The sequence below is a fragment of the uncultured Fibrobacter sp. genome, from assembly GCF_947305105.1.
In the GTDB taxonomy this organism is placed as follows: domain Bacteria; phylum Fibrobacterota; class Fibrobacteria; order Fibrobacterales; family Fibrobacteraceae; genus Fibrobacter.
Map to the genome: position 1 here is coordinate 1 of NZ_CAMZCS010000006.1, position 115,343 is coordinate 115,343.

Sequence of the window (115,343 nt, forward strand, 5' to 3'; positions counted from 1 at the left end):
GTTCGGCAACGGCGTTGGCGTTTGCACCCGGAGTGTTGAACACGCAGATGCCCTTCGCGGAGGCCTTGTCGATGGTGATGTTGTTCACGCCAGCACCGGCGCGGGCGACGGCGAGAAGGCCGTCAAAGTTATCCGTATCGACCTGAGCGGAACGCACCAAGATGGCATCCGGATTTTCGACGGAGTCGGAAACCTGATAGAACGAGCCAAACAGGCTCAAGCCTTTCTTGGAAATGTTGTTCATCGTCTTAATAGTTGCCATTGTATTATCCTTTGTTTAAGTTAAAAAGTAGGAAGTAGGAAGTAGGAAGTAGGAAGTAGGAAGGACTTTTGCTAACACTGTCTACTTCCTACTGTCTACTGTCTACTAAATCAAGGTTCCACCCAGCGACCTCTTTCTTTTATCAAGTTCACCAGTTCTTCGATGGCGTCCTCTTCGGGGATGTTCTTCTTGACCGCGGTCTTGCCTTCGAACAGGGTAATGCGGCCGGGGCCACCGCCCACGTAGCCGAAGTCGGCGTCCGCCATCTCGCCCGGGCCGTTCACGATGCAGCCCATGATGCCGATGGAGATGTCCGAAAGGTGGCCGAAGCGGGCCTTGATCTTGCCCATGACCTGCTGGATGTCGTACAAGGTACGTCCGCAGCTCGGGCAGCTGATAAAGTTCGTCTTGCTGCGGCGGCAGTAGGCGGCCTGCAGGATGTCGAACGCAAGCAGGACGCTTTCCTTCGCGCCCTTGTAGCCGTCGATAACGACGGCATCGCCAAGACCGTCGGTCACGAGGCTTCCGATGTCGGCGGAAACGCGGAGCGTTTCGGTTTCGTTGTCATTAATCTTCGCGTAGAGCAAAATCGGGTCTTGGCGACCTGCAGCGGCGAGCGCTGCAGCAAGGGCGCGCACGCCGGAAACCATCTCCGGGCCGGTGTAGCAGAACACGGAACCTGCGGGAACGGCGGAAGGATTCTGGGCGAAGCCCGCGATATCCATCGCGTCCTTGAATTCCACAATCGGCTTCTCGTTCAAGCTCGGGAGCGCGAATTCCGCGTTGCGGCGTTCGCCGGTGAGCGCAATCGCGTCGGCCTTCACGCCGACCTTCACCGGGCTATTGCCACCAATCTCCACGCCGGAAACCTTCACGGCCTCGGTAGCGCGGCGTTCGTAATGGTACGGGTCCTTCTCGAAGACCGGCACGTTGTAAGCAGTCGGAGCAGCGGGAAGCGCACAGGCCTTGATGAGTTCCTGCGCCACCGGGACTTCGGCCACCGGATCCTCGGTAAGCGAAACGCGAATCGTATCGGCAAGGCCATCGAGCAAAAGCGCACCGATGCCCGCCGCAGACTTGAGTCGCCCGTCGGCACCGGCTCCGGCCTCGGTCACGCCCACGTGGAACGGATACGGCTTGAAGCCTTCCTGCTTGATGCGGGCGGCGAGCATGCGGTAGGCGGCAATCGCCACGCGCGGGTTGCTGCTCTTCAAACTTAAAACAACTTGGTCAAAATGCTCGGCTTCGCACACGGCCAGGTATTCCATGGCGCTTTCCACCATGCCTTCCACCGTGTCGCCGTAGCGGTAGATCATGCGGGCCGAGAGCGAGCCGTGGTTCACGCCGATGCGGATGGCGCGTCCCAGGCGCTTGGCCTCCTGCACGAACGGCGTGAAAGCTTCGGCGACCTTCTCCTTGCCTTCGTCGAACATCTTGTCCGTCTGGTTCTCGAGCGTGAGGATGCCCGTATCCACGAAGTTACCCGGATTGATGCGGACCTTCTCGACCCACTTGAGCGCCTCGAACGCGGCCTTCGGCTGGAAGTGGATGTCGGCGGAAACCGGCACCTTGCAACCCGCGGCGCGGACCTGCTTCATCACTTCTTCGAGACCCTGCGCATCGGCAAAAGTCGGAGCGGTAATGCGAACCAGGCCACAGCCCACCTTGGCGAGCGCCAAAGTCTCGGCCACCGTCTTCTCGACGTCCTTCGGCTTGGTGGTGGTCATGGACTGAACTAAAATGGGGGCGTTGCCCCCTATCAAAGCCTCGCCAACGCGGACTTGTACAGTTTCCCTGCGGACCGCATTGAAGCGGTCGGCTACATACGGGAATTCGCTAAACTTCGTCATGGTGCCAAATTTAGAAAAAAAGCACTAAACGAGCAAATTGCAGCGTCTGAAAAATCAATTATTCAAAAATAGGTGGACAAAAATTCCATTTAGAACGTCATTTAAAAACGTTTCCCGAGGGATTCCTCGTACTCCCGGAGTTTCTTGTAGCCGGGGCTTTCGAGCGGGAGGATGGACGGGTCAAGTTTCAGGGGCTTGTAGCCCCAGCCCGGATTGTTCTGAACGGTAATCGAATAAACAGGAACATCAAGCGGGAAAACAAGCTCGTAGGCATATTCAGGGCAGCCATTTTCCCTATCGTAATCGGGATTGATACTTCTACGTATATATTCTGCACAAATAGAGCTTTTTTCTTCATCGTTCAGTTTTCTATGAACAAAATTTGAATCTTGTACTGTACTGATTCTATCACCGATATAATATGCGTGGAATTGTCCGTCAACGATGTTTGTCATGAAAGTACGTCGGAAGGCATACCGAAAAAATGCTTCCATACTTTCAAAATCATCCTGACGTAAAGATCTCATTTCGTAAAGGCACTCCCCATTCAATGACGATTTGCCTTCGTTTGAATTAAAAATCCGCTCTCCAATCAAGGCTCCATATACACCATATTTCGGACAAAAATGAGACAGCGCAAGAGAGTCGGAAACTTCATTGTTGATAGCTTTCACAACTGATTCGGAAAACTTATTCGGCTTGTAAATCTGCAATCTATCTCCTAGAAGTTGCACTTCTCCTAACTCCCAATAAACATTCAACGTAGTCCTTTCTGGATCAATAAGATTCTCTCTAGAACCATTGAAAATACACACATCTACTGGAGCAAAGAAACTTGTTCCCCAAAAACATCCTTGCAACAGAACCGTAATCATCAGGAATAGCTTTTTCATTTGCATCCCTCCAGCTCTACAGTGAACGGGTATTGTTCCAGTTTTTCAAAGATTGCGACAAATTTATTCAAGGGATACTGTAATTCAACTCCTTCTTGCCGGAAATCCGTAAAACGGAAATACCTTGATTGGCCTTCACGTTTTACGTAGCCACAATAGAAGGTCTTATTGTATGAAGGAACATATTTATAGCTATAAATCCAATACAAATTTTGTAATTTTTCCCTCGCCATTGGATAACCATCTAGATCTATCGAAAGGAGTTCATCGCCTAACGATTTTTCAATTCCAATTTTTTTCTGACACAGACCCTTTTTAAAAGTATTTTTTAGATTCTGCATTTGTTCCATATATCCCGAGGGATTTATCCAACGAGGAACGCTTGCGAACGGTATTTGATATAGTTCGACACTGTCTACATCAAGAAAAATAAAGAGACGAGATATTTCATCCATGTCAACAAACAAGTAAAGACTGCCGCTACTCCAGTCAATCTTGTTATCAAAAAATCTATTCATTCGATTCTTTTGTACGACAACATCTAAGGAATCTGTATTGGAAGTTTGCATTTCAAATACAGATTCGGGATTTGCACAAACGAGTTCAAACACAAAAAGAATAAACAAGAAGAATAATTTCACCGAGCATCCTCCATCACCTGCCTAAGGATATTCTGATCAAAAAAAACGCAACCCGACCATTCTTTGCATTCCGTCATCAGTTCACCGGCATTTCCAAGATTGCTCCAGCGACATTCCTCGAAACCCGTCATTATGAGTTTACTAAGTCCCTCATACAATTCGATGTATTCCGTCACGAAATTCTTTGGTTCAAAATGATCAAGAAACTTTGCCGGAGGAAGCATTTTAAAAAGAGTTTTTTCGCCCGATGTATCAACATATAAAATTTGAAGACCTTCTTCACTTGTGCTTCCCATGCCATCATACATAGACATTCGCTTTTCTTTTATAAAAGTCTGCATCTGTTGATATAAATTATGAGGAACAATACGTGTATCTACACATCGCTGTTTTACAATATTTCCATGTTTTTGAGCAATGCGATAATTACACGCTAGCCATTCGACGTCTGAAGCGCCGGCACTGATAGGAAAATCCGGTATGCGGTATATCTGTATTTTATCCGATTCAAAAGGTATAAAGGCATAAAAGAAATCATTATCATATCCCCATCCACGTTTTTGAGATTCCTGTTTTTGCATAAAAATATGGAATCCAGCCGTGTCTAGTTCTATCGACCTTCCATAAACGCCTTCATACTGTCCCATAATGTATAAATCGTTCGCAATTTTCCCATCAGACGGGGCAAAAGACACTTCAAGACCAAGAATATTCCTTGCAAAAGGGGTAATAACAAGGAATAGCAAAAAAAATATTATGTGTTTACTTATAGCCACGGTTGAGATATCCCCACCAATCCAAATTGAATTGGTTGATTTTTTAGCAGTTGTTTGAAGCATAGGCATGTTCATTGCTGGTTTATGTTAATATATACTTTTTTCCAAACGGGATATTCCCATATACCGGAAAACACCCGTTTTATGCCGCCTGGTGCCGCAGTCGGTATGTGACCGGACACTCATATCCCAGTGCTCCGTGCAACCTCTTACGGTTATAGAACATTTCAATGTACTCGAATATATCGGTTTCAACTTTCTCCATCGTGGAATATTTTTCCTATAGATTAGTTCCTTTTTCAGCTGACGATTTCTTCGCTCCAGCTCCTTCGTTTTGGCCAGAACCCCACTTATGTAAATTCATACCAGTCCACTTAATGTTATACAAAAACCCCTCACCGACACATTGTCGATGAGGGATTTTTAAGCTTTTTAGATTAGTTTATCTAAAACTAGCCTTCGACCGGGGCTTCCGGAGCAGCTTCTGCAGCAGGCGCTTCAGCAGCGGGAGCAGCTTCAGCAGCGGCCGGAGCCTCAGCGGCAGCCGGGGCGGCCTTCGGAGGGAGCAGAGCCTTCATGGAAAGCTTCACCTTGCCCTTCGGGTCAACACCGAGGCAGAGCACTTCGACTTCGTCACCGACGTGAACAACGTCTTCGACCTTCTCGACGCGGTGGTCGGCAAGTTCGGAGATGTGCACGAGACCGTCACGGCCCGGGAGGATTTCGACGAAGGCGCCAAACGGCTGGATCGTCTTGACCTTGCCCTTGTACTTGCGGCCCGGTTCGGGTTCGGCAGTGAGTTCTTCGATCATGCGGCGGCAAACTGCAGCGGCCTTGCCACTCGGGGCGGCAATGTCGATGTTGCCATCGTCGTCGATGTTGATGGTGCAACCCGTCTGAGACTGCATACCCTTGATCACGGAGCCACCGGAACCGATGACGTCGCGGATCTTGTTGGTCGGGATGCGCATCTTGATCATGGTCGGAGCCTTCTCGGAGACCTTCGGACGCGGAGCGGCGAGGCCGAGTTCAGCCATCTTGCCGAGGATGTGCAGACGGCCTTGGCGTGCCTGTTCCAGAGCTTCACGCATGAGTTCCGGCGTAATGCCGCGGATCTTGATATCCATCTGGAAGGCCGTGATGCCTTCGGCAGTACCTGTCACCTTGAAGTCCATATCGCCGAGGTGGTCTTCCGTACCGGTGATGTCGGTCAAAATCTTGATCTTGCCGCCTTCCTTGACGGAACCCTTTTCGGAGATGAGGCCCATGGCGACACCTGCGACCGGAGCCTTGATAGGAACGCCAGCGTCCATCAAGCTGAGGCAGCCACCGCAAACAGAGGCCATGGAAGAAGAACCGTTGGATTCCTGAATTTCGGAAACCACGCGGATGGTGTACGGGAAGTCTTCCGGAAGCGGAAGAACGGCAGCGAGAGAACGTTCGGCGAGGTGGCCGTGACCGATTTCGCGGCGGCTCATGCCGAGGCGCTTGCATTCACCCACGCAGTACGGCGGGAAGTTGTAATGCAGCATGTAGCTCTTGGAGCCTTCGCCCTGCAGGCTTTCGTAGCGCTGTTCGTCGGCCTTGGAGCCGAGCGTGCAAACCACGAGACCCTGGGTTTCGCCACGCTGGAAAATCGCAGAACCGTGGGCGCTCGGGAGAACGCCGAGTTCGATTTCGATCGGGCGGACTTCGGTAGTCAGACGGCCGTCGAGACGGACGTCTTCGTTCAGGATCATTTCGCGCATCGCAGTGCGTTCGTAATCGCTGAAGATTGCCTTCGCGTCGGCAACGAGAGCAGGATCCTGTTCTTCGTCCTTGCCAATGATGGCGAGGATGCGTTCGTCTTCGAGCATCTTCGCGCAGAGGTCTGCCATAGCCGGATAGAAGTCAGTCTTCACCATGTTGGAGTGGACGTCCTTGTTCAGTTCGTCCCACACGACTTCCTTCACCGTGGCGAGAAGCTTTTCGTGGGCTTCGCCAACGTGCTGCGGCTTGAGTTCCATCTTCGGCTTGGCACAGCGGTCCACCAGTTCCTGTTGGGCCTTGCACATGAGCTTGATGGCTTCGTGACCGGCGAGAATTGCATTAATCATCGTGTCTTCGGACACTTCGTAGGCACCGCCTTCCACCATGCAGACGGAATCTTCGGTACCGGCGACCACCAGGTCCAGATCGGCGCATGCCATCTGTTCGTAGGTGGGCATCACGATGTTCTGTCCATCGACCACAGCCACGCGTACGGCGGCAACCTGCTGTTCGAAAGGCAGCTCGGAAAGACCGATGGAAAGGGAGGCAGCCGAAACACCGAGCACGTCGGGTGCGAACTTGCGGTCAGCAGAGAGCACCTGGACAATCACCTGGACTTCGCGCGTGAAGTTCTCGGGGAACATCGGGCGAATCGGGCGGTCGATGATGCGGGCGGACAACGTCTCTTCGTCAGAGGGGCGTCCGGCTTCGCGCTTGTTGTAACCGCCCGGGAGGCGGCCGGCAGCATAGGCCTTTTCACGATATTCAACGGTCAGCGGGAAGAAGTCCCCTTCCTTTTCTTCGCCGTAGCAGACAGTAGAGAGCACGAACGCGTCGCCCATCTTGGCGACGGCAGCTCCGCGTGCCTGCTTTGCGATACGGCCCGTTTCAAACGTGATGACACGGCCGTCCGGAAGCGTAACAGACACTTCCTTGGGGTCGAGCATCTTGCCGTATTTTTGATGGTATGCGTCAATAGACATAGATTTTCTCCAGTCCGCAGATTATCCGCGGAGACCGAGTTCCTTGATGAGAGCACGCTGAGCGAGGATGTCCTGTTCGGCGTAGTACTTGAGGAGGTTGCGGCGCTTGGCAACCATGGCAGACAGACCACGGAGGGAGTGGAAATCCTTCTTGTGGCTCTTGATGTGTTCCGTCAGATTCTTGATCTTTTCCGTGAGGATAGCGATCTGGACACGGACGTTACCGGTATCCTTTTCGTTTGCACCAAACTTGGCGGTGAGTTCTGCAGCTTTTTCTTTAGTGATAGTAGCCATTATAGCCATTCCTTTTTTTGATTGTTGTTTCATTACATGTTTTTGTCCGAGTTTCCCTGCTCTTGCACCAGTGGAATTGGCGAATCTGGTCACAGGACCCAGTCAAAAATGCAATTTGGCGGAAAATATAGGAAAGTAGGAAGTAGGAAGTAGGAAGTAGGAAGGGAAAAATGCCGAAAAAAGGGTGTTTTTGGGGTGATATTGCTATCTTTACGTCCTGAAAATGCTCGAATCCCTGAACTTTCACTTTTCTTTCTACGACTGGCTCCTGATTTTCATGGTCACGGCCCTCGGAACGCTGAGCGCCTACCTGAAGGACCCCCAACTCAAGGCCGTCACGGCGACCATCCCCATCCCCTGCGGGTTCGCCTACATCGCGGTCGGGCTCCCCATGGGCACCGCCAACGCCATCTCGGGATTCATGTGCCTGCTGTACGTGCATATTGTGCGCATCCTGCATTACAAGGTGAAGATACCCATCGTCCCAAGCATTGTCGCGGGCCTTGCCTTCTTTGTCGCGCTGGGGACATTCCTCATGCCCCGCATCCCCGAAGGGGAAGTCTACTTTATCGCCGTATGCGTCTTCGACTTCGTCGTGGGAGTCATCCTCTTCCAGAAGCAGTCCTACAAGTCCGGGACACGCTACAAGACTCCCCTCCCCGTCTACATCAAGGCTCCGGCCATCGCGGGCGTCGTCGCGGGGCTCATGCTCATCAAGCGCCTCATGGGCGGATTTTGTACAAGCTTCCCGATGATGAACTCCATCGTGAGCTACGAGAGCCGATTCTCGCTGGGCGACCAGTGCCGCCAACTCCCGCTGTTCCTCATCGCAGGGCCGTTCATGTTCGCCGAGATGCGCTACATCGAGATATTCCTGCACCTGAACCACTGGATTGTGCTACTGTGCGGTTACGTCCTGTTCGCCGCCATCTACTGGCCCCTGAACAAGGAACTCAAACGCCGGAACGAGGAATCCGAGGCAAAATACAACCACACAGCGAACATATCCGTTAAATAACTTTTACCGCATAGACCATCCCCCCATATTTGTATATATTAGTCAAAAACAAAAAATAGAGGCCTAAATGAAAAAGAGCGTTTCTCTCCTCCCCGCCATGGCGCTTTCCGTAGCATTCCTTGCTGCATGTTCCGACGATTCCTCCAGCGGAAACAATCCGGCAGCAAGCAATCCGGGAATCTCTAGCGATTCGACTAATCCCCAGCAAACCAGCAGCGATGCGAACCAGATTACTAGCAGCGACGGCACCCTGATTGCAAGCAGTTCCTCCGAAGATGTTTTCCAACCCATTGATCCGGCAGCCATCACGCTTGACGAAGACGGTTTTGCCGACATCAAGGACGTTTATCGAAGCTTGCAGGCCAACGAAAAAGCCGTATTCGTCATACGCCACGCCGAACGCGACATGTTTGTCACCAGGCAAGGCGACCTTTCCGAAGATGGTGAAATTCAGGCTCTGGATGTAGGAAAGAAACTGGTTGGTCCGGACGAATTCACCTACTCCCATACAGACTACGTAAGAACATACAAGACCTGCCTAGGCATCGCCACCGGAAGGGGCCAGGCAACCTTCCCCAACGACACAAACGACATCTACACCGAAGGCTGGTATGTAAGTAACGACAGCCTTTTTGACGAATATTCCAAGAAACCGAGCGACACACACACGGTCACGTCAAGTTGGGCATACAACGGCGAATTTGCAGACGCATTCTTCGACTACACAGCAAAGAATGAAGAAATGACCAATATGCTCGTGGGCGATTACGCCACGGCAAGCCGCGTGAGAGTGGTCTGCTCCCACGATAACTTCGTCGTCCCGTTAACCGTGTACCTAACAAACAAGACCGTAAACCTCCGCGTATTTGAAAACAACAAAAAGTGGCTTAACTTCTTGGCCGGTGCCGCCATCATCACAAACGATGCCGGAGCTCGCCGTACATACGCGGTCAAGGGTCTGGAATCCGGAGTCCAGTAATCAAAACTTTTATCTGCAAGAAACAGATTCCGTAAACCAATCTCTTCAAAAAAAAATCCTCGCCACGGTCAATCGTAGCGAGGACTTTTTAGTTCACCCATTCACTTATTTACCGGATTTTTTCCCACCCTTCCGGAAGACACCCGTCTTGATGGTTCTCATTTCCTTGTGACCATCTTCGAACTTGAAGCGTATTTTCCAAATATAGATGCCAGTACCGACTCTCCGGCCCTTGTCGGAACGTTGGTTCCAATGCAAGAAGCTCTGCTTGGTCCGGTCGTCGGATTTGCTGCGAATAGACTCTTCCATTTCTCCGTCATAGCCGAACTTCTGCGTGAAATTCGTGACATAGGTCGCGATTCCGTCAAAGATGTAGACTTCGGCCGTATACGGAGACAACGTCTTCACGCTAATGGCAGATACCGTATCGGGCAATTTTTCCCATTCATCGCCCTTAGGAGGAATCCACTTTGCCGTTTTGCCGAGGCCACTGACAGGTTGAACAGGCTTAACTTCGCCAAGGTAGAACGTGCCATCTTTTCCATCAACCTTGACGCCGCCGCGACCAAGGGGATTGCCCACCAAATCCTCGTAATGAGCTTCAGGAGCCGTAGACAAGCAGTAACCCGCCTTGAGAGAATACCCGTCAAGAATAAGAGTCCACTGCCGGCCGTTCTCACGGATTTGCGGAGCCTGTTTCAATTCCAACGGATACGTGACAGTATCATCGCAGGATTCCGAGTAGCGGAACAGTTTCTTCCAAGCATTCTCGCTCCCGACATTCTTGATAGACTCAGACAAGGTGACAATGAGCGTATCGGGAGGATTTTCCGAATTCGGGTCCATGTAATTATCAAGATCAATCTTGCCTGGGCGCTTGGTCGCCTTCGCAGGAACAGCTCCCACCTTGTCCAAAAGCAAGACATTTTCCAGTTTGTCCGAGTGGATTGTCGTGAAACTCAGGAACGGCTTATGAACGGTGTCGGCCTTGGTCAAACCATACTTGTAAGGTTTGTTGATATAGGCTTCGACCCATTTTCCATCCTTACGGTTCATCTCGATAGTACCGGCAGGCACATAGCGCCATTCACCACGGTTGGAATTCCAGAAGATGGAGTCAATGCTCGTGATGTTGTCTTCACGTTCTTCCTTGAAGTGGACTCGAACGAAATCGGCACGACCGTCAAGATCCTTGTCGTAAATCTCGGCAGTGTCCGCAATGAGCGAGTACTCAATGGAATCGCGCGGCGACGGTGCGATAGAATCCTCGGGAATCGAGTCCGTAACCAACGTATCCGTGTCAACAAAATGAATCCTGCAGGCTTCCGTGGAATGCGTTCCTTCCTTCGGGTCGCGAACATATGCGCCCCTTCCATCCATCACACGCAAATAGTAATTAATGCTAGAGTAGTCTCTCACATTCGCACGGAATTCAGTCATCCAGACGTCTTTCTCTGCGGAGTACGTAAGCCCAACTTCCTGGAAGATGATGGACTGCGCATCTCTGTAGAACAAAGTCACAGAGCCAATGCCATCGCTATCCTTGATGTTGAAGGAGAATGTCTTGATGTCGGTCGTAGAGTCTTCGCACGCAACAGAAACAGCTTCGACAACTGGAATATCGTTGTCGACAAAAATCGTGTAAGGCTGCACCGAGGGATTCTGGATTTTCGGAGACTTGCCCACCTGGCCAGCAGTGTCTATCGCGATGACATAGAAATCAAGGCCAGGAGCCATGACGAGGCTCGCAGGGACTGTGAATTCCCAGAGGTTATCGCGCACATTCTGCAAGGCGTATGGCATGAACACACCATAAACAGTACCCGTTGTGCGCAAGTACACGCTAGCAGACTGGATTTGCAGCGGGGTGTTTATGTACACACCGATCTTGAGCGTATTGTTCGACGCCTGCGGAGTTGCGATGAGGTCCCAGGTAGCATCGGTAAGCGCGATGGACGGAGGCGTAGCGCTTTCGCTCCATGTGGAGGAATCACTCGTCGATATCTTATTGAACTTCGTACCAATGACAACGTTGTGCGTTTCCCCGTTCGCGACCGTGTCCGGCGACTGGAAACAAACAACGTATTGCGAAAGGATATTGTCACGAATGCCTGCATATAGGCCCGCAAGTTCATTCGCATCGCTTGCAATCGAGAAAGTTCCGCCCGTACCGGAAGACAGGTTTTCCAACGGGTATCTCGACTCGCTCTCAAGTGCAATTGAATATATGGTCGTCTTCCTCGAGTTGGCCAGGTCTATGGTCCCTCTCAAATCAATAGAACCGCTGTTGTTATCCCCATCGGAGAACACGACCACGGCGGTCGTATTGGTTTCGTTCACAATTTGATTTATGCCAGCAATCGTTCCTGTAAAAATGTTCGTCGTTTTACTCACGGCAGCAATAGAATCTACAGCTTGGAGCAGCAGTGCCTTGTCCGAAGTCAGAGCACGATGAACCACAGTGGAATCCCCCCCGCGGAAACCAACGATGGCAGTCCTGTCGTATGGCCCCATGGTGTTTATGAAGGAGCGGATCGCATCCTTCGCCTTATCCACACGATGGTTGATACTCATCGAATTACTCTCATCGACAACAATGACAATCGAAACACCCGAAACATTATTGATGCTCGTCACCTCGGGCTTGATGGGCACTCCGTCCTGAGTCAAAGTGAAATCTTCGGAAACAAGCCCATAGAAGGAGTGTCCTGAATTCTTGTCTGTAACGGAAACCTGGGCACAAATTTCGGGATAGCTGCCAATATCCAGTTTCGAGATGTTCAATAGCGGGTCCGCAGACTCGTCGTTAGTGAAGGTGGCCTTTACAGAACAAAGCGAATCGATCAAAGTAACGACCGTCCTTGGCTGCTTCGGGGAGGAAATAGTCATATCCCCTTCGGTATTCACCCAAGACTTGAACTTGTAGCCACCATAGGGCCAAGCGGTCAAGATGGTCTCTTCACCCGGACTCGTGAACACTTTTCCAGACGGGTTGACCGCGCCTTCCTTGGCGGTCATGACATTCAACACATAAGGTGTAGAAATCCACGCCTTGAACGATGTGTTCGGGATGCCGCTCGTACTGTCTTGGAATGTCCAATACAGCGGAGTTCCTGGAGTCCCTTTGAAGGTGAAACTCGTCGTGCCACTGACGGCGTTTACGGATTCAACCTTCGCAAACGTCTTGTCCGTTCCGTAATCCTTGAGAATCGCCGCGACCGGGTCAACAGGTTCGAAACTAATCAAGTAAGTCGCGGTATCAGGAGGGGTCCAGGTGAACCGGATGACCGACCGAGTAGACTCGCCATAATAGTGCTTCTGAAAATTGAAGGTCTGCTTTGTCCTGGTAAGCGAATGGACTGAGCTCTGCTTGAACCGGGCCTTCAGCTCGGTATTCGCAGTGATGGTCGCAAAAGTAAAGGGAGCCTCGCTGTCGTCGATGACTGGCGAACCCGACACGATTTGCCAGTCAGAAAAACGGTAGCCGCTATTTGCCTCGGCGCCGATGGAATACTTCGTACCGGAGTACGCCGTTGCATAGCCGCCATTCGGGACAACTTTTCCATTTCCGTCCTGGGAAAGCGTGAGGCTGAATGCCTGCGTGGCATAATTGATAAAGAACGAATTGGGCTTACTCGTCGTATTTGCAACAACAATCGAGAGAGTCTGTCCTGCCGTGAGATTCAAAGACTCCGAGAAAGCCCCCAAGAACTTCTTTGAAACAGACTCCGATGCGTAGTCTGACGCTGTATATCGAATGTATTTCAATGAATCCTGAGTGTAATCGTTTGATATGACAATGGTATACGGACCGTCACTCGGAGCGGTAAAGGAGAAACGAACTCCAGCACTTCCACTGGATACCTGCTTTGCATACAGATGATCGGTGAAGTTGTATTCGGTCGAAGTATTCGTAATTGTATAGACCTTTCCAGCGACGAATGTGGCTTTCACCTTGCAGTCGTTCATTACGTTCACAACTTTTGTCGTTTCACTTTTAATGTCCAAGATGGTGCAAGTACCCGACGCAACTTCCCAATGGTCAAAAATATTATCCTTGTCCGGTGTAGCGTAAATCTTGGTGGTATCAGAATCTATGACTAGATTATTCACCTTGACTTTTGTGCCCGAAGAGTCAACATAAGCACTTCCATTCCCCGTCTGCAACGCTTCCAAAGAACGCATTTTTGTAACACGAACGGTCATAGAGTCCTTCATGTTGTGATTGGGATAGCGGCCAAGGTAGAGCAGGAAATAATTCTTGATATTAGCAGGTGCCTCGAAAGTGCATTTTTTGCGTCCCTGCGTATAGTTAACACAGTTTTTGCCTCCGAGAAAAGATTCGGCAGGAAGGGCTTGAGTAAATGTCGCGTCATCGAGGAAATCGACAACACCAAGGACCTGGCTGCTTTCATATACTAACGCTAACGTCCCTCCTTCGTTAGTTTCAAAGAACATCCGGACGCCGTATTCGTGGTTTCTGGGGACAATCGCACTATTCTTGTAAAAATTGAAAACCGTTTCCTTTTCAGATATTTCGTAAATGGGCAATGTCTGAACAACCATTCTTAAGACAACATCGCTCGATGACGGAATAAACGCAGAAGAATCCGCAGTCTCATCAATAAACGTTCCCGTTCCCGAAACAATTTCCCACTTAACGAAGTTTTCACCGGGAGTGAGTTTTTGCCTAGATGTAATAGAAAGAGTATCGCCAATAGCGACTTGGTAAGTATTGGTATCCCTCTCGATAACAACACTTGCATTTGCACCCGAAGCAAACACCAACGAACAAAGGAAAAGAACTAAAAAGACGATCAACACGACCTCTCTCGAAAAAAGTTTAAATGCAAAGAATAAATTTGCATTTTTCTATAAAATATACACTTATTTTAATCAGAAAATTGGTAAAGAATTATATAACCCGCGATATTTCAAAAAAAAAGAACGGACCCCCAAAAGGATCCGTCCCATTGCATTTGCAATTATCTGCGATTAGCGAGCAGCGATGCGCTTCATAGCAACGAGCTTGTTGCCAGAGGTGATGCGAACCAGACGAACGCCATTGCCAGCAAACTTAGCAAAGTCGACATCCTTGATAGCACCAGTGAAGGATTCGCTGTGGAGGAGCTTGCCGTTCATGTCGAACACGCGGAGCGTCTTGATGTCGGCAGTGGTAGCAACGACTTCGAGAGCCTTGCCAGCAGCAAACTTCGGTTCCGGCTTAGATTCCGGCTTCGGTTCAGACTTGAAGACGGTATCAGCGCAGAGAGTTTCCTGCCACCAGTAGGTATCAAAGGCATTGCCATTGATGTACTGCTGGTTAGCAACCTGAGCATACCTGGCCGGCTTGATTTCATAGCACTTGCCTTCTTCCATGCCGTTCAGGCCAGCATTGTAGCAGTTCGTGGTCCAGTTGCCAGCACCATGAACGTATTCGATGCAACCCTTGTCCTGGAGTTCGTAGGTATCCGGATCAGGAGGCGGAACAACTTCAACCTGGGCGCATTCGGTTTCCTGCCACCAGTACGGGTCAGTAGCGGTCGGGTTGATGTAGAGAGCGTTACCATACTGTTCAACCCTATCCGGATTCAGTTCATAGCACTTGCCTTCAGCCATGTTGTTCAGGCCAGCCTTGTAGCAGTTTTCGGCATAGTGGCCAGCACCATGGACGTAGGTGATGCACTTGTCAGTGTATTCAACAGAGCTGCTGGATTCTTCAGAGCTGCTGGATTCTTCGGAGCTGCTGGATTCTTCGGAGCTGCTGGATTCTTCGGAGCTGCTAGATTCTTCGGAGCTGCTAGATTCTTCGGAGCTGCTAGATTCTTCAGAGCTGCTGGAGGATTCTTCAGAGCTGCTGGAGGAGTCTTCGCAATTTTCAGCCAGTTCAGTGCCGCTGCAATCGGAGCTGCTAGAAACTTCGGAGCTGCTGGATTCTTCAGAGCTGCTAGAAATATCGGAGCTGCTGCTAGAAACGAGAACGGTGTCAGCGCATTCCGTTTCAACCCACCACCAAGTCTGGCTGGCAACGTTGTTGATCCACTGCGGAACCGGGCCACGTTCGGTGTTGTAGGTATAGCACTTGCCTTCAGCCATGTCGAGCAGGCCGCTAATGTAGCAGTGCTGATTGTAGTCACCCGTGCCGTTCACGAACGGAATACAACCCTTGTCTTCAAGAGTGTAGGTGCTCGGGTCACGCGGTTCAACCGGCGGGACTTCCGGAGCGGCAACGCATTCCGTTTCAACCCACCACCAAGTCTGGCTGGCAACGTTGTTAATCCACTGCGGAACCGGACCACGTTCGGTGTTGAACGTATAGCACTTACCATCAGCCATGTCAAGCAGGCCGCTATTGTAGCAGTTCTGGTTGTAATCACCAGTACCGTTCACAAAAGCAACGCAGCCCTTTTCGGCCCACGGAGTAGTTTGAGCGACTGCAAACGACGCGAGCATCGCTACAGCGAGAGATGAATAGATAAATTTCTTCATACTACCTTCTTTTGCCTTGGTTGTGAATTCTTATTTTACAAGGCAGAAACAATATAACAAATTTTTTCTGTCGTTAGGAACGAATAAAATATTTTGTTACTTTTATTGTAACTAAATTTATACTTATTTTTTTATATAAATATAAGGAAGTTTGTTTTAAGGCCACGCCTCACAAGGGATTGCGTTCAATACAATGTAATACAAGCCATCAAAAAAAAAGTCCGCCTTCAGCCTATTTGTATAAAAAATTTTACAAAATTAATTCAAAAAAGAGCCCGTTTAGGCGGGTTTTAATGATTTTCATTAACGGATGGCGCCAGTTTTTTAAAAAAATTTAACCCATCAAAGTCATTTTTTAGGATTTGGACAACCGAACCAATCAAGTAAAGACTTCCGGTAATCAGGAGCGGCCCCTCGGACGCATTTAAAGCGCCTTGTATGTAGGTTTCCGACATTTCACCTGCGCTTGCCACATGGCCCCCAAGAGATTCAATCTCCGTCTGCAAATCCGAAAGTTCCCGGAATCGCGTATATGGAGTTCTCGTGACATGCCACTGGCTCACATGGGGCATCATCAGCCGGAGCATTTCATGAAGGTCCTTGTCCTTGAGAGCCCCAAACAGGCAGTGGAATTTTTGCCCCGGGTAATATTCATCTAAAGTCTGCACCAAACGCCGGACCGCATGGGAATTGTGCGCCCCGTCCAATATGACCCGCACGTTTCCATCCGGGCCTGTCAGTAACTGCATCCGGCCTGCCCACGAACGCGTCTCAAGCGCTTTAACAGACAAGGCATCGTCGTAACGTTTCCCGGCACGATCCGGAGCATTCAAGAACAGTTCGGCAGCCTTGAGCGAAAGGCTTGCATTTTCGACATAATGGCGTCCGAGATTCGGGAGTTTGACCTCGGTCCGGACCTCGGGTACAACAATGGAGGCTCCGAGAGCTGCAGCGTATTCACGCGCCTCCTCAAGCAAATCCGGCCCAAGCCCGCCAAGAACGAATGCCTTGCCCGCACCATCGCCGACAACGCCCGAAGCTTCGCCCGGCACCCCCAGCACCCCCATTTTTTCGCGAAGAATCGCCGATTCCGTAGGCCCGAGAACCTCGGTATGTTCAAGCCCGATACCCGTCACGACAGCCATCCCGCCGCCGGCAACCGCAGTGCTGTCGAGACGCCCGCCCATGCCCGCTTCGAGCACGGCCACATCGACGCCCTTCTCTGCATAATAGAGGAACGCAGCAACGGTCAAAACCTCAAAAAATGTGGGTTCCAGAGCGGGTTTGCCGAGCGCAGCCTGCGCCGACGACACGGATTCAGCCGCCTGTTTTACCTGCAACAAAAGCCGGTCAAGGTCCGCTTCTGAAATGGGTTCATCATCGACGCGGATGCGCTCTCGCAAGCTTACCAAATGCGGACTCGTATAAAGGCCCGCCTTAAGCCCATGAGCCTGCAAGATGCCAGCCAAATAAAAGCTCGTCGAGCCCTTGCCGTTCGTGCCCACGACATGGATAGACTTGAATTTTCGTTCCGGATTCCCGAGAGCATCGCAAATCATGCGCGTAGAATCCAGCCCGGGAACCATCCCGAACATCAAGCGAGTTTCAAGATATTTCATGCCATCGGATAACATGCGCGCAAATATAGGAAAAGAGGTTATGAGCGATGAGGTGTGAGGTCGGCACTTCGTGCCTTTGAGGGCGCTGCGCTGTGAGGTGTGAGGTAAGTAGGAAGTAGACAGTAGACAGTTGGAAGTAGGAAGTGATTAGTGATTAGTGGTTAGTGGTTAGTGGTTGGTGGTTGGTGGTTAGTGGTTGGTGGTTAGGGGTTAGGGGTTAGGGGTTAGGATCTAGGGGCTAGGGAGAAATATCACGGCTTCGCCGTCTTATATTGACGCACGAAGTGCGTGATTCTTTTCACTAACCTCTAACCTCTAGTCTCTAGCCTCATCGCTCATTGCTCATTGCTCATTGCTCACCGCTCGCGCCTCGCACCTCGTGCCTAAAAAACATATATTTACTCTCAGACCACCCTCAAAGTACTTATTGTTATGATTCTCGCCCCGTTTCAGCGCGTTTTAGCTGTATTTTCTGCCAAGGCATCTACCGTTCTTGCACTCGCATTCTTTGTCACCGTTTTCGCCCCCAACACCGAAGCCCGCGTTGACCCCACGGCCGCTCCGCAGCATTACAACTACCGCGATGCAAGCAAACAGCTGCGCCGCGTATACTACGGGGACCTGCAAGAGACTCTCTACTGTGGCTGCAAATACGACGACAAGAAAAACGTCGACTTTTCAAGTTGCGACTTCAAGCCGCGCGAAAACCCGAACCGCAAAAGTTTCAAGCGCGCCGAAAAAATCGAATGGGAACACATGGTCACGGCCCACAACATGGGGCACTTCCGCCCCTGCTGGAAGGACGGAGGCCGCAAGAACTGCAGCACCAACGACACGACGTTCAAGTTGATGGAAGGCGACATGCACAACCTCTACCCCGCCATCGGCGAGGTGAACGGTGACCGCAGCAACTTCATGTACAGCCAGTGGACTAACGATCCCGTTCCAATGTACGGTGGCTGCAAGACCATCGTCGACTTCAAAGACAAGAAAGTGCAGCCCCGCGAGGAGGCCCGCGGCATTGTCGCACGGGCGAGTTTCTACATGGAAAAGACATACGGAGTTAGTTTATCCAAACAGGACCGCAAGTTATTCGAGGCATGGGACAAGATGTACCCCGTCACCGAGAAGGAATGTGAGCGCGACCGACGCATTTTCAAGGTGCAAGGCGACCATAATCCGTTCGTTTACGAGAAATGCCCCAAATAACGTACTTCTGAAAGGAATGAGGATAGCGGAATGTGTCCTTTTTCACAGGCAAGGGCATTTTTTGCTTTTTCTGCCTCATTTTAAACCACACGGCGAGAAATAATCATATATATTTGTTAAGGCCACCTCTAAAAATTGCTTTGATAAAGAAAATTTGAGCGAGACCGAGTGCAGGCATTTTTAGAGGGGGCCGGAAGAATAGTTCATAATACGAGGTTTTTATGCGTCGTGTCTTTTTGGCGTTTGTATTTTGCTTTTTTGGTGCTGCACTAGCGCAGGTGGAATTTCCTATTGGCTCCACCGTGGTGAACGTAACCAAGCCGCCCTACAAGGCTAAAGGCGACGGCAAGACCGACGATACGCAGGCCATCCAGCAAGCCCTGGACGACCACCCTAACGGCGACTACATTATCTACCTCCCCCACGGAATCTACAGGATAACCGGGCGACTCGTCTGGCCGCAGGCCGACAAGCCCGCCGACTCCTACAACCGCACCATTCTCCAAGGGCAGAGCATGGGCGGTACCATTTTGCAGTTGGACAACCGCTGCGAAGGCTTTGACAATCCCGATGCCCCGCGCGCCATGATTTACACCGGCACGGGCCCCGAACTCAGGCGCCGCAACGCCATCCGCGACATGACCATCCGCACTGGAAAGGGAAACCCCGGCGCTATCGGTATTCGCTTCCTCGCCAACGAACAAGGCACCATCAAGAACGTGAAAGTCTATTCCAACGACAGCTCGGGCGTGTACGGCATCGACATGGGCTATGCCGAAACGATGGGCCCACTCATGGTGAAAAACGTCGAAGTCCGCGGGTTCAACGTGGGTACTTACATCGGGGGCAAAGTCAACGGCGTCACCCTCGAGCATCTGACTCTTGGCGGGCAGCGCAAATACGGCCTCGAGGTGGACAACCAATCCGTCGCCGCACGCGGGCTTAGATTCAGGGGATCCGTCCCTGCCGTTTACAGCCATGGCAAAGGCGCTTCGCTCACCCTCGTCGACGCGACTCTGGAATTCGTCAAGGAACGGAATGCCAAACAGGCGACAGCCATCGTGAACGAGAGCCAGTTGTTCGCCCGTTCCGTCATGATCAGCAAGTTCCACACCAAGATTCGCAGTTCGCTTAAAGGCTACGGCGAAGGCATCATCGGTAGCGAGATTATCGAATTCTTTACGCAGCCCATCAAGAAACTTTGCTCCAGCCCGAGCCAGTCTATGCGCATCCCGGTAGCAGAAACTCCGGATTACGCCGAACAGAAGGCCGACTCCTGGATAACCATTGCCGGTGACTACGGCGGAAAGATGAACAGCGGTTCCGACGACGCCAAGGCCATTCAGGAGGCCATCGACGATGGCGCAGAAACCATCTACTTCCCGCCCGGAGGCCGCTGGACCATCAACCGCGACATTTACATCCGCAAGCGCGTCCGCCGCATTCTCGGTACAGAGGCCCGCATCGACGGTCGAGGCAAGTTCATCATCGAAGATGGCGCATTCAACGAAATTACTATCGAAAGATTCTCCGAGTTCGGCAGTGGCATCATCCACAAGAGCAAGCGCGCGGTACTGCTCAAGGATATCACGCTCAAGTCTTACGAATCCGCCGAAACTGGAGCCGGCGAAGTGTTCATGGAAGACGTATCCATCGGGACCATCCAGCTGAATTACCAGAAACTGTGGGGCCGCCAGGTGACCATGACTGGCGACACGAAGGGCCCCAAGATTCAGAACAATGGTGGAACCATCTGGATTCTCGGCCTGACCGCGAAGGATGGAAACACCGTACTGCAAAACTTCAACAAGGCATCGGCTGAACTCGCCGGCGTACACGTCATTGCAAGCGACAAGGCGAAAAACCGCCCGATGTTCATCAACGACAACTCGAACCTTTCTATCGAAGGGCTCCGCGAAACACTCGTCAAGGGCAACCCCTACCTGAAGATTGTAGAAGAGTCCAGGCAAGGTTCAGCCATCTACTCGCTCGAGGGCAAAGAACTCCAACACAACCCGACCGGTGGCGTGATGCTCCCGCTGTATGTCGGCTATGCGCCCAAGAGCGGAGCGAACGAAAAGCCCAAAGTCAAGGTTGAAAAAGAAATCATCCTGTTGCAACAGAACCAAATCCGCATGAAAGGCTCCGTCGAAGACGACGGACGCGGTGACGGACTTTGCAAAATCCCCGCAGTCTGGCGCAAGGCGACCGGCCCAGGCAGGGCCACCTTCTCCGACAGCACGGAATACGAGACCGACCTCTCGTTCACGGCAAGCGGACGCTACAACGTAATCTTCACGGCAAACGACGGCTACCAGGACGGAGCCGACACCAGCCGCATCTACGTGTTCGACAGGAAGTACACTACGCTCGACAACAGCGGCGACGGAATCCCGAGCGGGCGTGGCCAGGATGCCTGGATTTCGGAATTCGACAACTACAGCCCGCATAACTACGATACGACTCTTTGCGCCTCCACCCTCCCGGGCAAGGCCGGCAAGATTTACCTCAAGTTCGACCTCTCCGCGTTGCCCGGCCCGCTGTTCGACGCAGGCCTCAAACTGGACTACATCGCAGACTCCATCAAGAAGCCCATCTCGTTCAACATTTTCGGCCTCAAGGAAACATCCAAAGACATGGATTTCGGCGAGAGCAAGTTGAGCGTGGACTGGAGCGAAGCAGACATCACGTGGGACAACGCCCCGGCCAACGACCCCAAGAAGGCAGGCGGCCAGTTCAACATCCGCAAGAATTCCGGCGGTGGCGTGGACACCAAGTATGCAGACTACCTGGGCACCATCACCATCAACCCGAAGTCCCCGCTGGGAGCGTTCCTCCGCACCCCGAACTTCACGGAATTCTTCAAGCGCAAGCACGCCTCTGGGCTTTATACAATCATCCTTACAAGCGTCGATGCCGGAGAATACTTCATCAAGTCGAAGTCGGCCGGCAAGAACGCCGCTCCGGCCCTTTACGTGAGCTACTTTGACAACACGCGCTCTATCGGCGGTGACGCAATGGACGGCGGCTACCAGCTTTCCAAGGTGAATATCGACATCTATAACCTGGACTGCGATTTCGACCTGACCGTAGGTTATCCTCAATTCGTGCAGATTGAAATTCTCAACGAATTCGGCAAGAGGATGCTCACTGTTGCAGCGCGCGAACTCGCTGGCGAAAAGAAGACAAACTTCAAGTTCAAGGCCAAGGCATTCCCCACCGGGCGCTACACGCTCAAGGTTATCGGAGAAGCATTCACCGCCGAACAAAAATTTTACATCCTGAACTAAGGAAGATAATATGAAACTCTACAAGATTCTATTTGCCCTTTCCTTTGCCGCATTCTGTGCTGGTTGCGGCGACGACGACAGTTCTTCGGCATCCTCGGAAGAAGAAAGCAGTTCGTCCAGGATTGCCTCCTACAAGTCAAGTTCCTCGCTGAGCAACCGCGCGGACATCGCTTATAACGACACGCTGGAACTCGGCGATACCGTTGCGCTGGATTTCGAAATCCCGAAAAGCAAGAAGGACATTGACGAAGAGAGCGGCTACATCTACATCACCGATACGACAAAGTCCATCAGGCTGTTCCTCGGCGAGTTCGTCAAGGGGACACGTATCAATGTCCACATTGTGTCATCGGGCATGAGCAAGGACACCATAAGAATCCAAAACGAAATCGGAGACGAGTTGAATACACTCAAACCCGTATGGAACGAATCCAAGAAAGATTCCGTTTTTGGCAACTACATGATTCCTGGTCACGATGGCAAGATGCAAGAAAATTCCTTTGTCGCATTCAGTGACGGTTTCTACTACATGGACGTGAAAGCCAAATTCGAAAAGTCCTCGAGAATCCGCGCTTACGTCGGCATTGATTCAGCCTACTTTGTCTACACCGGCGAAGAAGACAGCATCCACATGGACCTGACAGACACGATCCGCGGCATATTCACCATAGGCGAAGGGCCGAGCTCCGTGAAAGTTCTCTTCTCGGGCAACGAAGGTGTCAGCATCGCCCTAAATGCAGAAGGAAAATCTATCGGCAAGTTCGAACTTTACGAACAGGACACGAGCCTCATCAGCAAGAACGATTCGACAATCGACGCCTTGCTGCTGCCCCGCGACACTACCGACTGGTCCATCAAGATTGTCCCGACCAAAGTCATCAGTTATCTCACCGGCCCTTACGCGACGTTCGAAATCGAATCCATCAGCCGTCCGCTCGATAAAGGCGAATACTTCAGAAACCCCGATTCTATCAGTGTTCCGGGCGACACGCTTACCGTGGTGCGCCCGCGCAACGACCAGGCCAAGTACTACCTGTACCAAGAGCAATACATCTGGCTTGCCGACCTCAATCCAGGGGATTCTATCGACGTGTTCCACTTTATGGAAGGTTACTGCGACAATCAGGTCACTTGCCCCGCAAGTTGCGAAATTCTGGACAGCAAGCGCAAGTCCGTCCAAGAAATCAGTTGCCTCTACGGGGGTAGTCTCAAGGTAACGAGCAAGATGACGAAGGGCGCCTACTACCTGCACTACGTCCGTACCGGCGACATCTACCCCACCGACGAAAGTCAGGTTCTCACACTCAAGACCTACATCCAGCAGCCGGGCCTCTTCAAGGAATTCAAATTCTTCGACGAAGAAGAAGACGAAGTCTATGGAGAAAAAGCCTTACGTGCCAAAGTGGGCGACACACTCCGCTTCGAAAATTTCAAGTTCAGGACAATGCCCAAGGTGGCAAGCACCAACGTGCGCTGGTTCCTCTCCTGTGAAGACGTCCCCTACCTCGGGACATCTGCCTATATTGCCACGTTGAACAACTGCGAAGACGAACTGGAAATCTACTCCAGCAGCTACCTCGTTGTCCAGGACAGCGCCTTCGGAAAGACCCCGCACATCATCGCGCAGAGCCTCGCCGACCCGACCGCCCGCGACACCCTGAGCCTCTCCATCAGCGAGAAATAGCCCAGGCAGCAAAAAAAAAACAGGAATTACCCCCAAAGGCGCCCCCGCGCCTTTTTTCATTACCCCGAGCTGGGTCCCCATTCCCACAAATAAAAAGGATAAACAGCCCAGCATTCCTTACACATAGCGAGATATTCGTTAAGGTATAATGAAAAAGGGATAACGTCACGAGAAAGGAGCGTCGGCCACAACCTTTTAAGGTGAGAGCCGCAGCCATACTTGTATGGCTATGGCCGAACCGTAAAGGTTGGCGTTTGCGCTGGGAAGGGGAGGGTGCAGGGAGGGGACCGTGCGGCCTTCGCCACTCCGAACAGGGTCCCCTCCCGCATAAAATCAACAACGAATTAAGTTAAATAAGCGGATTTTCGCTAAATTGCGTCATCTCATCCCAGAAAAACATTGAAATCCTAAAAAAATATGCTATCTTTGTGGCCTAATCTTGCAAGTCGTGCCAAGCTCTACCAACTTGCAAGCAAAACCAAAGAGCTTCCTCTAAGAGGTATATATGTCCTCCTTCCGTGGACCAAAAGGTAAAGTAGCACGCTCTCTCGGCGTTGCCGTTTCTCAGAAGACTCAAAAGGCTCTCGACCGCCGCAACTTCGCTCCTGGCCAGCATGGTCAGAACCGCAAGAAGTCCGCTTCCGTGTACAAGCAGCAGCTCGTCGAAAAGCAGCGTCTTCGCTTCACCTACAACATTTCCGAAGCTCAGCTGGCCAAGGCTTACAAGGAAGCCAACCGCCGCGAAGGTTCTGCCGGTGATAACCTGATGATCCTGCTCGAAACCCGTCTGGACGCCCTCGTCTACCGCATGGGTTTTGCCCGCACGATTTTCGCTGCCCGTCAGTACGTCGCACACGGCCACTTCGCCGTGAACGGTGTCCGCAGCTTCTCCCCCAGCCGCCTCGTCAAGGCCGGCGACGTCATCAGCTTGCGCGAACGTTCCAAGGAACACGTGCAGATCAAGGAAGCCTTCGCGAACGCTCCCGAAGCTCCTGAATACCTGACCGTCGACAAGACCAAGATGGAAGGCACGCTCGTGAAGCTCCCGCTCCGCGAACAGATTCCGGTCAAGCTCGAAGAACAGCTCGTCGTGGAATACTACTCCAGGTAAGCAATTCTTTAAAGTTTGTAGAAAGCGGAGCATCTTTGCTCCGCTTTTTCTATTTCCAATTTAGCCAACGAAAAACCCACCTGCATTGCAGGTGAGTCGATTTTTAAGTTCGATTACGAGATGGCCGTAAAACAAGCCAGACGGGCGCTAGCGGTCTTCCCAAATGGCGTTGGGTAACTTGCCTATGTCGCGGAAGTCCAGACGGCCCGCGGAGGGGGCGTTTACGCCAACGACGCGGGCGAGCGGCTTGCCCGCGCGCTCAATGACGATTTCTTCGTCACGGAGCGCGACCTGGTTCAACAGGGAACCGAAGTTCTGCCGGGCTTCCATCGCCGTCACGACTTTAGCCATAGTTATTCCTTGGCCCCTTCGGCCTTGCCCTGGAGAGCCTTGTCCTGGATGACGAGGTCCACGCGGCGGTTCTTCTGGCGGCCTTCCTTGGTGCTGTTGTCGGCAATCGGCATAGTCATGCCAAGGCCCTTCGCCGTAAGGCGATTAGCATCGATACCCTGTTCTACGAGGAAGTTCATTACGTTGTCTGCACGCTGCTGGGAGAGTTTCATGTTGAACTCTTCGGAACCGGTGTTGTCGGTGTTACCTTCGATAGACACGTTGAACTGCTGGTACACAGAAAGGATACCCGCAACCTTGGCAAGGCTCGTCTTGAGGTCGGCCTTGAGGGTCGCCTGGTTCACATCGAACAAGATGTCGCTCATGGAGAGGATAATACCACGGGCATCCTTGGACACCTGGATGAGCTTGGACTGGAGTTCGTTCAGTTTGTTCATAGCGTCCTTCTGGCGCTGTTCGGCCTTGGCGCGTTCTTCGGCAAGAGCCTTCTGCAAATCGGCCTCGCGTTCGCCAGCAGCCTTGAGGGCGGCTTCGTTGGCGGCAGCTTCAGCAGCGAACTTTTCCTGATTCTGCAACATTTCGGCCTGGAGCTTTGCCTCATGATCCTTGAGGTCGCTCACCTTGCCAGTGTGAATCTGGTGCTGGATAGATTCAATGTCGCGAGCAGTAGCAGCGCGCTTGGCCCAGTTCTCGTCGATATGGTTACGGATAGCCTGCGTTTCGCCCTGGACCTTGACGATGTTCACGTAGAGCGAGCAAGCAGCAGAGAGCTGAAACGTCTTTTCGGAAGTGGCGTCATCTTCTTCGGCAGACTTGAGCGCCTTGGAAACACCCATCGCCTCGGCGAGGGAAATCTTGGCAGAAGTCGCATTTGCCGGAAGGCTTGCCTTGACAGAATTCAGGGCTGCATCGCAAACACTGGAAAGAGAAGTGCCCGTATCTTCGGCAGCAACGGACAGGCCAAACGAAAGGGCGATAGCGGAGAAAAACTTAAGAGATTTCATTACTGCTTTCCTCCCTTGACTTCGTTATTCAAAATAGTCTGGTACTTGGCCTTGCGTTCGTTATCTTCGCGAAGTTCCTTTTCAAGAGCTTCGTCCTTCTTCTTCATTTCGTCGCGTTCGGCGGCATAAATGGCGAGTTTGTATTCAAGAGTACTCATATCGGCCATCACGACCGCTTCTTCTTCGTCGCCATTCGCAGCGAGAGTCTGGGCGGAATCAAGGTCGGCCTTTGCCTTTGCAACAGATGCAGCATTGACATTCGATTCAGCAGCAACAGCCTGGGTCATTTCGGCCTGGCCCAAAGAACGATCAACAGCTTGCTGATTGGAGGCGCAGCCGAACAAAACTAGTGCGGCAACCCCCATAGCGAGAGTACGAATATTCATAAGTGTCTCCTATTGGTGATTTTCGTCACTTAAAATAGCTATTATTAGATGGAATAGCCCACCTAATCAAAGCAAAATTTTTTTTAAAAGCACCATGAATCCGGAAAACCGTTCCTACTCCGTAAAACAGTACATGACCGCCCTCAAGCAGAAGGTGGAATCCACACCCGCAGTGTGGGTACACGGTGTTATTACGCAAATTTCCGAAAAGCCGAAAGTCGTCTACATGAGCATCGCGGACTTCGAGGAGGGAAGCGTCATCCCGCAGGCGACCGTTTCCCTTTCCTGCTTCGCTGCAAAATTTGCGGCCATCAAGGCAAAGATTGCGAGTTTCGACAACCCCTTTGAAATCAAGCCTCAAATCAAGGTGCAACTACTCATCCGAGCGGAAGTCTACGTCCCCTACGGAAAGTTGCAAGCGCAAATCCTCGACATCGATCCGGTGTACACGCTGGGAGAACTTGCGCTGACCAAAAGCGCCATTCTGAAAAAGCTCGCCATGGAAGGCCTGCTCGACAGGAACAAGTCCGTCCCGTTAGCAGAAATGCCGCTGCGCGTCGGCCTCATCACCGGCGAAGGGACCGCTGCCTACCGGGATTTTTCCACCAAGCTTGCCGAATCGCCGTTCGCTTTCCACATCGTCCCCGCTTTTGCAAAGATGCAGGGCAACGAGACGGAATCGAGCGTCATCGAAGCATTGGAAACACTTCGCAACGACCCTGAACTGGACGTGGTTTGCATCGTACGCGGAGGCGGCTCCAAGACAGACCTCACCTTCTTCGACAGCGAAGCCCTTTGCCGCGCCGTAGCGAACTACCCCATCCCCGTATTCACGGGCATCGGCCACGAAATCGACAGGAGCCTCCTCGACGAGGTGGCCTACCAAGCCTGCATCACCCCCACCGACTGCGCAAAACACCTCATTGAACGGGCAATCGAAAGCTGGGAGGCACTCATCCGTGCCACCAGAAATATCGCAGAAGGGGCAAGGAACTACCTCGGGGAATACAAGAACGAACTCACAACAACAGGCCACCAGTTGCAGCAAATTCTCGGCAGGCGGTTCACGCAAGAAAAGACGACCCTCGCCCAAATTGCGGTTTCGCTAAAAAAAGACATGCACTTCCTGTTCCAGTCCGAAAGCGGACGCATTCAGCGCAACGAAGAAGGGCTCCGGCAAGGGACGCGAAAGATTATCGAATTCGAGAAGGCCAAGTTCGAGCTGAACGAACAGAAGGTCAAGGCTGCCGACCCCAAGCAAGTCCTTGCAAAGGGTTATACGCTGACTCTTGGAGCCAACGGAAAATTTATCCGTAACGCAAGCGAACTCAAGCCAGGGGATCGCATCACCACGCGCTTCCGCGGTGGCGACGTCACCTCGCAAGTTCTCTAATTACTTTGACTGGGGCTTGATCATCAGCACCTTTTCCATGCGGGTGCCGTCCATCTTGAGCACGCGGAACTTGTATCCGTCGATTTCCACCTCGGCACCCGGCGACGGGATAATGCCGAGAGTCGCCTGGATAAGGCCCGACAGCGTTTCCACGTGAGAATTTTCCGGAGCTTCCAGTTCTACACCCAATTCGTCTTCCATGTCGGAAAGCGTCATGAGCGGGTCTAGGATATAGCGACCGTCCTTAAGCTTTTGCACGTCAGCTTCGTCCTCGTCGTCTTCGTCGCGGATTTCACCGACAATTTCTTCGAGAATATCTTCCAGAGTCACAAGCCCGGCCGTTCCGCCGTACTCGTCGACGACGATGGCGAGCTGGTTGCCATTCTTGCGCAACTCGGTCAGCAGGTCATCAATCTTCTTATGGTAGGGCACGAACACCGGAGGCATCACGATTTTCATGAGGTCGAACGGTTCGTCGCGATGCTCGGTATACCATTCGAGGAAATCGCGGTTCGAGAGCACGCCCACGATATTGTCGATGGTGTCCTTGTACACCGGCAAACGGGAATGGCGCTCGTTATTGAGCACTTGCACAAGTTCTTCGAGCTTGGTATCTACATCGATAGCGCACATGTCCACACGGGGAGTCATGATTTCGCGCACGGGGGTCTCGACAAAATCGAAGATGTTCAGAATCATCTGGCGTTCTTCTTTCTCAAGCCCTTCGCCCTCGCCCGCCTTCAAATCGGACAAGTCGGCCTGGACTGCGTCACGGCGTTCTTCGGGCAAAAAACTCAACTTTGCATCGTAGCCGAACAGCTGGAGCAACTTCACGAAAAGCCAATGGCAGAACATCGCCGCCGGAGCAAACGGAATCCGGATAATCCGGAACAGAGGAATCAGCACGATAGCAATCGTATCGGGCTTGAGGCTCCCGAGCAGGTTAGCGCAGAACACCGTGAGCATGTAGATGCCGGCACAAGCGACAATCAGGTAGGCCGCACTGCCTAGCGCCCAGTAATCCTTGATCCACGCATACGGCAAAGACTGGAACAGGTAGTAGCCCAGCAGGCCACTCCCGATATTGCAGAAGATTCGCCCGATGGAGATGGTCTCGTTGAAACCGCCCCACTCCACAAGACCGGCAATAACCTCTTCCCGGTCCTCCCTATCCTTGGCATCGCGTTTGGCATAAATGCCGCTGAACACCGCTTTAATCAGCGAGAACGAGAACGAAACAAACAAGAAAATTATCAAAAAAGCGAAAACCCAACTGTCGGAGTTTTCCATCAGTCTTTCTCCTTGTAGGGGTCAAGCCCCAAAAATTCACATTCGCGGGCGCGCATGACCTTGCGGTCGGCAGCCTTGATGTGGTCGTAACCGGAAAGATGCAAAAGCCCATGCACAATGACCCTTTTCATCTCGGCATAGAAGGTATTCCCGTATTCCGGGGCCTGGCGTTTCACCTGGTCGCGAGCGATATAGATTTCGCCAAGGAACGCCTCGTCGTGCCATTCGTACGAGAGCACATCGGTCACCTTGTCGAGCCCACGGTAGTCACGGTTCATCTCGCGCACGAAATCGTCGGTGCAGAGAACGATGTTCACGTTCTTCTCGCAGCCTTCCTCCCGGAGGAGCTTGCGGGCCATGGTTTCAAACCGGTCCTTCCACGGGAAGGCCTCGATATTCCCCTCGCATAGGAATTCTATGTCGTATTTAACCGATTTCTTTTTACTGGCAGGGTCAGGCATTAGATATTGTACCACTTTTTAAGAGTCGCAATAATGGCTTCGGCCTGGGCTTTCCCGCTAATATTGAACTTGCTGCGGGCCTTGAACGCACCCTGGACCTTCTGGTAACGGCGGAGCGACACCTTCGGTTCGCCGAACTCACCCGTTTTCGCATCGCGGTCCTGGTACAGGAACATCATGCTCTGCCAGGCACCCTTTGTCAAAACTTCCTTGTCCAGTTGCTTGAGAATCGGCATTCCGGTTTCCGTATCGCAAACTTCAATGGTCAATTCATCGGCATCCACGCTCATTTTAGAACCTCTGCGTTCAGTGTGATAAAAATAACTAATTGATGCAATCCACGTGCAAAACATAATAATAATACATATATTTAATAAAGTTAACAACAGGGAGAGGTAAGCAACATGTCTTTTTCGCGATATTTCAGGTTTTTTGTCATATTTACGGCATTGCTCCTAGCGATGCCGGCCATTGCAGCCAAGCCTACGAGCGGAAAAGTCCGTTCCGTTTTGGGCGATGTATCCCGCCAAAAAGCAAATAAGACCAACTGGGCCGCTTTACGTGTCGGAGCGACTGTTGAACAGGCCGACAAAATCCGCACCGAAATTGAATCGCAAGCCATTATCAACCTCCCCGACGGCAGCACCATTTCCATAGAAGAAAAGACCCTTGTCGTTTTCGAAGAACTCCTCTCGCTCGAAGGGAACCAGCAAATCACGGCCGACGTGCAGAAAGGCAAGGTCCGCTTTGACGTTCAAAAACAGAAAGGCAAGGAAAGTTCGTTCAAGTTCCGCACCGGGACTGCAACCGCAGCAATCCGTGGAACAGCGGGCGTCATAGGCCAGACCAGCCGTGGCAAGCCCATCGCCGCCCTCCGCGAAGGCAAACTCGAAATCACGACCGGCAGCGGAACCGTAGGCATCAACGGCGGCGAGACAGCAATCCCGAATGACGATTCGTTCGTAGTCCTCGAACTGGCCTCCTCGGGCGACCTTGACTTCCTCAACAAGATCGACTCCCTCCTGAGCGATACGACAAAATCGCTTGACGACCTCAAGAAAACCATCCTGGCACTCGATTCTGTCTATGCCGCCAACCTGAAACATTCGGTCGATAGCTTGGGTTGCGCTTTTGAATCTATCCCGGACTCGGTGACTACCCCGTTCCTCACAGTACACGGCACATGCAAACCGGGCATATTCGTCGAGATTGGCGCCGAACGCATCGAGACGACCGATGAACCTTTCCAGTTCACGCCGACCTGGGACGCAAGCGCCTACGGAGCAAAGAAGTTCCCCGTTTCGTGCTTTGTCGGGAAAATAAGCCTCCCCTGCGGCTACATCACCACCAACTACGTGAAGCCGGCAAAACCTGTAAAGAAGGTCGAGAAACAGGAACCCAAGGTAGAAAAGGTTCCCTTCAAGCTCACGACCCCCTCTCCGGCCAATGTCTGCAAGACAGGCACCGTCACTCTGGAAGGTACATTCGATACCACGGCCACCAACGCGACTCTGTTCGTGAAGTTGGGCAACTACACCTCCCCGAACCTGGTCCCGCTTAGCCAAGGCAGCAAGTTCAGCCACACTATCGCCGTGAGCGACCGTATCGGCAACTGGGAAGAAAAGAAAGCTTACGCCGAATTCCACACCGCCGAAGGCGTACAGACCGAAAGCGTCGATCTGCAAATCGACAAGTCTTGCGTCGCAATAAACCAGGTAAAGCCAGTTATCAATTTCCAGCGCTACGACTCCACCCGCTGCGAGGCAAGCATCTCCGTCTCGAACATCAAGGGCGACGTCGTCTTGCTCTCCACTTTGATTGACGGAGCGCTTTCCAAAGAAACCAGCCTCAACAAGGACATCTTCTCCACCTTCAAGCTCAAGGCCGGTTCGCACAAGTACACCTTCAAGGCCGAAGACCGGGCAGGCAACAAGTCCGAACTCACCAAGACGCTCGGCTGCTTCCCGAAGGTCAACACGAGCCTTGCCGTACAAGGAGGCAACTACGAACTTATCCGAGCTCCGCTCTCCCCGAAGGGAGCCCAAACGGGAATTTCAAGGAACATAAAATTCAAAATAGCCAACGTTCCGCAGCAAGATCCGGAGCAAATCAAGCGAATTACCATCAAACAGAACGGCAAAAACGTCGTTCAACTACAAAATAAGCAGATTACAGACCTCAATTTCGACATTCCCGTAGAATTGGCACGCGACAAAAAGACTATCATTAAAATAGAAGTGGTCATGAAAAATGGCCGCATTTTGAACGCTTCCAAAACTTACGAGGTCCGCTGATGGGGTTTCCGAACCAGATTGCAATCTGGACGCTGGCAGTTGCATCGACAGTTTCCGTCGCACAGACGGATTCCGCCGCGGTTGACTCCGCGGCGTTTGCCGTTGTTGTTCCACCCAGCGATTCGGCAAAAACTTGGGATGTTACAGGCAACGTCACCTACCGTGGCGCCTACCACTACGTCCGTACCCGCACGAACCATGGCGACACATTTGTCTCGGGGCAAGATTCCATTGAGCACGGCAAGCGTTACCGCAACTATTTCCAAGTTCCCGGATTCATGACCGAAGGCCGCGCTTACGTACGCGCAAAATCCCCGGAAGGCCGCATTTTCGAGTTCGATGCCGATGTCACCAGCGACAACTGGAACAAGTTCTACCCGAACCCGGTGACATTGAGTTACACCGACAACTATAACCGCGCCATCCTGGGCGATTTTACAAAATCAGAAGGAGAACTCTACCTAGGTGGGCTCCCGCTGTTCGGCGTGGATTATACACTTTCCATTTTGAAGGACGAAACCGGCACGGCCATGTGGCAAGTCAACGGATTCTTCGGCGAGGCACAACGCCCGCTCCTCCCGGGGAAACGCCACCCTTACCTTTATCACGATTGGATTGACGAAGGGGAAGCGGCAGCACAGCGCCTGGTTTACGGTGGATCGCTCAAATTCTCCCCAGCCCAGCCCTACAGCATTGCCGTGGGAGCCCTTTACGCAAACGACGAAATCGAGGACCCGCTACTTAGGGACGGGGCAAGCGCAAATACAATCACCGCCGACCCGATGCAGGAATCGTTCACGCTGTTTGCAGACATGAAATATGCCCCCTCCACCAACGACGACATGCTCAACTTCCAGGCTGCAGTCGGCCGCGCCGACACCGCAGACGTTCTCCGCGAAAGGGCTGTCAACCAAGTATTTTCTAGAGCGGGGATAAACACGTCGAGCTACGGCACCATCCGCAAGCTAATGCGCAGCGAAAGCAGCATCAAGACGCTTTCCAAAGCGGAACTCGAAGAAATCTTCGGCGATAACACCACCTTGACTAAAGGGCAAATGCAAGATTCCCTGCTCGCCTTGATCAAGAAAGCCAAGGACGTGCAAAAAAATTACGAAAGGGCACGCGACGACGACCGTGCACTTGGAATGAGTTGGAGAAACCAGAACTTCGCATTCGGCCTCTCCGGAAGTTGGAGCTACAAAGCGACAACCATTCGGGGGCACGCCAAGTACACCGGCGAAGACTTCTACAGCGCAGGCTCCCCCGACCAGTTTGCAGACACACGCGAATACGGCATCGAGTTGGATCAAGGATTCTTTGACGTGTGGGATTTGAGCCTTAGCTACAACGTCCTTGTAGAAAATGCGGCAAAGGGTGGCAAAATGAACATCCTCGGTTTCGGCGAAGGGACCGAACACGGGCTCGCTCCCGATATGGATTCCCAGTGGTTCAAGGAACACGAACTCGACATGGACCGTACGCGCTATACCCACAACGCAGACATCGCCAACACGATCCGCATTGCAAACAACCTAAACCTCCGTGCAGGATACGGTTTTGAATACAAGAATCAATACCGTCCGTTCCAGTTGCACGCCGTTTACACCGAAGATTCCAAGGTCTACACCGATGACTGGTTTGCACCGCGCCACGGCAAAGCCACCACAAAATACGACACTGGCGATTCGACCATCGAAATTGACAAGGAACGCTGGAGCGCCTACAGTGCCCTCGACGGTGAAGACAACATCGCATCGAAATTCGAGGAACGCCTCTTCAAGCACACATGGAATGCTGGGGTAACACTCCGTAAGGGACCCACCACGGTCAACGTGGATGCAAAATTCGCTTTGAGACTGGACGATTCCAAGTTCCACAACGATGAACTCGTCAAGGATTTTGACTTCAGCGACGAAACCTGGGGAAAACTGGGATACTACTACGGCGGCACAGACTATTTCGAACATAAATATCCCATCGTCGCAACGACTGCGTTCGAGCCCTTCCAGAACCGCTTCTCCCTCACGCCCCGCTTCAAGACATATAACCGCGACGACATGGAAGAAGCCGAACTCACCGTCAGCGATGAACTTGAAATTCCCTTCTTGCGCAACTACCTCGTATTCGGCATCAACGGGGAATTCCGTTACATGGCTACAACCTGGGAAGAAGACCGCAAGGATTACAGCGAAACAGAAACCGACTTTATCGGCAACATGAGCCTCCGCATCAACCATTCGGAGCACTTCTATAGCGAATGGGTGGTGGGCACAGGCATATACTATCGTCCGGACTATCTGAGCAACGAATACAAGGACATTTACGGCGGATTAAACCTGAGCTATACATTCTAGCCACAGACAAGCCTCGCCTTTTCTAAATTTGCGCTGATGTTTACCTACCGCTTCAGAGAATTGCCTGTCGCCCTGAACAAGAAGGGCGAAGTCCGGGCTGCACTCGCAAAACAAATCCGCGTACATCCGGAAGAAATTTTCAACCTCGAAGTCGAAAGGTTCTCATTGGACAGCCGCCGGAAAGGCGACCCGCACTGGTCTTACAACGTCGTTTTCGATGTGGCATCGCCGCTGCGCACGACAGGCAACAACGCCCGAGGACTTATCGAAGCAAAACGGGAAAGGCAGGGCATAGAGTCGGAGCCCCAGAAAGACTCCGTGCAGATGCCAAGCCACATAGACATCGTCGGAGCGGGACCGAGCGGGCTGTGGGCCGCCCTGCACCTGTTGCGCAAAGGGTTTACGGTCAACCTCTACGAGCAGGGGAAAAACGTCGAAGAGAGGTTCCGCGACATCCGGCGATTCATCGTCGACAGGAAATTCAACGCGCACAGCAACGTGCTCTTTGGCGAAGGCGGCGCGGGAGCCTTCAGCGACGGGAAGCTGAACACGCGGAGCCGCAACGCCTTTAGCGAAGCGGTCCTCAAGGACATGGTCGGCTTCGGCGTCGACGAAAGTGTCGTCACCTTCGCAAAGCCGCACATCGGCACAGACAGGCTCGTGCTGATGTTGCGGGAAGTCCGTGCCGAAATTGCAAAACTCGGCGGACGCATCCATTTCAACACGGTCCTCGAAGATATCGAAATCAAGGCCGGGCGCATCTGCGCCATCCAACTGAGGGATGTGAGCGGGCACGAGGCTCGGGATGTTTCGTTGCCGTTCTGGAAACCTTGCGAGGCGCTAGTGCTCGCCGTCGGGCATTCTGCCCGCAGCGTCTACACGCTGCTGCACGCCCGTGGCGTCGCCCTCGAAAGCAAGGCTTTCGCCATGGGCGTGCGCGTCGAGCACCCGCAAATGCTCATCAACCTGCGGCAACTCGGCAAGGGCGTAGACACGCGCCTCACCGGAGCCGCAGAATACTTCCTCGCCACGCCGACACTGGGCAAGACAAGCAGCGCTTACAGCTTTTGCATGTGCCCCGGTGGCATCCTGGTGCCCTGCGCCTCAGAACCCGGAACTCTCGCGACGAACGGCATGAGCTACAGCCGCCGCAACGGCCCCTTCGCCAACGGTGCCATCGCCGTCCCCATTGCCGCAAGCGAAAAACTGTTCGGCGGCCTTGAACTCCAGCGCCAAATAGAAAGCGACGCCTACCGCGTCGGCGGCAACAACTACGCCGCCCCCGCACAGACAATCAAGTCGTTCCTCGCACACAAAGAAGATGCGGCTCTCCCCAAATCCACCTATCCCTGCGGACTCGTGCAGAGCAATCTCTGGGACTGGATGGACAAAACCATTTGCAAGAGCCTCGCAGAAGGCTTCCAGAACTTTGACCGGAAAATCCCCGGATTCATTGACGAAGGGCTGATTGTCGCGCCGGAAACGCGCACCAGTTCGCCCATCCGCATCACGCGCAACAACGACACGCTCGAAAGCGTGAACACGCGCGGGCTTTACGTACTCGGCGAAGGCGCCGGATATGCCGGCGGAATCGTCACCAGCGCAGCCGACGGTGCCCGCCTCGCCCACCACGCAAAAAAAGCGTAGACCTACCGCCACTTACTCCGAAGCCATTCTTGCAATTCAAGAACTACCGGATAAAAGTCATTGTCTATTCTGTGCGTTGGAATAATACGAACCGTTTTACTTCTCTTAATCCTAGATTTACTTGGCATAAGCCACGAAACGCTCTTCAAATCTTTCATGAACACTTTTGACTTTTCTTTCCCATCTTCTTCCCTAAAAGCAGTCCATTGCACTCGGATTCTTCCAGATGTTGAATCCAATGACTTTTGCAATCTTAAAAAAGTTTGAACATCCGTATCATGGAGTGTGTCGGCAAAAACTTCAGCTTCATTCCTCCACACTTTCGTATACATCACAGTCGAATCTTGGCATAAAGACGCTTGATACAGCACCGAGTCCGTTTTTTGGATAACCTCGACTATTTTTACAAAATCACTCCGAGGCGGCGTGTATGGCACGCCACCCACCGTTGTATAATACGCCGAAGCCATTATCAAAAGCCAGGAAAGCATTTATTTACCCAACCCCATCAACTCTTCATACTTGGAAAACAAATCTAGCACCACCTTGTATGACTGTCCGTACACCTCTTTTTCCACGTCTGTTTTTTTGTAAAGCGAAATTTCCTTACATTCCGATTCAGACATAATAAAAAATGCGCGAGAATCGTACAATTCTCCTGGACGACGGTGTTTCCATGACATCAGCGGGAAACTACCTTCTAGATTCAACAATTCGCGATATAGCGATTTATAAGCATCCGTTCCGCCGAGAACAACACTATCAAGCAGTACCTCAGTTTCGACAAAAGAAGTATCTCTGACATCATCTTTAAGGTGTGTCCGCTCCATATATATTCTTAGAGAATCCCCGACAGGCGTAATAATTCGAACGAGTTCAAAACCTTCTACAGGGCCTTCCCCATACAAATGCCAGTTAGAAGAATCCCGCTCCATCCCAACCATAACAATAGAATTGGGGATGCAATAACTTGATTCCATTTCCAATTCAACAGCCAAATATTCCTGACCTGAGTATATCTGCGATATTTTCTCATTATGACAGCCAAACAAAAAAAAGACCATCAGGGTCAACAACTGAATCCGCATTCCTTTTATCAAACACTTCATGAGCACCGGTCTACGCGGGAATCTGTAACATCTTGTCATAAATATATACAAAATCGTTTGAAAGCATACATTTGTATGCATTAAGAGCTACAGTTTGGCAATCTCTTTCATGGAAAGGCCGGATATTGCAGCAATCTTTTCAACAGGATCACCGTAATCACGCATAGCCTTCGCCATTTCGCGTTCACGTTCGACATGGCGTTATGATCCCATTCCTTGTGGTACATTTTCTGGTATGCCTCGAATTCTTCTTTGCTGAAATTAGATACTTTCGAACTCTCTGTCAAATGTTCGAACAATTCCGTTTAGAACGTCATTTAAAAACGTTTCTAGGAAAACTATTTGATGTCAATTAAGTCAAAATACATCAAACGGGTGTGCAATGGTTTACTTGCCAGCAATTTTATGTTAACGCCTAGAGCTCTTGCCTCATTGATTTCTGAGCTATACAGAAACTTGAATTGATTCTTCTGATAGTAATGGATGACACCGGGCTCATTAATTGCATCGACAATGATAAAACGGCATCCAGTCTTGTTTTCATCGCTACGGAACCAAGCTTTTATAAAATCCATTACCGCAGAGCCAATGCCCTGCTTTGCAAAATCAGCATTCGTTCCCAATCGTCCAACTAAAACACCTGGGTAACGTCGAAGATTCTTTTCGCCATTTTCCGTGACGTATTCTATTTTGGCTTTGTCTTCCGGAGCGAGCTGCTTTATTCGAATGGAGTCATTTGAAATTGTAAAAGCCGCAACAATGCAATCCGGTTTATCTTTTAGGCGAAAAACATAGGTTTTGCCGAGAAGTTTTTTGCCATATAAAAGAAAATCCTCGGTAAAGAATTCATCGAGATCCGAATTACCGCATTTGAATGGTTTGCAGCTTTGTAAGAGTTCAGGCGTGAGCCTCGCGAACGAGCCGCGATTTAAAAAATAGGCAAGATTCATGCCTAGAAACCTTGCTCACGAAGGAAATTCCTGACCAACAGAATTTTTTCGCCATAATCCTGTTTTTGGTCGTTTTTCTCAGCAAAATCAGCCTCCTTGAGAAAACGCTCAGCGTCTTCCCCCTGAAGGGTCGGTATAGATCTTATTGCTACGGCCATAGAATTGTTCCTCTATTTACAAAATACGTTTTTGAGTTGCTGTTGTCAATCAATATTTCAAACACGGACAATATAAACCGGCAAAAAGCGCAAGTCAAGACAAAATAATTTTGCAAAAAAAGATGGACAAAAATTCCGTTTTGAACGTCTAAAAAAGCAAGGAATGAGGAAAAAACACAGCCTTAAAAATTCATCCATACACCTTGAATGCCTGACGACGCGGCTTTTACTCTTCTTTCCCCCAAATAAGCATGATCCCCATCATGCGATAATGCACGTCCTATTTGAACATCTCCCCGCAATTTCTATATTTGTCCGACAAATCTCCCCCAGCCGGAACAGATGATTACAAGACTTATCGACCGTAACTTTGCCAACATGAGGTTGGACCGTTTCCTTCGCAAGGCCTTCCCGGAGGAATCCCTTTCTGTATTTTTCGCCGTCATCCGTAAAAAGAAAGTCCGTGTCAACGGGGTTATCGGCAAGGCAAACCAGATGCTCTCCGAAGGGGACGTCGTCTGCATTTATGAAAATTTCAAATCGGTGAATAGTTCAGACGAGAAACAAGGCTCGGGGCTCGAGGCTTCAAGCACCAAGTCCGAGGCTCAAGATTCGGACAACAAGTGGGGTGCATCGAAAACGGGGTTTGCAAAAAGCAAGTCCACCTGGGGCAAGGACTCCTCCGTCGGAAAACAAGCACGATGGGGCGCACGCGAGCTCGATATCGTCATCCAGACCGAAGACTATGTCATCGTGAACAAGCCCTCGGGACTCGCGAGCCAACCCGGCAGCGGCACCCGCCCGGGCGAAAGCCTCGTAGAATATCTTTGGGAATGGGGTAAAAGCGAAGGCCTCGACTTCAAGCCCACCATCGCACACCGTCTGGACCAGGAAACGTCCGGCATGCTCATCGCAGCCCTCCACGGCGACACGCTCCGCGACTTCACGCGCATGATTCGCGAACACGAAGTGGAAAAGTTCTACTTCGCGCTCGTCAAAGGCAACCTGAAAAAAGAAAAAGGCACCATTGACGAAAGCCTCACCCGCACCGACGCGGCCAAGGGATCCAAGATGAAGGTCGGCGAGACCGGCAAAGACGCGCAGAAGGCCATCACGCACTACCGTGTCAAGCAGCACTACGAAGGCTACGACCTCGTAAAAATCAAGCTCGAGACCGGACGCATGCACCAAATCCGCGCCCACTTCGCAAGCATCGGCCACCCGCTCCTGGGCGACACCCGCTACGGCGATTTCGCGCTCAACCGCGAGGCAAAGAAAACGCTCGGGCTGCACAGGCTCTTCTTGCACAGTTGCCGCCTAGAATTCGTGTGGCAGGGCGAGCGCAAGGTCTTCGACTGCCCGCTCCCGAAGGAATTGCAAAGTGTCATCAAGCAACTGAAGCCCATCAAGATGGATCGGTAAAAAGATGACCTTGAAAAAATTCATCGTCTTTTTCGCCCATCGAAGAAAGGCCAGGAATGATTCGCGTTCCGGCATCGGACACCAAAGTCAATCTTGCCGAAAAGATGGATATCACGCTAACCTACGAATTCCTTATCGGGATTCACGAGGTCACCTGCGGAGAATACGGGGACCTGAGCTGCGCTGGCGACAGCCTCCCCGTCGCCAACATCACCTTCTTTGATGCGGTCCTGTTCGCAAACGCAAAAAGCAAAGCTGAATCGCTGGACACGGTCTACACCTACACCAAGGCCACCTTCGATTCCCAAAATCACTGCACCTACCTTGAAAATTTCGCGACGAACTACGACAAACTGGGCTACCGCCTGCCGACAGAAGCCGAATGGGTCAAGGCGGCCGCCTCGGACTGGGATGCAGCAAACAGCTGGAACAGCGGGAACTCAGGGAACGTCCCTCACAACGTATGCTTTCTCAAAGCAGACAACTCGAAATTCTGCGATTTCGCGGGGAACGTGATGGAATGGGAGAACGACTGGCTCGGCCCCACAGCAGAGACCCCTTACAGCAACTTTATCGGAGCGGCCCAGCCGAACGGCATCGGTGAGAGGATTGTCAAGGGAGGCAGCTTCGCAAACGACATTCAGTCCATCAACCTGTATTCGCGCGGAGATGTCTACACAGTCACCTCATCGACCCGAGCAGACTATGTCGGATTCCGCCTCGCACTTGGAATTATTCCGAACCCACAGACCATCAGCAATTCGGCCCAGCAGGGCGGGCAAACCATAACCAATCTCGCCAATTCAGACATCATCCGCAACATCACCGGCACTTACGCAGCCAAGCTTGCCTTCCGCAACGACATTTCGGGCAACCTTGTTTTCATCAACTATTCCGACATTACCTTGTCCATGGTCGAAATCTAGGACACGCTGAATGTGTACCGCCCGGACATTTCCCCCGACGGGAAATGGGTCGCCTTCTGCACAGGCATGGAGGGCGTGGGTGGAACCTCTTCCCTATACGTGCGCAAGCTCGATGCCACCGGCAGCGGTCTTGTCAAACTCAATGTCGAAAGTGCGACCATCCCCCGCTGGAGTGTCACCGCAAGCGGGGACACCGTCATCACCTATGTAACCGATGCCGGGAACAACAAGGAAACGGCCGACTGGCAACAATCAAGCACTTGGCAAGTAGCCTTTGCAGGCGGGGCCTTCGGCATACCCCAAAAATTATTTGACGGTTCTTACCACGGCGGCATCAGCGCAGACGGAAGCATCGCTGTATCGGGTTCCAAACTCCTCCGCGCACGCACCGCCGCACCATCAAGCAACGTCTACGCCGCAGACGCGACGGACAACATCTGGTACAACGGAGAACAAGCCTGCAACGTTTCCCTCGTCAACGACAGCACGAATCGCGTTGCATTCCTCGACTTTGGCGGGAACACGGGTAAGGAATTTGTCGGGACACCCTATGCCACACACCAGCGCATCCTCATTGCCAACAAGAGCGGGCAACTCATCCAGTCGATAGGCTCTCCCGCCGGTTACACGTTCGACCACACCGAATGGGCAACCGACGGCATAACGTCGAACATCGTGGCAACGCTTACAAACGTGGACGGAGAACACCAGAAAATCGTTCTCGTGAACGTCGCAAATTCGAGCATTACCGAACTCATCCAGGGCGAAGAAATTTGGCACCCCTGCCTATGGGTAAGCCCCGCCACAATCAAGCCACCCCACCCCGACTCCACCAAGTTCCCCATCGTCCTCGATCCCGACAGTGCGGGAGTCTACTTCGTCGCAGGCGGCACCGAGATTGCCGTAAAATGGCGCTACAAGATGGAACTCCTGTGGAAATACCGCGACACTTCAAATACGGTGATACTCGGTTCCTCGCGAGCCCTGCACGGAGTCATTCCCAACCAACTGACAGACGTGACCAAGGCTCCCAACCAGGCCAATGTGACCATGGCCCTCAACCTGGCCAATTCCAACAACACGCTGTTCTGCACGAAATTCATCCTGAACAACTACATCTTGCCGCACATGAAGAACCTAAAATACATCATCATGTCGATTGACATAGACCGCGGATTCAACACAGCGGCACAGAGTTTCTTTGAAGTTCTCAGGAACACCATTCCCGGCTACGTCTACGACGAGAACCACAATTTCTGGAAAGACGGTGTTCCTGAACAACTCCCCCAGCTGACATACGCATCCTTAGGCTACTACAAGTTCGAATCTTACAGGGAAACGCTCGGTTTCGAACCCCTAGAATCTAATGGCTGGGGCGAAGCCAAGGTCTGGACCGACAGCATGTGGGTATCCAAGAGGCGCGACCTCTACGACGCAAATCTCGTTCTGCTGAAAGAAATCCTGGCCGAGACCCAGAAGCACGACATCCGCGTCATAGGGATTATCTTCCCGCAGAATCCCCTGTATGCATCCACGGGATCGTTCTCGTTCCACGGGATCCAACGCAGCATTGCCCCCACCCTCATCCAGGAACTTGCGGACCTGAGCAAGACCTACCCGAACTTCACTTTGATGGACGAAAACAAGATGGGCGATCACGATTACACGGACGGCATGGCCTACGACAACAACCACCTTTCGGTTGATGGAGCCATCCAGATGACACTCCGCATCAGATCAGTTCTCGCATCAATGCCCTAAAATAGGCCCGGCACTTCATTTACGATTTTTGTAAAACACTTTTCTATTCTGGAAAGAAAATGTAAAAGAATTGCCTTTTTTGGCTAAAATTACCCAAAAAATTTCAAATTTTACCTCTTCCCAAGAGCCTTTTCAATTATTAAATTTTGGTTCCGATGAGAATATCGGAATCCATTAAGGCCCCCATAAGCGCAGCCGTTGCAACCCTCCAGCAACGGGACATGGCGACTCTCCACGGGCATCTGATTTTCGGTTCTGTCTTTAAATTTTTCAATCGTTTGGCAAAAGCTTCTGGCTTTTGCCTTTATTTTTATTCGGATTTTCATTACATAGCGAGCAAAACATGACTGACAAATTCAACTGGAAAGCGAAACGCGAGAAGAAGGCGTTTCTGGCATTGGCGGATGGAACCGTCTTCAGGGGCTATGCCTTCGGGCAAGCAAACGATACCGTCGGCGAAGCGGTATTCAACACCGGCATGGCGGGCTACAAGCAGATTTTGACGGACCCCTCCTATGCGGGCCAGTTCGTGGTGTTCACCACAGCCGAAGTCGGAGCCTATGCGGCAAACCTCGAGAAGTCCGAATCGCGCGACGTGTTCCTGAACGGGATTGTCGTGAACTCACTGGACGACGTGAGCAAGGAGATTGGCGAAGAAAGCCTGCACGACTACATGCTCGCCCACAAGAAACCGGGCATCGCAGGTGTGGATACACGCGCCCTCACCATCCACCTGCGTGACCATGGCGCACAGAAGGCCTACCTGCACGTGGACGGCACCGAAATGAGCGAAGCCGACGCCATCAAGAAAGCCCAAGAATGGGAAGGCCTGGACGGCCAGGACTACGCGAGCAAGGTGAGCGACCCGAACGGTTACGAATTCAGCACCGAAGGTGACCTGAACGTGGTCGCGCTCGATTTCGGCATCAAGACGAATATTTTGAGGAACCTCGCCGCACAGAACATGAAGGTGACGGTGCTCCCGATCAACGCGACATTTGAACAGGTGATGGCGAAGAAGCCGGACGGCGTGTTCCTCTCGAACGGTCCTGCCGACCCGAACAGCCTCCCGCAAGTCGCTGCAGTCGTCAAGCAACTCTTGGGCAAAGTTCCGCTGATGGGTATCTGCCTCGGTAACCAGTTGCTCGGTCTTGCGCTCGGCGCAAAGGTTTCCAAACTCAAGTTCGGCCATCACGGTTGCAACCACCCGGTCAAGAATTTGAAGACTGGCGCCGTGGAAATCACGAGCCAGAACCACAACTACGCCATCGAAGAAGCTTCGCTCCCCGCGAACGTAGAAGTCACGCACATCAACCTGAACGACAATACGGTCGAGGGCATCCGCCACAAGGAACTCCCCGCGTTCAGCGTGCAGTACCACCCGGAATCCGCTCCGGGACCGAACGATTCCTACTACCTGTTCGGCGAATTCAGGCAGATGATTGAAAACTTCAAGGCAGGCAACACCGGAGAGGCATAGCATGACCAAGACCGCAAACAAGGGCAAACAGACCAAGTACATCTTCATTACCGGCGGCGTGGTCAGCTCTCTCGGTAAGGGAATCACCTCGGCATCGCTTGCGCTGCTCCTCAAGAGCCGCGGCTACAACGTGTTCATGCAGAAGCTCGACCCGTACTTGAACGTGGACCCGGGCACCATGAGCCCCTACCAGCATGGCGAAGTCTTCGTGACCGACGACGGCTACGAAACCGACCTTGACTTGGGCCACTACGAACGCTTCGCGGGCGTACACTGCTCCAAGGCTTCGAGCTACACTTCGGGCCGCATCTACTCTTCCGTACTTTCCAAGGAACGCGCGGGCAAGTACCTCGGCGGCACGGTGCAGGTCATCCCGCACATCACTAACGAAATCAAGGACGCCTTCCGTTCTGCAGCCGAAAGCGGCGCCGACATCGTGCTCTGTGAAATCGGCGGTGTGGCAGGCGACATCGAATCTCTCCCCTTCCTCGAAGCTGCAAGGCAGTTCCGTTTTGAAGTCGGCGTGGAAAACACCTGTTTCATCCACCTGGTCTTGGTGCCTTACCTCAAGGCCGCTGGCGAACTCAAGACAAAGCCCTCGCAGCACTCGGTGGCAGAACTCCGCAACATCGGTATCTTCCCGGACATTCTGGTGTGCCGCACCGAAATGACGATTCCGCAGGATCACCTCGACAAGCTTGCGCTCTTCTGCAACGTGAAGCCCGAATGCGTGATTGAAGAAAAGGACGTGACGGATTCCGTCTATGCGGTACCGCGCGAACTTTCCAAGCAGGAACTCGACCTCCGCGTGCTTGAACAGCTCCACTTGAGTGTTCATCCGATCGTCCACTCCGAATGGGACAAGCTCGTCAAGAAGGCTACCCAACCCAAGTTCGAATGCACCATCGCGCTTGTGGGCAAGTACATCGCCATCCGCGACGCCTACAAGTCCGTGCACGAAGCTCTGCAGCACGCCGGCATGGAACACAACGCCAAGGTGAAGGTAGAATGCATCGAGGCCGAAGAACTCGAGAAGAACCCGAACATGATCAAGAATGCCGACGGCATCCTGATTCCGGGCGGTTTCGGCAGCCGCGGCGTGAACGGCAAGTGCGTCGCCATCAAGTATGCCCGCGAACACAAGGTCCCGCTACTCGGCATCTGCCTCGGCATGCAGTGCTGCGTGATTGAATTCGCCCGCGACGTGCTCGGCTGGAAAGACGCCAACTCTACGGAATTCGACGAGAATACCGCCCACCCGGTCATCGACCTGATGGACGAACAGAAGAACGTCACCGAGAAGGGCGGCACCATGCGCCTGGGCGCTTACCCGTGCAAGCTCATGAAGGATTCCAACGCCGCAAAACTCTACAAGAGCGAAAAGATCAGCGAGCGTCACCGTCACCGCTACGAGTTCAACTACAACAGCGAATTCCGCAAGGAACTCGAAAAGGCCGGCCTCAAGATTGCCGGTACTTCTCCCGATGGAAAGCTCGTGGAAATGGTGGAAATCAAGAACCACCCGTACTTTGAAGCTTGCCAGTTCCACCCGGAATTCAAGAGCAGGCCCACCGCGCCGCACCCGCTGTTCAGCGGCCTCGTCAAGGCTGCACTTGATCAGAAAAAGAAAGGTTCTGCGCCGGCCAAAGCCACTCAAGCAAAAAAGAAATAACAGAAAAACAACCAAACAGAAAAAGTCCTGGCTCTCCCGCCGGGACTTTTTAAATATGCAGAAAAAACTTAATCGAACACTTTCTTTTTGCGCTGGTCACGGCCAATCAGCACGAGGCTCACGACCACGCCGGCGAGGAGAGCAACCGAAGTCACGATCCATGCAGTAGAATGCCCGCAAGTCACCTGGAAGAACAGCACCGAAAGGCTCCAGCCGATGATTGTCTGGAACACCATCATGAGCGTTCCGTAAAAACGCCCGAGTTCGCGGAAGGCAGTCCCCATGGCGGCAAGGCACGGCACATAAAGCAATATGAACAGCAGGTAGGCCAGCACCTGGAAGTTTCCAAGGTTGAAATGAGCCTGCATCGTCTTGTATGCGCCTTCGTTTCCAGCACCTTCGCTTTCTTTAATCGCCTTTTTGACACCCAACGGATTCGCGATGGACGTAAAGACTTCCACCAAGTTCGCCGGGACACTCACAAGGGCTTCCTTCACCGTCGATTTGAGGCTAAATGACGACTCAGGTCCCTGAGCCTGCCGAAGGGCCTCGTTCTCGGCTGGAGCTGCGTCGACCTCCCCCTCGCCGCCCGTGCCCTCAATGGCGTACAGCGAATTAAGCGTACCGACAATTGCCTCCTTTGCAAATAGCCCCGTAAAGAGCGCCACCGAAGCAGGCCAGTTATCACGTTCGACACCGAAGGGTTCGAACACCGGCGTAATCACCGTACCCACGGCACTCAACACCGACTTTTCGTTGTTGTCGTTACCGAAGCTCCCGTCAATGCCGACGGAGCCCATAAAGCCAAGCACAGTCACCATGATGAGCACGACCTTGCCCGCACGGAAAACGAATTCCTTGAGGCGGAGCCATGCGTGACGGAAAAGATTGCGCACTTTGGGCAAATGGTAAGGTGGCAGCTCCATGATGAATGTCGATTCCTTGCCCATGAAAATCGTATGGCGCAAGAGCAGGCCGTAAATCAACGCAATCACGATACCTGTCAGATAAATCCCGAACACAAGCGTCCCTGCACTTTCGCCGAAAAACGCCGCGCCAAACAGCGCATACACCGGAAGGCGTGCGCCACAGCTCATGAACGGGACCAAGAACAAGGTCAAAAAGCGTTCGCGTTTGTTTTCGAGCGTGCGCGTGCCCATGAGCGCCGGCACCGAGCAGCCAAAGCCCACAATCATCGGCACAAAGGCCTTACCTGGGAGCCCAAGAAATCGCATAAAGCGATCCGCCACAAACGCTGCACGCGACATGTAGCCGGAATCTTCGAGGAACGAAAGGCAAAGGAACATGAAGAAGATGACCGGAATGAACGTCGACACCGTCTGGATACCCGTACCGATGCCGTTCGCCAACAGCGCCACGACAACGCCCGGCGCGCCAATCTTCGTCAGAAGTTCCGTCATGCCGTCCACGAAAATTCCGCCGAACAGAATGTCGAAGAAATCGATGAACGCGCTGCCGACCTTCACCGCAAACCAGAACACCAGATACATGGCGATAAGGAATAGCGGTATTCCCAAGATACGGTTCAGGAAGAGCTTGTCGAGTTTGTCGGTTCGCGTGCGCTTGTTGGTGTTGTCGCGAATCACCGCCTTTGCGATGTCGCGGGCGTAGGAGTAGCGGGAATCGGCTAACGCAAATTCCACCTCTTCGCCCAAGTCTTCCTCAATCTTGTCGTGTGGAATTTCGACACCGAGTTCGTCGGCAAGTTCCAGCACTCGACCGCTATGTTCCAGGTACTGCACCGCCGTCCAGCGCGGGCTTGCGCCGAGCTTGTCGGCCACGGGCTTGAGCGGCACCGAGATCTCTTCAATCAGCTTTTCAAGGACTTCGGAATGCTTGACCGCCTTCGGGAGCGGCAATTCGCGGCTATTGTGCAGCAACTTATGCAAGTCGTTCACGAAGCCTTCGCAACTCTTGGGCGACACCGCCGTGAGGCCAATCGCCGTCACGCCGAGGATTTCTTCGAGCTTATGCAGGTCCACATGGATACCGCGACTCGCCGCAATGTCCATCATGTTCACCGCCAAGACCATCGGCACGCCCTTTTCCATCAGCTGGCTCGTGAGGAACAAGTTGCGTTCCAGATTCGTCGCATCCAAAATGTTCACGACTAGGTCCGCCTCGCCCTTGAGCAGGTAATCGAGAGCGGCGCGTTCATCTTCGGAGTTCGCGAAAAGCGCATAGATGCCTGGCAAGTCCACCACGCGAATCGTGTGGTTGTCGAGTTTGAACTGGCCTTCTTTCTTTTCAACAGTTACGCCCGGCCAGTTGCCCACAATCTGGTTCGAGCCGGTGAGCGAGTTGAACAACGCAGTCTTACCGCAGTTCGGGTTGCCCGCAATCGCAATCGTGAAAATCTCTTTCTCGATTGGCATCAGACTCTCCTCAGCTTAAGCACATTGGCTTCTTGTTTGCGGAGCGAAAGCCTATACGAAAGCACGCTGACCTCAACCGGGTCGCCGAGCGGGGCCACCTGCAAAACCTGCAACACCACACCACGCACAAGCCCCATCGACAAAAGTTTGGACTTGTACTGAGAATCACCCGTGTTGTATCCAATAATTTCGGCCTTGTCGCCTTTTTTAAGTTCCGAAAACTTCGGTTCGATATTCATACACCAACGATTTATTTTTTCGTAGATTTAGCGGTCTTCGACTTTTTCGCAGACGTTCCCACTTCTGCAGGATTCACAAATTCTTCGATTTTTTCAAGCGTCTCCGCCGAAAGAATGTGCTCCATGCAGCAGGCGTCCTTGTCGGCAATCGCCTCGGACACACCGAGCTTGATCAGGAACCCCTTCAACAGAATATGACGGTTCAGAATCTGAGATGCGACGAGCGCACCTTCCGAAGTGAGTTCGACACCACTGTAAGGCTCCTGCGTCACAAGGCCCAGTTTCTTGAGTTCAATCACCGCCTTGGCAACCGACGGCATCTTGACCTTGAGCGCAGCCGCAATGTCGCGGACACGGGCAATCCCGTTCGCAAGGCGCAGCATGTGCACCATTTCCAAGTAGTCTTCGAGGCTCTGGCTTAACTTTACTTGTTCCATAGGACGGCTCCGATTAGTCGAAAAACACACCTTGTTTATTAGTCATAGCTAAATTTAGAAAGCCTTGGCTAATTAGTAAAGGCTAAACCTTGAAAAGAACACCAAAAAAGCCACCCCACTTTCGCAGGATGGCCTTCTGTCTGAGGTTGGAGTGAGTTAGTCTGCAATCGGGACGATATAATAAGCCGTTCCGGTGGTCACGCCCATTTCCTTGGAGACCTTGCCGCTAGCGATGTCGTAGCGGTAGATAGCGCCGCCCTTCTTGTCGGCATGGCCCAGGAGCACGCTCTTGCCGTCGGCATCCAGGTGAATAGACGGGGCAAACCACGGGATGGTCGGAGAAAGGTCCACTTTTTCGACAGTCTTCTTGTAAACATCGACAACCACAAACTGCCATTCATAATTGTTGAAGTTGCTCGGGTCGGCAAAGCTGCCGAAGAATCCCATGAACTTGCCGTTACCCATGTAGGTGCCGCCCACCATCAGGTTGTTTTCATTCGTTTTCTTGCCATCGTATTCAGCATCGTGCATGCGGAAAACCCAGTCCTTGTCAAAGTCGGTTTTACCCTTCTTGATTCGGATCCAGCCTTCCTTGTAGCCTTCAACGTAGCAGTAAGAGGCATTGGAATAGAAGTAGATATCGCCCTTTTCATCGACAAAGGACATGGTGTTGTTCATGTCGTCCATGCCGCCAACGGCTGCGACCTTGTCACTAAAAATGGCCTTTTCGACCTTGTCTGTTTTCACATCGATAACCACCACGGAGGCGCGCGGGCCCGCGATGAAATTGTTGAAGTCGACGAACTGGCTCAAGGTCAGGAACATCTTGCCGTCACGGATTACGGCGGAGCCCGGAACCGATGTCAAGGCACCGCTTTCTTCATCAATGTACTCGGAAAGATCGATGGTTGCCGTGGTCTTGAGCGTCGTGGGGTCAAGGGCGGTAATGGCGTCGCCCATGGACTGTTCCACGTACATCTTGTTTTCGTCAACGAACTTCATCATGATGGCGCGGGTGCCCTGGAACTTGGCCGTGGCAGAGGCCTTCTCGGGCATATTGCCGTCTTTGTCCAACTCATAGCGAGAAAGGGTGCTGTTCATGGCGTCGTCAGTAGCGAGCACGTAAACGGAGCCGTTGAAGTAAGCGACGCCACCTGCGTTCGGGGCTTCGATAAAGTCTTCGACAACCTTGGACTGATCATCGGAAAGAGAGGCTGTTCCGACAAATTGAGAGGCGTCCATCATAAAGGAGAGCAGGTACTTGTCCCCCGAAGAAGAGCCGTTGTCGCCAGCGGAACTGGAACTGGAGTCATCGCCACAGGCTGCGAGCATTCCGGCCAAGGTTAAAGTAACTAGAGATTGCTTCGCTACGCTCGCAATGACATTGCGTGATATTGTATTTTTGAAGAGGTTCATTTGTTTTTCCTTTTGTTTATAGTGTAAACTTGATTTTGGTAGCAAAGGCACGACCGGGTTTGGATTCGCCATACTTGTCGTAAACGAGTTTATCCATAAAGTTGCGCACTTCGAAATTCCACGAGAGCTTATTTGCAAGAATCGAATATTCTACACCTAAATCTTGCGAGAAGGAACTTGGAATAGTTCGGTCCTGTTTTTTGGATACTTTCCAGGAGTAGTAATATTCATCGGTGTAGTTTGCAAGCCAATAAAGTTTGAAGAAGTCATCGCGGAAAAGCAAGTCGCCAATATGGAATTCTGCACCGAAGTTCATATAGAATGTGGGAATATTCGGTACCGTCAGTCCCTCTGCAATCCCATAAGCCAAGTCCGCCTCGCGGCTTTCAGCATCTTGCTTGGTGAGATTGTAAGAAAGCGAAATGTATTCGTTCACATCGATTGCGGCATCGATTTCAAAGCCAGTTGTCTTTGTTCCCACACTATTATAATACGGGCGCGGAACGGCGGCATAATTATTCCAATAAATACGGTCGTCCATAAGCATGTAGAACCAGTTGAATTCCAAATGCAGTTTCAAGAGCAATGGAATCTGTCGCAAGTCAAGTTCAGTACCCGCTGTAAAGTTATCGGATTTTTCAGGTTTCAGGTTCGGAGCGCACTGTACGTACATTCCGTCGCCAAAGATTTCTTCGCGAGTCGGGAACCGCAAGCTGTGCTGATAACCGCCCTTGACAGCAAACTGTTCGACAACCGACAAATCGTCAATCATTTTAATGCGCAAATTTTCACTGTAACCGAAATCCTTGTTTTCGGCATAGTCATCTGTCAGCTGCTGTATACGTTTTTCGCCGTCGTCGTCAGCCTTGATGGAGTAGTAATATCCCTTGACACCCGCCACATTCTGGATTCGTTCATTCCAGAAGTTGTTTTCGAGAGAAAGCCCCGTTACAACGGAATGGCTGTGCCCGGGGAATCCAGCGCTATTGAGCGTCTGGCCTTTAGCGGCGCGCTTGTCTTCCGGATCTTGCGATTCGTAGCGGTAAAGGCCGCTCCAGGTGAGAATGTGATTTTGCGTGAACGTGTAGTCAAAATTCCAGGGAGCTACAATCGTCTGGTTTTCGCGTTCGATATGCGACGCCCCACCCATAGAAATTTCGCCAAAAGCGGTATTCGCTTCGCGAACATTCTCTTTGTCCCAGCCGTAGTAATAAGTATGGCTCGTATCGATGACAGCCTCTTTACCGAAGGCGTAGCTGAACGAAAGCGCGGCCGAAAGCCCCTTGACAAACAAATTCGCCTTTTCGAGAGAAAGGTTCACGCCGTACGATTGCGCGTTGGCGTTCGCCTCTTCGATGCGGTGGGAATTCGACTGAATTTCTTTATCCATTACGTTGTAAATTACGCCAAGGGTCATGCGGTCAAAAAAGAACCTTTCGAACGAGACATACGGCAGCACATTGTAACTGTAATAGCGATCATGATCACGCGTTACGGTCGTATCCATGTAGGGCGTGGTGAATTCGTAATCATTGTCGGAGTAATTGAAGTAGGCCGAAATACCCGTGGCTACGGAACGGTTCTTGAGCGAATCGACCACCCATACATACTTTGCGTCGAGCGAGGCCTTATGCGTGTTGAAACTCCCGAAGCTGTAAGAGCCCGTAATGGAACTCTTGGGCAAGTCATGCGTCACGATATTGATGACGCCGCCCATGCCGTCTGTCGCGAAACGCTCAGGCACATAACTCTTGTAAATCTCAATGCGGTCGATTTTATCAATCGGAATATCGTTGACAGAGAAATTCCCGTTGCCGTTATCGACAGGCACACCATCGACAAGTACCTTCACGTTCTTGCCTTCCATGCCACGGATGTTGATCTTGCTTTCGCTGCCCATGCCGCCCGACTGGCGGATTTTCACGCCAGAAGAACGATTTGTGGCGTCTGCGATTGTGGCGCTGGATCCCTGCAGTTCCGTAGCGTCCATCACCTTGACCGATTCGGCCTTCGTTTTCTTGTCAACAGGAGCCGCTTCGTTGATTCCTTCACCTTCAACGCCCATTTCATCAAGAACGGTTACGTCCGCATTCTTCGTCGGTGAATTTTTCACCGGAGCGCTTTCGTCAGCAGTAGGTTCCTCGGCAAAAACATCATCAAAATTTGTAATCTCTTCGTCGGAATTAACCCCTGCCGATTCCTGCGCTCGCGTTGCAACCGCCGCGATAGCAATCAAAACAAAGACAATGGTTATCAGTTTGTATATAAAAAAGCGTTTCATCGGCCCCAAATTGAGAAAATGGGGAAAAAAACATCTACTCCAAAAGGTTTAATGGAAATCCGTTTGGAGTAGAAAAAAAAGTTGATTTTTCCAAAATTTGGTTTAGCCCATTTTGGGAGGAAAATAATGAAAAAGAAATCTCTGCTCTCTTGGATTTTCCTGTTTGCCAAAAACAAGAAAAAATATTACTTCGCAAGCATTTTCTTTGCGCTTTTGCGCGTTGCTTGCGGAATTGCCCCTTACATCATTATCGCAAACATCGTGCGCGAACTGCTTTCGGGCGTGCGCGACTGGGATGTTTACCTTAAAGAATGCCTGATTATTGCGGCATTCTGGTTCGGGAATGTCCTGTTCCACAGCATTTCGACGACGCTTTCGCACGTAGCGACGTTCAACGTTCTCGGTAACATCCGCAAGGACCTTTGCGACAAGCTATCGCGTGTGCCGCTGGGTTCTGTTCTCGACATGCCCTCGGGCGCGCTCAAGAACATCCTGGTAGAACGCATCGACAGCATGGAAACGACGCTTGCGCACGTGGTTCCGGAATTTACCTCGAACCTGATTCTCCCTGTGCTCATGTTCGTCTACCTTTTCCATATCGATTGGCGCATGGGGCTTACCTCACTTGGAACGCTCCCGATCGGTATGGTCGCCATGGCCGTCATGTTTGCCGGAGCGCAAAAGTGGTTCGACAATTCTATCCAGAAAACGAAGGCGTTGAACGACACCGCGGTTGAATACATTAACGGCATCGAAGTCATCAAGGCGTTTGGCAAGTCAAAGTCTTCTTATGACAAGTTTGTAGTAGCCGCAAAAGAAGGGAGCGACTGTTTTGTCGAATGGATGCGCAATTGCATTTGGCCGCACGCCCTTGCCATTACGGTCGCTCCTGCCACGCTATTGACGGTGTTGCCGTTTGGCGGTTACTTCTATTACAACGGTTCCATTACGGCAGTGGATTTTATCACCGTCATCATCATCTCGGTAAGTATCATGATGCCGCTCCTCACCATCATGAGTTACAGCGACGACATCAGCAAGGCGGGCGTCATTTTCGGCGAAGTCGGCTCTGTGCTCGAAATGAAGGAACTTGCACGCCCCGCGACGGACAAGCGTAAACCCGCCGACAATTCCATCACGTTGAAAGACGTGCGCTTTAGCTACCATGCTTCGACTTCGCTCAGCACAGGCAAGGACAAGGTCCCTGAGCTTGCCGAAGGGCCTAGCAATGAAAAAAGCAAGGAGATTCTCCACGGCATCAACATGGTTCTCCCCGAAGGGAGCTTTACCGCATTCGTGGGCCCGAGTGGCTCGGGCAAATCGACAATCGCCCGCCTTATTGCCTCACTTTGGGACGTTGACAGCGGCGATATCGAAATCGGCGGCATAAACATCAGAGACCTTTCACTCGAAGAATACAACCGCCGTGTCGCCTACGTTTCGCAGGATAACTTCCTGTTCGACATGTCTGTCCGCGAAAACATTCGGCTCGGGCGGCCTTCGGCATCGGATGCCGAAGTCGAAGAGGTGGCGCGCCAAAGCGGCTGCTACGAATTTATCATGAGTCTCGAAAACGGGTTCGACACGGTTGTCGGCGGCTCGGGCGCCCACCTCTCCGGTGGCGAGCGCCAGCGCATCGCCATCGCCCGCGCCATGATGAAAAACGCCCCCATCGTCATTCTCGACGAAGCGACCGCCTATACCGACCCCGAAAACGAAGCCATTATCCAGAAATCCGTAGCAAAACTCGTGCAAGGCAAGACGCTCATCGTGATTGCCCACCGTCTTTCTACCGTCAAGGACGCCGACAAGCTCTACGTCATCAAGGACGGCAACATCGACAGCTGCGGCACACACCAGGAACTGCTCGAAAAGGGCGGTCTATACAAGTCCATGTGGCAAGCCCACATCAGTGCCAAGGATTCCGAGGAGGATGCATAAATGTTCGATACACTCATTAAATTCTTCAATTTCTGCAACGCGGAAAACCGCCACAAATTCTACGGCTCTATCGTTGTGGGGATTTTCAATTCCTTCTTCATGGCACTCCGCATCGGTGCCATGGCCGTCATGCTGCAGGGCGTCATTCGCCATGTGCAGGGAATCGCGCCGTTTACCATGGACACCGTCTGGCTTTCGCTTGGAATCATGGTAGCAAGCCTTATCGGAGCAACCGTCACCAAGCGCATCATGAGCATGTGGCAAACCGAGGGCGGTTACCGCACTTGCGCCTCCAAGCGCATCGAAATCGCCGAACACCTGCGTTACCTGCCCATGGGCTACTTCAACAAGAACAGCCTCGGCTACATCACCTCCGTCACCACCAACACCATGGAACAGCTTGGCGATGTGGCTACCCGCGTTGTCATGATGGTCACGCAGGGCATTCTCGACACCGTCCTCATCATCGTGATGATCGCCTTCTTCGATTGGCGAATTGCGATTGTCGCAACCATCGGCTTTGCGATTTTCCAGTTCATCAACACGCTCATGCGCATGAACGTCCGCGCCGTTTCTCACGAAAAAGTGGAATCCGACAGCAAGGTAGTCGAAAAGGTTCTCGAATACATCCAAGGAATTGCAGAAGTCAAGGCCTACAACATGACCGGCAAGCGTTCCAAGGAACTGAACGAAATCATTGACAGGAACACCAGCGCCAATATCGGCATGGAACTCAAATGCGTCCCGCTTTCGAACTTGCAGACTTTTGTCGCCAAGCTCACGGGCGTTGCCATCATGATGTTCTCGATTCATTTCTACCTGAACGGCACCATGGAACTTGCCAACTGCGCCGTCATGCTAGTGTGCTCCTTTATGCTCTTTGCGGCCCTGGAACTGGGCGGTAGCTACGCGGCACTCCTCCGTGCCGTCGACATTTCGGTCAACCGCGCAAACGATATCTTGAACAAGCCCACCATGGACATCGATGGCGAAGAAATTGCCCCCGCCAATCACGACATCAAGGCAAGCGGAGTCGATTTCGCCTATGAAAAGCGCAGAATTATCGACAACGTGACACTCCACATTCCCGAAAAAACAACTACAGCCATTGTGGGCCCGAGCGGTTCGGGAAAAACGACGCTCTGCCATTTGCTCTCTCGTTTCTGGGATGTCAACTTCGGTGTCGTGACTTTGGGAGGCCGCTGCGTGCAAGATTACAGCATGGACAGCCTCATGAAGAATTTCAGTTTCGTATTCCAGAACGTGTATCTGTTCCGCGATACGATAGAAAACAACATCAAGTTCGGGAATCCGAGCGCCACGCACGAGCAAGTCGTAGAAGCCGCCAAGAAGGCCTGCTGCCACGACTTTATTGAAAAGCTCCCCGACGGTTATAATACGGTCATCGGCGAAGGCGGCGCAAGCCTCAGCGGCGGTGAACGCCAGCGCATCTCGATTGCACGCGCCATCATGAAGGATTCCCCGGTCATCATTCTGGACGAAGCGACCGCGAACGTGGACCCCGAAAACGAGCGCGACTTGATGCTTGCTATTCAGGAACTCACCAAGGAAAAGACGGTCATCATGATTGCACACCGCCTCAAGACCGTGCGCCACGCCGACCAGATTGTCGTCTTGGACAAGGGCCGCATCGTGGAGCAAGGCAAGCACGAAGAACTCGTGAAGAACGGCGGAATCTACGCCCGATTCATTGATTCCCGCCGCGAAGCCGTCAGCTGGAAGCTGTAATGCAGATTCAACTTTCGGACCACTTCACTTACGGGAGGCTTCTTCGCTTCGTCTTTCCGTCTATCTTGACAATGTTTTTCACCACCATCTACAGCATTGTCGATGCCGCATTTGTCTCGAACTTTGTCGGAAAGACTTCTTTTGCTGCCGTAAACCTCGTCATGCCGGTCCTTATGCTTATTGCCGCTCCCGGCGTGATGATGGGGGCAGGCGGCAGCGCACTGGTCGCAAAATTCCTCGGCGAGGGCGATAACGAAAAAGCGAACAAGGCGTTTTCAACAATCGTGTATGCGACAATCGCTTACGGAATTACCGCAAGTATCACGGCATCCTATTTTATGGAAGGATTAGCCGCATTTCTGGGTGCCGACGGCGAGTTCCTTTCGCAGGCGACCCGTTACGGGCGCATTGCTGCCCTTGGCGGAATCGCCTTCGTGTTGCAGCATCTCTTTTACTGTTTCATGATTGTAGCAGAAAAGCCTAAGCTGGGTTTTGCGCTTACTGTTTTAGCGGGCATCACAAACATTGTTCTGGATCTGTTGTTCATTGTCGTTTTGGAATGGGGCATTTCCGGAGCGGCCTTGGCGACCGTTATCGGTCAGTCCGTCGGAGGATTCACCCCATTCGTATTTTTCCTATTGCGAAACAAGACTCCTCTCCGAATCGTAAAACCCGTTTTCGATGGCCGCACGTTGTCAAAAGCCATGTCGAACGGAGTTTCCGAGCTAGTCACAAACATCGCCATGTCCATCGTAAGCATGCTCTACAATTTCCAGCTCATCAGAATTGCCGGAGATACGGGCGTTGCCGCATACGGGGCTATCATGTATGTAAGCTACATTTTTTCGACATTCTTTACGGGCTATTCGTTTGGACGTGCTCCCATCATAAGCTACCATTACGGAGCCCGCAACACAAGCGAACTCAAAAATCTATTCCGTATGGATTGCGTGATTGTTGCGGTTGCGGGTATCGTGCTCACGGCCTCGTCAGAAGCGTTGGCATTACCTTTGGCAAAAATTTTTGGCGGCTACGATCCAAATTTATTCGAAATGATTCGCCACGGCATCGTCATCTATTCATTCGCCTACTTGCTGATGGGCGCGAACTACGCAGGTTCCTCTTTCTTTACGGCCCTGAACAACGGCCTGGTTTCGGCTCTCATATCGTTCTTGCGGACATTCGTTTTCGAAATCATCGCCGTGCTTGCGCTCCCCATTTTCTTCGGGCTTGACGGCATCTGGAGTGCGTGCGCTGTCGCCGAAATCGCCTCGTTTGCGGTTACTGCAATCTGCGTCGTGGCCTTCCGTAAAAAATATGGCTACTGTTGATTTAATATTCATGCAAAATTCTACATTTAAATCATGGACAAGAATGTCATTGCGATTGGTTACGCGATAGCGGCGGCCGCATTTTATGCACTGAATGTTCCCTGCTCCAAAATGCTGCTGGCCCACATTTCGCCCGTATTCATGGCTGGGCTACTCTATATTGGAGCGGGGCTCGGCATTGGCTTCCTCTACCTGTTCCATGTTAGGCGCGAGTCCCAATCGGAACGGCTCTGCAAAAAAGATTTTCCCTACACGCTTGGCATGGTCCTGCTCGACATTGTCGCCCCCATACTGCTCATGTTCGGCGTCAAGTACGGAACATCCAGTAATGCATCGCTGCTCGGGAACTTCGAAATCGTCGCGACAACGTTGATTGCGCTATTCATCTTTAGAGAAAAGGTGTCTACGCGTTTGTGGATTGCGATTTTATTCATAACGACATCCAGTTTCATCCTCTCGTTCGAAAATGCCGACGGATTCAACTTTTCGATCGGCTCCATCTTCGTTCTCGGAGCGACCATCTGCTGGGGGCTAGAAAACAACTGCACCCGCAAAATTTCGGACAAAAGCACATACCAGATTGTGACCATAAAAGGCCTCTGTTCCGGAATCGGTTCCATCGTCGTTTCGATTACCACAGGCGAAATGCATTTTGCCGTAAAATACATCCCGCTCGCCCTGCTGCTCGGCTTTGTGGCTTACGGCCTAAGCATTTTCACCTACATCCGCGCGCAAAAATACCTGGGAGCCGCAAAGACCAGCGCCTTTTACGCATTCGCGCCCTTTATCGGCGTCCTGTTTTCTGTCGTGCTCCTGAACGAAAAAATCACGCTACAGAACACCATAGCATTCCTAGTCATGATTATCGGAACGATATTCGTCGTTTACGATACACTTGACCGTTCGCACTTTATGTAAATTATGAAAAAAGGTAAAATAAATATGCAGAAACATAAAATACTATTCGCCTGCGCCATGCTGTTCCTTGCCGCTTGTGGCGACGAATCTTCTAGCGCAAGCAACGAAGATACAGAAAAGGTCTTCAATTCGAGCTCTTCAGATTCCGACGATGAAATATCGTCAAGCAGCCTTAAGGAATCGTGTCCCAACAAGATTCTCTCGTCTTCTAGCGGAGCTCAAATAGATCCGACGACACTTTTCGAGACACGCGTCCCGCAAAAAGCCGTCCATTTATGTACATCGCAAGACGGTCTTAGCACTGAACATTATTATGATCAACATGACTGGATTTGTTCTTTCCTCTACGCCGACAAAAGCGGCTTTGTCTATGTGCAGGGTTCTCCTACAGATTGCGAAGGTATTTGGTGGCCAAACCCGGTCATTACAGCGGATACTGCTATCTTATACGTCAACAAAAAGTACATCCCTTTAACCGACTTGACATACGAATGGGGCGGGAATCATCATAGCGACCGATTCCGCTTTACATACGACGGAAAGGTCTACGAATATCACCATTCTTCCATTGGAGCTGCATATCGCCCCTGTCAAGAAATGGACTGCATGCGGGTTTATAAGTCGGATGGCGAGACACTTATCGAAGATGGATGTGGCACAGATGAAGAAGACGTCTGCAAGATAAGGACATTGCCCGTCGTTTGCCGCTTTGCCGATGAAAATGGTGAATTTGGTGACTTCACCGACACATTTAAACCATGTGGCGGTGACAACCGAGAATTTTAATTTTTAATGCACTCCACATAGACCAAATCTATTCGGCCTTCGATAACGCGGTCCATCTTGATGGACCAGCCGTTAGATTCCAAGAAGGCCTTAAATTCATTCGCAGTCCATTCGTGCGCAAAGCGGATGCCTATAAGGTTCAGTATTTTTTTCCACAAGTTTTTCATGCCACTTACATTTAATAAGTAATTCGGGGCAATCAGCAATCCATCATCCTTTAAAACACGGCGGATTTCCGCCAGCGCCTTTTCTGGATTCGGGATAATATGAAGCGCATTTGCGATGACTACGACATCGAAAGAATTGTCCTCGAACCGTAACGAAGTCGCATCAGCCACCTCAAAGCTCAAATTTTCGGGATTCTTCGCCTTGAGTGCCGTTTCGATCATCTTAGGGGCCAAATCAGTCGCCACTACAGACTTTGCAGCAGGCGCAATATGCCGGGCAATCATTCCAGGGCCGGTCGCAAGTTCAAGCACTACCTTCCCCTTGGCAACTTCACCGATACGCTCGTACAGATAACTGTAGATATTCTTCTGCACGCGCATGGAAAATTCGTAAACAGGCGCGAAAAAGTTCCAAATATTCTTACTCATAGCAACCTCTACTGAGGCGCAATATAGTAATACGCAACTACAACATTTTTGCGTGCTACGGCATTATCAAGGAATTCGAACATTGTGCGGTAAGCGTAATCGCGAACATCCTTACGAGAAAGGAATAAATCGTGCATTCCGTCTTCAACAGTCACCGTTCTGACATCGGGTCCTAACTTGGGAGCCCATTTTTCAAGAAGATTCACATCCAACATGCAGTCACAACGCATGTAGTCATCATCCCACTTGACTTTATCAATAGTGCAGCCGCTACGCATCATAAGGACGGGTGCCTTTATCTGCATTCCCGCATGGATCCACTTGATTCCCCTTTCTGTTGCACGGAGGTAACCGAAGTACTGCTGCGGCCATTCGTCGCTCTTTAATTCCGTATTGAATTCCCATTCACCTTTTTCTGTTTTCAAAAGAGACATATTGTACTTGGGAGATTCCTGTTTCGGTGCAGGCATATCGGGCATCAGGAGCGCAATATCCGAAAAAACTGGATAAGCTATATTGCGGACGAACCAGCTGTTTTTATAATCAAGGAAGGGACTATTCAAAACGAGCGCCGCAAAATCCTCGCTATTGCGCTCGTTCAGGTAATTCGGCATAATTAAGCCACCCTGGGAATGTCCGATAATAACAAATGGCAGCGTATTCGTCGATCCTGAATTATCTGCAGCAATTTTTTTGCTAAGCGCCACGGCAGCATCTAATTCGGCATAATATTCCTTGACGCTTCGCATATCGGAACGCGGGTCACCTTCGCGATACGAGCGACCATTATAATGTAAGTCAATCGCAAAGAACGCAAATCCCGCCGAATCCGATTTTTCAGCAAGCTCTTCTTGGAAGAAATAATCGTTATATCCATGCACGTACAGGATAATTCCACGTGGGCTGACAGCCTGATTTATTGAACGCGGAGAACTCCCGAAGGGGTATTCAATCAACGTCGAACGGAATACCTTGTCGTAAGGATTTACCTCTATCGGATAAATCTGATAAGGTGCGCCAAGTTCTGGGTCCACCGCCATCTGTGGCAAAGTTTTGTCAATGATTACTTGCAGCGTGGCCGCCGAAAGCGGTTTGCTGTACGCCTCATCGCGTTTCTTTTCTTTGCATGCAGCAAGGCAAGCAGTGGCTGAAGTGGCAGAAATTAATACGGCCAAAGCCGTGGCAGCGATTATTTTTAATTTGTTCATGCCAGAACAATAATAAAGCAGGCAAATTCGTTCTACTCCAAATAGGCCAAACGAAATCCGTTACGCATTCACCATCGTATCAATTAATTTTTCCCGATTGCCTTGCAACGTATACTGTTCAGCGATTTTTCCGTGTTCCAAGCGAATGATATTGCTACAGCAATTCAAGATGAATTCGGGATCATGTGTAATCACAAGAAGCGTTTTTCCGCTGGCAGCAAGTTTCTGGAGAGGTGCCGACACGGCTAGCATTTGCCTGTAGTCAAGACCGCTAGTGGGTTCATCGAACACGACAATATCGCGACCGCTAGAAACGCCACTGCCAATAGCGACACGCTGTTTTTGCCCACCCGAAAGAGCCATCGGATGTTCGTACGCATACTGTTCCAGGTTCAATCCAGCTAGAATTTCGAGAGCCGCTTTTTCATTTGGCGGGTCCATGCCCAGCAGGACTTCTTCGAGAACACTTTCGGTAAAAAGCTGGTGATTCACATCCTGCATAATCAAGTATGCGCCGTACTTGCGGACCTTGCGTTTTTGCCGCCATGCTCCACACAAACCGCACAGCACCTGCGCAAGTGTCGACTTCCCTGCCCCGTTATGGCCGATAAGGGCTGTAATTTGCCCCCGAGGGAGCGTAAGCGTCGGGATATCCAAAATGGGGAACTTGCGATTGTAGGCAAAATGCAAATCATAGAAGACGAGCAATTCTGAGGGAGATTGCTTCGCTGGATCCTTCGAACCTTCCGGCCCTTCGGCAAGCTCAGGGGCCTTATTCTTAAGTTGTTTCAAGTTCATGCAGCGCAATCCGAGGCTTGCCGCATATTCCGGGCCTTTCGCTTCGAGTTCCGCAGGAGTCCATTCGTGCGCAATACAGCCATCTTTTACATAGCAAATCCGATCTGCGATTTCGCGCAGGTAATGGATGCGGTGCTCTACGACAACTACGGTCTTTCCAGCTTTTTTCCAGCGGGCCACAATTTCAGCCAAATCCGCAACGCTTTTGAGGTCAAGATTTGCCGAGGGTTCGTCAAGTACGAAAATTTCGGGATCGGTCGCAGAGACCGAGGCGCAGGCGATTTTTTGCTTTTCTCCGCCAGAAAGGTGGAAGATATTTCGGCCCGCCAAATGTTCTATGTGGAATTCCTTCACGACGCGATTCACGCGTTCCCGGATATCTTCCGGATCCATTCCCAAGTTTTCGCAGCCAAAGGCGATTTCACTGTCGGTATCGATGTTGAAAAACTGCGAACGCGGATTTTGGAAAACGGAACCCACATATCGTGAAATTTCGGCGAGTGTCATATCGGCGGTATTCTTGTCGCCGAGCAATACGTCGCCCGCCATCGTTCCCGATTGATAAAGCGGAATAAGCCCGTTAATCAGCTTAGAAATTGTCGTCTTTCCGCAACCCGACTCCCCCGCCAATATCACACACTCCCCCGAACGGATTTCAAGGTTCAAATCCTTGATGACTGCATCGTACAAGGAATCAGTGTAGGAGAAGGAAACGTTTTTTAAGGAGATGTTCATTTTATGAGAAAAGAGCACTTATAATGTCTATAATGGATTGTTTCGCTCTGCTCGCAATGACAAAGCAGGTCGCAACAAAAATGCAATACACGAAGACAATCAAATCCTGCACATGGAAACCAATCGTCGCGACACAGGTGCGCTTTGTTTCGGGCGAAAGGCCGCGGGTCACCGCCGCAATCGAAAGTTCATCGGCGATTTTTGTAAGCGAGACAAGCAACGGAACCAAACGATATTCCAGAATCGAGAACGGGTTCGTTAGCGTACGCAAACTGAACAGCCGGATTCCACGCATCTGCATGGCATGCCCGATATCGCGAGCCTCGTCAAACAATGTCGGGAAAAAGCGAATCATCACCGTAAGGGGTATCGTCAATTTATTCGGCACATGCATCCGGGCCATTGCCACCAAGAACTCGTTTACCTTGGTCGTCTGCATGACATAGTAAAGCACAATGCCGATGGGCATCATGCGCGAAACAATCATCATCGTCGAAACACCCAAAGTGCCCACCCTCCCGACATCCATCGTCTTCAGGTGTTCAAATCCAAGTGCCGCCGTCAAATATACCGAAAAGAAAATAAGAACGAATCTCCACTTTCTTTCGAACAAAAGTAAAACCGCCGGAACGGCAAACATCAACGAACTATAAGCAATTGGAGCCGAAAGGATTACGCTATTCGCCACCACGGCTAAAAATAATTTTGTCCGCGGATCTAACGTAAACATAAATTCAGCCCTAGATTGCTTCGTCACTTCGTTCCTCGCAATGACAATTCTATGCAAGTCCGATGCGTTCAAAATGCTTTTTCATTACGCGGCGAGCCACAAGCCCACCCACGATTGCACCCAAAATGCCAAAGGCATAAATCGCAACCAGAGGCCATGGGCTTTGAGAAAGTTCCGCCAATTTTGCCACATAACCCGCATCGCACATAGTGCGCGTATATTCCAGGTATTCTTCGGTTGATGTCCAAAGAGGAAGCATCATCGAAGAAGACATGAAGCTCATCACGATATTTGCAGAGAACAGTCCCGCAAAAGATTTACCTATAAACTTGATGCATGAACCTGCAAGCAAACCGACAAGCAAGCTAATGGCAAGCATCAAAATGCCCTGTCCCATAACAAACATGGCCGTGCCGAAAAATCCGCAGAATATAAGACCGCAAAGAATAGAGCGTTCCACCTTCGAAAAGAACAGGAACAACGGAATACTTGTTACAAGAGCTATGCTACCTGTCGAAAAGACAATCAGCGCTGGAATGTAACCAATGCTCGAAGACAAGAACGAAAGTACAATGTATAGAGCAGCAAAAATGCCCACGTTCACCAGGTCGCGGACCAACGTATTCGAAGATTTCTTTCCCGTCGTTCTGATATTACTCATAAAAAACTCCAATTAAATTTACAGGGTTACAGAGCGTAACAAATAGAGTTTTTAAAGCAAATTTTTTCTACTCCAATTAGACAGAAAAAAGGACCGCAGCTTTCGCCACAGTCCCCTTCTGAGCACTTTATGAGATGATTAGAAACTAAACACAGATTCAACACCGAACTTGAGACCTGCATCATCGCCAGCGTCATCCCCAACCGGGATATCCACCATGGCAAAGCCAGTAACTTCAAGCCCTTCCACCGGAGTGAAGTACGCACGGACACCGACATCGAACGTCGAAACATCGTCATTCTTGTCAACAGTATTCGTGTGGTATTCCAGCGGGATTCCCAAGGCAAGCGCATCCATGACACTTACACCCGGTTCTGCGTAGGCAAAGAAGTATTCCGGAATTTCTTCGCCATGATCAGTCGGTTCGTCTTCGTCAAAGTAAGCGTAGAAGGCAGTGCCCTTCACGTTCACCTTGCCTATTTCGAGCGAGGGTTCAGCCAAGAAAGCGTGCGCCGCCTTCGGAGAATCTTCACCGAGGTAATCCGAATGCAGGCCATAGACGGCATGCAGGCCGAAAGCACCGAACTTCAGATTCGCATCGAGACCGGCGTGCAGCTCATTGTGTTTCGCTTCCTGATAGGACTTGTAGTCCACATAGGGGCGCAGCACATGTTCGCCGAGACCGAGTTCGTAAGCAAGGTGGGCATCGTAAGCAACGCCTACACATTCCTCTTCATCTTCTTCTCCGGTGCAAACCTGGTTGTCGTTATCACCACGACCAAAGCCGAGGCCGACAATCAAGCCATTGTAATCGACTTCAAAACCGCGGATATCGTGTTCTGTCATACCGGCAGCATTGTCAGCCGGATCATCATAACCGTAATAGTTCAGGAACGCGCCTTCCGAGAAGGTCAAGTCTCCGAACTTCACCGCAGCATTTTCGCCATGCGTGTACTGGATAAATGCTCCATTGTAAATGGCAGTGGGGTCAGTCGTCTCGCCATCGGCTTCAAGCTGCACCGATGCAGACCACTTTTCATTAAACTGGACATCTACATTAAAGTCAAAGGTCGATGCGTAACTATGGCTCTGTTTATCGTCGTTCAACACATCACCTGTATAGGCATCAAATTCTACTTCGCCAGAGAATTTGACTTCGGGGCCCTTAGATTCCGCAGCAGCAGATTCCTGAGCAAGCGCGGGCATTGCGAGGATTGCAGCGGCAGCAAGGCCGAACAAAAGATTAGACGACAAACGGTTTTTCATGATTTACTCCTTTGACGGATTTCTGTTTTTTGTCGTTTTTGTAACACTCCGTCTACTTTTTTACAGTTCATGTTACAAAAACGGTTGGCATTCACTTTTTCACTCATGATGATGCAAAATGCATGCCAATTTTTGTTCATTACATTTATTAGTCTAGTCTAACTTAAACTTTTTAATTAAGGGCTGGCAGGTTTCGGGCCTACCAGCCCTTAATGATTCTTGATTCTAAGAATGATTAATCTTCGAAGCGTTTTTCCTTGTTAGCCTTCATACCGAAGAGCTTGAGGAATATTCCCGTACCCACAAGAGCCACGATAGCAGCGACAATCCACTTGGTATCGCCTCCAACCGGCACCTGATAGAGAAGAACAGCCACAGCCCAGGCAAGAATTGTCTGCACGGTAGCCATGAGAACAGCGAGGCCGAGGCCGATTTCGCGGGCGACGACACCCATTGCGGCAAGGCAAGGCACATAGAGCAAGATGAAGATGAGGAATGCAAACACCTGCCAGTTGAATCCGTCCACAGGGTTCCCGTTCTTATCCGGGTTGTGGAAGTAAGAGCGGAGGTTGGCGTAGATGTCGGCGGTTTCGGAAAGGTCGCCTTCTTCGAGAGCGCCCATTTCGTCTTCGGAGAGTTCGAGGCCTGCGGCAGCGAGCTTTGCGAACACGGCTTCGCGGGTCTTCTCGTCCTCTTCTTCTTCGCCGAAGGTTTCGATGGCTGCATATTCTTCGCAGGTCAGCACCTTGGCGTCGGTAATCTTGTCAAGAGTTTCCTTCTTGAGTTCGGCGGCTTCCTGGCCTTCCAATTCGCCGGTGGTTCCGAGCGGGTCGGTGAGCGAGCCAAAGACTTCGGCGAGGTTAGCGGGAATCGAACCGAGGGCTTCGAGCACGGCCCCCTTGATGTCGGGAGCGCCGCCTTCTTCCTCTTCTTCGGCGGGGCATTCGTCGATGCCTACGATAAGCGGCTTTTCTTCTGGAACGGTCACTTCGGCAGGCTCAGTGACCTTGTTCGTGTCAGTAGCAGCAGAGTCAGGAGCAGCAACAGCAGAATCTGTGGTAGCGGCAACTTCACTGGATCCTTCGCTAGCTTCGGGGCGTTGCGGGGTGTCCCCGCTAGAAGGGGTAGCGGATGCCGCGTCAGTGGCAGGAGCGAGGGGAAGGCCTTCCCCTCCATCAACTCTTTCGTCTTTCGTCTCTCGTCTTTCGTCTTCATTCTCCCCCGCCATCGAATACAGCGAGTTCATGGTACCGATAACGGCTTCCTTGGCCAAGAGGCCCGTGAACAGAGACACAGAGGCCGGCCAGTTTTCCTTTTCGACACCGAACGGTTCGAACACCGGCGTAATGGCCTTACCGATTACAGAGAGCAAGCTGTTTTCGGAGTCACCGTTACCGGCTGTAAATTCAAATCCGGCGGGTTCATTGGTCGGAGCATTTTCATCAACAGCCTTCTCCACGATGCCAAAACTATTGAGGAAGCCGAGAACAGCAACCGCAAGCGTAATCACCTTACCGGCACGCCAAATGTAGTCACGCAGGCGCTGCCAGCAGTGAATCATCAGGGACTTGAACTTGGGCAAGTGATACGGCGGAAGTTCCATCACAAAGTTAGAGGCCTGACCCTGGAACAGGGACTTCTTCAAGAAGAGGCCGTAGGCAACGGCGAACAGCACACCGGCGAGGTAAAGCAGGAACACCACCGTGCCCGCCATCTTGCCAAAGAATGCGGCGGCAAACAGCGCGTACACCGGGAGGCGTGCGCCGCAACTCATGAACGGCACCAGGAAGACGGTAAGGAAGCGTTCACGCTTGGATTCCAGCACGCGAGAGCCCATAATGCCCGGCACGCCGCAACCGAAGCCCACCATCATCGGCACGAAGGCACGACCCGGGAGCCCGAGAAATCTCATGAAGCGGTCCGCGACGAAAGCCGCGCGGGCCATGTAACCCGAGTCTTCGAGGAACGAAAGACACAGGAACATGAAGAAGATGACCGGGATAAAGGTCGAAACCGTCTGGATACCGGCACCGATACCGTCGGCGAGAATAGCAGACACAAAGCCCGGCGCATGGAGGACATCCGTAAGCACGTAGCCGAGGCCATCCACAAAAATCGCACCGAACAACACATCAAAGAAATCAATGAATGCAGAACCGATGGTGACCGCAATCCAGAACACCAAATACATGATGACAAGGAAAATCGGGAGAGCGGCCCAACGGTTCAAAAGTACGGCGTCAAGCTTGTCCGAGAAAGTTTTCTTGGCACGCTTCTCCACAACAGCCTTCCCCGCCACTTCATGCGCAATGGAATAGCGGTTTTCGGCCATCGCGAACTCCGGCTCTTCGCCCAGAATCTTCACGACATCGGCCTTATGAAGCGTTACGCCCGCTTCGGCAAACTTGTCCGCATAACTCTTCTGGTTGCCCAAGTACATGAGCGAAACCCAACGGGCATCCGTCGCCAAGAGTTCTGCAACCGGAGCCACCTTCGGCTCCAAGACCTTCACAGCCTCTTCGACCTTATCGGCATAGGCAATCTGCTTCGGGACCGGCATCGGGGATGCAAGCACATGGCCCATCTGGCTGATAAAGTTGGTGACGCTCTTTTCGCTCACAGCAGAAAGCGGAATGCACGGTACGCCGTAGAAATCAGAAAGTTCATCGAGGTCCAGCTGGATTCCGCGATTTTCGGCGATGTCCATCATGTTGACGGCAATCACCATCGGAATCTTCATGTCGGCAAGCTGGCTCGTGAGGAACAGGTTACGTTCGAGGTTCGTTGCATCGACAATGTTGATAATCAGGCTCGCTTCGCGGCTGAGCAAGTAGTCGACAGCGGCGCGTTCGTCTTCGGCATTGGCGAACAAGGCGTAAGTACCCGGAAGGTCCACCAGGCGAATCTGGCGGTCACCCAGTTCAAAGTAGCCTTCCTTCTTTTCGACAGTCACACCAGGCCAGTTACCCACATGCTGACGGGCACCCGTAAGCGCGTTGAAGAGCGCCGTCTTACCGCAGTTCGGGTTACCGGCAATCGCAATCGTCAAAAGTTTTCTTGCGGCCATTATACCCTCCTCAGCTTAAGAACGTTTGCTTCTTCCTTGCGCAGCGAAAGCCTGTACGAAAGTACTGCCACCTCGATCGGGTCGCCGAGAGGGGCCGCCTGCAAGACTTCAATCTGGACGCCACGCACAAGCCCCATCGAAAGGAGCTTGGACTTGTAAGCGGAATCGCCTTCGTTATAGCCGACGATTTCCACCTTGTCGCCCTTTTTGAGTTCCGAGAATTTGGGCTCGGTACTCCACTTTTTTGTATGCGACTTACCGCCGCAACCACAATTACAGCTCATATTATCCTCATATAACAAGACAGCGCCTGAACAGCGCTTTCCAGTTTACTTTGTGTTTTTGACAACCTTCGTTTTTTTCGCCGGAGAAATCGCATCTGCCGGCTTCATAAAATCTTCAATTTTTCCGAGCGTTTCCGCCGATAAGATATGTTCCATGCAGCAGGCGTCCTTGTCGGCAATCGCCTCGGACACGCCAAGCTTGATCAGGAACCCCTTCAGGAGAATGTGACGGTTCAGAATCATGGCCGCAACGCGCTGCCCTTCTTCGGTGAGTTCCACACCGCTATAAGGTTCCTGCCTTACAAGGCCCATTTTCTTGAGTTCGACCATCGCCTTAGCTACCGACGGCATCTTCACCGAAAGGGCCGCAGCAATGTCCTTAACGCGGGCAAGTCCATTCGCGAGGCGCAGCATGTGCACCATTTCCAAATAGTCTTCAAGACTCTGAGTAAGTTTTGTATGGTCCATTTCTTAGCCTTTATTAGTTGCGGCTAATATAGTTTAATAAAACTAATTAGGCAAGGCTAAAATTATTATAGAAAGCATATTTATTTAGAGAAATCTAACATTATAACCAAAAATTTACGAAATTTACGTAAATTTTCCCTTGTTTTTCTAGTTAGATTTATCTAACTTTCAGTTAGACAAGTCTAACTCGGAAAGTAGCCATAGTTTCAGATGCCGACTTGTTTGGTTGAATAAAGATCCATTCCCTCTTGTGTCTCTTTGGGAATAAATCGCGCCCCCGCTCAAGTAGCTCTGAGTAGGGGCGTTTTTTGATAATTCAAGCCGATTTTTTAGGCGGAGGGTCCCTACGCCTGCTTCAACGGCGTCATGCTCTTGGCGCAGATCGCCATGGTCGAGAGGTTGTGCAGAAGGGCCGAGGTCGAGGGGGCAAGTATTCCGAAGAATCCTGCGGCCAGGAGCGACGTGTTGAAGGCGACGATAAAGCGGTAATTCGCCTGGATACGTTCCATAAGCTGGAAGCTCAATGTACGGAGTTCCGCAAGGTCGCGCAGGTCTTCGCTGCGAAGGGTCACGTCGGCGGTTTCGCGGGCAATGTCGCTCGCATCGCTCATGGCAACCGACACGTTCGCGGCGGCAAGAGCAGGAGCGTCATTGATACCATCCCCCACCATGATTACTCGGCGGCCTTCAGCCTTCATCTTTTCCACATAGCGGTGCTTGTCTTCGGGCAAAACCTGCGCAAAGAAGGTATCGATGCCCAAAAGTTGCGCCGTGCGTTCGGCGGCCTTCTGGCTATCGCCGGTAATCATCGCCACATATTTGATTCCGCGTTCGCGGAGCATGCGAATCGCTTCTGCTGCTTCGTCTCGCGGAGGATCGCTAATGCAAAGCACTCCCGCGAGGTTCCCGCCAATGGCAAGGTAAATCACGGAAGCGGCTCCGGCGAGTTCGTCAATACGCTGTTGTTCCGTGTCGCCGACGGAAACGTGCTCATCCTCGATAACAAAATGCTTGCTACCGATGACGGCACGTTCCCCGTTCAGAGTGGTCGCAATTCCATGCGCCACGATGTACTGAACGTCGGCGTGCTCTTCTTCGTGATCGATTTCCCTGTCGAGAGCCCCGCGCACAATGGCACGAGCCATACTGTGCGGGAAATGTTCCTCGATACAGGCCGCGATGCGAAGCACCTCCTCTTCGCTACGGCCTTCAAAGGGAATGACACGTTCGAGCTTAGGTTCTGCTTTGGTGAGAGTCCCCGTCTTGTCGAAAATGATGGTGTCGGCAAGCGCAAATTCTTCCAGATACTTGCCGCCCTTCACGGTCATGTTGCGGTCGGCCGCTTCGCGGAGCGCCGAAATCACCGAAATCGGGGTTGAAAGCTTGATGGCGCAAGAATAGTCCACCATCAGAATCGAGACGGCCTTGGTAATGTTGCGCGTAAACAGGAGCGTGAGCCCGAATCCGATAAAGCTGAACGGTACAATTCCGTCGGCCAGGCGTTCGGCGCGGCTCTGGATAGAAGCCTTCAGGTCTTCGGAGCGGTCAATGAGTTCGATGATTTTTTGAATCTTGGTGTTGCCGCTCACGGCTCGCACAGATACTACGATGGAGCCTTCGTCCACGACAGTGCCTGCAAAAACGGACTTTCCGACCGTCTTGTGCACCGCCTGCGATTCGCCCGTCATAGTCGCTTCGTTCACGAATGCATCGCCTTCGGCAACGGTTCCGTCCACCGGAATCATGCTGCCGGAACGAACGCGCACAAGGTCGCCCACCTGAACATCCTGCATACGCACCTGGACATCAACACCGTCCTTGACAACCCACACGCGGTCTACCTTCACGGCAAGGCTTGCGGTAAGGGCCGTGCGGGTACGCGCCTTGGTGTAATCTTCCAAGAGACTACTCACGTTCAACAGGAACATGATGGTCCCTGCCGATTCGTAATTGCGCTGCAAGATGCTCGCCCCGATGGCAGCACCGTCCAACACTTCGACGGAGAGTTTGCCTTCGCCAAGGCAGTTCAAGCCCTTCGCCACAAACTTGAGGCCCCTGTAAATCAGGTGCGCCGTGCGAATGGGGGCCGGAATCAGCAACTTGGCCAGGTAACGCCGCGCAATCATGAACGCAAGCCGGTTCTTGAAACGCGTATCGAGTTCCTGCAGTTGGTATTCAGTATCGGGCTCGCTCTCAGGGAGATTTGCAACATCCAGATTCCGGACAAAATCAATCACCTGTTCACGATAGCCGTTTTCGTATTCCAGCAGAATGCCGCCGTTTTCCGAATGGACTACCGCTTTCTGGACATAAGGTTCACTCACGCATGCCTTGTGGATGCGCGATTCATGCACACGCTCAAATGCATAGGCCCCCGCCCGAAAGCGGATTCGCCCCGGCTGATCGTAAACGATTCTAGACTTCATAACTCAAGTGGTTGGTGATTAGTGGTTAGGATTACTATTAGAATATTCTTTCTTCATTCCTGTTTACTAACCACTAGCCACTATTTACTTACCTGCTTCTTTCTTCGCGTCGTTGCAGATGTCGGCGGCTTCGTCCTTCATATCCTGGAAGGCGGCCTTGGCATCGGCGGTGAGTTTCATGCCTTCGGCAAGTCCCTTGACTGCATATTCACGCGTCTTCGGAGCCTTGACAATCTTCTTAATAATGGCCGGGCCCACGACACCCGCCACCACGCACCAGAACTTTTCATTTTTCCATACGGACATAGCTTACTCCTTTGTTGATTGTTTGCTAAAAATCTACCTAAAACTTCATTAAAAAGCAATTTACATACAAACTAACAAACAGACTTCAAACCCAAGTTCCATAAGCTTTCCAAGCAACTAACAATGTTGCAAATTCCCAATTTAGTTCAGGCTATACAACTTAGTTTCCATTCAAATAACTTAGTTAGATTGAACTATCCAAAGTTAGCGAACGCTACCTGAAGCTATACCTGATTTTTGTAGCGAAAGTGCGGCCAGGCTTGCTTTCGCCATATTTATCGTAAACAATTTCATCCATAAAGTTATCAACCTCAAAACTCCAGGCAAGTTTATTATCCCATACGGAGTATTCTATGCCCAAATCCTGCGTAAACGAGGCCTCAATTTTCCGGCTCTGGCGAGAACTGATTTTCCAACCATAATAGTATTCGTCAGTATAGTTTGCCGACCACCAGAACTTGAGAAAATCATTTTTGTTGATTACATCGCCCATGTGGAATTCGGCAAGGTAATTCATGAAGAATCGCGGAATGTTCGGGATAATCGCATCTTCAAGAATGCCCTGTTTGGCGTTATAATCTATATTACGCAAATCTTGGAAAGTCCAGTTCGTTCCGAGCAAAATCCATTCATTCACATCGAGTTTCACGTCGCCTTCGTAACCCCATCCGCGAATCGGGTCCATATTAAAGTACGGCACAGACATCTGTGACGAGCCCATATAATGAATGCGGTTCTTGTAGTAAGAATAGAAAACGTCACCATCAAATCGGAACCGTGCCACCAGCGGGATTTCTTGCAAATCAAGAGACAGGCCAACGTTAAAATTATCTGCTTCTTCGGGCTTGAGATTTGTTGCTGCACTCACGCGCACCCCATCGCCAAAGAGTTCATCGGGCGTGGGCAGGCGCACCGCATGCTGGTAAGACCCCTTGACCGCAAGCGGTTTTACAATCCGGAACATCAAACTTTCATCGTAACCAAAATCAGTATAATCATTTGATTCAACCGTCGCTTTCTGCAACCTACTTGTGGACGTGTTAGAGATATCCGCTTTCAGATAATGGAACTTGAAGCCCAGCAAGTTCTGCAACCGAGAATCAAAGAAATTATCTTCGAGCGAAAGGCCTGTTGTCACAGAAACTGTTTTCCCCGGGTACCCAGCCGTATTGAAACCTAACATTTTAGTGCCAAAATCATCTTCGGGGTCTTCTTTATGATACCTGAAAAGAGTATTCCAGTAAATAAATTGGTTCCTGATGAACTGATAATCCAAATTCAGCAAATCGTTGAAGTCATGCGCCTGAACGGTTCTAAGTTTCGGGAGTCCCATCGTAGATAGTTCGCCCACATTTTTTTTGGCGGTATCACAGGTGAACCAGTTGCGACAATGCACTCGGCTCGTATCAATGACCTTATTTTCGCTATACCCGAACGAAAAATGATTACCGAAATTCAGGTCGTTCACGAAAATATTTTTTTTGTCGAGCCCGAATGTGGCACCGAAATTGTACCCCTCATTTTTCGTTTCGACAATGCGGTTCGCATCTCCCTGAATTTCCTTATCGAATGCACCATAACTTGCGCCCAACGAAACCTGGTCAAACCAAGCATTCATCAAGTTTGCAAAAGCCTGCACGTTATAAGAGGTATAATGGTCGTGATCGCGAACGATGGTAGTATCTTTGCCTGTAGAACTTTTCATGTAGGGCGACGTAAACTCATAATCGTTATCAGAATGATTGAAATACCCCGACACACCCACTTCTAAACCAGCGTGACCAACAATGCTATCAATCAAATGGCTTGCAGTAACAGACGCCTTGTGCGAATTAAAACTCGAAAAACTATAGGACGCATCTACCGAATTGGCGGGACGCTTCTTGGTAATGATGTTTATTGCACCACCTGCACCATCTGTTGCAAAACGCGCAGGAACATAGCCCTTGTAAACTTCGATATCTGCAATCTGATCGATGGGAATATCGTCTAGGCCCAAGTTGCCCTGCGTTTCGACCGGGACTCCGTTCACGAGCACCTTGATATTCTTGCCTTCCATGCCGCGAATGTTGACCTTGCCTTCGCTGCCCATGCCACCAGACTTGCGCACCTTTACGCCCGAGGCAGAATTTATCGCTTTCGAAACGGTCTTACTTGTATTCTGCATCTCGGCAGCATCGATTGTCACGACAGCTTCTGCCTTTTTGGCTTGTTTTGCCTGTTCCGCTTCAACTTCAGATTCCACCGAGAGTTCGTCCAGTTGAGTGATTCCCGATGCATTGTCTACAGACGTACCCGATTGAGCCACAGCGCTATTCGTATTTCCATCTGCTGTGGCACTTTCCGGAGCTGATTCCTCCAAGAAATCGTCTATTGAGGTCACTTCGTCATCTTGGGCGCGAGCCGGCACCACGCCAAGCGTTGCAAATATAGCGGCAAACGCAATCGCCTTGTAAATAAACATCTTTTTCATCGCAGCGCAATAGAGCATTTTTTACTCCAAAATTCTACTCCAAACGGGCCCTAAAAAATCCAAATGGATTCTGTGCATAAAAAAAAATTCCGTCCTTGCCATAGGCAAGAACGGAGGTTTGTGTTTATGAGGATACTGTGTTTTATGAAGAATTTTTCGCTTACTTCAGCGGCACAATCCACATCGGGATCGGTTCAACCGTTGCAATCTTTTCGGCCTTTTTGGTATTCGGGTCATAGCGGAAGTAGGCGTTGCCATCTTTTTCGGTCGAAACTGCAAAAATTACGGTGCCGTCGTCATCGATGTACTTGCCGTAGCTAGCCCAACTAGAAGTGTAATCAATCGGGAGCGCCTTCATTTTCTTTTTGGCAAGATCGATTTCTACCGGCTTGCAGGTATTGTTGTGGTAGCTATCCATATCGGTCCAGACCTGTTGCAAATCCACCATCACGTTCAGGAAGGCATAGACCTTGGTGCCGACAGCGTATGTGGCCGGGCTCAGATATTTGAAGTTATCCTTCTTGGTGATGCCATCAATGGCAACTTCCTTGGTCACGAGCCATGCATAGTCCTTATCAAATTTGGTTTCGCCCACCTTGATACGCAGGAAACCGTCGGTCTGGCCATCCGGAGAATAGCCCCAGGAGGCGTTGCAGTAGCAATAAATGTAGCCATCAGCAAGAATAAAAGCCTGATTCTGCGAGTCATCCAGCGAACCTACAGCCGCAACACGATTGTCTTCGGCCACGGCAATCACGGAATCCTTCTCGATGTCAATGATGGCGACCTGGGCCGTATAACCGGTCACATAGTCACTAATGCTCTGCAGCAGGCCCACATAAAGGCGCCCATCAACAATGAGTCCCGTGCCCGGAGACACGGCAATAGCATCATCGTTTTTATACTCGGAAAGGTCAATTGCGCCCGTGCGCTTCATGGTTTTCGGGTTGATAATGAGCAGGGAATCAAGTGCACCAGCCAAGTAAGCCTTTTCTTCGTTCACAAAGAAAATGTGGTTTACCCAGACGCCAGGGAGCGAAAGCTCCGCAGTTTTTTTGCCAATCTTATTGTTTTTGTCAAGGCTGTAGCGTGCAATGGAGCCCACACTAAGGTCAGCAATGAACAGAGAATTGTCGTAATAGACAACGCCAGCGCGGGTGCCGACTTCAATGAAGTCCTTGCCCAAATCGTCCGTGTGGTCCAGGGACATCGTGCCGATGAACATTGTTTCGCCCGAAGCGATAGCAGTTGCGAATTCGCGCTTATATTCGCCCTTTTCTTCCTTCTTAGAACTGCTGGATTTGCCCTTACTGTCGCTAGATTTGCCTTTACTGCTGCTGGACTTTTTGTCTTTATTACCGGACTTTTCAACCGAAGAAGAGGAAAGCTCCTTTTCATCGTCTCCGCTTGCAGAAGAGGAGGAATCGTCACCACAAGCAACAAGCATGCCGAAAGACACTGCAAGTGCCATCAAAAAACTTTTTTTCATATTAGCTCCTGTAAGACTATGCGGAAAAAACCGCGTTATTCAATTTGCAGGAGCATTTTAGAAATGTCTTTTGGTTGATTCTACTCCAAATGGTGTTAGAAAAACCCAAATGGATAATCCAAATAGAGCACTAATTTTCTCGTCTTTTTCAATCCCAATCAGTCGCATTTGACTCCATTTAGGCAAAATCGTAATCAAAAAATTATATACGCAAAACAAAATTAGCCTTGACAAAGTTTTAATAGCTAGTTAGATTTGTCTTACTTTTTAAGACGTGACTAACAAAACAATTCAGATTGATTTATGAGGAAAACATGTTAAGTATCAACGGAATTGAATGGCTGCACAAGATTGGGTGCTACCACACGACTCTCACAAGGGAACCGCTTTTGGTCCTTGAATTTTGCCGGAAGGGACGTATCAGTTGGGCCGGGGGCGCACTCCCCTGTAATCAGCTGAAAGCCGGAGAATTGCTGGTTTACGACGCATGGACTTCGGGAGCGTTGACCCGTTCCGCAGATTATTGCGGCGACCGCATCCTGTTCTACGAGGAATCCACAAAATACATACAAGAACATTTTGCAGGTTTCCAACTTGATATCAAGATGCTCGCTCAAAAAATCTGCCGTCCAGGACGTCCGTTCATCGTTCACACCAAAGAAGAAGTCGCCCGCGCTTTCGAAATGGTCGAAAACAAGACGAAGAATTCTTTGACAGAATACGGCAGGCTCGCAATTTTGGAACTGCTACTCACCTTGAAAAATCTAGATACACAAAGGGAATACGCCTGCCGTGAATGTAACCTGTCGTCGTTACAGATTGAAAAAATTTACGGAATCCGCACGTTCATTTGTGAAAACATGGATAGCCATTTCACCATTGAAGAGCTTTCCGACAAGTTCGACATGCCCCCCACCGCAATGAAGCTCTGTTTCAAGAACGTATTCGGGCTGCCCGTATTTACTTATGCACGTCGCGAGCGCATGAAAATTGCAGCCAAGGAGCTCCGTGAAAGTGACCATGGAATTCTGCAAATCGCAGGCACGGTCGGGTACAATAACGGGAGCAAGTTCGCCCACGCTTTCCAAGATGTAATGGGCATGACCCCGAAGGAATACAGGAAACGATACAGACTTACAAATGTAGCATGACAGGTATGAGCTATGAGGTCGTGCTTCGCACTCTGAGGTCGCCTTGCAGAGCAAGGCTTTGAGGAATATAACCTTTAAAACAACTATGAAAAACACGTTCAAAAAACTTTATGCATACATGGGATCACGAAAACCGCTGTTCCCGCTAGCTTTGATTCTCTCGGCATTGAGCGCCATCGCGGGGCTCGTGCCGTTTTTACTGATGTGGCTGATTGTCCGCGAGGTTATCTCTGGCGGTGACATGACGAACATCAAGATTTTTGACTACTCCATCGGGGCAGTCCTCGCTTCGGTCGCAAGCGTATTGCTCTACTTTGCGGCCCTTGCCTGTTCGCACTTGGTGGCATTCAGGCTCGAAGGCGACTTGCGTCGTTCCGCGATGAAAAAACTGATGAGCGCTCCGCTCGGATTTTTTGACAAGAACCCGACGGGCAAGCTCCGCAAGATTATTGACGACAATGCGGCCATCACCCACACCTTCCTCGCGCACGAGATGCCCGATATTTCGAGCACAATCTTGATTCCCATTGTGGCGCTCGTGATGATGTTCGTTTTTGATTGGCGACTTGGGCTAGCTTCGCTCATTCCGATTGTCTACGCAATCTTTATTCTCGGGACCTTGGGCAAAAAAGGAACCAAGTTCATGGAACGCTACATGCAGTCGCTCGAAGAAATGAACTCCGAAGCAGTCGAGTATGTGCGCGGCATCCCCGTAGTCAAGGTTTTCCAACAAACCATCTATTCGTTCAAGAATTTCTATAAGACCATTGAGGTTTACCACCAGATGGTGACCGCCTATTCCGACAGTTGGAAAAAGGCCTACTGCATCTACACCACACTCGTGAACGGCTTCGTACTCTTCCTAGTCCCGACAGCTGTACTCATTATCGGGAGCGGTGATAACATACAGCAAACCATCGTAAACATGATGATTTATGTGCTGGTAACGCCGTTATTCTCGCAGTGCGTGATGCGCAGCATGTACCTGAGCAACGCCACGAACCAGGCGGGCATTGCAATTGACCGCATCAACGATATCGCCCGCACCAAGGATTTGGAAGTTTGTGAAAATCCGGTGCCGATGCAAAAGTTCGATGTAGAATTCCGGAACGTGAACTTTACCTACCCCGATACCGACAAACAAGTGCTGAACGACATTTCGCTCTCGGTGCCCGCTGGCCATACGGTAGCTCTTGTCGGGCCTTCGGGCGGCGGCAAGAGCACGATTGCAAAACTCCTGCCGCGCTTCTTCGACGTTGATAGCGGCGAAATTACTATTGGCGGTGTTCCCGTAAAGCAGATTAACCCGAAGGAACTGATGAAGAACGTTTCGTTTGTGTTCCAGAATACTCGCCTTTTCAAGATGAGCATTTTGGATAACGTTCGCTACGGCATGCCCGACGCGACTCTCGAGCAGGTAAACAAGGCTCTTGACCTTGCGCAGTGCCGTGAAATCATTGACAAGCTGCCGGGCGGTATCGACACCGTTATCGGGAGCAAGGGAACTTATCTTTCGGGTGGCGAGCAGCAGCGAGTTGTGCTTGCGCGCGCTATCTTGAAGAATGCTCCCATCGTGGTGCTAGACGAGGCGACCGCCTTTGCTGACCCAGAAAACGAACGCTTAATTCAAGAAGCTTTGCACAAACTGGCCGCAGGCAAGACCGTTTTGATGATAGCCCACAGGCTTACAAGCGTGGTGAACGCCGACCAGATTATTGTGGTCGAAGAAGGCAAAATCGCTGAACGCGGAACGCACGGCGAATTACTTGAAAAGAACGGCATTTACGCCAAGATGTGGGCCGAATACCAGCAGTCTGTCACATGGACCCTCGACAATTCCAAGGATAATGAAGGAGGCGAAAATGTATAAGTGGGTTCAGAATACTTTTGCTCTTTCGGAAGAAGGCTCCCGCACGTTTGTCCGTGGCGTCGTCTGGACATTCCTGCACTTTGTTTCGCTCATGTTCCCGATGATGATGCTCTTTTATTTTTTGATGGAGCAGATGGGCATTGGTGAATTTGCTGGCAAAACTCCGCACGGAACCTTATTCTACGTAGGAATTGCGGTAGTCCTGTTTATCGTGATGCTAGTCATTTACAGGTTTTCGTACAGTGCGACTTACAGCAGCGTTTACGACGAAAGCATGCGCCGCCGAGTCTCGATTGCCGAAAAGCTCCGCAAGTTGCCACTCTCGTTCTTTGGCAAGAAGAACCTTTCGGATTTGACGTCAACAATCATGGACGACTGCAATGCGCTCGAAATGATTTTCTCGCACGCAGTGCCGGAACTTTTCGCCGCCATCGGAAGCGTCACCGTTATCGGAATCATGCTGTTCTGCTACAACTGGAAAATGTCCATCGCGCTCTTTTGGGTGGTGCCTGCCGCTGCGCTTTTGATTGCTCTTTCCAAGAAAATTCAGGATCACTGGTTCGAAGGTTCGTACAACGCACGTCGTGAAATCATGGAAGATATCCAGGAAGGCCTCGAAAACGTGCAGGAAATCCGTTCCTACTCCGGCGAAGCCGCCTATCTCGACCATTTTGACAAGAACTGCATCAAGTACGAAAAAACGCAAATAGATTCTGACGTGAAAGTCGGTATGTTCCTGAATTCGGCGCAAGGCATTCTCAAGATGGGTCTTGCTACAGTGCTGATTACGGGCGCACGCCTTTGGACCAAGGGTGAAATCGATGTATTCACCTACTTGGTATTCATCGTGTGCGCAGCGACCATCTACAATCCGGTTTTCCTTGTATTCAACAACCTTGCCGAACTGTTCTTCGTGAATGTGCGCCTGCGCCGTTTCCGCGAAATGGACCAAATGCCCATACAACATGGCGAAACAGAATTTACGCCTGCCAATTACGATATTGAATTCAAGGACGTCGACTTCAATTACAACGAGAACAAGCAAGTCCTGAAAAAAGTTTCGTTCACGGCAAAGCAGGGCGAAATCACCGCACTTGTGGGCCCGAGCGGCAGCGGAAAGACGACTGCAGCAAAACTCGCGGCACGCTTCTGGGATATTCAAGGCGGCAAGGTGACCCTCGGCGGGCAGGACATCAGCAAGATTGACCCTGAAACGCTCCTCAAGAATTTCTCCATCGTCTTCCAGGACGTGGTGCTGTTCAACACAAGCATCAAGGACAATATCCGCATCGGCAAGCGCGATGCCAGCGACGAAGAAATCCTGAAGGTCGCAAAACTCGCGGGATGCGACGATTTCGTGCAGAAGATGCCGCAAGGCTATGACACCGTCATCGGCGAAAACGGCGAAACGCTCTCGGGCGGTGAACGTCAGAGAATCTCGATTGCGCGTGCATTGTTAAAGGACGCTCCCATCATCCTGCTTGACGAAGCGACAGCAAGCCTTGACGTAGAAAACGAATCCAAGATCCAGCGCGGCATTTCGCAGTTGGTGAAGGGCAAAACCGTCATCATCATTGCACACCGTATGCGTACCATCGCAAACGCCGACAAGGTCGTGGTGCTGCAGGACGGTCACATCGCCGAGACAGGTTCTCCCGCCGAACTCAAGGCGAAAGGCGGCCTGTTCAGCAAGATGCTGGAATTGCAGATGAAGAGTGGGCAGTAGGAAGTAGGAAGTAGGAAGTAGACAGTAGACAGTAGGCAGTGGTTGGTAAAAAGCAGAAAGGTAGAAGAAGATTGCATTGCAAGCGAAGCAATCCTTAGAGGAATAACGATGACGGCACAACGATTGATGGATTACAAACTGGTTCGCCAATGCGCGCCAACACTTGCCGCCCGCAAGGTCGGCAGCCTCTTCTGCATGGAAAAAGCGCCCGCAGAACACGAACCGCTTTGCGCCATTCTCGCTCGCTGGAACCGCGAACTGAATCCGTCGGGCATATTCGTGCGCATCGTCGCAGAGCGCTGCGGTCGCAGCTTTGTGTACGTCTACCGCCGCAATGTGTTAAGCCAGTTGTTCAACAAAAATGAAATCCGTCAATTCCTGGGAGTTTACGGCTACCAGCATTTTGACGAAGAAACGCTTATCGCAAAACTCACCCACCGTATCGCAAAATGCCATTGCTTTCCACATGAAATCGGACTTTTCCTGGGGTACCCACTCGAAGACGTCAAAGGTTTCATCGCCAATGGCGGGCAAAATTGCAAAAGTACGGGCTACTGGAAAGTGTATGGCGACGTTGCCGAATCGGAAAAGAAATTCGAATGCTTCCGAAAATGCTTTTCGGTCATGAGTTCACTTTTCGAACGTGGTTACTCACTACCGATGCTCGCTGTAGCAAGTACAAAAAATTGCTCAATACGTCAGCCCGAGCGGAACGCTGCATAGCGAAGCAATCTCAGAAATTTAACGTAATAACATAGGAGAATCATAATGGAAAAAATCGCAGTCATTTATTGGAGCGGAACAGGAAACACCGAAATGATGGCAAAATACGTCGCTGAAGGAGCCAAGGCTGCCGGCGCCGAAGCCGATGTTTTTGACGTTTCTAATTTTTCGCAGGAAAAACTGAGCGAATACGGTCGCTACGCGCTGGGTTGCCCCGCCATGGGCGCCGAAGAGCTCGAAGATTCCGAATTCCAGCCGTTTTACGATGCCGTCAAGCCGTCCCTTGCCGGCAAGAAAGTCGCCCTGTTTGGCTCTTACGGCTGGGGTGGCGGCGAATGGATGAATCCGTGGAAGGCCGATGCCGAAGCTGCCGGTCTCGTACTTGTAGCAGAACCGCTCGCCATCGAGAACACCCCCGATGACGCAGGCAAAGCCTCCTGCCAGGAACTCGGCAAAACGCTCGCCACCGCCTAAAATACCTGTCCTCTTTTATTGTGTTGTTGTTTTGAATCAAGCCCCGACGGAATTAAATCCGTTGGGGCTTTTAATTACGCTGCAAGAATTTCCCCTCCCCTTTTCAATCTCCGTCCATTTGGAGTAGAAAAAAAGGCATTGAAACGCTATTTTTCGCGAGAAATTATTAATGGGATGTTTTATGCAAGTTTCTCGTGTCAACAAGGTTTTTGCCCAGTTGGGGCATTTTCAGGTCAAGTTTCGCTGGCTGATATTGCTGGCGACAGTTGTTGTGACGGTTTTGGCGTGTCTCGGTTTGCCGCATCTGCAGATGACGAGCAGCGAAGAGGAATGGTTTGACGACTGGGACAAGGTAAAGATTGACCAGGCGCACTTTAACGAAAAATTCGGAAGTGACGATACCTACATGGTGATGGTCCGTGCCGACGACGTGTTCGCGCCAGAAGTATTGCAAGCGATTGATAGGCTTTCGCGCAGGCTCGAAAACGAGGTGCCTTATGCCGACCGCGTCGTTTCGCTGACGCACAATTTGTCGATTCCAGTCGCCAATGACGAAGGTTTTGAAGTCATTGATCCGTTCGAGAGCGGCATTCCCGACAACCCACAGGAACTAGAAGCGAAAAAGCGGCTGATCCTTTCCCGCGAATCGCTCGTGAACAATATCGTCTCGGACGACGCGAAGGAAACTTGGGTTATCCTCTCGCTAAAATCTTACGAGGGCGGAGTTGATTTCGGCAAGGACAGCATCGCGCCTTTCGCCCGCGAAGTCATCTATTCCGACGAATTCAAAAGCGACAAGTTCGAGATGCTCCCGACAGGCATGAGCTACACCGAGATGGAAGAAAACGAAGTCATTTCGCGTGAATGCGCCATACGCATCGGCATCGGATTCATGGTGATGCTCGTATGCCTCATTTTATTTGTGCGTTCGTTCCGTGGCGTGGTAGTGCCCGCGATTGCAACGGTCGGCGGTATCGCCTCGGTACTCGGCATCAACGCCTGGCTCGGCATTATCGGCGATGAAAGCATGGTCGCGCTTCCGGTGCTTTTGGGTATGGCACTTTCGGTGGGCTATTCCATCCACTACATCAATTCGTTCCGCATGCACTTTAGGCGCACAGGCAACCGCCACGAATCCGTGATTTGCGCCGTCGAAGAAACGGGCTGGCCAATCCTCTTTACAGTCATTACCACAGTCGCATCGCTGATTTCGTTCCTGTTCGCAGGCATTCGCCCCATCCGCTGGATTGGCGGGATTTCGGCGGGCATCGTCACGATGGTTTATCTGTACGTCATCATCCTGATTCCGATCCTCATGAGCTTCGGCAAGAATGCAGAACCCGACCCGACGCAAGTAAAGTCGGCAGGAGCCACCAAGGCGGACATCCTCTTTGAATTCTTTGGGCGCAAGGTGTGCAGGCACAGCGTTGTTGTCGCAGTAATTTCGGCGGCGGTGATGTTGCTGCAAATTCCAGGAATGATGCGTATCGACGTGAATATGGATTACACTGAGACCATGGGCGAAAAGATTCCCTTCGTGACGCGGCTCAAGGACATGCTCAGCGGAAAACTCGGGAGCCTTTACGACTTTAACGTGATGGTGGAATTTGAGGACGACGACGCGCTCAAGGATCCCGCCAACATGAAACGCATTGAGCAACTTGAACAGAACCTCGGCACGCTCCAGCTCACCAAGATTTCGGGCGACAAGCCGCGCGTGCAATCGGTGACGCGCCTCGTGAAAGAGATGAACCGCACGCTGAACGCCGACAGCATCAAGTATTACAAGATTCCCGACGCGCAGGACATGCTCACGCAACTGCTTTTCTTGTACGAGATTTCGGACCCAGACGCTCTCTTTGAACGCATGGACGAAAATTACAAGACAACCTTCATTCACATAGAACTGGCCGGCTACGACGCCAACAAAATCGTCGAAGACCTGGATTCCGCAAACGCTTATGCCGCCCGCATTTTCCCCGACGCAAAAGTCTCCGTGGTGGGAGAAGTCGTGAACTACGCCGAGATGAACGGCAAACTCGTTGGCGGGCTGTTGCGTTCGTTCGGTGGTTCGTTCGTGATTATCGCCATCATGATGATTCTTGCGTTCGGGAGCATCAAGGCCGGCCTTATCGGGATGATTCCGAACGTCGCGCCTGTACTCCTGATTGGCGGCGTCATGGGCTATTCGGGCATGCCGCTCGACATGATCACGATGATCGTGATGCCAATGATTTTGGGCATCGCCGTCGATGACACCATCCACATGAATAACCACATCAAATACGGATTCGAGCGCACGGGCAGCTACAGGCACGCGCTACTGCTCTCTTACCGCGAAATCGGGAAGACCATGGGCATGACCACCTTCATTCTTTGCGCGATGTTCTTCGTATTCATCTTCAGCCCCATGGGCGCACTCCACAACGTGGGCCTGCTTTCCATCGTGGGCCTTGGTGCCGCCCTCATCGCCGACTACACGCTTACCACGGCACTCGTGTACCTCACAAAACCGTACGGGAAAGAGCGGTAGAACAGAGCGTCACCCTCTATTATCCCTAACGCAAGACGTTTTCGCAAAAAAAATTGATTCTGTTAAATAAATTATATTTCAGTCCAAGATGATAAATCGCATATCAGTAAAAATTGCGTTAGCCGTATTTGTTTTAGCAGGATTGTGCCACGCTGGCGATGCATCTAATCGTTTTTTCAGGCTCGGTACTAGCATCGGCCTTTCCTACGATTTTTTGATCGGTAAAGAGGGAAATCTGATGGATCCCAAGGATTTCAGCGGTCCAGGTTTTCTGCTTGCAATCAACACAATCTTTAACTTTCACGATCTGCCAGCACTCCGTACGGGGCTGACGTACAATGTCCGCTCACTTGAGAACAATGTGGGCTTTGCAGACGAAAACCTTAATCGCGACACCTATGTACATTACGAAGCAGTCAGTTTCGGAATTCCCGTTCTTGCACATTTTCAAACTCAAAGTCGCATCTATTTTGATGCGGGTTTGACATTCGCGTATACCATAAAAGCGACAGAGGGCTATAGCCGGAGAAAAAACAGCACCTACGGGTTTAAAACAAAATGGGATGGCGAGGGACTTTCATTTTGCGACATACAACTCACCGCAGGGACAGGAATTATGCTCGGGAACCGTTTCGAACTGGGTTTACAATCGCTATTTGGCTTAACAACTGTTTTAGACGCAAGCGAAATAAACGAGCAATACGACAACATTAGCGTACACCTATTATCATTTAGCGTAGCCCTCGGTTTCTATTTCATTTAGCGTAGCATTAAGTATGAACGAGCCGGTTATACAAATTGCCCAAGGTCTTGCCATTCCGTTCTTAGGGACGGTTCTCGGGGCCGCCTGCGTCTTCTTTATGAAGAAGCAGATGGGGCAAAACCTCAAGCGCGGCCTATTGTCGTTTGCGGCAGGCGTCATGGTGGCAGCCTCCGTCTGGAGCCTGCTTTTGCCTGCAATCAGCGCGAGCGAATCGATGGGCAAACTGGCTTTCATCCCGGCGACGGTCGGCTTCTGGGCCGGTATCCTGTTCCTGTTTATTCTAGATAAAATCACGCCGCATTTGCATTTAGGCAGCGCGACACCCGAAGGCCCCAAGGCAAAACTCAAGCGCACGACCATGCTTACGCTGGCGGTAACTTTGCACAACTTGCCCGAGGGCATGGCTGTCGGTATCGTTTTCGCAGGCTGGCTTTCGGGGAATGTGGCCATCACACTTTCGGGTGCGTTTGCGCTTGCCATAGGCATCGCCATCCAGAATTTCCCTGAAGGGGCGGTGGTTTCGCTCCCGCTCCGTGCCGAAGGAGCGTCGCGCAAAAAAGCATTTGCCCTTGGAGCGCTCTCCGGAGCCGTAGAACCCGTAGGCGCGTTAATCACGCTGCTTGCGGCTGAGGCGCTCTCGCCGTTCATGCCCTACCTGCTCTCGCTTGCGGCGGGCGCCATGATTTACGTGGTTGTGGAAGAAATGCTTCCCGAAGTCAGCGAAGGCGAGCACTTTGATGCCGGCACCATCCTTTTTGCCGTGGGCTTCACGCTCATGATGGTGCTCGACAGCGCGCTATAAAATTTCACTTAGAAAATCAGCAATCCGATGTGGTAGCCGATAAAGGCGAGCCCCAACGAAAGCGCCAAATAATACCCCATGATGGTGGCTAGCCACTTGAACGAACCGGCCTCACGGTAGGTAGTACCCATCGCCAGCACGCAGGGAACATTGAACATTGACGCAAACAGGAACGCGAGCGCTTCGGGCTTGCTGATGGTACTTGCAAGCGCCTCGCCCAAGTTTTCGCTTGCAGCCACGCGGGTCACAAGAGAGAACGCCTCGCCGGTGTGGTTGAAGAGCGTGCTCATGATGCCAAGCGAAGCTTCCTTGCTGAACATGCCGCCCAGATAAGAGACAAACAGTTCCCAACGCATTCCGAAGAACATCGTCACCGGTTCAATCGCATTGCCAATCTTGTACAGGAGCGTATTTTCCACATTTCCGTCGCCCGCGTAAGAGAGCGCCCAGAAAAGAGCCGCCACCATCAGGATCATCTTCAAGGCCTTCTTGAAAATGCCCCAGGTGCTGCGCCCGACCATCGCGGCAATCATCTTCCAATGTGGCTTGTGATACGGCGGAAGTTCCATAATCATGCCCACGCGTTCATTCTGCGGGACAAGCTTTTTGCCGAACAGACGTGAAGACAGGTAGAAACTCGCAAAAATCAATGCCACGTAACCGATGCCGAACAGCGGAGCTGCCGACCCGAAGAAAGTTGATGCAAGGAACAGCACCACAGCCACCTTGCTCCCGCACGGAATCGCCCACAATAAAACGAGCGCCAACAGGCGTTGTCCACGAGTGTCGAGTACGCGCGTTCCGCAAACTGCACCCGCCGTACAACCAATTCCAGAAAACAGCGGCATGATGGCCTTGCCCTGCAAACCGAGGCGCGAAAGCCAACTATCGAACGCATACGAAAAACGCGCCATATAGCCGATTTCTTCGAGGATGCGGAACACGAAAATAATGGAGAAAATAAAGCTCGTCATGCAAACAGTAATGCACGTGCCACCAACCAGAACCAGCTTGACAAACGAAATGACAACAGGCCAGATTCCGAGCGCATTGCCCACACGTTCCACCACCGATTCCAAGACAGGTTGCAAACCAAAACCGATTCCCATGCCAGGGAACGCGAGAATCATGCACGCAATCAGCGAAACAACCATGATTCCGAATGCAAAGAACTTGCCCTTGATATGGTGCGTCGCGATGCGGTCCCACTTGCTAAAGACTTTCTCAATGGACTTGGGCGTTGCCGATTCACGCACAATCTTCGAAACCCAGCGGTACTTGGCCTCACCGGTGAGAATGCCGCCGTCACGCCCTTCTTCGCTATCGAGGATTGTTTCAATCGCATTCTTCCTCGCGAACGGAAGCATTTCATTCACGACACCGCAAATGAGCTTGTCTTTTTCGAGAAGTTTTTCTGCAATCCAGAGTTTTTCGCACACGCCGTATTCAAAATCGCCGAGGGCCACTTCGATGCGGCTAACGATATCATCCATTTTTTCGCCAAGCGCTCCCCCGCTAACGAGTTCCTCGCGCAGGCTCCCGCTATCTAAGCAAACGGGCGTCTTGATGGCCGAAACCATCTTCTTGAAAAATTCAGGATAACGCTTTGTTTCTGCGGCGCTGAAGCCGAGAACAGGAATGCCGAGGAGCTTTTCAATAGCAGCAGCATCTATCTTCTTGCCCGCCGCTTCAGCTACATCCATCATGTTGAGCACTAGCATCACAGGCATGCGAACGCCCACAAAATCAGCCAACATGTAAAGGCTGCGTTCCAACTGCGAAGCGTCCACCAGAATGCACACAAGGTCCGCCTTGCCGCTTTGAATATAGTCGCGGGTGACAACTTCTTCTTCGGAGTTTGCCGAAAGTCCGTAACTCCCCGGAAGGTCAACAACCTTGTATGTAATACCATCGAAAACGAAAGAACCTTCGGCCTTTTCCACCGTTTTGCCGGGCCAGTTGCCCACGCGCTGATGAAGCCCTGTAAGGTTGTTAAAAAGCGTCGATTTACCAGAATTAGGCTGTCCGAGCAAAGCAATAGTCTTGATTTCGCTCATTTTTACGATTCCACCTTGACAAAAATCTGTGAGCTTTCCTTATGATTGACAGCGATAACTGTATCGCGACAAAAAACGAGCACCGGCGAGCGCCCATCATTCTTGAGGAGCGTAAAGGCGGAACCCGGCGTAAGCCCGATGGAAACAATTCTTGAAATAAAGCGGGAATCTCCCTCAATTTGGGCAACCGTTCCGCAACGATTTTCGCCCATTTCGGCGAGGCTCAAATGGTCAACAAAATCAGCGTTTTTCATGCGCCAAAAGTAGCCGAAAATCGCTCAAAAAACCGCTCCAAATGGACTGCAAATAATCTGGAAAGATTTAGAGTCTGTTCGGTTTTAAGCAAAACCATTTGGAGTAGATTTTTTAGGCTCATATCTCTACTTTTTGCTCTGCAAAAAAAGAGAGGATACAATGAGCCTTCCAAAGATCAACATTGAAAAAATTAACGAGCGATTCGGCCGTTTTGGCGAATTCTTGCTCAATCACCGCGCCATTTTGCTGGTGGCGTTTATCGTTTTGCTCGCGGTTTCCGTCGTGGGCATGAAAAAAATCTACGTCGAGGCGTCTTGGGACAGCTACTTTATCGAGGGCGACCCGATGCTTGTCGAAACGGACAAGTTCAAGGAAACTTTCGGTAACGACTATTTCGTGGGCGTACTGGTCGAGAGCGACCATTCCATCTTGACGCCGGACAATCTGAAACTTTTACGCGAACTTTCGAACGAACTGCGCGATAGTCTTTCGTATTCCGACGGCAAGGCGACTTCGATTGTCGATTTGGAATACATGCTCGGCACCGAAGAGGGCATGGAAATCACGCAGATTGTGCCCGAAGAAATCCCGACAGACGAAGCGGGACTTGCCGAAATCGAGAAGCGCCTGGCTGACAAGCCGGAACTGGCGAAGAAGCTGATTTCGAGTGACCGCAAGCAGGCCTTCATCAACATCAAGCTGCGCCCCTTCCCTGAAGATTCCGTGTGGAAGGCCGAAGGCGAAGCGAAGGGCGTGAAGGCAGAAGCGCCCGACATGCAGACGGGCCGCGAAACAACCGAAATCATCGCGAAGGAAAAGTATGCGCCGCTGCACCCGCGTGCTACAGGCATGCCCTACCTGAGTTTCCAGAAGTTGAAATATATCGGCGAAGAAATGGGACGCATTTTCATCATCACCATTCTCTGCGCCATCATCGTGATGTTCCTCGTGACACGTTCGCTCCGCGGAATTGTCTCTCCGCTGATTACGACTTTTGCAGGCGTCATCATGACATTTGGCCTGGTGGGTTACCTCGGGCTTTACATGGATGCGACCAACATCATGGTGCCCGTGATTTTGGCCTTCGCTGTTTCGATTGCGTACAACATCCACATCAACTCGTTCTTCCGCAAGAACATGATGCTTACGGGCAAGCGCAAGGAATCGGTGCTTTACGCCATGCGTGAAACGGGATGGTCGGTGCTGTTCTCGGGCCTTACCACGATTGTCGCGTTACTCAGCTTCCTTTCGGTGATGCTCAAGCCGATTCGTTCCGTGGGCATTCTCTCGTCGATTGCGATTGCGTTTATTCTTCTCGTGGCGCTGACGGTTTCGCCGATTCTCCTGAGTTTCGGCAAAGACAAGAAGCCGAACGCCAAGGTGCTTGAACGCGGCGACACGCGCATGGGAGTCATTCTCGATTCTATCGGCAAATTCGTTCTCGGACACGGCAAGCCGATTGCGATTGTATTCGCCATCGTAACTGCAATTTCGGTTTTTGGGCTCACCAAGATAGAACCCGCCTTTGACGTGGAACGCACCATGGGCCGCAAGGTCGAATACGTGAACAAGATGCTCTACGTGGCAGAATCCGAAATCGGAAGCTTCTATTCGTACGACTTGGTGATTGACTTTGGTACAAACGACAAGGCCAAGGAAGTCGAAAACCTTAAAAAGTTGGAACAGTTGCAGGATCATGCCGGCAAGTACCCGCTCACCAAGCGTTCCACCTCCATTCTTGACATCGTCAAGGATTTGGACCGCACGCTGAACGAAAACCGTCAGGAAAAATACGCCATTCCCGAAACGGAAGAAGAAGTCGCTCAGTTGCTTTTGCTCTACGAAAATGCGGGCGGTAGTGAAGCAACTTACTGGATGGATTACGATTACAGAAAACTCCGCTTGATGATTGAAATTTCAAGTTACAACTCCAACGAACTCCAGAAGGAAATCGAGGACTTGCAGAATTTCGCACGCAAGCTTTACCCGGACGCAAAGGTGACTGCCGTAGGAAACTTGCCGCAGTTCACCGCCATGCAGCAGTACCTGGAAGTGGGCCAGATGACGTCGTTCCTGATTTCTGTGGTCATTGTGGCAGTTCTTTTGATGATAGTCTTCGGCAGCATCCGTACGGGCCTTATCGGCATGATTCCGAACATCGCGCCGGGTATTTTCGTTGGTGGCTACCTTGGACTCACGGACATTCCGCTTGACATGATGACGGCGACACTCATCCCGATGATTATCGGCCTTTCCGTTGACGATACGATTCACTTTATCAACCACGGGCATGTGGAATTCGACCGCACCCACGATTACCGCGAATCGATTCTCAATGTGTTCCGCACGGCGGGCCCGGCACTCGTGATGACGACGATTATCATGGTGGCGACATTTGCGGGCTTTACCACCTCGGCCGCAACGCAGATGTTCAACTTCGGCTTCGTGGTGTTCGTGGGCCTTGTCTCGGCATTGCTCGCCGACCTGTTCGTGACACCGCTTTTAATCAAGAAATTCAAGATTTTTGGAAAATAGGAGAAATTTATGAATATGAAATTCGCAAAAACAGCCGCGACAATTATTATCGCCTTGAGCGCCATGGTGAGCGCAGAAACTTTAACCGGCCGCGACATCGTGCAGAAGGTACATGACCGCCCCGATGGCGACACCCGCAGTTCCGAACTCTCGATGACGCTCGTGAACAAGAGCGGCAGCAAACGCGAACGCAAGATTACCTCGTTTGCGATGGACGTGGGCAAAGACACCAAACAGATTATGTTCTTCCGCTACCCCAACGACGTGAAGGGCACGGGATTCCTGACGGTCGATTACGACGACATCAACAAGGATGACGACAAGTGGCTCTATCTGCCAGCCATGAAGAAGACGCGCCGTATTAGCGGAAAGAGTTCCAAAACGGACTACTTCATGGGTTCCGACTTCACTTACGACGATGTGGGCCAACGCAATATCGACGAAGACACGCATACATTCGTGCGCGAAGAAAAAGTCGATGGCGTAGACTGCTGGGTCGTGGAATCCGTTCCGAAAAAGGGCGACGAAATCTTCTCGAAGAAAATTTCCTGGATCCGCAAGGACTGCCTGATTGCCGCCAAGGTGGAATACTACGACAAGCTCGGCAAGCTGCACCGTTTGCTGAAGGTCGAAAAAGTCGTGCAGGTAGACGGTTTCTGGGCCATTGGCAAGATGACCATGGAAAACGTGCAGAGCAACCACAAGACGCTCCTTGAATTCGGTGACATCAAGTTCAACATTCCGCTGGACGCGAAGACGTTCACCGTCCCGCGCCTGGAAAGAGGACTTTAAAATAGTAGGCAGTAGGAAGTAGACAGTAGGAAGTGTTAATGAAAATGTCATTGCGAGCGAAACGAAGTGTAGCGAAGCAATCTCTAGTAGCATTGTTGTTAGCGTCGGCATCTGCCTTTGCTCAAGAGTCCCCGTTTCAATTCAATGGATTCGTGGACACGTATCATGCTGTGCAGACGGAGCATCCGCACGACTTCACGACGTCGCGGACGCGCCTGCGAGCGGAACTCCGCGTGGATTACGAGAACGCTTACTTGTTCACAAGCCTGAATGGCGTACACAACAGCATTCTCGATGACCGCACCGGCGTGCAACTGCAAGAGGCATATTTCAACTACCAGAATGACCTCGTGGAGTTCAAAGCGGGTCGCCAGATTGTAGTGTGGGGCATTGCCGATGGGTTGCGCGTCACCGATCTGATTTCGCCTGTAGATTACACCGAATTCATGTCGAGCGATTACGACGACATGCGCATGGCCGTTGACGGTTTCCGCGTCAAGTACCCCGGCGAGCGGGTAAACGCCGAAATCGTCTATGTGCCTGTACCACGATACTTCCAGATGCCCCTCGGCGAGGACAATCCCTGGCGCCCGAACTTGCCCGAGAAAGCGGGGCTTGATTTCCCTGAAGGCCCCGAGCCACGTCTCAAGAATGGAGATTTCGGAACACGAGTCTCTTTCTTCCTCTCGAACCTGGACTTTTCCATTTCGGCGCTCCATACGCACAACCAGTCGCCCGTCACCGTCGCAGGCTACGATTCTGTCAAGGATTCCATAGTCATTCGCGGAATCCATGAAACAATGACCATGTTCGGTGGCGACATGTCGATGCCCATTGGCGAATTTGTGATTCGAGCCGAAGTTGCGGAATATTTCAGAGAAGCACTCGGTTATGCCAACAACCTCGATTACGCCCGCAAGAACACGTTCAACGTGCTCGGTGGAATTGACTGGTACGCAGGCAACAACTGGACCTTCATGGTACAGTATTTGCACAAGTACATCGCCGACTATTCAGATGAACTCGCAAATGAAAAGAATTCCTCCGAAATGACTTTCCGCATTTCAAAGGAACTCCTGAACAACACGCTAAAGCTCTCGCTCTACGGCATGTTTGACATTGATAACCTCGGCTACTATGGCCGTGCCTCGGGCGATTACTCGCTTACCGATCAGGTGATGCTCTCGCTCGGCTATGACCACTTTGGAGGCAAGCGTGGACAACTCGCAGGTTACAAGAAGAACCGCGAAGTTTGGGCGAAAGCGAAGTATTACTTCTAATAAAATCTAATGTATCCTGAATTTGAATCAAAACCCCGCAATCCCTATTCTGCGTTCACGATGCGGCGAGTATTTTGCGTAGGCATTGTTATCGCAGTCTTACTGCATGTGGGCTTTTATGCTTGGGGATTCTTAAAGCGAACACAGGTGGTCACCACCCGCGAAGATGCCGAGGTGATTCATGTGGAGCGCTTGCTGCTCCAGCCACCTCCGCCCCCGCCTGAAGTCAAAAAAATCGTACAGAAGGTGGTTCGTGCGAAGATTATCCCCAATATCGTGCAAGACACAGTACCGGAACCTGAACCCGAACCGGAGCCAGAACCGATTGTGGTTACGGACGCAGAACCCGTTGTAGAGCCCCCCGCAGAGCCTGTGGCACCGCCACCGCCGCCACCACCACCTCCTCCGCCGAAGCCCTCGAAGGATTCGTTGATGAAGGTAACAAAGGCATACCTCATCGGGCTTTCCAAGGCATTCGAAAAGCAGAAGGACTACCCCGCCACAGCCCGTCGCCTCAAGCAAGAAGGCACTGTGCGTGTGCAGTTCACTGTTGCAAAAGACGGAAGCATCAGCGGAGCAGTCGTTGCAAAACCATGCCCGTATTCTTCGCTGAACGAGAGTGCGCTTGCCGCCGTGCAGGCAGTACCCAAATTTGACCCCATTCCAGCAGTGCTTGGCAAGGACACCTGGAAAATGGAGATACCTATAAAATACAACCTGCATTAACACTATTTTCATTGTGCAAGCTTTTCTGCAGCACTCGGCACCCATGTCATTGCGAGCGTAGCGAAGCAATCTCAATCCAAAATTTGGTAAGAGATTGCCACGGTCACTAAGTGACCTCGCAATGACAAAGTAAAGACTTAAAAAAAAGGAAAGATAAACATGAACTACATCTTAGACTTTATCCAACAGGGCGGCGTTATCGCCTACGTTCTCGTAGCCATGAATTTTGTAGGCTACTCCATCATCGTGTGGAAAATCATTTCGCTGATTCTTTTTAACAGGAGCATTCGCAAACGACTCCCATCCAAAATTTTACATCGCGTAGTGACGCACAATACCGATCACCACATCATTATCGAAAGCATCCGCACCGAAATCGCGCTCGCATTTTCTCCATTACAAAAGGGAATGACCACGATTGAAAACATCGCAAGCATTTCTCCGCTACTCGGCCTCTTGGGCACTGTTTTCGGCATCTTCAACGCATTCAGCGTCATTGCCGTTTCTGGCCTTTCTGACGCAGGCGCTTTTGCCACCGGCATCAAGCTTGCCCTCATCACGACCGTGATTGGCCTTGTGGTTGCCATTCCGCACGTCATTTCGTTCAACTACCTGAATGCCCGCATGGAATCGGAGCAGGACAATGTGGAAAACGATGTACTTTTGCAACTGGGCCGCATTCTGAAGGAAAAGGACCACAGACGCGCCACGCATTCTATAAACGAGGATGCGTAAATGGCAAAGCGAACCCGCCGAATCCGCCCCGACATGACGCCGCTGATTGACTGCGTTTTCTTGCTGCTCGTATTTTTCCTAGTAACTTCCGTCTTCAAGCAAGACGAATCCGTGCTCAAGCTGATTTTGCCCGAAACGCAGAGCGAAGTCAAGCGCGACACGCCCGAGGGCCTGTACATCGAGCTTTCCGAAACAGAACTCGCCTTTAATGGCCAGCGTGGCACGCCCGACGAACTTCGCGAAAAAGCCGCTACGGTACAGAATAAGAAATCCCCTGTCGCCATCAAAATCGACAAGGGCACCACTTACGAACGCATCGCTGTCATCCTCGATATTTTACAGGTGCAAAAACTGTACAACATCCAGCTGATTAACGAGATGGAAAGCGCTGAATAAAACCTTTTGCGACATTTAGCCGCAAGGGATTACACTCTTCCGGCAAACTGATTGGCAAACAACAAGAGCCCCGAAACAAAAATCAAGAGTCCGCCCACAAGGGTTGCTACAGTGTAAATCTTCGTAGCGACATGCGTGTGGGCACTCCCCTTGTCAATACCCTTGCGGAAGGCTACAGCGGCAATACCGAAAGCCACATTTGTAATAGTCATGCCAATGCAGATGACTAACGCTCCTAAAAGTGAAAGCGCGACCATTGAATTCAGCAGGCAGAACAGCACAATCAATGCGACAGCCGGGCAGGGTACAACACCGGTAACAGCAGCTACCCCGATAATTTCACGCCAGCGAGCAGTAGGCGGGAGCGATTCCTCTTTTTCTACTTCCCCACAATGCTTACGCTGCGTGAAAAAGTCCTTGATTCCAAGCACCACCAGCAAAACACCCGTGAGCATAATCAATGCGTAGCTCGCCCTTTCAATGCCAATACGTCCCGTCTCGAACGCATTAAACACGGTCGCTTTGAAAATTGCATATAAAACAAGCAACAAGAGGACAGCACTCATCGTATGCGTCACGGTAATGCCCGCGCCAAGAGCAACGCCTTGCCGCCAGCGACCACGACGCGCAATAAAATACCCCACGACAATCGATTTTCCGTGTCCTGGGCCAAGCGCATGCAGCATGCCGTACAAAAGGCAAATAACAAGGAATTTCCAAATGGCACCCCAGTCACCGCTCTTCATTGCAGAAATCGCGGCCGTCAGTTTTTCACGGAGAACCTTTTGCTCACGAGCAATGAGCATATAGAAGGATTCCGATTTTTGTACAGGCTTTTCAGGTTCTGCAACAGCCGGCGTCACCGATACAGCAGATTCATTTACAGGCGTTCCATCCATTGCAGCACCTTCCACAGGCGCCACGACCTCAGTCGCGGCAGGAACATCCCCCGCCCCGCCAACATCAAAACGCTTTTTCTTGACTGCAGCAGGAACTGCAATCGCAATCAAAAGGACAAGCAAAAATACAATAGACTTTCTCATAGCGCTCTGGCAAAAGAACTGCCAGTGCCTCTAATATAAATAAAAAAGCGGAGAAACTGATATAAAGTTTCATAGATTAACCATATGAGCAATCCTGTCTAGAATTCTGCCTTGGCAAGGACACTGAAATTACGCCCTTTTTCGGGCATTACCGATTTCAAACGAGAAAGATGGTTGCGTACATCAGAATCAAAAAGATTATCAACACGAAAGACAATTGTATAACGAGCTAACTCAAGTTCCCAATAGATTTCAGCCAAAAGCCCGAAGGTAATGTAGCCAGGAGTTGAACCTTCATAGCGATCCACAAACCTCTGCGCCAGCGCGAAATCCGTGTATGCAGAAGTGCGCAAACCATCCCAGATATAGCCTAACTCCCCATGGAACTTGAATGGTGGAATCTGCGGCATATTTCCCCAGTCGCCATCGCGGAGAACACCCCGCACATAGCTTGCACTTGCCAATGAGTAGACTCCGCGCTCTGCAGAAGTCTCAACAGATGAACTTGCACCGAAAAGTAAAGCCCTATCCCCTTGCACCTGATAAATGGGGAGCAACTGCGACCAGTTGGTGTCTCCTGTAGCACGAGGCGCAAGGTAATTCAAGAAATAAGTTGCATGGGTTATGGCACGCCATGTAAACCAATCCCCATAAGAGCGATATTCCAATTCGCTACCGTAGCCGCTTTCAGCATCTAGTTTGTGAGATCCGCGTTCGTAAGTATAAGCGGCAAGATGTGGGCCTTGATTATAGAGTTCCTCGATTGTCGGGGCACGCGTCGTCCTGAAAGCATCAAAGGTGAGGAACTTTCCGACACCTACACGCTGCGAGAACTCGACATCAAATGCCCATAATCCAAAAGTACGTTCATCAATGGAATTTTTATCGGCAACAACACTTTCGCGCGGTTTGAAAATAGAAGCACCAACTCTTGCAGACAACGATATTTCAAGACCTTGCCACCCATTTGTACTTGCCATTGCAAATAGGGCGGCATTATACGAACGAGTCGGTGGAGTAAACACGTAGCCGCCCATTTTGACAGAACGAATTTCAGTTTCGGCCCCAATTCGCAAACCGAAAAGGGGGCCAAGATTTGCCATGAACTTTTCCAAGCGAAGATTTTCCTGATTCACAGCAAACTCAGCCCCCACGGTTTCTCCTTCTAGTTCTTTGTGGTGATACTGATTCATGCGTAAAGTTACATCTAACGTATCGCTTATTGCAGACGCAGGCAAATACAATCCGCGAAGCGTGAGATCTCGTTTTAAAAGTTCGATATCCACTCCATTAGGGTGACCGCCGATAAAGCCTCCAGGAATACCATAGTCGCTATTGAACCAGCGATAAGATGTTCCAAATTTAAAGCGTCCGAGTCCATAAGCTGCACCCACCGCTCCACTACTATTCTTGATTTCGGTGTTGTCAAGTATCCCATCGGGAGTTTCCATATTGCCCATTCGGCGTGCAGAAAGTTCGCCCTTGAGGGACAATTCCTTCACCGACGCATTTGCGCCGACGGCTGTTGCAAAGCCCGGTTGAGCACTTTCAACATAATCGGCGATGTAACCATGGAAAACAGAATCATCGAAGGGAATATCGTTGCGCTCTACTTGTACAACTCCGCCCGCTGCAGAATAACTATGTCGTAAAATATGAGGACCGCGCAACACACGAAGTCGGAGCGCAGTAAGAACTTCCGATGCAACGGCGTGGTCGGGCGACGTGGCGCTCATGTCACCGCAAAATACACCATCTTCGATCAATTCAACATGGTTTCCCGAAAGTCCCTTGATGACAGGTCGTGCTGCAGCAGGGCCCATTGAACGAATCGCAACGTCGGGCTCGTTCTTGATTGTTTCGGCAATGGTCGTTGCCAAGGAACGATTCAGTTTTTGGTCTTTTAAATCATCGTCTTCGCGGAGTCCTTCCAAAATGGCTTTCGAAGGCAAATCAGCTTGCACTACAGAACTTCCCAAATCCTGTACAGATTCCTGTGCAAAAGAAAGATGAAGGAAGCCTCCCAAAAGGAGGCTCCCCATGGCTACCCTCAAAAGGCTAGTCTTCATGTTCATGCTCGTGGTCGTGATCATGTTCGTGGTCATGGCCTTCGTGATCGTGTTCTTCACCCTCTTCGTCTTCTTGGAACGGACATTCTTCTGCCTTAAGCGCCTTATCAACAATTACATTGATTTCGGGAGTACGAGCATCGGCGTGATCATGGTGATTGACCTTGAGAATCAAAGTGGTCTTACCTTCTTTAACCCCTTTTAGGTGAAATCCCCAACCACCTTCAAATTCAATGTCCAAGATTTTCTCATCACCGACAGTCCAAGCAAGGGAATGTTCATCGTCTTTGGGGCCCGAAACTTCTTTTTTGTTTCCATCGAGAAATTTGATGTTAATGTGTTCACTCAAACAATTTGCGTTGACATGGAGTTCTTTGTGGTCGGCGTCAACCTTGCCACGATACACGCTATAAGCCAAGCTCCAATCAGGCCAGTAGAGGTTCCAGCCTTCGGCTTCAAAATGTTCATGTTGATCGGTAGATGTGCTGTTGTCGTCGCCGCAAGCAACGAAGAATGCACTAAGAACGAAGCCCAAAAAGGCGATAGAAAGGGTTTTAAAAGTTTTCATTTTTCTCTCGTTTGTTCAGCCATCGCAAAAGACAGCTTTAGAATACAACAATCCTATCCGCAAAAAAGCAAGCGGACAATACGCCCAAAACACCTAGCGAAAAAAACGCAAGGCAAAAAGCAGGAAGTTGCGATTAAAGTTTTAACAGATTATGTCAAAAGACAAGGCGGAGCACGTGGCCGAGAAAAATGAAAGCGCAGATTTGTCTTGAAAACGCGTATTTCACTTGCCAATTCACAGACAACCACCAAAAACACAGCGACATTCAAGACATCGTCACCAAAGTCAAGACCATTCTGTACCAGCGCACAGACCGGGCAATCGTCATGCACATCAAAATCGTCATGATGATGTTGAGCGATAGCCAATAGGCCTGCCACCATCAATGTAACGACTATGGTCCTCAAGAGCTTCACTTAAAAATTTCCAATCAAAATAACATGTAAAACTATTCGTTCAACAATTTCGCATTGCGGATAATCGGGTAAGACGCCCCGTCCTCTTCTTTCACAAAGTCAAAGTCTCCTGTAATTGTAATTACAGAGCCCTCAGCAGGGTATTCCTTCGGATATTTGCGAGGTTTTGAAAGTTCAAAAGCAAGCCCCTGCGAGCAACAAGCGAGAGCATCTTGGATAACGCAGCCGTAAAAACGCTGTTCTGTCTCTTCGTCAAAATAACTTGAGAAAAAGCCCTTCATCTTGATGTGTTTCCCGATGAACTTCTTGGGCTCCGTCACCATCTTATAAACCTGCGCATACACCATGGTTCCGCTCATACGAGCGAGATCAATGTCTATTTTTTCAGAAACAGCATTCAAATCTTTCGCACAGCAAAAAGTGACTGCAAATAGAATGGAAAGGAATATTCTATACAAATCAAGCTTCCCGGCCTTGGATCAGGCTAATTGAATAAAACAAGCCGAACGTTACAATATCTGCCGCAACAATCGTCGAACCCACGGGAGTCCCCGCAAGGATGGCAATAACGATACCAATCAGCGAGCATACAACCGAAATCACGGCTGCCGCCATCGTCACCGCACGGAAACTTTTGAACACACGCATTGCAGAGAGCGAAGGGAACACCACCAAAGCCGACACCAGCAAAGCGCCCACCAGGTTCATGGCAAGCACGATGATGACAGCCACAATCACCGCAATCAATAAATTGAAAACAGTTGTATTGACTCCCGTCGCCTGCGCAAAATTTTCATCGAACGTGATAGCGAAAATCTTGTGATAGAACAGCACAAATACAAAAAGTACAATGCAAGAAAGTACCACGCAGAGAATCACCTCTTCTGCACGGAGCGTGAGGATGGACGTTGAACCGAAAAGAGTCGTACAAACGTCACCCGAAATATTCGCCGACGTAGAAAACACATTCATCAACAAGTAACCGATAGCAAGCGCCCCCACCGACACCATAGCGACAGCCGCATCCCCCTTGATGCGCGCATTCTTGCCCGTACAGAGCAAAAGTACCGCCACGGCAATTGTCACCGGCAAGATGATAAACATGTTATTCGTCACCTTCAGCACAGAAGCGACAGCAAGTGCGCCGAAAGCCACATGCGAAAGCCCGTCGCCGATATAGGAGTAACGCTTGAGAACGAGAGTCACGCCCAACAACGACGAACAAAGGGAAACCAGCACACCCACGATAATCGCGTAGCGCACAAAAGGAAATTCCAGGTAGAACGAAAGTTTTTCTATAAGTTCAGGCATGAAATTGTGGTTAGTGGTTGGTGGTTAGTGGTTAGGGTTGATTACTTTCCTTTGACGGAGATTGTGTTGAAATCCATCACACGGGAGGCATCCCCTAGAGCTGTATCCACATCATGGGTTACCATGACGACGGTCATACCCTTCTGATGCAGGTCCTTGATAATGCGGTACATCGTCTCGGCAGATTCTGGGTCAAGGCCTGTCACCGGTTCATCAAGCAAAAGCAGGCGCTCGGCGGCGCAGAGGGCACGAGCCAAGAGCACGCGCTGCTTCTGCCCTCCCGAAAGCTCGCGGAAGCAAGACTTCGCGAGGCTTTCGGTCCGGGTAAGCGCCATGGCCTCCATGGCGGCTTCCCGGTGCGCCGCCCTGTAGAATGGCAACAATCGATGCTTTCCCTGGAAAGCCGACAACACGATTTCTTCGACCGAAGCCGGGAAATCCTTCTGAACAAGCGTCATCTGCGGCAAGTAACCAATTTGACTACGGCGCAAGCCGTCGCAAAGTTCAATGCTACCCGATTTCGGCTTAAGCAGACCCGCAAGCCCCCGCAAAAAAGTCGTCTTCCCGGAACCGTTGCGACCCACGATACACAGGTAATCACCTACGTTCACATCGTAGTCCAGGTCGCGAACAAGATCCTTGCTCCCGTAACCGAGAGTCAACTGGCGACACTTGAGCAACTTATTTTGTCCATCTTCACCAATCATTAGCCATTCTTCGTTTTTAATGGTTCACTATTAATTTATTTAATCGCTTTCTTCAGAACTTCGAGATTTGACAGCATCATCGAAAGGTAGTCCATGCCGGATTTTATCTGTTCATCCGTCACCGACTGCATTGAGTTCAGCGTCAGCACCTGGGCATTCTTCGATTTCTTACTCGCCTCAAGGATAGCCTGTGCAATTTTGCCATTACTTCCGTCAATCTTGAAGATTGCAGGCAACGATAACGAATCCATCTTCCCCGCAAGGAACGCGACCGTTTCAAAGCTCGCCTCGCTCTCGGCGGAACAGCCAACAAACGCGGCATAATACTTAATGCCATAATCATCCACCAAATAACGAAACGGAAAACGGTCGCCAAACAAAACAGTCTTGCCTTCGGCCCCCGAAATGGCGGCAGCAAAGTTTCCATCCAGTTCCTGAAGTTTCGCAACATAAGCAGAAGCATTCGCCTTGTAGGTCGCAGCATTTGCAGCATCCACCTTCGCAAGCGATTCAGCAAGAGCATTCACCAGAATTTCGGCGTTCTTCAGCGAGAGCCAGATATGCTCATCGTTTTCCGCCTCCTCAGCGTGCTCTTCGCCATGTTCGTGGTGGTGTTCCTCGGCGTGCTCTTCACCATGCTCGTGTTCCTCTTCGGCCTGCATGCCTTCCACGACTTCTTCTTCCTTGACGCGGTCACCCAGAGCCTGCATCAAGTTCAACTGCACGCGGCCAGCCTTCGGGGTTGCCTCAAGGGCCTTCTTGATCCATTCGTCGGATTCCCCACCCACATACACAACCATGTCGGTACTTGCGATGGAGGCAATATCTTGTGCCGAAGGCTTGTAGCTGTGCAAATCCGTGCCGTTCTTGATAAGCAACTTAAGGTCTACCGCACCCAAACGGTCTCCCAGGACATTTTTCAACCAATCGTACTGCGGATAAATTGTCGCTACGATGGATACCTTTTTATTTTCAGAATCCTTCTTTCCAGATTCCAAACCGCAACCAACGAGCAGGAGTACTGCCGCTAGAGCTGCAAAAAATGCAAACTTTTTCATTTAAAATCCTTCGCCCATCGGGGCGTCTGTTGAATTAACCACACCCAAGTTTCCCGCCGAAACGGATCAATTTAACAGAAGGACTTTTTGCGAGACAAGGGTCACCGGCCGAGAAGCCACCGACTTAAAACAAACCAGCCTAAAGAAGAAAAAATGAATCAGAACTACGAACGGTGCCACAACCATTTCTAGGCACATGGAAATCAATTCCAAACACCGGTGGATATGATGGCAGACATGGCAATGTTCGCCATGACAATGGTGCTCCAAATGGCGAGACACATAGAGCGACGCCAAAACGACCAGCAACTTATTGAACAAGGCGTTAACCATGACGCCTCCGCGAACAACCAGCACAACGGCCGAGCAACACAGATTGCTTCTGATCCAATTCAAATCCGCTGCGTTGGACAGAAAGTTGCAGCACCTTGAGCGCAGGGCCTTCGAGGTGGAAGAACTTACCACATTCCTTGCAAACCAAGTGCATTTTTTCTTCGCAGCGACCCGGACCCGTATAACGGTACTGCAATTCATTATTTTCAGCAGCACCGACAATCTGAATCATCCCCGCCTTTTCGAGACGGGACAGGTTCCTATATATGGTGCTGAGCGAAACCTCGGACAAACTTTTGGCAATTTCAGAGGCCATAAAAATCCGGTCGGGATTTTCGGCCATGAAATCCATAATCATCTGTCGTGTTTGCGTCTTGTATTCCATAGTCAGTTGTCGATTTCGCTGCAATTCGTCATCAAAACGAATTTGCATCTCATTCGCAAATTCAAATATAGTCAATTTGCGAATGATTGTCAAATTCGGGACAGAACAGCATTAGACGGTTTTACATTTTATGTAAACCAATTGCGCTTTTAGAAAGAAAATGTAAAAGAATTGTCGTTTTTAAGCAAAAATACGCAAAATTTTTCAGATTTTGCATCTTACCAACGGGAGCCCAAATTTCTAGATTTTGGCCTCGATGAAGATATCGGAAACCATCGAAGCACACATGAGCGCAGCCGTTGCAGCAATCTCGCAACGGAACCAAGCGACCCTTCCTGGTCATCTGATTTTTATTCCTGTTCAAAACGTTTTTAATTGTTCGGCAAAAGCTTTTGGCTTTTGCCTTTCTTTTTATTCGGAGAAATGCTATGCCTAAGCGTACCGACATCAAGAAGATTATGCTCATTGGCTCCGGCCCGATCGTGATTGGCCAGGGCTGCGAATTCGACTACTCCGGCGTGCAAGCCTGTAAGGTGCTCCGCCGCGAAGGCTACGAAGTGGTGCTCGTGAACTCCAACCCGGCCACCATCATGACCGACCCCGAAATGGCCGACCGCACCTACATCGAGCCGCTGAGCGTCGATATTCTGCACGAAATCATCCGTCGCGAACGCCCGGACGCTTTGCTCCCGACTCTCGGTGGCCAGACGGCTCTCAACCTCGCGATGGAACTCAATGAACGCGGCATTTTGGACCGCTACCAAGTGGAACTCATCGGCGCGAAGGCCGAATCCATCCAGCGCGCCGAAGACCGTCACCTGTTCAAGGAAGCCATGCTCAAGATCGGGCTTGACCTCCCCCGCTCCGGTTCTGCACACTCCATGAGCGAAGCTACCGCTATCGCCCACACCATCGGAAGCTGGCCGCTCATCATCCGTCCGGGCTTCACCCTCGGTGGTACCGGCGGCGGTATCGCCCACAACGAAGAAGAATTCGAGACCATCGTGAACCGCGGTCTTGACGCCTCGCTCAACAACGAAGTCCTTATCGAAGAATCGCTGCTTGGCTGGAAAGAATTCGAAATGGAAGTCATGCGCGACAAGAAGGGCAATGCCGTTATCGTCTGCTCCATCGAAAACCTCGACCCCATGGGCGTGCACACCGGCGACTCCATCACCGTCGCCCCGATCCAGAGCCTCGATGACCGCGCCTACCAGGCCATGCGTGACGACTCCCTGAAGGTCATGGAAGCCATCGGCGTGGAAACCGGTGGATCCAACGTTCAGTGGGCTATTCAGCCTGAAACCGGCCGCCGCATCATCATCGAAATGAACCCCCGCGTGAGCCGTTCTTCCGCACTCGCCTCCAAGGCGACGGGCTTCCCCATCGCCAAGATTGCAGCATTGCTCGCCGTGGGTTACACGCTCGACGAACTCCGCAACGACATTACGCAGACGACCCCGAGCTGCTTTGAACCGGCTCTCGACTACGTTGTCGTGAAGGTTCCGCGCTTCACGTTCGAAAAGTTCCCGAAGGCAGATTCCACGCTCGGCACCCAGATGAAGTCCGTGGGCGAAGCGATGGCCATCGGTACCAACTTCAAGCAGGCCATGCAGAAGGCGCTGCGCTCCCTCGAAACGGGATTCGGCGGATTCGGCGCCTGCGCCAAGTGCGAAAAGTTCAAGGAATACGACGACGAAACGCTCGCCAAGGAAGTCGCCCGCCCGAGCGCCGAACGCATCTTCGTGCTGCACGAAGCACTGCGCCGCAAGTGGGGCGTCGAGAAGTTGTACGAAATCACGAAAATTGACCGCTATTTCCTCCGCCACCTCGAAGAACTCGCCCTCTACGAAGACGAAATCCTTTCCGCAGGCTCTCTCGAAAACCTCGCGAAGGACCTGCCGCTCTTCCGCCAGGCCAAGGAACTCGGCTACAGCGATATCCAGATTGGCTACCTGTTCCACAAGACTCCCGAAGAGGTTATGGCGGTGCGCAAGCAGATTGGCCTTGTTCCGAGCTACTACTCCGTCGATACATGCGCCGGCGAATTCGAAGCCATCACGCCGTATTACTACAGTTGCTATGCTGAAAATTCCGAACCGGTTCGCGAAATTCCGGGTCACGGACACAAGAAGCGCATCATGGTGCTGGGCGGCGGCCCGAACCGAATAGGTCAGGGTATCGAATTCGACTACTGCTGCTGCCACGCCGCCTTTACGCTGCGCCGCGAAGGCTACGAAGTCATCATGGTGAACTCGAACCCCGAAACGGTTTCCACCGACTACGACACTTCGGACAAACTCTACTTCGAGCCGCTCACGCTCGAAGACGTGATGGGCATTTACGAACGCGAAAAGTGCGCGGGCGTCATCGTGCAATTCGGCGGCCAAACTCCGCTGAACCTCGCCATGCGCCTCAAGAAGGCCGGTGCAAATGTGGTCGGTACAAGCCCCGAAGACATCGACCTCGCCGAAGACCGCGACTTCTTCAAGCAACTGGTTGACAAGGTCGGCATCAAGCAGGCCGAAAGCGGCATCGCCCACAACGTGGAAGAAGCCCTCGCCATCGTCGAGAAAATCGGCTACCCCGTTTTGGTGCGCCCGAGCTTCGTTCTCGGCGGCCGCGGCATGGTGATTGTCTACAAGGAAAAGTACCTCCGCAAGTTCGTGGAAGAAGCCGCCGCCATTGGCGAAGGCAAGCCGATTCTTATCGACCGCTTCCTCGAAGACGCTACCGAACTCGACGTGGACTGCATCAGCGACGGCAAGCATACCGTCGTGGGTGCTATCATGGAACACGTGGAACCCGCAGGCATCCACTCCGGCGACTCCGCAAGCGTCATCCCGCCCATGACGCTCTCCAAGGAAATCCAGGACAAGGTTCGCGCCTACGCCAAGGAATTCGCAAAGGAACTCCACGTTGTTGGCCTCATGAACATGCAGCTCGCCGTGAAGGATGGCGAACTCTACATGATCGAAGTGAACCCGCGCGCCTCCCGCACAGTGCCGTTCGTCTCCAAGTCCATCGGCGTTCCGCTTGCAAGCTACGCAAGCCGCTGCATGCTCGGCGAAACCCTCGAACAGATTGGCTTTACCGAAGAAGTCCACGTGCCTTACGTGAGCGTCAAGGAAGCCGTGTTCCCGTTCGTCAAGTTCCCGGGTGTCGACATCACGCTTTCTCCGGAAATGAAGTCCACCGGCGAAGTCATGAGCATCGATCGCGACCGCGGCCTTGCCTACCTCAAGAGCCAGCTGGCATCGGGCAACAAGGTCCCGAGCCAGGGCAACATCTTCGTCTCGCTCAAGGACGAAGACAAGCAGAAGGCCGTCCCGCTCATCCGCCAGCTTGTGAACCTCGGTTACGAACTGTACGCGACCCGCGGCACCTCTACGATGCTCTACAACGAAGGCATCAAGACCCGCGCCGTGTTCCGCATCTCCCGTGGCCGCCCGAACCTGCTCGACCTTATCCACGATAAGGAAGTGCAGTGGATCGTGAACACCACCGAAACCGGCGCCGAAGCCATGGTCGATGAAATCCAGATGCGCTCCAAGGCGGTCGTCTCCGGCATTCCTATCACCACGACCATCGCCGCCCTCACCTCCACCGTCGAAGGCCTCATGGACAAACACGACTTCGGAAGATTCGAAGTGTGCAGTCTCCAAGAATATCATCGCCACGTGAAGAAGTAATTTGCTATATTATAAATAAGCCGGCGTAAAGCCGACAAGCTCACAAAAGAGCCGTTTCCTATATCGTATTGATTTATCGACATAGGAACGGCTCTTTTTTTTGTTTAACCGAAAAAGGCTCGGATTAAACCTCCCTGCCAAAGGAGTAAAAATGGAAGCGAATCACATCCCGTTCGAACAGCTGCCCATCACGAACCGCTTCATGTTCGCTTTGGTGTTCAGCCACAAGCACATTGCAAAGCCTTTCCTAGAGGCCCTTCTCGGATTCAAGATTTTTGATTTGCAGGAACCGGAGCCAGAGAAAAGTACCGAAAGCAGCCCCTTTAACAAAGGTGTTCGCTACGATGTATTCGTAAAGGAACAGGGGCCCAAAGGCGAAATTACACGTACATTTGACATCGAAATGCAGATAGAAGATACTCACGAACTTCCGAAACGGGCCCGATACTATCAAGCACTGTGCGACTCAGAAGCCTTGAACAAAGGCGAATCCTATCGAAACCTCAAGGAACAATACATCATATTCATCTGCCCCGACGACATTTTCAAGCAAGGCCGAGCTGTTTACAGGTTCATGAATTTGGAAAAAGGTCATTCTGAGCATGAATTGGGCGACCTGTGCTTCAAAAATTTTTATATATTCAGTAAGTATAAGGATGTTGCCGAGCAGTCGGTTAAGGAATATCTTGAATACTTTGCGACCAACAAGGCTACGTCCAAGGAAACAAAGGACATTGAACGCCAACGGCAATGGTATCTGTCGGACAACGAAACAAGGAAGCGCTATATGACTTGGCAGCAAGAAATTGACGAAGCCGTATATCTAGAGCGCGAACGCGCCAATGCGGCAGAACGCCGCGCCGACGAGGCAGAATCCCGCGCAGACAAAGCGGAGTCCCGTGCCGACGAGGCGGAGTCCCGTGCCAACGAAGCAAAATCTCGTGCCGACGAAGCAATATCTCGAGCCGAAAAGTATGAGAAAATTCTCAAGGAGCATGGCCTTCTTTAATTTTAGAGGCTGCTCCTTCTTATCACTCAAAGTCTTGAGTATTTGTCGTACATCGAAACAAGGAAGCGCTATATGACTTGGCAGCAGGAAATTGACGAAGCCGTATATCTAGAGCGCGAACGCGCCAATGCGGCAGAACGCCGTGCCGACGAAGCAAAACGCCGTGCCGACGAAGCAAAGCGCCGCGCCGACGAAGCAAAGCGCCGCGCCGACGAAGCAGAATCTCGTGCCGATAGGTATGAAAAGATTCTTAGGGAGCACGGCCTTCTTTAATTTTTGCTGGACAATTCCAGCCACCGAGCCGGAATATCCCTTCAAAATTTTAAACGCAGACTCATCTGAGCCTGCATTTTTTCATTCATAACATCTGTCTTTGTCTCTATCGGCCTACTTCAAAACCATATATTGCGTTTTAGCTTTGCCGCATTTGACCATGTACACACCGCGACCTAGGCCTGCGCTTGTCATGGCATTGCGGAGTTCGCCAATATGTCCGGCCTCAAATTCGCCGACAAACGCGCCAAGCGGGCTAAATACTTTATATGTACGTTGAATATTTTGGGGTACAGAAAGCTTCCCGAAGGCAATTGCCGTTATTGAATCCGTGGGCGTGGTGCTGACGAGGCTGGTGTCACTCTTTGCCGTGTTAGTGTCGTTCTTTGCCGTGTCGGCGGGCGGTTCTACCTTTGGTTCCTGCCACAGAATGAATTCGACTGTCGTTGCACTACGGGCCGGAACGTTGTAACTGCACTTTGTATCGTCGACTTGGACTTTTTCGCCTTCCTTGAGGTTGTTATTGTCGTCGGTGACATAGGGTTTGAAACTTCCAATTTTTGTGTTTCCGAAATCAAAGTCCGCCTTGAATTCCTCGTTCTTGGAATTGAGAATGACGACTGCGATTTTCGTCTTGAGGGAATCGCGGTAGGCGGTGACCTTTACGTTTGCTTCCGGATTCTTGGTGGCGTCGATTCTCCTCGCGCCGGGGCGTGCGAAGCGGCTGAAGTTCCCCATGACCCAGAGTCGCTTGGTAGGCTCCACATTGTCGGGGTTGCCTTGTCCTTGCGGCCAGAGGGCTCCGTTGCCGCAACTGGCTTCACTGCAGGAATAAATCCACCAGAAATGCCAGGCGTTCATATTCGCAATAGTCAGGGCGTCGTGAATTACGCCTGCAACGCGGAGAGCACTTCCCATGCCCACGTCTTCCTTGTTGCTTCCAAGATCATAGACTTCGGTTTCCCAGAATTCCTTGCCGGCTTCGTGAATTTCTGGGTAGGCCGCAGGATCTCCGCCATATTCGTGCGTTCCGAAGATGTCCGTGTATTTCAGGGCGGCGGGATTGTTGAAGAAGGCTTTTTTGTAATTGGGGAATCCGTACCAGTTGATGGCTTCGGTGCCAATAATTTTGATGCCCGTGGTATCGAGAGTGGGACCAAGGTAGTCGCCGACCCAGCGCGCCAATTCATTGGGTTCATAGTGGTTGTCGCCGGTGCCGTCGGGCTCATTTTGCGACGAAATTGCATATAGATTCACGCCAGCCTTCCGCATGTCTTGCGTAAACTTCAAGATGGTGTTGGCCCAGTCTTGGGCGTGATTGAAATCCAGATGCTTTTTGTCGCCGTCGTAATTGACTGTGTATCTGGATGTCCATGGGGCTGCCCAGACTTTGACGCCGTATTCACTCGCCTTTTTTGCGATACTCGTTTCAGAGGTGGTACCATCCGGAGCGATGCGGATACGGTGCAGCGTAAGCCCTGCGCCACTGGTGGAGTCCCAAAGGAAAGCGGCATTCTTGTCGGTGATGGAACCGGCCCATGCCGAGGCGGCCCCAAAGCCGCTGATGCGCTGGTATTCTTTGCCGATGTCAACGTTTATCGTTGCGGCATTAGCAAGCGTGCCCAAAAATACAACGGAACACGCAAAAAGAGACAATTTCTTAATTGCAAACGACATAAAGCCTCCCATTCGAACTTTACTTACCATAAGATAAATTGGGAAATTCACTTTTTTCATACTCAAATTCAAATTCGTTTTGATAAAATGACAACAGAATGTTTTTTTTCGCATAGTCACCAAAAAAACGCTCGAAAATAATTTAAAGAAAAACGTTAAAATATAAAAAGGTATATTAAACGGTGTGACATCTAAAAAATACATTCAGCACAGATTGAAGATTCTAAAAAAAGCAATAATTTGTCTCACAGTTATTGTTATAGTCTGCATTATCGCCCTAGCGTGTTATATTTTTTATGCTGCATATATTCTGGGGAAAGCACCTGCTCCACATTACGAGGAAATGGATTACGCCCCCGAATACGAGCTTGACGACATCAATCCTAGGGTAAGCAACGGACCCCAAAAACATATAAAGAAAAGAGATTTTGATTACAGTATCGCAATCACAGATAAATTTATATACAATGATGGATTCGCCCCTTATCTAATTATTAACGCGACACAAAATGAAATCTTTACCACAGTCCATTACGTAAAAGATGAACACTGCCACTACACTCCCGATGGCGGGTGGTTCTGTGACCGGACAATCATTGGAAGCTGTCCAGCTCCCCAAATAACGAAATTACAGGCAGACAATCTTTTAAGAGCATACCTCAGTTTCAATGCAGAAGACACATCTGTTCCTCTTCACGGAAAAATTTTTTCGCCATTTGATATTTACGTCATAAGAAAAGACAAATACCTGGACGCTTCTATCATACATGTGCCAAAGCTTTCAGTCCGTGCAAAAAAATCAACCATGGCCTTAATTCAAGAATTGCAAAATACAGTCCCCGAAATAGAAACGCTTTTTCTAAATTGTCGAAATAAATTTAATTTTTAAGCACACCGGAGTTTATCATGAAAGTCGTCTTGTTTAACGGCAGCCGTCGCGAAAAGGGCTGCACCTACACCGCCCTGAACATTGTCACAGGCGAACTCAACGCCGCAGGCATCGAAACCGAAATCTTCTTTGTCGGGGGCCGCGTGCTCAAGGGCGAAACGGATGCCGTCGTCCACGAAGCCAAGGAAATCTTGAAGTCCGCCGACGCCGTGGTCTACGGCTCGCCGGTCTACTACGCCTCCCCCAGTGGCGAAATGCTGATGTTCCTCGACAGGCTCTACGGCCTCGCCGAAGCGGAACTGCTTTTCAAGCCCGCCGCCACGGTTGCATCAGCACGCCGCGCAGGCACCAGCGCCACCCTCGACGCGCTGAACAAGTACCCCACATTCGCGCAGCAGCCTCTCGTGGCATCGCGCTATTGGAACATGGTCCACGGTTCCAGTCCCGAAGACGTACTCAAGGACGAAGAAGGCGTGCAGATCATGCGCGAACTCGGCCGCAACATGGCCTGGCTTCTCAAAAGCATTGAGGCCGGCAAGCAGGCGGGCGTTTCGCAGCCTGTCGCCGAGAAGAAGGTGTTCACGAACTTTATCCGCTAAGAGTTAAAGCATGACCGAAAAAGAAAAGATGCTCGCGGGCGAGCTTTACGACCCCTCCGACGCTGAACTCGTAAGACTGCGCCAGACCGCGCATTCCCTGTGCCGCCAGTACAACAACCTCGACGAGACGGACGACGAGCGCGAAAGCATCTTGGACAAACTGTTTGTAAAGCGCGAGCCGGGCGTATACCTGCAAGGTCCGATTTTCTTCGACTACGGCGTGAATACGCAAATCGGCAAAAACACCTACGCGAACTTCAACTTCACCGTTCTCGACTGCGCACCGGTCACCATCGGCAAGAATGTCTTTTTCGGCCCGAATGTCGCCATCTACACTCCCCTGCATCCGCTCCGCTGGCAGGAACGCAACATGTTCAAGAAGCCCGACGGAACACTTACAGACAACGAATACGCGAAGCCCATCACCATCGGGAATAACTGCTGGATTGCAGGCAACGTCACCATCTGCGCGGGCGTTACCATCGGCGAAGGGAGCGTCATCGGGGCGGGCAGCGTCGTGACCCGCGACATCCCCGCAGGCGTCGTTGCCGTCGGAAATCCGTGCAGGGTATTGAAGAAAGTCGAGTAAAACAGGAATCATTATGAACGAAGCGGAAAACCGTCAAAAGATCATTGTCCGGACAAGCATCATCGGCATCGCGGCAAACATCGTGCTGTCGGCGTTCAAGGCATTCGTCGGCTTTGCAACAAATTCTATCGCCGTGACGCTCGACGCGGTGAACAACCTTTCCGACGCGCTGTCTTCGGTCATTACGATTGTGGGCGCGAAGCTTTCAAACAAGTTGCCCGACAAGAAACATCCGCTCGGCTACGGGCGGATCGAATACCTGAGCGCAATGGTGGTCGCGGCAATCGTGCTCTACGCCGGCGGCACCTCGGCTGTGGAATCGGTCAAGAAAATCATCCACCCCGAAGCGGCCGACTACTCCACTGTTTCGCTGGTGATTATCGCCTCGGCAGTAGTAGTGAAACTCGTACTCGGCAAATTCGTGAAGCGCCAGGGCGAACGTGTGAACTCGGGCGCTCTCGTGGCATCGGGCGCAGACGCATTGTTCGACGCCATTCTCTCCCTTTCGGTGCTGGCCTCGGCCATCGTCTTCGTTCTCACGGGAATTTCACTTGAAGCCTACGTGGGTCTCGTAATTTCGGGATTCATCATCAAGTCGGGCATCGGCATGCTGATCGAGACGCTGGACGACATTCTGGGCAAACGCGCCGACGGCGACCTGGTCAAGAAAATCAAGAAACTGCTCACCGAAGAACCGCAAGTCCATGGTGCCTACGACGTCATTCTCAACAACTACGGCCCGGACAAGTTCCTCGGTTCCGTGCACCTGGAACTCCCCGACACCATGACAGTCGAAGAACTCGACGAACTCACCCGCAGGGTGCAGGCTCGCGTGCATAAAGAAACCGGCGTACTTCTGACAGGCGTGGGCGTCTATTCCTACAATACCAAGAACGATGAAGCAGCCAAGATCCGCAGCAACGTCTTGAAGCTGGTAAAAGCACATGAATGGGCGTTGCAGCTCCACGGCTTTTACGTAAACTTCGAAGAAAAGGCAATCCGTTTCGACGTGGTCATGAATTTCGAAATCAAGCCGCAAGAAGGCCTCGACATCCTTTACAAGGAAATCAGCGAAGCCTACCCCGACTACGATTTACATATCGCCGCCGATATTGACGCATCGTAACGCCAACCAGACTGTTTCAATTCACAAGCTATCCTTGCGAAGCCGTAGGTTTATTCCAGGTAAACGACTTCACCCATTTGCGGCATGAGCACGGGCTTGCCCGATTCCTGGGCGGCACGTTTCGCATTTTCGAGCGGTTCGAAGTAAGTATGGTAAGCTAAGCAGAACTTAGAATGATGAACCGTCATGTAGCGGTTTGCATTCAGGTCCAGCATTTCTTTGCTGAGCTGTTCGGGCAAGGCATGAATTTGGTTCCAATCTTCATTGTACTGCCCGTTTTCCAAAATAGCCAGATCGATATCCGCAAATTTTTCACCAATCTTCTTAAAATGTTTACCATAGCCGCTATCTCCGCCAATCCAAACGGAACGCTTTGGCGTCTTGAATACAAACGAAGACCACAACGTTTTATTCGACCTTATTCCACGACCCGAAAAATGCCTTGCCGGAGTCGAGGTCACGTTAAAGCCTTCGCCCAGATCGGTTGAATCCCACCAATCAAGTTCTACGAGTTTCTCAACGGGGTATCCCCAGTATTCAAAATGTTCACCCACACCAAGCGCCGTCATCACACGCTTTACGCGCGGTTCGAGTTCCTTCACGGCCTGATAATCCAGATGATCCCAATGATCGTGCGAAATAACCAGGCAATCGATATCCGGCATGTCAACAGGCTTGTAAACGTCGGTTCCCTTGAACATCTTGTTCACAAAGCTTACTGGCGAACCCTGATAAAATACGGGATCCACAAGAATCTTCTTCCCAGATAAGTTCATCAAATACGAAGAGTGTCCGAACCAGACAATCCAATCCTTATCGGCAGGGAGCATTTTCAAATCCGTCTTGACGACTGTTAGCGCTGTATCGGGAACGGTTTGCGATCTTTTGCCGAACAAGAATTCAAGCGTCGTTTCAAACAAGTTCTTATCGCCTGTCATCATGGCGGTCTTTTCGTCATTCACGAACTTTTGACCATCGTAATGCGGTGACTGTTTGATGCGTTCAAGACGATCGCCTTGAGGAATACGCCCAAATTTTGCCTGGTTCAGGAATAGCACGCCAGCGGCTCCAAGAATAAAAAGGGTCGAAAGTGCGATAATCATAATTTTCATTTTCTTCGTTAGTTTTTTCACGTCTGGTCCGTTACCATACCTAAAGTTAGCTCTAAGTCAAAATAAAAAAAATCCATTCTCCCAAAGATAACGCTCTCCCGGATTACCCGAGAGAGCGTTGTTTTGGCTTTACGTCCGTTTATTTCACGAAAACGGCGAGAAGTTTATGCGCCTCGTCGCCTTCGACAAAACGGATTCCACCTACGTTATGGTACTCGAATCCCGAGAACTGCTGCAATTGCAGTGCCGCAAATTCGCGGTCCTGCGAATAGCAAAGATTCAGCCGGTAGTTTCCATTGTCGCTTGTTTTAGGCCGCCCCTCTCTTTGAATTGTTGCATCCAGAGATTCCAAAGACGCTTCGACAATCGCCTGGACTTTTTGCCCTTCCGTGGGGCTAAATTTCGGTCTTGATATAGGGCTTATTGAAGAGGGCGTTAGCCATCTCCATCTTGGAAATGTTTTCCATGTTCTTTCTCTTTTTTTAAATGAATGATGTCGCGCACCCGGTAAGGGCCGCGGCTATTTACTAGTGTTTAAGGCTTGGAGAAAGAACTTGCTAACAGAGCATTCGCTCTAGCGTGTAAACGTAATATTCTTTAGGTTTTTGATAAACTAGCGGTAAAGGGAAGCCGCAATGGATGCAAATAGTTGACCGCGCGATTTTAGTCGCAAACGGTGTAGCCTGTTTAGATGTTGCCGAACTGCGCCCGCGAAAGCATCGCCCACGTTGTCCGCGAACACGACGAACTTTCAATCGAAGGTTTCGCGCAGAATCCCAAGGACCGCTGCTACCTCTGCAAGAAATCCGTATTCGGCCTGATCGGACAAGTCGCCGACGAACTTTCGCTCCGCTACATCTGCGAAGGCTCCAACACCGACGACAATCGCGATTACAGGCCGGGCCACCGCGCCATCGCCGAACTGGGAATCAGAAGCCCCCTGCGGGACTGCGGTTTTTCAAAGGCAGACATCCGGGAACTCTCCAGGCAGTTGAACTTGCCGACCGCCGAAAAGCCCTCGTTCGCATGCCTTTCCAGCCGTTTCGTGTATGGCGAAACCATCACGGAACAGAAACTCCGCATGGTAGAAAAAGGCGAAGAATTCTTGCGGACTTTGGGAATAAAGCAACTGCGGGTGCGCATCCACGGCGAAAACGTCGCCCGCATCGAGGTGCTGCCCGAAAATTTCGATACGGTGCTAAAAAATCGCGAACAAATTTTCGCGACTTTCAAGAATATCGGGTTTGCGTACGTGTCGCTGGACCTGCAGGGCTACCGAACCGGCAGCATGAACGAGACTCTGCCTGCAACGGAACGCAGCATCGCAGCGATTTAAGCGAACTTAATGCCTTATTTTTTGCCGAAACCCAGCTTTTTCACCCAGGCGCGGACTTCTTCTTCGGATTTGGCGGTCTTGCTCCCGCGAATGGAAAGGGCATCGCCAGCCTTGACGTTTGCGCCCTTGGAAAGTTTCACCACCGTAGGAACCGCGGCGGAGCCATCGGAAGTTCCCTCGTGGCTAAAGAACGGGATAACCGTCTTGCCTTCCAGCTTCATGTTCTCAAGGAAAGTCCACATGGGCATGGGCAAATCGTACCACCAAACCGGGAAACCGACGAAAATCGTCTCGTACTGTGAATAATCATGTGCGGAAAAATCCACGTTGATTGCAGGGCGGATGCCTTTATCCTTTTCGACTTTAGCCCGATCCACCGTTTCGTTGTAAGTCAACGGATACGGGTCTTTTGCCAAGACGCGAATGTAGTCCGCTCCGGTTTCGTCTGCAATCCAGTGAGAAATTGTTTTCAAATGCCCCGACCAGGTAAAATAGGCAACCAAGATTTTGGAATTGCCAGTCAAACGCGCATCCTCGTTAGTATCGGTGGGGTTGCGTTCGGCACAACCGCTAAAAAGGCTCGCAACAAGGAGCAGGGTAAAAGCGACGATGGATATTTTTATTCTTGAAAATTTCATAAGATTTTCCCCTGTTATTTTATTTTGTCAAAAATTTTTCGGTGAGATTCGCCCCATTCAATCATAGAATCGATAATCGGCAGAAGGCTGCGTCCCAGTTCCGTTATAAAATACACAGATCGAGGAGGAAGCTCCGGAAATACAGTCTTGCCCACAAGCCCGTTGCGTTCCAGTTCCTTGAGTTGGATA

Annotated in this window: 96 protein-coding genes and 2 pseudogenes (1 of these 98 running past the window's edge); 44 read left to right on the forward strand and 54 right to left on the reverse strand. The window is 51.1% G+C overall.

Translation table 11 applies throughout. The annotated features are described in order from the left end of the window. The 8 genes and pseudogenes from Q0Y46_RS04240 to rpsO form a co-directional block, all read right to left on the reverse strand. Positions 1-262 (reverse strand): annotated as a pseudogene (locus tag Q0Y46_RS04240) (hydroxyacid dehydrogenase); the annotation flags it as partial. A gap of 110 nt (positions 263-372) precedes the next feature. Continuing rightward, positions 373-2,112, reverse strand: a complete 1,740-nt coding sequence (gene ispG / locus Q0Y46_RS04245) for a (E)-4-hydroxy-3-methylbut-2-enyl-diphosphate synthase (RefSeq protein ID WP_297945292.1) — start codon at positions 2,110-2,112, stop codon at positions 373-375. Between the two features lie 101 nt (positions 2,113-2,213). Then, positions 2,214-3,005: a hypothetical protein gene (locus tag Q0Y46_RS04250; RefSeq protein WP_297945295.1), complete on the reverse strand. Its 792-nt coding sequence runs from the start codon at positions 3,003-3,005 to the stop codon at positions 2,214-2,216. Then, positions 3,002-3,646, reverse strand: a complete 645-nt coding sequence (locus tag Q0Y46_RS04255; RefSeq protein ID WP_297945298.1) for a hypothetical protein — start codon at positions 3,644-3,646, stop codon at positions 3,002-3,004. Before Q0Y46_RS04255 ends, Q0Y46_RS04250 begins: the two co-directional genes overlap by 4 nt. Next, positions 3,643-4,497, reverse strand: a complete 855-nt coding sequence (locus tag Q0Y46_RS04260; protein WP_297945301.1) for a hypothetical protein — start codon at positions 4,495-4,497, stop codon at positions 3,643-3,645. The genes Q0Y46_RS04255 and Q0Y46_RS04260 overlap by 4 nt, the downstream gene beginning before the upstream one ends. A gap of 67 nt (positions 4,498-4,564) precedes the next feature. Continuing rightward, a pseudogene (locus Q0Y46_RS04265) lies at positions 4,565-4,666 on the reverse strand (IS3 family transposase); the annotation flags it as partial. Positions 4,667-4,874: 208 nt separating this feature from the next. Then, positions 4,875-7,154: a polyribonucleotide nucleotidyltransferase gene (gene pnp / locus Q0Y46_RS04270; protein WP_297945303.1), complete on the reverse strand. Its 2,280-nt coding sequence runs from the start codon at positions 7,152-7,154 to the stop codon at positions 4,875-4,877. 21 nt (positions 7,155-7,175) lie between these two features. Then, positions 7,176-7,448, reverse strand: a complete 273-nt coding sequence (rpsO, locus tag Q0Y46_RS04275) for a 30S ribosomal protein S15 (protein ID WP_290958161.1) — start codon at positions 7,446-7,448, stop codon at positions 7,176-7,178. A 223-nt stretch (positions 7,449-7,671) separates the two neighbouring features. Here rpsO and Q0Y46_RS04280 point away from each other — a divergent pair, with 223 nt between their 5' ends. Continuing rightward, complete coding sequence (locus tag Q0Y46_RS04280) at positions 7,672-8,466, forward strand: hypothetical protein (protein WP_297945308.1); 795 nt, start codon at positions 7,672-7,674, stop codon at positions 8,464-8,466. Positions 8,467-8,533: 67 nt separating this feature from the next. Further along, complete coding sequence (locus Q0Y46_RS04285) at positions 8,534-9,445, forward strand: histidine phosphatase family protein (protein ID WP_295680596.1); 912 nt, start codon at positions 8,534-8,536, stop codon at positions 9,443-9,445. Between the two features lie 105 nt (positions 9,446-9,550). Here the strand turns inward: Q0Y46_RS04285 and Q0Y46_RS04290 are convergent, their stop codons facing one another. From Q0Y46_RS04290 to Q0Y46_RS04300, 3 genes are all read right to left on the reverse strand, one after another. After that, positions 9,551-14,269: a VWA domain-containing protein gene (locus Q0Y46_RS04290; RefSeq protein ID WP_297945311.1), complete on the reverse strand. Its 4,719-nt coding sequence runs from the start codon at positions 14,267-14,269 to the stop codon at positions 9,551-9,553. Between the two features lie 171 nt (positions 14,270-14,440). Continuing rightward, positions 14,441-15,934 (reverse strand): T9SS type A sorting domain-containing protein, encoded by a 1,494-nt coding sequence (locus Q0Y46_RS04295; protein WP_297945314.1) that lies wholly within the window; start codon positions 15,932-15,934, stop codon positions 14,441-14,443. 290 nt (positions 15,935-16,224) lie between these two features. Continuing rightward, positions 16,225-17,568 carry a cyanophycin synthetase gene (locus tag Q0Y46_RS04300; RefSeq protein WP_297945316.1) on the reverse strand — a complete coding sequence of 448 codons (1,344 nt, stop codon included), beginning with the start codon at positions 17,566-17,568 and terminating at the stop codon, positions 16,225-16,227. A 417-nt stretch (positions 17,569-17,985) separates the two neighbouring features. Here Q0Y46_RS04300 and Q0Y46_RS04305 point away from each other — a divergent pair, with 417 nt between their 5' ends. The 4 genes from Q0Y46_RS04305 to rpsD all read left to right on the forward strand — a co-directional run bounded on the left by Q0Y46_RS04305 (position 17,986) and on the right by rpsD (position 24,847). Then, on the forward strand, positions 17,986-18,762 hold the full coding sequence (locus tag Q0Y46_RS04305) for an endonuclease (RefSeq protein ID WP_295680588.1): 777 nt from the start codon (positions 17,986-17,988) through the stop codon (positions 18,760-18,762). Between the two features lie 221 nt (positions 18,763-18,983). Beyond that, positions 18,984-22,052: a glycosyl hydrolase family 28-related protein gene (locus Q0Y46_RS04310; protein WP_295680585.1), complete on the forward strand. Its 3,069-nt coding sequence runs from the start codon at positions 18,984-18,986 to the stop codon at positions 22,050-22,052. Positions 22,053-22,062: 10 nt separating this feature from the next. Then, positions 22,063-23,736: a hypothetical protein gene (locus tag Q0Y46_RS04315; protein WP_295680583.1), complete on the forward strand. Its 1,674-nt coding sequence runs from the start codon at positions 22,063-22,065 to the stop codon at positions 23,734-23,736. 505 nt (positions 23,737-24,241) lie between these two features. Then, a complete protein-coding gene (gene rpsD / locus Q0Y46_RS04320; RefSeq protein ID WP_290957614.1) occupies positions 24,242-24,847 on the forward strand; it encodes a 30S ribosomal protein S4 in 606 nt (201 codons plus the stop codon). Between the two features lie 147 nt (positions 24,848-24,994). Here rpsD and Q0Y46_RS04325 read toward each other — a convergent pair whose 3' ends face one another. Genes Q0Y46_RS04325 through Q0Y46_RS04335 form a run of 3 tightly spaced genes read right to left on the reverse strand, consistent with a single transcriptional unit; the run spans position 24,995 to position 26,588 of the window. Continuing rightward, complete coding sequence (locus Q0Y46_RS04325) at positions 24,995-25,198, reverse strand: type II toxin-antitoxin system Phd/YefM family antitoxin (protein ID WP_297945321.1); 204 nt, start codon at positions 25,196-25,198, stop codon at positions 24,995-24,997. Between the two features lie 2 nt (positions 25,199-25,200). Continuing rightward, positions 25,201-26,202: an OmpA family protein gene (locus Q0Y46_RS04330; protein ID WP_295680576.1), complete on the reverse strand. Its 1,002-nt coding sequence runs from the start codon at positions 26,200-26,202 to the stop codon at positions 25,201-25,203. After that, entirely contained in the window at positions 26,202-26,588 is a 387-nt protein-coding gene (locus tag Q0Y46_RS04335) for a hypothetical protein (protein ID WP_297945324.1), read from the reverse strand. Before Q0Y46_RS04335 ends, Q0Y46_RS04330 begins: the two co-directional genes overlap by 1 nt. Positions 26,589-26,682: 94 nt before the next feature. Here Q0Y46_RS04335 and xseA point away from each other — a divergent pair, with 94 nt between their 5' ends. After that, a complete protein-coding gene (gene xseA, locus Q0Y46_RS04340) occupies positions 26,683-27,981 on the forward strand; it encodes an exodeoxyribonuclease VII large subunit (protein ID WP_297945327.1) in 1,299 nt (432 codons plus the stop codon). On the opposite strand, the gene Q0Y46_RS04345 is transcribed toward xseA, so the two are convergent. From Q0Y46_RS04345 to Q0Y46_RS04355, 3 genes are read right to left on the reverse strand one after another with little or no spacing between them, the layout of a single operon-like run. After that, entirely contained in the window at positions 27,982-29,271 is a 1,290-nt protein-coding gene (locus tag Q0Y46_RS04345) for a hemolysin family protein (protein WP_295680567.1), read from the reverse strand. It lies immediately after the preceding gene. Continuing rightward, positions 29,271-29,732 (reverse strand): rRNA maturation RNase YbeY, encoded by a 462-nt coding sequence (gene ybeY / locus Q0Y46_RS04350; RefSeq protein ID WP_297945330.1) that lies wholly within the window; start codon positions 29,730-29,732, stop codon positions 29,271-29,273. Before ybeY ends, Q0Y46_RS04345 begins: the two co-directional genes overlap by 1 nt. Next, positions 29,732-30,022 (reverse strand): hypothetical protein, encoded by a 291-nt coding sequence (locus Q0Y46_RS04355; protein ID WP_295680561.1) that lies wholly within the window; start codon positions 30,020-30,022, stop codon positions 29,732-29,734. The genes ybeY and Q0Y46_RS04355 overlap by 1 nt, the downstream gene beginning before the upstream one ends. Before the next feature lie 159 nt (positions 30,023-30,181). Between Q0Y46_RS04355 and Q0Y46_RS04360 the strand changes: the two genes are divergently transcribed. Genes Q0Y46_RS04360 through Q0Y46_RS04370 form a run of 3 tightly spaced genes read left to right on the forward strand, consistent with a single transcriptional unit; the run spans position 30,182 to position 36,027 of the window. Continuing rightward, positions 30,182-32,026: a FecR family protein gene (locus Q0Y46_RS04360; RefSeq protein ID WP_297945334.1), complete on the forward strand. Its 1,845-nt coding sequence runs from the start codon at positions 30,182-30,184 to the stop codon at positions 32,024-32,026. Further along, positions 32,026-34,380 carry a hypothetical protein gene (locus Q0Y46_RS04365; RefSeq protein ID WP_297945337.1) on the forward strand — a complete coding sequence of 785 codons (2,355 nt, stop codon included), beginning with the start codon at positions 32,026-32,028 and terminating at the stop codon, positions 34,378-34,380. The genes Q0Y46_RS04360 and Q0Y46_RS04365 overlap by 1 nt, the downstream gene beginning before the upstream one ends. Before the next feature lie 36 nt (positions 34,381-34,416). Beyond that, positions 34,417-36,027, forward strand: a complete 1,611-nt coding sequence (locus Q0Y46_RS04370; protein ID WP_297945340.1) for an FAD-dependent protein — start codon at positions 34,417-34,419, stop codon at positions 36,025-36,027. Positions 36,028-36,029: 2 nt separating this feature from the next. On the opposite strand, the gene Q0Y46_RS04375 is transcribed toward Q0Y46_RS04370, so the two are convergent. From Q0Y46_RS04375 to Q0Y46_RS04390, 4 genes are all read right to left on the reverse strand, one after another. Next, complete coding sequence (locus Q0Y46_RS04375; RefSeq protein ID WP_297945342.1) at positions 36,030-36,518, reverse strand: hypothetical protein; 489 nt, start codon at positions 36,516-36,518, stop codon at positions 36,030-36,032. Then, the gene (locus Q0Y46_RS04380) at positions 36,519-37,127 is read right to left on the reverse strand and encodes a hypothetical protein (RefSeq protein WP_297945345.1); all 609 of its coding nucleotides are present in this window, start codon (positions 37,125-37,127) and stop codon (positions 36,519-36,521) included. It lies immediately after the preceding gene. Between the two features lie 347 nt (positions 37,128-37,474). Beyond that, positions 37,475-38,086: a hypothetical protein gene (locus Q0Y46_RS04385; RefSeq protein WP_297945348.1), complete on the reverse strand. Its 612-nt coding sequence runs from the start codon at positions 38,084-38,086 to the stop codon at positions 37,475-37,477. A 2-nt stretch (positions 38,087-38,088) separates the two neighbouring features. Then, positions 38,089-38,244 carry a hypothetical protein gene (locus Q0Y46_RS04390; protein ID WP_297945351.1) on the reverse strand — a complete coding sequence of 52 codons (156 nt, stop codon included), beginning with the start codon at positions 38,242-38,244 and terminating at the stop codon, positions 38,089-38,091. Between the two features lie 342 nt (positions 38,245-38,586). Between Q0Y46_RS04390 and Q0Y46_RS04395 the strand changes: the two genes are divergently transcribed. The 5 genes from Q0Y46_RS04395 to Q0Y46_RS04415 all read left to right on the forward strand — a co-directional run bounded on the left by Q0Y46_RS04395 (position 38,587) and on the right by Q0Y46_RS04415 (position 45,505). Continuing rightward, on the forward strand, positions 38,587-39,666 hold the full coding sequence (locus Q0Y46_RS04395) for an RluA family pseudouridine synthase (RefSeq protein ID WP_297945355.1): 1,080 nt from the start codon (positions 38,587-38,589) through the stop codon (positions 39,664-39,666). A 56-nt stretch (positions 39,667-39,722) separates the two neighbouring features. Next, positions 39,723-40,592 carry an SUMF1/EgtB/PvdO family nonheme iron enzyme gene (locus tag Q0Y46_RS04400; RefSeq protein WP_297945357.1) on the forward strand — a complete coding sequence of 290 codons (870 nt, stop codon included), beginning with the start codon at positions 39,723-39,725 and terminating at the stop codon, positions 40,590-40,592. Between the two features lie 12 nt (positions 40,593-40,604). Then, positions 40,605-42,353: a TIGR02171 family protein gene (locus tag Q0Y46_RS04405; RefSeq protein WP_297945360.1), complete on the forward strand. Its 1,749-nt coding sequence runs from the start codon at positions 40,605-40,607 to the stop codon at positions 42,351-42,353. Positions 42,354-42,696: 343 nt separating this feature from the next. Further along, positions 42,697-43,833 (forward strand): glutamine-hydrolyzing carbamoyl-phosphate synthase small subunit, encoded by a 1,137-nt coding sequence (gene carA / locus Q0Y46_RS04410; protein WP_295680544.1) that lies wholly within the window; start codon positions 42,697-42,699, stop codon positions 43,831-43,833. A 1-nt stretch (position 43,834) separates the two neighbouring features. Further along, positions 43,835-45,505 carry a CTP synthase gene (locus tag Q0Y46_RS04415; protein WP_297945364.1) on the forward strand — a complete coding sequence of 557 codons (1,671 nt, stop codon included), beginning with the start codon at positions 43,835-43,837 and terminating at the stop codon, positions 45,503-45,505. A gap of 68 nt (positions 45,506-45,573) precedes the next feature. Here Q0Y46_RS04415 and feoB (Q0Y46_RS04420) read toward each other — a convergent pair whose 3' ends face one another. The 5 genes from feoB (Q0Y46_RS04420) to Q0Y46_RS04440 all read right to left on the reverse strand — a co-directional run bounded on the left by feoB (Q0Y46_RS04420) (position 45,574) and on the right by Q0Y46_RS04440 (position 52,274). Continuing rightward, entirely contained in the window at positions 45,574-47,901 is a 2,328-nt protein-coding gene (gene feoB / locus Q0Y46_RS04420) for a Fe(2+) transporter permease subunit FeoB (RefSeq protein WP_297945367.1), read from the reverse strand. Then, positions 47,901-48,140, reverse strand: a complete 240-nt coding sequence (locus tag Q0Y46_RS04425) for a FeoA family protein (protein ID WP_295680537.1) — start codon at positions 48,138-48,140, stop codon at positions 47,901-47,903. The genes feoB (Q0Y46_RS04420) and Q0Y46_RS04425 overlap by 1 nt, the downstream gene beginning before the upstream one ends. A gap of 11 nt (positions 48,141-48,151) precedes the next feature. Beyond that, a complete protein-coding gene (locus tag Q0Y46_RS04430) occupies positions 48,152-48,577 on the reverse strand; it encodes a metal-dependent transcriptional regulator (RefSeq protein ID WP_295680535.1) in 426 nt (141 codons plus the stop codon). A gap of 156 nt (positions 48,578-48,733) precedes the next feature. Then, on the reverse strand, positions 48,734-49,993 hold the full coding sequence (locus Q0Y46_RS04435) for a hypothetical protein (protein WP_297945371.1): 1,260 nt from the start codon (positions 49,991-49,993) through the stop codon (positions 48,734-48,736). A 16-nt stretch (positions 49,994-50,009) separates the two neighbouring features. Continuing rightward, positions 50,010-52,274, reverse strand: a complete 2,265-nt coding sequence (locus tag Q0Y46_RS04440; protein WP_297945373.1) for a TonB-dependent receptor plug domain-containing protein — start codon at positions 52,272-52,274, stop codon at positions 50,010-50,012. Between the two features lie 126 nt (positions 52,275-52,400). On the opposite strand from Q0Y46_RS04440, the gene Q0Y46_RS04445 reads away from it, so the two are divergent. Genes Q0Y46_RS04445 through Q0Y46_RS04465 form a run of 5 tightly spaced genes read left to right on the forward strand, consistent with a single transcriptional unit; the run spans position 52,401 to position 58,999 of the window. After that, complete coding sequence (locus Q0Y46_RS04445) at positions 52,401-54,215, forward strand: ABC transporter ATP-binding protein (protein ID WP_297945376.1); 1,815 nt, start codon at positions 52,401-52,403, stop codon at positions 54,213-54,215. Beyond that, on the forward strand, positions 54,216-55,964 hold the full coding sequence (locus Q0Y46_RS04450; RefSeq protein ID WP_297945379.1) for an ABC transporter ATP-binding protein: 1,749 nt from the start codon (positions 54,216-54,218) through the stop codon (positions 55,962-55,964). Beyond that, positions 55,964-57,295 (forward strand): MATE family efflux transporter, encoded by a 1,332-nt coding sequence (locus Q0Y46_RS04455; RefSeq protein ID WP_297945382.1) that lies wholly within the window; start codon positions 55,964-55,966, stop codon positions 57,293-57,295. The genes Q0Y46_RS04450 and Q0Y46_RS04455 overlap by 1 nt, the downstream gene beginning before the upstream one ends. A gap of 33 nt (positions 57,296-57,328) precedes the next feature. After that, positions 57,329-58,213, forward strand: a complete 885-nt coding sequence (locus Q0Y46_RS04460; protein ID WP_297945385.1) for a DMT family transporter — start codon at positions 57,329-57,331, stop codon at positions 58,211-58,213. Positions 58,214-58,237: 24 nt separating this feature from the next. Next, positions 58,238-58,999 carry a hypothetical protein gene (locus Q0Y46_RS04465; RefSeq protein WP_295680516.1) on the forward strand — a complete coding sequence of 254 codons (762 nt, stop codon included), beginning with the start codon at positions 58,238-58,240 and terminating at the stop codon, positions 58,997-58,999. On the opposite strand, the gene Q0Y46_RS04470 is transcribed toward Q0Y46_RS04465, so the two are convergent. Beyond that, positions 58,996-59,595, reverse strand: a complete 600-nt coding sequence (locus tag Q0Y46_RS04470) for a class I SAM-dependent methyltransferase (RefSeq protein ID WP_295680515.1) — start codon at positions 59,593-59,595, stop codon at positions 58,996-58,998. The two genes, Q0Y46_RS04465 and Q0Y46_RS04470, sit on opposite strands and share 4 nt — an antisense overlap. An 8-nt stretch (positions 59,596-59,603) precedes the next feature. Beyond that, positions 59,604-60,635: an alpha/beta hydrolase gene (locus tag Q0Y46_RS04475; RefSeq protein ID WP_297945388.1), complete on the reverse strand. Its 1,032-nt coding sequence runs from the start codon at positions 60,633-60,635 to the stop codon at positions 59,604-59,606. A gap of 19 nt (positions 60,636-60,654) precedes the next feature. Here Q0Y46_RS04475 and Q0Y46_RS04480 point away from each other — a divergent pair, with 19 nt between their 5' ends. After that, entirely contained in the window at positions 60,655-60,816 is a 162-nt protein-coding gene (locus Q0Y46_RS04480; RefSeq protein ID WP_297945391.1) for a hypothetical protein, read from the forward strand. A gap of 47 nt (positions 60,817-60,863) precedes the next feature. Here Q0Y46_RS04480 and Q0Y46_RS04485 read toward each other — a convergent pair whose 3' ends face one another. The 11 genes from Q0Y46_RS04485 to Q0Y46_RS04535 all read right to left on the reverse strand — a co-directional run bounded on the left by Q0Y46_RS04485 (position 60,864) and on the right by Q0Y46_RS04535 (position 75,506). Beyond that, on the reverse strand, positions 60,864-62,336 hold the full coding sequence (locus tag Q0Y46_RS04485; protein ID WP_297945393.1) for an ABC transporter ATP-binding protein: 1,473 nt from the start codon (positions 62,334-62,336) through the stop codon (positions 60,864-60,866). Position 62,337: 1 nt separating this feature from the next. Next, entirely contained in the window at positions 62,338-63,066 is a 729-nt protein-coding gene (locus Q0Y46_RS04490; RefSeq protein WP_297945396.1) for an energy-coupling factor transporter transmembrane component T, read from the reverse strand. 49 nt (positions 63,067-63,115) lie between these two features. Beyond that, a complete protein-coding gene (locus Q0Y46_RS04495) occupies positions 63,116-63,727 on the reverse strand; it encodes an MptD family putative ECF transporter S component (protein ID WP_297945399.1) in 612 nt (203 codons plus the stop codon). A gap of 138 nt (positions 63,728-63,865) precedes the next feature. After that, a complete protein-coding gene (locus tag Q0Y46_RS04500) occupies positions 63,866-64,993 on the reverse strand; it encodes a hypothetical protein (RefSeq protein ID WP_297945401.1) in 1,128 nt (375 codons plus the stop codon). Positions 64,994-65,228: 235 nt separating this feature from the next. After that, on the reverse strand, positions 65,229-68,060 hold the full coding sequence (feoB, locus tag Q0Y46_RS04505; protein WP_297945402.1) for a ferrous iron transport protein B: 2,832 nt from the start codon (positions 68,058-68,060) through the stop codon (positions 65,229-65,231). Continuing rightward, complete coding sequence (locus tag Q0Y46_RS04510) at positions 68,060-68,344, reverse strand: FeoA family protein (protein ID WP_088637399.1); 285 nt, start codon at positions 68,342-68,344, stop codon at positions 68,060-68,062. The genes feoB (Q0Y46_RS04505) and Q0Y46_RS04510 overlap by 1 nt, the downstream gene beginning before the upstream one ends. 45 nt (positions 68,345-68,389) lie before the next feature. After that, entirely contained in the window at positions 68,390-68,812 is a 423-nt protein-coding gene (locus Q0Y46_RS04515) for a metal-dependent transcriptional regulator (protein WP_295680496.1), read from the reverse strand. A 344-nt stretch (positions 68,813-69,156) separates the two neighbouring features. Beyond that, positions 69,157-71,238, reverse strand: a complete 2,082-nt coding sequence (locus Q0Y46_RS04520; RefSeq protein ID WP_297945407.1) for a heavy metal translocating P-type ATPase — start codon at positions 71,236-71,238, stop codon at positions 69,157-69,159. 84 nt (positions 71,239-71,322) lie between these two features. Continuing rightward, complete coding sequence (locus Q0Y46_RS04525; protein WP_295684977.1) at positions 71,323-71,544, reverse strand: DUF1490 domain-containing protein; 222 nt, start codon at positions 71,542-71,544, stop codon at positions 71,323-71,325. Positions 71,545-71,758: 214 nt separating this feature from the next. Further along, entirely contained in the window at positions 71,759-74,035 is a 2,277-nt protein-coding gene (locus tag Q0Y46_RS04530; protein WP_297945411.1) for a TonB-dependent receptor, read from the reverse strand. Positions 74,036-74,177: 142 nt separating this feature from the next. Then, entirely contained in the window at positions 74,178-75,506 is a 1,329-nt protein-coding gene (locus tag Q0Y46_RS04535) for a hypothetical protein (RefSeq protein ID WP_297945413.1), read from the reverse strand. A 314-nt stretch (positions 75,507-75,820) separates the two neighbouring features. Between Q0Y46_RS04535 and Q0Y46_RS04540 the strand changes: the two genes are divergently transcribed. From Q0Y46_RS04540 to Q0Y46_RS04575, 8 genes are all read left to right on the forward strand, one after another. Next, complete coding sequence (locus tag Q0Y46_RS04540; protein ID WP_297945415.1) at positions 75,821-76,657, forward strand: AraC family transcriptional regulator; 837 nt, start codon at positions 75,821-75,823, stop codon at positions 76,655-76,657. Positions 76,658-76,742: 85 nt separating this feature from the next. Further along, complete coding sequence (locus tag Q0Y46_RS04545; RefSeq protein WP_297945417.1) at positions 76,743-78,527, forward strand: ABC transporter ATP-binding protein; 1,785 nt, start codon at positions 76,743-76,745, stop codon at positions 78,525-78,527. Then, the gene (locus tag Q0Y46_RS04550; RefSeq protein ID WP_297945419.1) at positions 78,520-80,253 is read left to right on the forward strand and encodes an ABC transporter ATP-binding protein; all 1,734 of its coding nucleotides are present in this window, start codon (positions 78,520-78,522) and stop codon (positions 80,251-80,253) included. The genes Q0Y46_RS04545 and Q0Y46_RS04550 overlap by 8 nt, the downstream gene beginning before the upstream one ends. 42 nt (positions 80,254-80,295) lie before the next feature. Beyond that, complete coding sequence (locus tag Q0Y46_RS04555; RefSeq protein WP_297945421.1) at positions 80,296-80,976, forward strand: DUF3793 family protein; 681 nt, start codon at positions 80,296-80,298, stop codon at positions 80,974-80,976. Positions 80,977-81,021: 45 nt separating this feature from the next. Next, positions 81,022-81,450, forward strand: a complete 429-nt coding sequence (locus Q0Y46_RS04560) for a flavodoxin (RefSeq protein WP_295684957.1) — start codon at positions 81,022-81,024, stop codon at positions 81,448-81,450. Positions 81,451-81,631: 181 nt separating this feature from the next. Further along, positions 81,632-83,983 carry an MMPL family transporter gene (locus tag Q0Y46_RS04565; RefSeq protein WP_297945423.1) on the forward strand — a complete coding sequence of 784 codons (2,352 nt, stop codon included), beginning with the start codon at positions 81,632-81,634 and terminating at the stop codon, positions 83,981-83,983. An 88-nt stretch (positions 83,984-84,071) separates the two neighbouring features. After that, positions 84,072-84,746: an outer membrane beta-barrel protein gene (locus Q0Y46_RS04570; RefSeq protein ID WP_297945425.1), complete on the forward strand. Its 675-nt coding sequence runs from the start codon at positions 84,072-84,074 to the stop codon at positions 84,744-84,746. Between the two features lie 13 nt (positions 84,747-84,759). Further along, a complete protein-coding gene (locus tag Q0Y46_RS04575) occupies positions 84,760-85,548 on the forward strand; it encodes a ZIP family metal transporter (protein ID WP_297945426.1) in 789 nt (262 codons plus the stop codon). A gap of 8 nt (positions 85,549-85,556) precedes the next feature. On the opposite strand, the gene feoB (Q0Y46_RS04580) is transcribed toward Q0Y46_RS04575, so the two are convergent. Together feoB (Q0Y46_RS04580) and Q0Y46_RS04585 are read right to left on the reverse strand one after the other, a co-directional pair. Continuing rightward, on the reverse strand, positions 85,557-87,605 hold the full coding sequence (gene feoB / locus Q0Y46_RS04580) for a ferrous iron transport protein B (RefSeq protein ID WP_297945428.1): 2,049 nt from the start codon (positions 87,603-87,605) through the stop codon (positions 85,557-85,559). 2 nt (positions 87,606-87,607) lie between these two features. Beyond that, positions 87,608-87,859, reverse strand: a complete 252-nt coding sequence (locus Q0Y46_RS04585) for a FeoA family protein (protein WP_295685396.1) — start codon at positions 87,857-87,859, stop codon at positions 87,608-87,610. Positions 87,860-88,019: 160 nt separating this feature from the next. On the opposite strand from Q0Y46_RS04585, the gene Q0Y46_RS04590 reads away from it, so the two are divergent. The 6 genes from Q0Y46_RS04590 (at position 88,020) to Q0Y46_RS04615 (ending at position 94,324) form a co-directional block, all read left to right on the forward strand. Beyond that, complete coding sequence (locus Q0Y46_RS04590) at positions 88,020-90,395, forward strand: MMPL family transporter (RefSeq protein ID WP_297945431.1); 2,376 nt, start codon at positions 88,020-88,022, stop codon at positions 90,393-90,395. A gap of 15 nt (positions 90,396-90,410) precedes the next feature. Further along, positions 90,411-91,187, forward strand: a complete 777-nt coding sequence (locus Q0Y46_RS04595; RefSeq protein ID WP_366522475.1) for an outer membrane lipoprotein-sorting protein — start codon at positions 90,411-90,413, stop codon at positions 91,185-91,187. Positions 91,188-91,339: 152 nt separating this feature from the next. Next, on the forward strand, positions 91,340-92,467 hold the full coding sequence (locus Q0Y46_RS04600) for a DUF1302 family protein (RefSeq protein WP_297945435.1): 1,128 nt from the start codon (positions 91,340-91,342) through the stop codon (positions 92,465-92,467). A 60-nt stretch (positions 92,468-92,527) separates the two neighbouring features. After that, entirely contained in the window at positions 92,528-93,193 is a 666-nt protein-coding gene (locus Q0Y46_RS04605; RefSeq protein WP_297945436.1) for an energy transducer TonB, read from the forward strand. Positions 93,194-93,352: 159 nt separating this feature from the next. Beyond that, positions 93,353-93,928, forward strand: coding sequence for a MotA/TolQ/ExbB proton channel family protein (locus Q0Y46_RS04610; RefSeq protein WP_297945438.1), 576 nt, complete (start codon positions 93,353-93,355; stop codon positions 93,926-93,928). Then, complete coding sequence (locus Q0Y46_RS04615; RefSeq protein ID WP_088637378.1) at positions 93,929-94,324, forward strand: biopolymer transporter ExbD; 396 nt, start codon at positions 93,929-93,931, stop codon at positions 94,322-94,324. It abuts the gene before it with no gap. Positions 94,325-94,353: 29 nt separating this feature from the next. Here the strand turns inward: Q0Y46_RS04615 and Q0Y46_RS04620 are convergent, their stop codons facing one another. From Q0Y46_RS04620 to Q0Y46_RS04655, 8 genes are all read right to left on the reverse strand, one after another. Next, positions 94,354-95,367 carry a hypothetical protein gene (locus Q0Y46_RS04620; RefSeq protein WP_297945440.1) on the reverse strand — a complete coding sequence of 338 codons (1,014 nt, stop codon included), beginning with the start codon at positions 95,365-95,367 and terminating at the stop codon, positions 94,354-94,356. 98 nt (positions 95,368-95,465) lie between these two features. Next, positions 95,466-97,442 (reverse strand): TonB-dependent receptor plug domain-containing protein, encoded by a 1,977-nt coding sequence (locus Q0Y46_RS04625; protein WP_297945442.1) that lies wholly within the window; start codon positions 97,440-97,442, stop codon positions 95,466-95,468. Further along, positions 97,426-98,004, reverse strand: coding sequence for a hypothetical protein (locus Q0Y46_RS04630; RefSeq protein ID WP_295683084.1), 579 nt, complete (start codon positions 98,002-98,004; stop codon positions 97,426-97,428). The genes Q0Y46_RS04625 and Q0Y46_RS04630 overlap by 17 nt, the downstream gene beginning before the upstream one ends. A 448-nt stretch (positions 98,005-98,452) precedes the next feature. After that, positions 98,453-98,779 (reverse strand): hypothetical protein, encoded by a 327-nt coding sequence (locus Q0Y46_RS04635; protein ID WP_295683078.1) that lies wholly within the window; start codon positions 98,777-98,779, stop codon positions 98,453-98,455. A 100-nt stretch (positions 98,780-98,879) separates the two neighbouring features. Beyond that, positions 98,880-99,731: a metal ABC transporter permease gene (locus tag Q0Y46_RS04640; protein ID WP_295683075.1), complete on the reverse strand. Its 852-nt coding sequence runs from the start codon at positions 99,729-99,731 to the stop codon at positions 98,880-98,882. 41 nt (positions 99,732-99,772) lie between these two features. Further along, entirely contained in the window at positions 99,773-100,438 is a 666-nt protein-coding gene (locus Q0Y46_RS04645; RefSeq protein WP_295683072.1) for an ATP-binding cassette domain-containing protein, read from the reverse strand. Positions 100,439-100,473: 35 nt separating this feature from the next. Next, a complete protein-coding gene (locus Q0Y46_RS04650) occupies positions 100,474-101,496 on the reverse strand; it encodes a metal ABC transporter substrate-binding protein (RefSeq protein ID WP_297945446.1) in 1,023 nt (340 codons plus the stop codon). A gap of 325 nt (positions 101,497-101,821) precedes the next feature. After that, positions 101,822-102,262: a transcriptional repressor gene (locus tag Q0Y46_RS04655; RefSeq protein WP_295683066.1), complete on the reverse strand. Its 441-nt coding sequence runs from the start codon at positions 102,260-102,262 to the stop codon at positions 101,822-101,824. Positions 102,263-102,470: 208 nt separating this feature from the next. Here Q0Y46_RS04655 and Q0Y46_RS04660 point away from each other — a divergent pair, with 208 nt between their 5' ends. The 4 genes from Q0Y46_RS04660 to Q0Y46_RS04675 all read left to right on the forward strand — a co-directional run bounded on the left by Q0Y46_RS04660 (position 102,471) and on the right by Q0Y46_RS04675 (position 107,188). After that, the gene (locus Q0Y46_RS04660) at positions 102,471-102,650 is read left to right on the forward strand and encodes a hypothetical protein (RefSeq protein ID WP_297945448.1); all 180 of its coding nucleotides are present in this window, start codon (positions 102,471-102,473) and stop codon (positions 102,648-102,650) included. Then, entirely contained in the window at positions 102,643-105,906 is a 3,264-nt protein-coding gene (gene carB / locus Q0Y46_RS04665; RefSeq protein WP_297945450.1) for a carbamoyl-phosphate synthase large subunit, read from the forward strand. Before Q0Y46_RS04660 ends, carB begins: the two co-directional genes overlap by 8 nt. Positions 105,907-106,057: 151 nt before the next feature. Next, positions 106,058-106,915, forward strand: coding sequence for an Rpn family recombination-promoting nuclease/putative transposase (locus Q0Y46_RS04670; protein ID WP_297945452.1), 858 nt, complete (start codon positions 106,058-106,060; stop codon positions 106,913-106,915). Positions 106,916-106,987: 72 nt separating this feature from the next. Further along, positions 106,988-107,188: an alanine-zipper protein gene (locus Q0Y46_RS04675; protein ID WP_297945454.1), complete on the forward strand. Its 201-nt coding sequence runs from the start codon at positions 106,988-106,990 to the stop codon at positions 107,186-107,188. A 114-nt stretch (positions 107,189-107,302) separates the two neighbouring features. Here the strand turns inward: Q0Y46_RS04675 and Q0Y46_RS04680 are convergent, their stop codons facing one another. Further along, positions 107,303-108,865, reverse strand: coding sequence for a glycoside hydrolase family 30 beta sandwich domain-containing protein (locus Q0Y46_RS04680; protein WP_297945456.1), 1,563 nt, complete (start codon positions 108,863-108,865; stop codon positions 107,303-107,305). Positions 108,866-109,049: 184 nt separating this feature from the next. Between Q0Y46_RS04680 and Q0Y46_RS04685 the strand changes: the two genes are divergently transcribed. Genes Q0Y46_RS04685 through Q0Y46_RS04700 form a run of 4 tightly spaced genes read left to right on the forward strand, consistent with a single transcriptional unit; the run spans position 109,050 to position 112,068 of the window. Beyond that, the gene (locus Q0Y46_RS04685; RefSeq protein ID WP_297945458.1) at positions 109,050-109,754 is read left to right on the forward strand and encodes a hypothetical protein; all 705 of its coding nucleotides are present in this window, start codon (positions 109,050-109,052) and stop codon (positions 109,752-109,754) included. Positions 109,755-109,771: 17 nt separating this feature from the next. Next, positions 109,772-110,353 carry a flavodoxin family protein gene (locus Q0Y46_RS04690; RefSeq protein ID WP_297945460.1) on the forward strand — a complete coding sequence of 194 codons (582 nt, stop codon included), beginning with the start codon at positions 109,772-109,774 and terminating at the stop codon, positions 110,351-110,353. Positions 110,354-110,363: 10 nt separating this feature from the next. Beyond that, on the forward strand, positions 110,364-110,942 hold the full coding sequence (locus Q0Y46_RS04695) for a sugar O-acetyltransferase (RefSeq protein WP_297945462.1): 579 nt from the start codon (positions 110,364-110,366) through the stop codon (positions 110,940-110,942). A 13-nt stretch (positions 110,943-110,955) separates the two neighbouring features. Next, positions 110,956-112,068: a cation diffusion facilitator family transporter gene (locus Q0Y46_RS04700; protein ID WP_297945464.1), complete on the forward strand. Its 1,113-nt coding sequence runs from the start codon at positions 110,956-110,958 to the stop codon at positions 112,066-112,068. Positions 112,069-112,118: 50 nt separating this feature from the next. Here Q0Y46_RS04700 and Q0Y46_RS04705 read toward each other — a convergent pair whose 3' ends face one another. After that, the gene (locus Q0Y46_RS04705; RefSeq protein ID WP_297945466.1) at positions 112,119-113,171 is read right to left on the reverse strand and encodes an MBL fold metallo-hydrolase; all 1,053 of its coding nucleotides are present in this window, start codon (positions 113,169-113,171) and stop codon (positions 112,119-112,121) included. A gap of 148 nt (positions 113,172-113,319) precedes the next feature. Beyond that, positions 113,320-113,532, reverse strand: coding sequence for a hypothetical protein (locus Q0Y46_RS04710; RefSeq protein WP_297945468.1), 213 nt, complete (start codon positions 113,530-113,532; stop codon positions 113,320-113,322). A gap of 339 nt (positions 113,533-113,871) precedes the next feature. On the opposite strand from Q0Y46_RS04710, the gene larE reads away from it, so the two are divergent. After that, positions 113,872-114,516: an ATP-dependent sacrificial sulfur transferase LarE gene (larE, locus tag Q0Y46_RS04715; protein ID WP_297945470.1), complete on the forward strand. Its 645-nt coding sequence runs from the start codon at positions 113,872-113,874 to the stop codon at positions 114,514-114,516. Positions 114,517-114,530: 14 nt separating this feature from the next. Here the strand turns inward: larE and Q0Y46_RS04720 are convergent, their stop codons facing one another. Both Q0Y46_RS04720 and Q0Y46_RS04725 read right to left on the reverse strand, forming a co-directional pair. After that, on the reverse strand, positions 114,531-115,154 hold the full coding sequence (locus Q0Y46_RS04720; protein WP_297945472.1) for a flavodoxin: 624 nt from the start codon (positions 115,152-115,154) through the stop codon (positions 114,531-114,533). Positions 115,155-115,168: 14 nt separating this feature from the next. Further along, on the reverse strand, positions 115,169-115,343 hold the 3' portion of the coding sequence (locus Q0Y46_RS04725) for a helix-turn-helix domain-containing protein (RefSeq protein ID WP_297945473.1). The gene runs 167 nt beyond the window's last position; 175 of the gene's 342 nt are visible here — the last part of the coding sequence; its start codon lies off the right edge, out of view; the stop codon is at positions 115,169-115,171.

What these genes read in the sequence shown, in the direction of transcription:
- ispG (WP_297945292.1), bottom strand. Translation starts at nt 2,112, where the DNA reads ATGACGAAGTTTAGCGAATTCCCGTATGTAGCCGACCGCTTCAATGCG.
- Q0Y46_RS04250 (WP_297945295.1), bottom strand. Translation starts at nt 3,005, where the DNA reads ATGAAAAAGCTATTCCTGATGATTACGGTTCTGTTGCAAGGATGTTTT.
- Q0Y46_RS04260 (WP_297945301.1), bottom strand. Translation starts at nt 4,497, where the DNA reads ATGAACATGCCTATGCTTCAAACAACTGCTAAAAAATCAACCAATTCA.
- pnp (WP_297945303.1), bottom strand. Translation starts at nt 7,154, where the DNA reads ATGTCTATTGACGCATACCATCAAAAATACGGCAAGATGCTCGACCCC.
- rpsO (WP_290958161.1), bottom strand. Translation starts at nt 7,448, where the DNA reads ATGGCTACTATCACTAAAGAAAAAGCTGCAGAACTCACCGCCAAGTTT.
- Q0Y46_RS04280 (WP_297945308.1), top strand. Translation starts at nt 7,672, where the DNA reads ATGCTCGAATCCCTGAACTTTCACTTTTCTTTCTACGACTGGCTCCTG.
- Q0Y46_RS04285 (WP_295680596.1), top strand. Translation starts at nt 8,534, where the DNA reads ATGAAAAAGAGCGTTTCTCTCCTCCCCGCCATGGCGCTTTCCGTAGCA.
- Q0Y46_RS04295 (WP_297945314.1), bottom strand. Translation starts at nt 15,934, where the DNA reads ATGAAGAAATTTATCTATTCATCTCTCGCTGTAGCGATGCTCGCGTCG.
- Q0Y46_RS04300 (WP_297945316.1), bottom strand. Translation starts at nt 17,568, where the DNA reads ATGTTATCCGATGGCATGAAATATCTTGAAACTCGCTTGATGTTCGGG.
- Q0Y46_RS04305 (WP_295680588.1), top strand. Translation starts at nt 17,986, where the DNA reads ATGATTCTCGCCCCGTTTCAGCGCGTTTTAGCTGTATTTTCTGCCAAG.
- Q0Y46_RS04310 (WP_295680585.1), top strand. Translation starts at nt 18,984, where the DNA reads ATGCGTCGTGTCTTTTTGGCGTTTGTATTTTGCTTTTTTGGTGCTGCA.
- Q0Y46_RS04315 (WP_295680583.1), top strand. Translation starts at nt 22,063, where the DNA reads ATGAAACTCTACAAGATTCTATTTGCCCTTTCCTTTGCCGCATTCTGT.
- rpsD (WP_290957614.1), top strand. Translation starts at nt 24,242, where the DNA reads ATGTCCTCCTTCCGTGGACCAAAAGGTAAAGTAGCACGCTCTCTCGGC.
- Q0Y46_RS04325 (WP_297945321.1), bottom strand. Translation starts at nt 25,198, where the DNA reads ATGGCTAAAGTCGTGACGGCGATGGAAGCCCGGCAGAACTTCGGTTCC.
- Q0Y46_RS04330 (WP_295680576.1), bottom strand. Translation starts at nt 26,202, where the DNA reads ATGAAATCTCTTAAGTTTTTCTCCGCTATCGCCCTTTCGTTTGGCCTG.
- Q0Y46_RS04335 (WP_297945324.1), bottom strand. Translation starts at nt 26,588, where the DNA reads ATGAATATTCGTACTCTCGCTATGGGGGTTGCCGCACTAGTTTTGTTC.
- xseA (WP_297945327.1), top strand. Translation starts at nt 26,683, where the DNA reads ATGAATCCGGAAAACCGTTCCTACTCCGTAAAACAGTACATGACCGCC.
- Q0Y46_RS04345 (WP_295680567.1), bottom strand. Translation starts at nt 29,271, where the DNA reads ATGGAAAACTCCGACAGTTGGGTTTTCGCTTTTTTGATAATTTTCTTG.
- ybeY (WP_297945330.1), bottom strand. Translation starts at nt 29,732, where the DNA reads ATGCCTGACCCTGCCAGTAAAAAGAAATCGGTTAAATACGACATAGAA.
- Q0Y46_RS04355 (WP_295680561.1), bottom strand. Translation starts at nt 30,022, where the DNA reads ATGAGCGTGGATGCCGATGAATTGACCATTGAAGTTTGCGATACGGAA.
- Q0Y46_RS04365 (WP_297945337.1), top strand. Translation starts at nt 32,026, where the DNA reads ATGGGGTTTCCGAACCAGATTGCAATCTGGACGCTGGCAGTTGCATCG.
- Q0Y46_RS04370 (WP_297945340.1), top strand. Translation starts at nt 34,417, where the DNA reads ATGTTTACCTACCGCTTCAGAGAATTGCCTGTCGCCCTGAACAAGAAG.
- Q0Y46_RS04375 (WP_297945342.1), bottom strand. Translation starts at nt 36,518, where the DNA reads ATGCTTTCCTGGCTTTTGATAATGGCTTCGGCGTATTATACAACGGTG.
- Q0Y46_RS04385 (WP_297945348.1), bottom strand. Translation starts at nt 38,086, where the DNA reads ATGAATCTTGCCTATTTTTTAAATCGCGGCTCGTTCGCGAGGCTCACG.
- Q0Y46_RS04390 (WP_297945351.1), bottom strand. Translation starts at nt 38,244, where the DNA reads ATGGCCGTAGCAATAAGATCTATACCGACCCTTCAGGGGGAAGACGCT.
- Q0Y46_RS04395 (WP_297945355.1), top strand. Translation starts at nt 38,587, where the DNA reads ATGATTACAAGACTTATCGACCGTAACTTTGCCAACATGAGGTTGGAC.
- Q0Y46_RS04400 (WP_297945357.1), top strand. Translation starts at nt 39,723, where the DNA reads ATGATTCGCGTTCCGGCATCGGACACCAAAGTCAATCTTGCCGAAAAG.
- carA (WP_295680544.1), top strand. Translation starts at nt 42,697, where the DNA reads ATGACTGACAAATTCAACTGGAAAGCGAAACGCGAGAAGAAGGCGTTT.
- Q0Y46_RS04415 (WP_297945364.1), top strand. Translation starts at nt 43,835, where the DNA reads ATGACCAAGACCGCAAACAAGGGCAAACAGACCAAGTACATCTTCATT.
- feoB (WP_297945367.1), bottom strand. Translation starts at nt 47,901, where the DNA reads ATGCCAATCGAGAAAGAGATTTTCACGATTGCGATTGCGGGCAACCCG.
- Q0Y46_RS04425 (WP_295680537.1), bottom strand. Translation starts at nt 48,140, where the DNA reads ATGAATATCGAACCGAAGTTTTCGGAACTTAAAAAAGGCGACAAGGCC.
- Q0Y46_RS04430 (WP_295680535.1), bottom strand. Translation starts at nt 48,577, where the DNA reads ATGGAACAAGTAAAGTTAAGCCAGAGCCTCGAAGACTACTTGGAAATG.
- Q0Y46_RS04435 (WP_297945371.1), bottom strand. Translation starts at nt 49,993, where the DNA reads ATGAACCTCTTCAAAAATACAATATCACGCAATGTCATTGCGAGCGTA.
- Q0Y46_RS04440 (WP_297945373.1), bottom strand. Translation starts at nt 52,274, where the DNA reads ATGAAACGCTTTTTTATATACAAACTGATAACCATTGTCTTTGTTTTG.
- Q0Y46_RS04445 (WP_297945376.1), top strand. Translation starts at nt 52,401, where the DNA reads ATGAAAAAGAAATCTCTGCTCTCTTGGATTTTCCTGTTTGCCAAAAAC.
- Q0Y46_RS04450 (WP_297945379.1), top strand. Translation starts at nt 54,216, where the DNA reads ATGTTCGATACACTCATTAAATTCTTCAATTTCTGCAACGCGGAAAAC.
- Q0Y46_RS04455 (WP_297945382.1), top strand. Translation starts at nt 55,964, where the DNA reads ATGCAGATTCAACTTTCGGACCACTTCACTTACGGGAGGCTTCTTCGC.
- Q0Y46_RS04460 (WP_297945385.1), top strand. Translation starts at nt 57,329, where the DNA reads ATGGACAAGAATGTCATTGCGATTGGTTACGCGATAGCGGCGGCCGCA.
- Q0Y46_RS04465 (WP_295680516.1), top strand. Translation starts at nt 58,238, where the DNA reads ATGCAGAAACATAAAATACTATTCGCCTGCGCCATGCTGTTCCTTGCC.
- Q0Y46_RS04470 (WP_295680515.1), bottom strand. Translation starts at nt 59,595, where the DNA reads ATGAGTAAGAATATTTGGAACTTTTTCGCGCCTGTTTACGAATTTTCC.
- Q0Y46_RS04475 (WP_297945388.1), bottom strand. Translation starts at nt 60,635, where the DNA reads ATGGCGGTGGACCCAGAACTTGGCGCACCTTATCAGATTTATCCGATA.
- Q0Y46_RS04480 (WP_297945391.1), top strand. Translation starts at nt 60,655, where the DNA reads ATGATTACTTGCAGCGTGGCCGCCGAAAGCGGTTTGCTGTACGCCTCA.
- Q0Y46_RS04485 (WP_297945393.1), bottom strand. Translation starts at nt 62,336, where the DNA reads ATGAACATCTCCTTAAAAAACGTTTCCTTCTCCTACACTGATTCCTTG.
- Q0Y46_RS04490 (WP_297945396.1), bottom strand. Translation starts at nt 63,066, where the DNA reads ATGTTTACGTTAGATCCGCGGACAAAATTATTTTTAGCCGTGGTGGCG.
- Q0Y46_RS04495 (WP_297945399.1), bottom strand. Translation starts at nt 63,727, where the DNA reads ATGAGTAATATCAGAACGACGGGAAAGAAATCTTCGAATACGTTGGTC.
- Q0Y46_RS04500 (WP_297945401.1), bottom strand. Translation starts at nt 64,993, where the DNA reads ATGAAAAACCGTTTGTCGTCTAATCTTTTGTTCGGCCTTGCTGCCGCT.
- feoB (WP_297945402.1), bottom strand. Translation starts at nt 68,060, where the DNA reads ATGGCCGCAAGAAAACTTTTGACGATTGCGATTGCCGGTAACCCGAAC.
- Q0Y46_RS04510 (WP_088637399.1), bottom strand. Translation starts at nt 68,344, where the DNA reads ATGAGCTGTAATTGTGGTTGCGGCGGTAAGTCGCATACAAAAAAGTGG.
- Q0Y46_RS04515 (WP_295680496.1), bottom strand. Translation starts at nt 68,812, where the DNA reads ATGGACCATACAAAACTTACTCAGAGTCTTGAAGACTATTTGGAAATG.
- Q0Y46_RS04520 (WP_297945407.1), bottom strand. Translation starts at nt 71,238, where the DNA reads ATGAAGTCTAGAATCGTTTACGATCAGCCGGGGCGAATCCGCTTTCGG.
- Q0Y46_RS04525 (WP_295684977.1), bottom strand. Translation starts at nt 71,544, where the DNA reads ATGTCCGTATGGAAAAATGAAAAGTTCTGGTGCGTGGTGGCGGGTGTC.
- Q0Y46_RS04530 (WP_297945411.1), bottom strand. Translation starts at nt 74,035, where the DNA reads ATGCTCTATTGCGCTGCGATGAAAAAGATGTTTATTTACAAGGCGATT.
- Q0Y46_RS04535 (WP_297945413.1), bottom strand. Translation starts at nt 75,506, where the DNA reads ATGAAAAAAAGTTTTTTGATGGCACTTGCAGTGTCTTTCGGCATGCTT.
- Q0Y46_RS04540 (WP_297945415.1), top strand. Translation starts at nt 75,821, where the DNA reads ATGTTAAGTATCAACGGAATTGAATGGCTGCACAAGATTGGGTGCTAC.
- Q0Y46_RS04545 (WP_297945417.1), top strand. Translation starts at nt 76,743, where the DNA reads ATGAAAAACACGTTCAAAAAACTTTATGCATACATGGGATCACGAAAA.
- Q0Y46_RS04550 (WP_297945419.1), top strand. Translation starts at nt 78,520, where the DNA reads ATGTATAAGTGGGTTCAGAATACTTTTGCTCTTTCGGAAGAAGGCTCC.
- Q0Y46_RS04560 (WP_295684957.1), top strand. Translation starts at nt 81,022, where the DNA reads ATGGAAAAAATCGCAGTCATTTATTGGAGCGGAACAGGAAACACCGAA.
- Q0Y46_RS04565 (WP_297945423.1), top strand. Translation starts at nt 81,632, where the DNA reads ATGCAAGTTTCTCGTGTCAACAAGGTTTTTGCCCAGTTGGGGCATTTT.
- Q0Y46_RS04570 (WP_297945425.1), top strand. Translation starts at nt 84,072, where the DNA reads ATGATAAATCGCATATCAGTAAAAATTGCGTTAGCCGTATTTGTTTTA.
- Q0Y46_RS04575 (WP_297945426.1), top strand. Translation starts at nt 84,760, where the DNA reads ATGAACGAGCCGGTTATACAAATTGCCCAAGGTCTTGCCATTCCGTTC.
- feoB (WP_297945428.1), bottom strand. Translation starts at nt 87,605, where the DNA reads ATGAGCGAAATCAAGACTATTGCTTTGCTCGGACAGCCTAATTCTGGT.
- Q0Y46_RS04585 (WP_295685396.1), bottom strand. Translation starts at nt 87,859, where the DNA reads ATGAAAAACGCTGATTTTGTTGACCATTTGAGCCTCGCCGAAATGGGC.
- Q0Y46_RS04590 (WP_297945431.1), top strand. Translation starts at nt 88,020, where the DNA reads ATGAGCCTTCCAAAGATCAACATTGAAAAAATTAACGAGCGATTCGGC.
- Q0Y46_RS04595 (WP_366522475.1), top strand. Translation starts at nt 90,411, where the DNA reads ATGAAATTCGCAAAAACAGCCGCGACAATTATTATCGCCTTGAGCGCC.
- Q0Y46_RS04605 (WP_297945436.1), top strand. Translation starts at nt 92,528, where the DNA reads ATGCGGCGAGTATTTTGCGTAGGCATTGTTATCGCAGTCTTACTGCAT.
- Q0Y46_RS04610 (WP_297945438.1), top strand. Translation starts at nt 93,353, where the DNA reads ATGAACTACATCTTAGACTTTATCCAACAGGGCGGCGTTATCGCCTAC.
- Q0Y46_RS04615 (WP_088637378.1), top strand. Translation starts at nt 93,929, where the DNA reads ATGGCAAAGCGAACCCGCCGAATCCGCCCCGACATGACGCCGCTGATT.
- Q0Y46_RS04620 (WP_297945440.1), bottom strand. Translation starts at nt 95,367, where the DNA reads ATGAGAAAGTCTATTGTATTTTTGCTTGTCCTTTTGATTGCGATTGCA.
- Q0Y46_RS04625 (WP_297945442.1), bottom strand. Translation starts at nt 97,442, where the DNA reads ATGAACATGAAGACTAGCCTTTTGAGGGTAGCCATGGGGAGCCTCCTT.
- Q0Y46_RS04630 (WP_295683084.1), bottom strand. Translation starts at nt 98,004, where the DNA reads ATGAAAACTTTTAAAACCCTTTCTATCGCCTTTTTGGGCTTCGTTCTT.
- Q0Y46_RS04635 (WP_295683078.1), bottom strand. Translation starts at nt 98,779, where the DNA reads ATGAGCGGAACCATGGTGTATGCGCAGGTTTATAAGATGGTGACGGAG.
- Q0Y46_RS04640 (WP_295683075.1), bottom strand. Translation starts at nt 99,731, where the DNA reads ATGCCTGAACTTATAGAAAAACTTTCGTTCTACCTGGAATTTCCTTTT.
- Q0Y46_RS04645 (WP_295683072.1), bottom strand. Translation starts at nt 100,438, where the DNA reads ATGATTGGTGAAGATGGACAAAATAAGTTGCTCAAGTGTCGCCAGTTG.
- Q0Y46_RS04650 (WP_297945446.1), bottom strand. Translation starts at nt 101,496, where the DNA reads ATGAAAAAGTTTGCATTTTTTGCAGCTCTAGCGGCAGTACTCCTGCTC.
- Q0Y46_RS04655 (WP_295683066.1), bottom strand. Translation starts at nt 102,262, where the DNA reads ATGCAAATTCGTTTTGATGACGAATTGCAGCGAAATCGACAACTGACT.
- Q0Y46_RS04660 (WP_297945448.1), top strand. Translation starts at nt 102,471, where the DNA reads ATGAAGATATCGGAAACCATCGAAGCACACATGAGCGCAGCCGTTGCA.
- carB (WP_297945450.1), top strand. Translation starts at nt 102,643, where the DNA reads ATGCCTAAGCGTACCGACATCAAGAAGATTATGCTCATTGGCTCCGGC.
- Q0Y46_RS04670 (WP_297945452.1), top strand. Translation starts at nt 106,058, where the DNA reads ATGGAAGCGAATCACATCCCGTTCGAACAGCTGCCCATCACGAACCGC.
- Q0Y46_RS04675 (WP_297945454.1), top strand. Translation starts at nt 106,988, where the DNA reads ATGACTTGGCAGCAGGAAATTGACGAAGCCGTATATCTAGAGCGCGAA.
- Q0Y46_RS04680 (WP_297945456.1), bottom strand. Translation starts at nt 108,865, where the DNA reads ATGTCGTTTGCAATTAAGAAATTGTCTCTTTTTGCGTGTTCCGTTGTA.
- Q0Y46_RS04690 (WP_297945460.1), top strand. Translation starts at nt 109,772, where the DNA reads ATGAAAGTCGTCTTGTTTAACGGCAGCCGTCGCGAAAAGGGCTGCACC.
- Q0Y46_RS04695 (WP_297945462.1), top strand. Translation starts at nt 110,364, where the DNA reads ATGACCGAAAAAGAAAAGATGCTCGCGGGCGAGCTTTACGACCCCTCC.
- Q0Y46_RS04700 (WP_297945464.1), top strand. Translation starts at nt 110,956, where the DNA reads ATGAACGAAGCGGAAAACCGTCAAAAGATCATTGTCCGGACAAGCATC.
- Q0Y46_RS04705 (WP_297945466.1), bottom strand. Translation starts at nt 113,171, where the DNA reads ATGATTATCGCACTTTCGACCCTTTTTATTCTTGGAGCCGCTGGCGTG.
- larE (WP_297945470.1), top strand. Translation starts at nt 113,872, where the DNA reads ATGTTGCCGAACTGCGCCCGCGAAAGCATCGCCCACGTTGTCCGCGAA.
- Q0Y46_RS04720 (WP_297945472.1), bottom strand. Translation starts at nt 115,154, where the DNA reads ATGAAATTTTCAAGAATAAAAATATCCATCGTCGCTTTTACCCTGCTC.